Below are 114,031 nucleotides of genomic sequence, written 5' to 3'. Positions count from 1 at the left end.
GCAGCGGGCCGAAGTCGAGCGGGATCTTCGCCAGCTCGACCCGCGCGGACATCCGCTTGTCCGAGAGGACCGCCCGCACCTCCTGGTATCCGGTGACGAGCCAGCCCTGCGTGCCGTCCGGATACGTCATCGGCTCGACCGGGGCTTGCGTGCGCTGGGCCGGCACCGGATCGAACGGACACGCGCCCCTTTCGAGCGGGAGTCCTGCCTGACGGGTCATCGTCGCTCCTTCCCCTCTGAATAGTTCAGAAGGTACACATCTTTCACAAAGTTGTGAAGAGAATGTCGAAGCTGAACGGAGAGCGGGTGGGGATTCACTGGCTCGGCCTAGTTCTAGCGTTGCTAGACAAGCGAGCGCCAGCAGTGCTAGCGTCGAATCAATACCTAGCAACGCTAGATCGAAGCGACCCAACAAGGAGAGATCCCGCAATGGCCAAGCTGCAGAGCCTCGACCCCCGCACGCCGATGTTCGCTCAGTTCAAGGAAAAGACCGGGCCGATCGTCCTCGCCAACACGTTCGTCGTCCCGGAGGGCAAGACCGACGAGTTCCTGGCTCTCTTCCGGAAGCAGGCCGAGTACATGAAGGCTCAGCCCGGATTCGTCTCGCTGCGGATGCACCGGGGAACGGCGGGCAGCCGGTTGCTGATGAACGTCGCGGTCTGGGAGTCGACCGAGGCGCTCGCCGCCGCGTTTGCCAGCCCGGAATTCCAGCGGCTGGCGGCCGAATCCTCCGACGACATCGAGTCGTATCCGCACATCTTCGAGCAGATCGACGTCTGAGTCCTCAGGCCTCCGCGGCGTCGAGGGCGGGAACGAGCGGTTCGAGCGTCCGCCGCAGCAGATCCGGGAGCGAGCCGGACACCACGACCAGGCCGTGGCCCGCCGGTCGCGTCCACTGCTCCAGCGCGACCCGGACCGCCGCCGCGACCGAGGCGGCCAGCACGCGCGCGGTTTGCGCATCGCCGACCCGGGTCGCGATCACTTCCTGAAGCGGGTCTTCGAGTGCGGCCGGGGCGTCGAGAAATGCGCTGCGCAGACCGGGATTCGTGGTGATCAGCAGCAGTGCGTCGCGGCTCTGCTCGCCCGGATCGGTGTACTGCTCGGCGACCGCGTCGATGATCGCCTCGGCCAGCCGGGTGTCCGGCGAGCGTTCGGCGACCGCGGCCGCGATCCGGTTCTCGCGGTCCGCGGTGACCGCCGCGACGATCGCCTCTTCGCGGCTGGAGAAGTAGTTGTTGTAGGTCCGCGGGGAAACGCCGGCGGCCTCGGCGATGTCGTCGACGCGCACGTTCGCCGGCCCGTGTTCGATCGCCAGCCGCAGGGCTGCTTCGCGCAGCGCGACGCGGGTGGCCTGCTTCTTCCGTTCGCGCAATCCGGTCACGTGCTCAGTCTCGCAGCCTGACTGCGTCTACGCAAACTTGCGTGCACGCAAGTTTCATGCGTAAGGTGGGCGGCGTCCCCGAACGAGAGGAAAACCGCCATGCGCGGCAAGGGAATGACGTACGAGACCGGGTTCGTCCGCAATGGACGGTCGTCGCGGGAGAACTTCGACCCGGAGGTGGTGAAGCGCGAGCTGGCGATCATCCGCGACGATCTGCACTGCACCGCGGTGCACGTCGTCGGCGGCGATCCGGACCGGTTGGAGCAGGCCTCGCGGTGGGCGGCCGACCTGGGGCTGGAGGTCTGGTTCTCGCCGTATCCGCTGGAGCAGACCGCCGATGAGATGCTGGCCCTCTTCGCCGACTGCGCGACCCGCGCGGAGCGGCTGCGCGCGTCCGGGGCGAACGTCGTGTTCGTGACCGGCGTCGAGCTGAGCGTGATGAACGAAGGCTTCCTGCCCGGCAAGGACACCGCCGAACGAGTCAGCCTGCTGCTCGCCGAACCCGAGGGCCGGGCCGAGCGGCTGGCCGAGGTGGGCAAGAAACTCGACCCGTTCCTCGACGCCGCGGTCAAGACCGTGCGGGAGCGGTTCCACGGCCCGGTCACCTACGCGTGCATCCAGTTCGAGCAGGTGGACTGGAGCCGGTTCGACTTCGTCACGGTCGAGCTGATCCGCTCCGCCGAGGTCGCCGACATCTTCCGCGCGGGGGTGCGAAGCCTGGTGGCGCAAGGGAAACCGGTCGCGATCACCGGGTTCGGCACGGCGACCTGGCACGGGTCCGGCGACGTCGCGCCGCGGAGCATGGAGATCGTCGAGTACGACGACGAAACCGGCGACCCGCTCCGCATCGACGGCGAGTACGAGCGCGACGAAGCGGGCCAGGCGCAGTACCTGCGCGAACTCCTGGAAATCTTCGACGAGGAGGGAGTGGACAGCGCGTTCGTGTTCCTGTTCGCGCTCTACAACTACCCGCACCGGCCCGGCCGCGACGATCTCGACCTCGCCAGCTTCGGCCTGGTGAAGGTCCTCGAAGACCGCTCCGGCACGGCGTACCCGGGGCTGAACTGGGAACCGAAGGAGGCGTTCGCGGCGGTCGCCGAGCATTACGCGAAACCTTGACGCGGCGGGGTCCGGGCAGGTGAGATCCGGACATGTCGACGAAGACGCGCCCGCTGGGCAACCGGGTCATGGCCAAGGCGGCGGTGCGGATCATGCCGCTGCTGATGCTGCTGTACTTCGTCAACTACCTGGACCGGGTCAACATCGGGTTCGCCGGTCCGAACGGGATGAACAAGGAACTCGGCCTCACCGCGACGGCCTTCGGGCTCGCGTCCGGGATCTTCTTCATCGGCTACCTGATCCTCGAGGTGCCGAGCAATCTCGCGCTGCACCGGTTCGGCGCGCGCCGCTGGATCGCGCGGATCATGATCACCTGGGGCGCGGTGGCCGTCGCGATGGCGTTCGTGCCCAACACCACGACGCTGGTGGTGCTGCGGTTCGTGCTCGGCGTCGCGGAGGCGGGGTTCTTCCCGGGCATCATTCTGTATCTGACGTACTGGTTCCCGGCGGCGCAGCGGGCGAAGGCGGTCGCGCTGTTCATGTGCGCGGTGCCGGTGTCGAGCGCGATCGGCTCGACCGTCTCCAGCCTGCTGATCAGCGGCGGGCACGGCGTGTTCGGCCTGTCCGGCTGGCGGTTCATGTTCCTGGTGGAAGGCATCCCGGCGATCCTGCTGGCGGTCGTCACGTGGTTCTGCCTGAGCGACCGGCCGGAAACCGCGATGTGGCTGTCGGCCGAGGAGCGCGACTGGCTCACCAGCGAACTCGACGCCGAACGCCGCGCCACCGAAGCCGAACACCACTGGCCGCTGCGGAAAGCGCTCACGCACCCGCGGATCCTCGGGCTGGCGTTCGTGTACTTCGCGGTCGTCTACGGCCTGTACGCGCTGGGCTTCTTCCTGCCGACCATCATCGCCGGGTTCGGCGAGGAGTTCGGCACCAAGCTGACGGTGCTGCAGGCAGGTTTGGTGAACGCGATCCCGTACGTCGCGGGTGCTCTGGTGATGGTCCCGTGGGCGCGCCACGGCGACCGGACCGGGGAACGGACGTGGCACGTCGCGCTGCCGATGCTCGTCGGCGGCGCGGCGATCCCGGTCGCGCTGTACCTCGGAAACCCTTACGCCACCATGACCGCGGTGACGATCTGCGCGATGGGCGTGTGCGCGGCGCTGCCGACGTTCTGGGCGCTGCCGTCGAACTTCCTGTCCGGCGCGGCGGCCGCCGGCGGGATCGCGCTGATCAACGCGCTGGGCAACCTGAGCGGGTTCGTCGCGCCGTACGTGACAGGCTGGCTGCGCGACCTGACCGGTACGCAACGGACCGGGTTGTGGGTGGTCGGCGCGTGCATGGTCGCCGGGGCCGTGCTGGCGGTGGCGTTGGGGGCGAAGCCGCGCGCGTCTCGCCGGTGATCAGGTGGCGCGGTCCGTCAGGACCTGTACTTCGTTCTCGAACAACGCGTCGGTGTCGAGCCCCATCGCGGTGAACCCGCCGCCGATTTCGAGGCTGACAAAGCCATGCAGCCGCGACCACAGCGCGACCGCCAGCTGGTGGTTCTCCGTGTTCGCGCGCCGGGCGACGAGCACTTCCTCGTTCTGGTACGGCTTTCCCGTGGTGTCGTGCAACACCCCGAGCACCACGCCCATCAGCGCCCGGGCCGCTTCGGCGAGCGGCTTGGCGTGCGCGTCGTAACCGGGAAACGGTGCCTTGAACAGCAATTCGTACCGATGCGGTTCGGCCCGCGCCCACGCCCGGTACGCGGCGGCCAGCAGCCGGATCCGCGCTTCCGCGTCGGGCGCTTCGGTGTCGAGAGCTTTCGCCATGGCGTCGCGAAGGTCGCGGTACGCGTCGATGACCAGGACGTTCAGCAGCTCGTCGCGGCTGGAGAAGTAGCGGTACAGCGCCGGTCCGGACACGCCGAGTTCCTTGGCGATGGCGTTGATGGAGATCGCCTGCGCGCCCCCGGCGGCGAGCTGAGCGAGTGCGGCGGCTTTGACCTCTTCGCGCACCTGCTCGCGAAACCGTTCGCGCATCGGTTTGCGGGTGCCTGCTGCGGGCATCCCCACCTCCTTGACGACGCCAGACGGTAACACGGCTGATTGTTCGGAAGACCTTCTAACCGTTCAGCCGGTCTTCGAACGAGGGATTCTTCGGTGGCCCGGAAAGCCGGTTGACCCGGCTGGCAAGGTGGAATCACGTGAGTGATGACGCGAACAATCTCCTCCGCGCCGCCAGCCTGGCGACCCCCATGGCATTGCGAGTCGCGGTAACGCTGGGTTTGCCCGACCGGTTGCGCACCCCCGGCACTGTCGACGACATCGCCGCCGAGCTGGACCTCTCCCCGATCGCGCTCGACGTCCTGCTCGGTCACCTGGTCACGCTCGGCGTGGTCTCGCGCACCGACGAGGGGTACCGGACCACCGCGTACGGGGAGAATCTCTGCCAGGACAACGAAAACGGCGTAGCGAACCTCCTGCACCTGGACCGCGCCGCCGGTCGGGCCGAACTCGCTTTTGTTGAACTTGCGCACAGTATTCGAACGGGCGAGGCGGCTTACTCCCGTCGCTACGGCAAGGATTTCTGGACCGACCTCTCCGAACAGCCGCACCTGCGGAAATCCTTCGACCAGCAGATGGCCACTCGATTCCGCACCGAGATCCCGCAGGTGGTCGCCGGAATCGATTGGGCTTCTTTTCAAACGGCAGTAGACGTCGGCGGTGGCCGAGGCGATTTGCTCGCCGCAATCCTCGAAGCCAATCCAAAACTGCGCGCCCACTTGATCGACCTCGAGCCCACCGCAAGCGAAGCCCGCGCCGCCTTCGCCGCCCGTGGTCTCGCCGACCGAGTCGAAGTACGCGGCGGCAGCTTCTTCGACCCTCTTCCAGCGCAGGCGGATGCCTATGTCCTGGTGGACATCCTGCACAACTGGGACGACGAGAACGCCCGCCGCATCCTGAAACGGTGCGCGGAAGCGGCAGGCCGAGCCGGACGGATTCTCGCCATCGAAGCAGTCAGCGGAATTCACGCGCGTACCGAAATGGACCTGGTCATGCTGGTCCATTTCGGCGGTCGCGAACGGCGCGTGGAAGAATTCCGCGCCCTGGCCGAGTCCGCGGGCTTAGTCCTGGAATCGGCGACCCCGCTGACCGACCAGCGGGGCCTGCTGGAATTCCGCGTTGCTTAACTCGGTGCCCGTCCGAGCAACGCCACCAGCCGATCCAACGGAGGAGCGTCGGCGGCAACGGACACCGGCGGTGCGAACGGCCTCCGGTCCGCCGGAAGATCCGCGAGTTTCGCCGCACTGAACGCGATTTCCCGCTCTATCAAGGCGTCGTCGAACTTCGCCTCCTGACCGGTGGCGCGCGCGAGGTCCCAGCCGTGCACCAGTTCCTCGACGATCCGCAGGTGCACCGCGGCGATCCCTGGCACCGTCCCGGCGGGGACCTCGACCACCTGCTCCAGCACCCCCGGCTGCCGGAACGCCGCGAGCAGACCGGCAACCGCCTCCCGATACGCCGCGACCGGGTCGTCGCCGAGTGCGTCGGAAGAACGCGGGTTCAGCGAGCCGCCCTCCTCGCCGCGCAGCACGGCGGTGAACAGGCGGTGTCCGAGGACCAGATGGTTCACCAGGTCGCGGACGGTCCACTCCGGGCACGGCGTCGGCGCGTCCCAGCGAGACACGCCCGCGACCAGCGCACTGGTGGAATCGAGGGCAGCGGCCAGATCGTCGACAGGGTTCATCGGTTCGCCTTTCTCCGAGGTCACCGGTACAGACACCGCCCGCCCCGGAAACGGAACGGTGGCAGGATGCGAAGGATGGGCCAGGACATCCTCGATCGCGCACGCGCCGGAGACGCGCACGCCTTCCGCGAGCTGGTCGAGCCCTATCGCCACGAGCTGCAGGTGCACTGTTACCGCCTCCTCGGCTCCCTCGCCGACGCCGAAGACCTCCTGCAAGAGACGCTCCTTGCCGCCTGGCGCGGGCTGGACGGTTACGCCGGTCGCGCCTCGGTGCGCTCCTGGCTGTACCGCATCGCCACCAACCGCTGTCTCAACGCCCTCCGCGACGCCGGCCGTCGCGTCCCGGCCGAACCGTCGCCGCCGTTCACGCCGACCGAGCCCACGCGCCGCACCGAGGTGACCTGGCTGCAGCCCGCGCCCGACGACCCCGCCGCGCATTACGGCGCGAAGGAAACCTTCGAGCTGGCGTTCGTCGCGGCCCTGCAGAAACTCCCGCCGCGCCAGGCCGCCGTCCTCGTGCTCCGGGACGTGCTCGACTACTCGACCGCCGAGGTCGCGGACCTGCTGGACACCAGCTCCACCGCGGTCAAAGGCGCGTTGCAACGCGCACGCGCCCAGCTGCGGCAGACCGTCGAGCCCGCGCCACCGGCACCGCGCGAACGGGAGATCGCACAACGATTCGCGGACGCGTTCAGCCAGGGAGACGTCGAAGGCGTAGTCGCGCTCCTGACCGACGACGGCTGGCTCGCCATGCCGCCCGCACCGCACGAGTACGTCGGCCGCGAAGCCGTCACCGAGTTCCTCACCAGGTTCGGACAGTGGCGCGGCTCCCGGCGGTTCCGCCTCCTCCCGACCCGCGCCAACACCCATCCGGCCTTCGCCTGCTATCTCACGGAACCCGGCGGAACAGTGGGCTGTCCCGCGGGAATCCTCGTCCTCGCGCCTTGGGGCGACCGAATCCGCACCGCCACCTGGTTCCTCGAGCCCGAGCTGTTCCCGCGCTTCGGCCTGCCCGCGGAGGCGTCGCCGTGCTGACCACCCTGGCGATCCAGAACTACCGCTCGCTGCGTGATCTCGTGCTGCCGCTGTCGCAGCTCACCGTGATCGTCGGCGCGAACGGCACCGGGAAGTCCAGCCTGTACCGCGCCCTACGGCTACTCGCCGACGCCGGACGCAACGGCGCGGTCGCCGCCCTCGCCGCGGAAGGCGGTCTGCCATCGACGTTGTGGGCCGGTCCGGAGAACATCGGCCGCGCCGTCCGCGAGGGCCGGTCGCCGGTGCAACCGGTGCAGCGAACCAAATCGGTCGGCCTGCGACTCGGCTACTCCGGCGACGAATTCGGCTACGCCCTGGACTTCGGCCTCCCGATCCCCGCCGAGACCGCCTTCAACCTGGACCCGGAATACAAACGCGAATGCGTCTGGCACGGCCCGGTACTCCGGCCGTCCGCTTTGCTGGCCGACCGCTCCGGCACGAGAGTCCGCATCCGCGACGAGTCCGGCTCCTGGGTCGAAAGCGGCCATTCGATCGCCCTGACCGACAGCATGCTCAGCGAATTCGCGGACCCGCGCCGGTGCCCGGAACTCCTGATCGTCCGCGATCGAGTCCGCGCGTGGCGCTTCTACGACCATTTCCGCACCGACGCCGCCGCCGCGGGAAGGCAAAGCCGCATCGGCACCCGCACCTGGGCCTTGGACCACGACGGTGGCGACCTGGCCGCGGCCCTGCGCACCATCCAGGAATCCGCCGACGCCGACGCCCTGGCCACCGCGATCGACGACGCCTTCCCCGGCTCGTCCGTAGAAATCGCCGCCACCGACGGCCGCTTCGACCTCCGCTTCCGCCAACCCGGCCTGCTCCGCCCCCTCAGCGCGGCCGAACTCTCCGACGGAACCCTGCGCTACCTGCTGTGGGCCGCGGCGTTGCTCAGCCCGCGCCCGCCGGAGCTGCTCGTGCTGAACGAACCGGAAACCAGCCTGCACCCGGACCTGCTGCCCGCGTTGGCCGCGTTGATCACTGCCGCGGCGAAGAAGCCGCAGCTGCTGGTGGTGTCGCATTCCCAGCTGCTGGTGCGCTTTCTCGAGGACGCCTCGGTGCTGGAACTGGAAAAGGACTTCGGCGCGACGGTGGTCGCGGGCCAGGGGCGGCTGGACCAACCGGCTTGGCATTGGCCGAAACGGTGAAACGGGACCACTGTCTTCAGGTCCGTGAGGGGAACCCTGAGGGACTCTGATTCCGTCAGGGTTCCCCTCACGGACCGCAAACCCGATCAGCGAGGCCGCACCGGCCGTCGTGCGCGGGTCGTCTTCCCCGGCGTCCGGACCGGCCGATACGGCTCCGGCACCGGCAGCCGCAGTATCCGGCCGATCTTCCCCGGCCCCAGGTGATTCAGGTCCGCCACCGCCGCGGGCTCGTGCCGGGCGCAGCTGGCGAGGACGCCGAACAGGAACATCGTCACGATCAGCGACGTCCCGCCGTACGACACCAGCGGCAGCGTCACCCCGGTGACCGGCAGCGCGTTCACCACGTACCCGATGTTGACCGCCGCCTGCGCCACCAGCAGCACGGTGATCGTCGCCGCGACGATGCGGATCCACGGGTCGAGGTTGCGCGTCGCGATCCGCAGGCCGACCAGCGCGAGCCCGCCGAACAGCAGCAGCACCACCGCGCAGCCGAGGAAGCCGAGTTCCTCGCCGATCAACGCGAAAATGAAGTCGTTCTGCACGTTCGGCAGGTACTTCCACTTCGACGCGCCCTGTCCGAGCCCGACCCCGAACAGCCCGCCCTCGGCGAGCGCGTACTGCGCCTGCACCGCCTGGTACCCGGCGCCGGAGGTGTCCGCGTCGGGGGAGAGGAACGACAGCACGCGCGCGAGCCGGTAGTCCGCGACCAGCGCGAGCACCACGAATCCGGCCATGCCGCCGGCCAGCAGCGCGCCGAACAGCCGCCCCGGCGCGCCGGAGAACCACAGCAGCGACAGCAGCACGATGCCGAGCGAGATCGTGCCGCTGAGGTTCGGCTGCGCCATCACCAGGGCGAACATCAGCAGCGCGACCGGCACCAGCGGGACCAGCAGGTGCCGCCAATGGTGCAGGAGCCGGGCTTTCACCACGAGAATGTGCGCGCCCCACAACGTCAACGCGACCTTCGCGACCTCGACCGGTTGCAGCGTCAGCGGTCCGAGCGTGAACCACCGCTGCGCCCCGTTCACCTTCGCGCCGAGCGGGGTGAGCACCAGCGCGAGCATCGCCAGCGTCACGAGCATCAGCATCGGCGAGAGGGATCTGATCCGCCGCAACGGAACCCGCAGCCCGGCCCACAGCGCGACCAGCCCGATGAGCACGAAGATGATGTGCTTCTGGAACGTGCTGTACACGCCGCCGGGCTGTGCCGAAGACGCCGACAGCACCATGATGACGCCGAGCAGCGTGAGCAGACCGCACAGCGCGAGCACGAGGTGGAACGACGCGAGCGGCCGGGACAGCCAGCCGACGATCGCGACCGGGCCCCGGCTTCGCCTGTTCCGTGTCGTAGCCAACTCGCGCACCGCCGTCCGCCGATTTTCCGGCGCGGGGAGTGAACGCGCCGGGCCGATTATGGCCTAACCGTCCGGAAAGGACTGTGCGGCGCGCGGGGCGGCTTCCCTGAAGTTATTTCACACAAGGGATTCCGCCTCCGCTCAACACCGGCGGGGGAGCGGGAACGCCGCTGCTGTGCGTCATCGGCGTCACATACGCGGCCGGGGTCGGCACCGGGGTTCCGCTGAGCAGTTGTGCGACCAGCGCCTGGATTTGCGGCGTATTGACGAAGTTGACGTCCTCGCCGGACGGGCTCTTGCCGAAATGGTCGACCGGAAGGGTTACGAAGCTGACGTTCCCGCCAGTCAGGCTGGACGCTTGTTTCGCGAGCGCGAGCAGGTCGAGCGAACTGTCGACCGCGGTGTTCTGCTTCGCGACGTCCATGATTCCTTGGAGTTTCGCCGGATTCGTGAAGGTCCCGCCCTGTTTGAGCTGATAGGCGAGCGAAGCGATGAAGGCCTGCTGCCTGCGTTCGCGGTCGAGGTCGGTGAAGTTGAGCGCGGGATGCACGTTGTCGCGGCGCTGCCGGACGAATTCGACGGCCTGCTCGGCGCTGATCTCCTGCTGGCCGGCATGGAAATTCGCGCCCGAGTAGCTGTCCTGGGTGTCCTCGTTGAGACACACCGTGATCGGCTGCACGACCTGGGCGATCTCGAAGAACGCCACGAGGGTGACCTCGACGAAATGGTCGATCGGGACGTCGCCGAGGAATCTCCGCACCGTGTCGATTTCCGCCCGCCGGCCGGCGTCGCGGGCCTGCTGCTCGCGCTGGGATTTGTCGGTGACATTCTGCGAGATGAGCTGTTTGGCCTTTTCGTCGAACGCCAGCCCGTAGGCCTGTTTGATCTTGCCCTTGCAGACGTTGTCCGGACAGCCCGCCAGCGGAACGTAGTCGTCGCGCGGAATCGAGATCGACGTCGCCTTGCCGCCGTCGCCGGGGACGTGCAGCAGCATCAGCACATTGGCGTTGTAGCCGCCGTCCTGCTGATCCCCGGCGTGCAGCGAGTTGTAGATGTCCTTCGGGAGCGGGTTGCCGTTCTCGTCGAGCCGCGAATCGAGGCCCATGATGAGGATGTTGGTGTCGCCGCCGCCGGACGTCGACTGCCCGTCGAGCACGTCGGACACCTGCAGCCCGGACACGATGCCGTGGTAGGCCGCCCAGCCGTATCCGGTGAGCGAGAGCGTCAACGCGGCCGCGAGGGCCAGTGCGACCCGGCCGGCGATCCGCCGTCGCCGAGCCGCGGCGCGCGCGGCGACGCCACGTGCCGCCGCGGCCCGGGACGCGGCGACACGTCTGTCGTGAGGATCGGTCATCGGACCTTCCGGTGCCGGGGCGTCATGGTTGCCTACTGTTCTGCACACTCGCTGTGTACACGCTGAGAAGGAATCTCACGCAGAGTTAACCCAACGCCAGTTGGACGAGCTTTACGACGACGAGTGCCATCGCCAAGAGCAGATAGGTGCGCAGCGCGGTCAGCCCGATCTTCCGTCCGATCGACAGCTCCGGCGGCGGCAAGTACTGCAGTGGCGGCATCCGCCACTCCGCGCGTCCAGTGCGATCGATCGGCGCGGCACTGCGGCGGCGGACCAGCGCGTACCCAGCGGTCAGCACGCCGATTCCGCCGCTGACCGCCATGATCAGGAAGATCTGGCCCGCGCTGAGGTCCGGGAACAGCACGGAGGCGGTCAGGATCACCGACAGCACCACCAGCACTCCGACGACCACGGAAGTGAACAGGTTGGTGAGCCGTCCGTTGACCCACGGCCCGAGCACCGCCTTGTCGTTGCACAGCAGCAACAGGAAGACCGTCGCGGACGGCAGCAGCACGCCGGCGAGCGTCTGCACTCCGGTGGTGAGCAGGCCGAGCGGCGAGCCCGGAATGAGCACGATGGTGGCGGACAGCGCGACGAGACCGGCGTACACCGCGTAGAAGCCCTTCGCGTGCCGCGCTCCGCGATGCAGTGAGTGCTTCATCCCGAAGACATCACCGATCGCGTACGCGCTCGAGAGCGACACTGCGAACGCCCCAACAATCGACGCGTCCAGCAGCGCGACCGCGAACAGCGCGCCCGCCGTACGTCCTGCGTAAGCCTCGATGCCGTTCGTAACGCCAGCTGTGTCGGAGAAGGCCGTGCCGGTGCCCGCGAAGGCCGCCGCCGCGATGCCCATGATCGCGGCCGCGCCGATCATCACCACGACGAGACCGATCCACAGATCCGCCTTCTCGTAGCGCATGAATCGCGGCGTGATGCGCTTGTCGATCACGTACGACTGCTGGAAGAACAGCTGCCACGGCGCGACCGTGGTGCCGACGATCGCGATGATCAGCAGCATCAGCTCAGCCATTCCACCCGGTCCGGCTGGCCTCGACGGCACCAGTCCGCCGAGCATTTCCGCTGGTGCCGGGTGTGCGAAAACGTACACCGGGATCAGCGTCAGCGAGCCGAGACAGAAGAAGATCGCGATCCGCTCGAACCGCCGGAAGCTGCCGGTGAAGGCGGCTCCGATGATGACGGCCGCGGCCAGCACGACGGACGGAACCGTCGGCAGCCCGAGGTAGCGCGTGGCCATCGTGATGCCGATGAACTCGGTGACCAGCGTCAACGCGTTGAGCAGGAAGAGGTCGAGCACCGAGAACGCGCCCCAGAACTTGCCGAAGCGTTCGAGGATCAGCCGCGCGTGCCCGACGCCGGTGACCGCGCCGAGGCGCAGCACCATTTCCTGGTTCACGTACAGCACCGGGACGAGCAGCAGCAGGGTCCACAGCAGTTTCGGCCCGTAGTTCTGCCCGGCCTGGCCGTAGGTCGCGAACGCGCCGGCGTCGTTGTCGCCGACCAGCACGATCAGCCCCGGCCCGACGATCGCGAGCAGGGTCTTGAGCTTGGCGCTGAGGCCGTTCCGCGGGGCGGAGTCGCCCGCTTTGATGGTGCCGAGCGCGCCGCGGATGTCGCCGACGTGCTGGTCGTCGAGGACCGCGGTGGTGCGCCGGTCGATGCGGACAGTGGTGTCAGTGGTCATGACGAGCACTCCCTTCGGCCTTGCTCAGGCCGATCAGGGCACCCGGTTGCCGCGCGTTTCGAGAACCCGTCCGGGGCGGGCCGGACGGGGCGGCTGGATCAACCGGGGTTGCCGGAAGGTGGGGGGACTGGGCGCGTACTTCGCCCCGGACTTGTGTCGCTCATCGCCCTCACCTCCCCGCTTCTCCGGCTCCCGGAGTACTCAACGCCATCCGCCGGATAACTGTCAAGCACTTGTACAAGTGTTGTAGTTATCTGTGTGACTCAGGCCACTGCCTGAGTAATGTCGAGAACGCCGTCCCGGCTCCGTCCCCGCGGCACCTGGCCGACAGCGAGGCCGCAGACCGAGAAGGAGACCGTCATGGAACCGCAGGAAGTCGCCGAGGTCCTGAACCGCCCGTACAGCCGCGAGCTGCTCGCCCGGGACATCGCCCGGCTGGCCTACGTCGCGAAGGACGGCACGCCGCGCAGCGTCCCGATCGCGTTCAGCTGGAACGGCGCCGAGATCGTCCTGTGCACCACCAAGAACGCTCCGAAACTGCCTGCGCTGCGGGCGAACCCGAGGGTCGCGCTGACCATCGACACCGAATCGCACCCGCCGAAGATCCTGCTCGTCCGCGGCCGCGTCGAACTGGACTACGTCGACGGAATCCCGGAGGAGTACCTCGAAATCAACGGCTCCTACGAGATGACCGCCGAACAGCGCGTCGAATGGGAGGCCGAAATCCGCTCGCTGTACGTCGACGGCATGGTCCGCATCGTCGTCACGCCGACCTGGGCGAAGCTGATCGACTTCGAAACCACGCTGCCGTCGGCGGTCGCGGAACTGGCGCAGCGCCGGGCGGAGGCGGAATCCGTCCCGTCGAACGGCCGCTGATCCACTAGACTGCCCCGTCTTACACGCGAAGGTGGGGCGCATGATCCTGGTGACAGGTGCGAGCGGCAACGTGGGTTCGGCTCTGGCCAAGCAATTGCGCGCGGCCGAGGTGCCGTTCCGGGCCGCTTACCATTCCCCGGAGAAGGCAAGGAAAGCCGCCGCGGACGGAATCGACGCGGTCACCGTGGAAATGTCCGATCCGGCCACCGTGCAACCCGCGCTGGCCGGAGTGTCGAAGGTGTTCCTGCTGGGCGCGATGAGCCCCGGACAGACCGGCAACGAGTCCAATGTGGTCGAAGCCGCCGTGTCCGCCGGGGTCTCGCACGTGGTGAAACAGTCGCTGTGGCGGGCGGACGAGGAACTCACGCCGATCGCCCGGCTGCACCGTCCGGTCGAGCGGATGTTGGAAACCTCACCGCTGTCATGGACATTTCTCCGGGCGAACTTCTATCTCCAAGCCTTCTCGGGAAACTGGGCCGGAACCATCCGGTCCGGAAACTTCTTCGCCAGCCCGCTGATCCGCGGTCCGATCGCTTTCGTGGATGCCGAAGACGTTGCCCGCGTGGCGTTTCGAGCATTGACCGAGGACGGCCACGGAGGCAAGGCGTACGCGCTCACCGGCCCCGAGGCATTGACGTACGACGAGGCCGCGGCAGTGCTGTCCGAGGTGCTCGGCCGTCCGATCACCTACCGCGGAATGTCGAACGAGCAGGCACTTTCCGCGCTGGCCGAAGCTGGAATGTCCTCGTTCCATGCCAAAGCGCTGGTGGAGGTATGCAATACGTACCTGGACGGCGGCGCGGAAACCGTGACGTCCACGGTCGAAGACGTCACCGGCCAGCGGCCGCGGAGCTTCCGCGAGTTCGCGACCGCGCACCGGCACTGTTTCGAGTGAGCACGCTGAGCACAGCGGCGACGAGACTGAGCCCGGCGGTGACCAGGAAGACGTCGCCGAGATCCGCGGTGCTCGCGTAAACCAGCCCGAGCACGGCGACGCCGAGGGTCTGCCCGAGCTGCCGGAACGTGGCCATCGCGCCGGATGCCATCCCCGCGCGGTCCCGGGGAACCGCGCTGAGGATCGCGGTACTGCCTGCGGGCCCGGCAATTCCCATCCCGGCACCGGTCACGATCAGTCCGGGCAGCAGGCTGAGCCACGTCGAGTCGAGCATCGCCCATTCCAGCGCACAGCCCGCGGCCGCCAACAGCGCCCCGAGCCCGAGGATGATCCCCGGCGAAACGGCGGGCAACCGCTTGCCAATCACCAGCGAGGTGACAAACGACGTTGCCGCCAACGGAATCAGCGCAAGCCCCGCAGCGGCCGGGCTGAGGCGTTGTACTGATTGCAGCCAGATCGACGCGTAAATCAAGCAGGCGAAGACGGACGAACTCGCGACGACCACGATCAGCACGGTCACGAAGGACGCCCGGCGGAACAGCGCGAGGTCGAGCATCGGGTGCCGCACCCGTCGTTCGACCATCACGAAGACAACCAGCGCCGCCGTGGCGAGGATGAACATCGGCAGTCTGTCGTCGGCTTCAATCAACCCATAGACCAACGCGCCGGAACTGGCCCCGAATGCCACCATTCCACCCAAGTCGATCCGGGTCCCGGACGGCCTTTTCGGCGCTTCGACCAGGTACTTGCTGGTGAGCAACAAGGTCGCCGCGCTCAACGGCAGGTTGAGGAAGAAGATCGCCTGCCAGCCCGCCCATTGCGTCAAAACACCGCCGAGAAACGGCCCGGTCGCACCCGCGCCACCGAGCACCGCCGTCCAAATCCCCAACGCGCTGCCACGGTCTTTGCCCTCGTAATGGGCTCCCAGCAACGACATCGCGGCTACCATCATCGCCGCACCGCCGACCCCTTGCACCGCCCGCGCGCCAATCAGCACGCCGGCATTCGGCGCGAGCGCACACCCCAGCGACGCCACCGCGAACACCGTCACCGAGCCGACGAACACCCTGCGCTGCCCGGCAAGGTCGCCGATCGCGCCCGCGCTCAACGCGAGAACGGCGAGCACCAAGGTGTAACTGTTGACCACCCATTGCAGGCTGGCCAACGATGCTCCCAGTCCGCGAGCCATTTCCGGCAACGCCACTGTCACCACGGTGGTGTCGAGGATCAACATGAACGACCCGAGGCAGATCGCCGCCAACGGCCCCCATTTGCGCACCACAGTCCCCTTTCTCTGTCCGCTGAAGAGTGATCTCGTCCGCGCAGGCACCTCAAGTCAGCTGACCCTTTTTGACGGATCCCGTCACCAGCTACCGTGATGTGATGAAACCCGTCACGCTGGACCCGGTGGACCACCAGCTGATCCACGCGCTGGACCTCGACGGACGCGCCCCCTTCGCGCGAATCGCCGACGTGCTGGGCGTTTCGGAGAACACCATCGGCCGCCGCTACCGGCGACTGCGCCAGGCCGGGGTGCTCCGGGTAGTCGGCGCGGTCGCGAGCGCGAGACTGGGCTACGCGCTCTGGCTGGTCCGGTTCGCCTGCGCCCCCGCATCTGGCATCCCCATCGCCGCCGCGCTGGCGAAACGCCCGGACACGTTCTGGGTCCACTTGCTGTCCGGCGGCACGGAAATCACCTGCACGACGCAATCGTCCATGGTGGAAGAACCAGACGTACTTCTGCTGGACAAACTCCCGCGGAGCAACCGGATCACCTCCGTGTCCGCACATCAGATGCTGCATGGATTCACGCGCCTAGGCACTTGGTCGGCCCTGTCCGACGACCAGATCGCCGCCCTGCAGGTCCCAGTCGATCCAACCGAAGAGATAACCTTCGACGAGGCCGACCGGCACTTAATGCAAGTCCTGGCAGACGACGGACGCGCCAGCTACGGTGAACTAGCCGCCGCGTCCGGCCTTTCCGAATCGACTGTGAAGCGCCGAATCGAAACCCTTCGCCAAGCCGGGATCCTGTCGTACCAGTTAGACATTTCCCTACGCTCCTTGGGTTTTTATTCCGAAGCGCGACTGTGGATGACCGTGCGCCCGTCAGCCGTCACGTCGGTCGCAAAGTCCCTGGCAGAACACGAAGAAGTGCAATTCGCCGCGGTCACCACCGGCCCGACGAACCTGGTCGCCGCGATCGCCTGCCGCAACGCGACGCACCTGTACGAATACCTCACCGACCGCATCGGCGCACTCGACGGAATCCAGCAAATGGAAACCGCCCCCGTCGTGCGCACCGTGAAACGCAGCGGATCGCTGCTCCCGCTCTAAGCGGCAGGCTTGTACGCGGTAAGGACTTCCTTCAGCGACCCGTGCTGCCGAACCTGCCCGTCGTCCATCCACAACGCGGTATCGCAAAACTCCCCGAGCAATTCGTCGGAGTGATTGGCGAACACCAGAATCCCGGACCGTCGCACCAGATCCTTGAGCCGCTCGCGCGCCTTGGCGAGGAAGGCCGCGTCGACCGCGCCGAGGCCCTCGTCGAGCAGCAGAATCTCGGGATCGATCGTGGTCACCACCCCGAGCGCGAGCCGCACCCGCATCCCCGCCGAGTACGTGCGCAACGGCAGTTCCAGGTAGTCGCCAAGCTCGGTGAACTCGGCGATGTCCTCGACCCGCTTCGCCATCTGCCGGCGGCTCATGCCGAGAAACAGCCCCTGGACCAGGATGTTCTCGCGCCCGGACACCTCCGGATCCAGCCCGACCCCGAGATCGAACACCGGCGCGACCCGCCCCGCGACCCTCCGGACTCCCCGGGTCGGCTCGTAAATCCCGGAAAGCAACCGCAGCAACGTCGACTTCCCGGCCCCGTTATGTCCCACCAGCCCGACCCGAGCCCCCTCCTCGAGCCGGAACGACACGTCCCGCAGCGCCTCGATCACCGGCACCCTCGCGCCGTCGGCGATCCGCCCGCCGACCTTCCCGAGCACGCGCTTCTTCAGCGACCGGGTCTTGGCGTCGAAGATCGGAAAGTCGACGCAGGCGTTGCGCACCTCGATGCTGACCATCGGTTCCCCCTCGCTGGATGCGAACCGAAATTATCATTCGCATCTGGCTTGGGCCAGGTAAGGTCCTTCGGGTGAGTCAGCCGAGCGAGGGCTTCCGCCCGCCGCAACAAGCGCGCAGCCGGGCCGCGCTGCGAAAACTCCTGACTGCCGCCGAACAAGTCCTGGCCGAGCAGGGCCTGGAGTCCTTCACCGTCGCCGCGGTGGCCGCGCAGGCGGGGATGTCAGTCGGCACGATCTACCGCCGCTTCGACGGCAAGGAACAGCTGCTGCACGCCGTCAAGGACCGGCTGCTGACCCAGTTGGAGGGAAACGTCCTCGCCGCCCTCCGCGCCGCATCGCCAGATCTCCGCTCGACCTTCACCGCCTTCGTGGCAGCCCTGGCGCGCACCTTCGAGGAACACGACCGGATCTTCCCGGAGCTTCTGGACGCCCAACGCTCCGACGCCCGAGACCGCGGCCTGGCCGCGCTGTCCGCGATCCAAGACGCGCTGCTGGAAGCCCTGCCGCTGAGCCCGGCCGAGGCCGAAAGCGTGAAAATGGCCGCGCGAACGATCATCGGCGCCTGCGTCCACCGCGCCGCGACCAGCAGATTCTGGCCAGACGACCGCCCGTGGGAGACGTGGGCGGAGGAGGCAGCGGAGATGGCACTGGCGTACCTGACTTCCGTCCCCACGGCCCCCGCTAGGATGTAGCCTGCAGCACGCGAATGCCCTCGTAGCTCAGGGGATAGAGCACGGCTCTCCTAAAGCCGGTGTCGCAGGTTCGAATCCTGCCGGGGGCACAAAACTTGCCTGTACGGGCCCTTTGAGGTTCGCCGACCTGTACCGTAAGGTTGTATGCGGCCGGGCTGGGCACCGGCCAAGCCGTCGTAAGAACCTGACCGAACGCCGCGCCTGAGCGCAGGAGTCGAGGCAGCGCGTTTACGTAGAGTCACTGCGGTGGTTCTTCTGATGCTCCAAGGGTTCACTTCTGGTGGAAGATACCGCATTAACCGCCTCAGCAAGCCCATTCGTCAAGGCGGTGCCCGCGTCGGTCCGGTCTTTTCGGACTTAAGCATGATTTCGGTTCGGCGTCCATGTCGGCCGTTGCGATATTAATGCCTGGCGGCGATCGACGCGAGGCAATCTCTTTGTGACGGCATCCTCCGCCGCGATGTGCATCATCGATGGGGTCACGAGGCAGCGGCCAGGCTTTCCGTCCTGCACGGAAGGATTCAACCGCTCTTAGCGCCCAGGGCCTCGGCAAAATTGCGGCTGACGGCTTGACCCCAAGAGACGCGACGGCAGCACAGCTCCCGTGATGATCAATAGTTGCTATACGACCTTGATCCGCACGGAGAACCGTGCATGCCGCGACGCCGTAGCCCATGAACCCTGTCGAGCTCGCCCAGAGGCGCTTATGCCGTCACCAACTGCATGAGTTCAGCGTAATCCTTAACTGTGTGATATTCGACGTTGTCGTCGGTCCTGTTGAGTCTTTCGAAGAACTTGCGGGCGCACTCGATCTTGGCTTCTTCAACGCCTCGTAGTTGGAGCGTTGACATGGACCCCTTGGTTTCGGCGACGAAGTAGACGTGTTTGACACTGCCTTCGGTGAAGGCGATGGCCCAGTCGGGGTTGTAATTTCCCACTGGGGTCGGGATGAAGAAGCCTCGCGGCAGCTTCGCGTAGACCGCGACTTCCTTGCTCGTGTCGAGTTCGGCAACAAACGAACGCTCGACTTTAGAGTCGGTGACGACGTAGTCGTAGATGTGCTTGTTGAGCTTGTCGGCGTTCGTGAGGTCCTGCTTGGTCTGGTTCTCCGTGAAGATAGACGTGTCGAAACGGTCGTCGACCGTGTCGTACGCCAGGTGCTCGACGATAACCGTCGCCTTCTGCTCGTTGATGATCCGTGCGGACTCGGTGATGAAGTGCTCCGGGTTCAGCCGGAACTTGGCGAACGTTACCGGAGTGACCTTACTCAGAATCGCTGCAACTGTTCGTCTCGTGAGCTGAGTCTTCTCCGTGATTTCACCAAGCAAGTCGTATCTAACTTGTGAACCGGCCGAGACTGTCTCGATGTGTGTGGTGCTGCTTGCTATGCTGAACCCGCTGCCGCTGGCTAGGTCGTCAGCATCCAGTGAGTCGCGTTGTTCTCCTGTGTGGATGACGTACTGCATCGCGGCCACGTTGAGTTGCTTGTCGAGCGCGAGGACGCATTTGCTGATCAGCTCCGCGGAGTCGAACTTGACCTGGTAGACCGCTTTGTGGTTGATCCGCCGCCAGAGCTCTTGGAACTCGTTCTTGGAGAAGTTCGCTTCGTTCAGAGGGATCTTCTTCGGCTTGCGATCGTCGCCCAGTGGCGGCATCTCGATGTAGAGCGCATCGACCAGCGGCCAGCAGACGTCAATCACCGGTTTCAGGATCTCCGACGTTGGTTCCACGAGAGTGCCGGCTTCCCTAGCCGCCTTGTATACGTCGGAGACCGTGTCGTCCTCGTTGAGGTAGTCGTTCTTGATCAGGTACCGGTAAAGGGCCTGCGCGACGGTCTCCTCCAGTCTGCGTTCACCGGACTCGGTATGGATGGTCTTGCCGGTGAAGTACTTGACGCTGGCCTTGCGCGGGCGCGCCGCCAGCGACTCGAGGATCTCCTTCTGCAACCCCGCGACAAAGTCGGTATACGCTTCGTCAGTGACAACGGTGAGCTGGTTAATGTCGTGCACCGTCGTTGAGTCGTCCATCCGCTCACCATGCTGGTTGACAGCGAGACGCAGCCCGCGGCCGATCTCCTGGCGGCGGGAGATAGTGTTGTCGCTCTTTTTGAGCATCCCCATGACGAACACATTCGGGTTGTCCCATCCCTCCCGCAAGGCGGAATGGGAAAAGATAAACCGCACGGGCTCGGCAAGCGACAGGAGGCGTTCCTTGTCCTTCAGGATCAGGTCGTATGCTTCGACGTCCTTCGACTGGCCCTTTTCGTCACCTGTCCGGTGTACCGGGCCGTCGATCTCCTGCTTGGACTTCTTGTCGATCGAGAAATAGCCTTGATGGACACTGCAGATCTTGTCGCGTCGCAAGTAATCCTGATACGCAGTCGTTGCCGGGTCGAGCGCCAGTTCACCAAGCACGTTCTCGACGGCCGCGGAGTATTCTTCTTCAAAGATACGCGCGTAATCCCCTAGGGTGTCGGCGCGGCTGTAGTCGCGGTACTTCGCGACCTCGTCGATGAAGAACAGCGACAGCACCTTGATGCCCTTGCTGAAGAGTTCCCGCTCCTTGTCGATGTGCGCGTCGATCACGCCACGGATCTGGATCCGACGCTTGGTCTCCTGGGTGACGTCACGATCGGCAAGCTGCCCAGTAAAAACGACATCGCCGTTGCTCAGCTCAACCACGTCGCGGGTCGCGTCGATGTCCGTGATGAACAGGTTCCTGTATGCCTCAAGCCCTCCCGACTCGATGTGCAGGTTCGCACCTTTTTCGAGGAGCTTCAGCTGTCGCTTGATCAGGCCGCCCTTGGTCTGAACTTCGATCTCCATCCGTGCCCGCGGCAGCGCTCCCTTGGCGATTTCGATCCGGTCCAGATACAGGTATGCGGTGGACCCGGCGAGGCCCTTTACGGTAATGCCGCGCACCGAGATCTTCTTGACTAGCTTCTGGTTGTAGGCGTCCAGGGCGTCGAGCCGATGTACCTTCGTGTGCTCGACTCGGTGCGTCGCGGAGTACCGCAACACCATCAATGCGTCAAACCGCGACAGTGCCTCAAGCGATTTTGCCGCACCGATCTTCTGCGGCTCGTCGATGATCACGATCGGCCGGTTCGCCCTGATGACGTCTATGGGGCGCCGCGACTGGAAGTCGTCCAGCACGTCGTAAATCCGGCGGTTGTCCTTGCTGGTCGAGTTGAACGCCTGAATATTGATGATCATCACTTGCACGCCAGCGTTCGCGCTGAAAGCTTCGATCTCATGCAGCCGGGACGAGTTGTATATAAATGAACGCGGGGCGGTGCCGTACGTTTGATGGAAGTGCTCGGCCGTGATTTCGAACGACTTCTTCACACCCTCGCGGATCGCCACCGACGGCACGACGATGATGAACTTGCTCCAACCGTACCGCTTATTCAACTCCATGATCGTCTTTATATAGACGTAGGTCTTTCCTGTACCCGTCTCCATCTCGACGTCTAGGTTCGGCGCACCCGGAGCGGCCTTGCTGTCCTTCAACTCTGTTGAGAGGTCAAGGTTCCGCAAACCTTGAACGGTGTGGACGTTGTCCAGCAATTGGTTCGGACTCAACTCGATCTCGGCGTTGCGCAGGCCCGAGTCGGATGTCGGCTCCGGCTCCCACAGCGTCGGGCCATCAGCCGGCTTCCGCTTGCCCGGGTCGATGCGGTACGAGACGCCGTCGTGCTTCGGTTGGCCGGCGAACACGTCGACGACGGCGTCAACCGCTTCGGTCTGGTGCTGCTGAACCTTGAATTGCAGCTTCATCGGTCGTCAGATCGCCTTCACATCGGTTGATGGCGAGATCTCACGGAAGATCTGCTCAGCGTTGATCCGGGCATCGTCGGACAGGAACGCGGAGTCGCGGAACACGGCGCGCAGGGGCTCTCGTTTCGCGATGCCCCGAACGAGTTCGGGGCTCACATCGTCGTTGAAGCAGGCAATAAGTGCATCGTTCTCGACGGCAAACACCTCGCGTCCTTCGATCTTCTCGACGCTGATCGGCATAGTCAGTTCCAGTCCCCAGTCCAGCAATACCTGGAACAGCAGATCCTCGCCGGTCCGTCCAGGCTTCACACTGGCTTCCAATCCAGCGAGAGCTTGCTGATCTGTTTCATCTGGCGTACGTAGCACATCCGCCATATTAGTAGTGTCGACCTTCAAGGTTCGGAACCCGACATCGATTTTGCCAGATTCTTCGAGCAACTTCCGTCCGGCGCGACGAATCCGTTCGCGGGAAAGTTGTGAAATATTTGAAAACTCGGACAGCTGACTACCGTCGCTAATCTTTCGGCCTTCGGGTACTTGGACTTGAATGTAGCTTAGATTGGTCCCATTCTCTGCGTTAGACTTGAGGGTAGCGTGGGCGAACGTTGAGGATCCTGCGAAGAAGTCCATGACTATGCCGTCACGCCCGCCGAAGGCCTCAATTATGCGAGACATTAGACGTACTGGCTTTGGTGTATCGAAGGGAGATGCCCCACCAAAGAGTTCCTTCATTTCAAGGGTTGCTTCTTTGTTGTGGCCAGCGAATTCGTATTCCCACCATGTATGAGGTGTTGTGGTCGCATCCTTCTCGTTGAGGAATGACTTCAGCATGGGTCTAGCTGTGCCATCAACTCCCCACCAGATGCGCCCATCGGCGTCCCATTCGAGGAATTGAGCCTCATTGCAGCGCCAGTACCTGTTTGGTGGAGGATTGAATGACCGACCGTTCTTTGTAATTGTAAACAAGCCGGCTTGGTAAGGTTTGCTCGCAGATAAATCCTGCGCTCGCCAAGGGCCTCGTGTGTCACTGTCGGGATTTCGGTAGGCAGACAGCTGGTCGTCGGATAACGCCCACTTCTGGACGCTGGCTTGCAATGCGTCGCGCGCGTAAACGTGGACGAAGTCATGCATATCGGAGATGTATTTCGCTGTAACATTCGCTACGTAGCGCTTTTGCCACACGATAGTAGCAATGAAGTTTTTTCTTCCAAATACTTCATCTAGAATCGCCTTCAGCGGTGCGGCTTCACCGTCATCGATGGAGATGCAGATGAATCCGTTCTGCGACAATAGATTTCGCGCCAGTTTTAATCGCGGGTACATCATGCTGAGCCAGTCGGAGTGAAAACGACCGTTTGTGTCGGTGTTGGCTATGAGTCGTGTGCCGTTTTCGTCTGACTGGCCTGACTTTTCGAGGTACTCCGCGGTCTTCTGCGCAAAATCGTCATTGTAGATGAAGTCGTTGCCGGTGTTATAGGGTGGGTCGATATAGATCAGGTTGACTTTGCCAAGATAAGACTCTTGGAGTAGTTTCAGTGCATCGAGGTTGTCACCTTCGATGAAAAGGTTCTTGGTGGTATCGAAGTCGACCGACTCCTCGCGGACTGGGCGGAGCGTTTTCGCGATCGGCGCGTTGGCGGCGAAGGCCGCCGCACGCTTGCCGGGCCAGTTCAGATGGTAGCGCTCCTGCGGCCCATCGACGACGTGGTCGGACAGCTCCTGACGCAACAGGTCGAAGTCGATCGCCCTCGCGGGATTGCCGTCCGCGTCGAGGGTCTCCGTGACGACGTTGGGGAACAGCTCGGCGAGCTTGTCGATGTTGGCAGCCGTGAGGTCGGGGGACGTCATACGCAGTTTCTCCACCGTGGTGCTCAGTCCTTCGTGCCCTGTGCTGGGCTGGCGGTCGGGCTCGTGAGGTCCACGAGCGTGGCTTGCTTCTTCTTCAGTTCGCGACGCAACTCGACTTTGCGGTTGAACTGCGGCTCTGTGCGGAGCTTCCGATCCAGGGTGGCGACCTCTCTCTGGAGAGAGCGCACTGTCCCTGCTCTCGCGATGAGGCTAGAGATCGTTTCACCTGGCCGTTCCACTACCGACGTCAGGGGTTGCAACAGTGCCGTGTAGAGGCCGGCGAGGTCGATCGCAGTCGGTATAGGCATCCGCTCGGCGTCGGCCGGATGCCAATCAGTGCTGTAGTACGGACCGAGTTTGGGAGTCTTGCCGAGTTGCTTGTATGCGGCGACCATCCTGATGCTGCGCTCGTTGCTCTCGTCGCGATTGATCTCGAAGACGATGGGCGTGCGCACGGCGGTGTCGACTGCGGCGAGTACAGCATCACTGACGTCGTCGATCTTCGCATCGATCCGGAACACCTGGATCTCCGGCACCGCAGCCGTGCCAGGCAAGTTGATGCGATCCTCCGCAAGCTTGTACGCCCATACGACGCGCTCCACCTCGGCGACCAGTTGCTCCCGCAGTGCGGTCCTAAACTTGCCGTGCTCGTAGAGCTTCGTCTTCGGCACCACTTTTCCGTATCTGGTGGCTGGCGGCCATTGGTACAACCCGGCGGTCATGCGTTCGCCTGCGATGGGTCGATCACCGCGAGGAAGGCAATCAGCTCGAAGTCGTCGAGGCCGGCGATCGCTTGAGTGAGGGCGGTCGTCGAGCCTTCGGTGAACAGGCTGTCGATGTCGCGTTCGTCGGTGACATCGATCATCGAGCGGATGGCGGAGGTGAGCAGTCCGGAATACTTGCTCATGTTGGCACCCTCGCGGGTTGCGGAGTTAAAGATGCGAGTGACCTCGACGACTGGGTCGTCGTGGGGGCGGCAGCCGGTTCGAACGAGGTCGAGTAGATGCTTGACCTCGGTATGGTCGGCGATGATATCGCCGTTGTCGTCGAGGTAGACGAGGTAGTAAGGGTGGAGCCTGTTTCCGCGATTGATGCTCTCATCGGCGTTGATGTTGCGCAGCGCGAAAATCACGCCAGGGCGAAGGCCCTTGGCAGCGTCGGCGGGCACAACCGCATGGAGGCCCTTGGGTGCAGTGGCCAGATCGCCGTACTCGTTGAGGTAGCCAAGTAGGTCCATGCGGAAATCGTTGAGACCTAGGTCGGTGATGGAGACGCCAGCGCGAACGTCTTCGAGTTCGATCACTTCATCTTGAAGCTTGCGCAGCTGTTCCTTGCGGTAGGCAGCGTCGGCGCTGGCCGGGTCGAGAATGTTGTCGTCGCCAACCCCAGCAAGATCTGCGATTACCATGCGGTTCTCGACGCGCTCCTTGAGGTTGATGTACTCGTCCAGCGAGATGTCCGGCCAGAAGTTCACCAACTGGATCTTCACGTTGGCCGATCCGATGCGGTCGACCCGTCCGAACCGCTGCACTATTCGGACCGGGTTCCAATGAATGTCGTAGTTGACCAGGAAGTCGCAGTCTTGCAGGTTCTGGCCTTCGCTGATCACGTCAGTGCCGATTAGCACGTCCAGTTCATCGGTCGCGCTAGGCATCGTCAGATGTCGCTGCTTCGACCGTGGTGAAAACAACGTCAGAATCTGCTGAAAGTCGTAGCCGGTGCCGAGGGTGGTCTTCGCCGCATGGTCGCCACCTTTGATCATCGCGGTTTCCAAGCCATTGAATGCGAAGACCGGGGCGAGTTCCCGGTAGAGGTACTCGGCTGTGTCGGCGAAGGCAGAAAAGACCAGAGCCTTCCGGTTGCCGTCGTTGATCGGGTTCGCCACCTTCTCCTCGACGATGCGTTTCAACGTCTGCAGCTTCACATCCCGTGCCGGCGTGATCTTGTGCATCTCGTCGAGCAACTCACGCAGCGTTTCGCGGTCGTTCCACAGGTCACGCTGCCACGACTCGATGTCCAGGTCTTCGAGATCGATCCTGATCTTCTCCCCGTACGACAGAACTTCGACGTCAGCGGAGTCGTCGTCGACATCGACCTCATCGAAGTCGATACCCAGGTCGGACAGCGTGCCGGCATGGGATGATAGGCGGCCGAGGGTGCTGTCGACCGCACCCTCAATCTTGGTGAGCGTGCGCCGGAACGCTTCGACGGAGCTTTCCAGACGCTTGAGCAGGTTGACCGTCATGAGCTTCTTGAGCCCATGTTCACGGCCCCGCTGGCCCAGGTTGGACCGGGCTGTCCCGCTCGTCACGTTGTAGAGATCTTCGTACTTGCCGATCCGGCTCGGAAACACATAGGCCAAGGGCGTGTAAACCGCCAGCGTCAGCACCTGCAGTTGCTCGAAGATCTCGTTGAACGTTGGCACATCGGCCAGGTCAGACAGCGGTTCGCGGACCGAAACCGGTGGCAGTCGCTTCGGGAAGGCTCCGACCTCGGAGGTGTCGTAGAACGCCTGAATGTGTTTGCGGGAACGGGCGATCGTGACTGAGTCGAGCAACTCGAAGAAGTCGAAGTCGAGCATCTTGAGGATCTGGTCCGTGGTCCTGTCGTCCGGTGCGAGCTTGGACCACTCGTTGAAAACCCGCTGGGCATCGCTGAACACCTTCTCGACCGTCGTAGAGATATTCAGGTGTTGGGCAAGGTTCTCCGACTCGCCCTCGTAGGCGAGCTGCAGTTGGTTCTTGAGGTCATTGAACCGGTTGTTCACCGGAGTCGCAGACAGCATCAGGAGTTTCGTCTTTACCCCATCGCGGATTACCTGCCGCATCAACCGCTGGTAACGTGACTCTTTCTCTTCCGCATAGTCGGCATTGCGGAAGTTGTGCGACTCGTCGATCACGACTAAGTCATAATTTCCCCAGTTCACCCGGTCGAGCCGCAGTCCCATCGACTCACCTCGCGTTCGCGACAAGTCGGTGTGTGCCAGAACGTCGTAGTTGAATCGGTCACGCGCGAAAATGTTGGTGGTGAGATTTGCATTGTAGTTGGTCCAGTTCTCGGCCAGCTTCTTGGGTGCGAGCACCAGCACTGACTTGTTGCGAAGCTCGTAGTATTTGATCACCGCTAGAGCGGTGAAGGTCTTACCGAGGCCGACACTGTCCGCGAGAATGCAACCGTTGTAGGTCTCCAGCTTGTTGATGATCCCGGTAGCGGCGTCGCGCTGGAAGTTATAAAGGCTCTGCCAGATCTGCGTGCGCTGGTAGCCGGTGCGGTCGTTTGGTAGCACGTCCTCGCTGATATCTTCGAGGAACTCGTTGAAGATGTTGTAGAGGATCAGGAAGTAGATTCGGGCCGGGGAATTCTCGGCATACACACTCGCGATGTGGTCATATACCGCCTCCGTGACGTCGTCGAGCTGCTCTGGGTTGTTCCATATCTGATCGAAGAGCTGGACGTACTGCGTCGCCATCGGGGTGTCGTCGATACGATGTACCATGTTGGACACCGCGTTGCCGCGTTCGTAACCCAGATCCGCGGTCGTGAACCCTTGCAGCGGCATGTATGCCGCCCTGTCGTCGACTACCGCGAACTGCTGCATCGGGTTGCCTGTGGAGTTCGATCGGAACGTGACCTTGCGCCGGACCCACTCCGCGCACTCCTTGGCGATCGCCCGTTGCGTGAGCCTGTTGCGCAGACGAACCTCGAACTCGGAGCCGTGCAAGCTGGACTCAGCCCGAGCCGCCGGCGGGATGAAGAACTGCCGGCGCTCCTTGCGAAGCTTGTCAGTGGCTTTGGCTGTCACGAACGATGGCGAGGTGAAGATGAACTCCAGCTCGCTGATCTTCTTCAGCTCCTTGCGGAGAGCTTCGAACGCGAAGATCGAGAACGTCGAGGCCGCGATGCGCACCTTGGAGCTCGGCGTGATCTCAATCTTGAGATCGTCGCCGAGCTTATCGTTGACGTTGTCGATGATCTTCATTGGCAGCCCTTGTGATCACCTGGTCAGGCGACGCTAGTCAAACTGGTCAGGCGACTCTAGTCAAATGAGAACCGATCTCACCGACCGTAGGCGGCGACCTCGGGGCCGGTCAGTACGTGTCGCCCGACCCGCTGAGCGGTATCTAGCTGACCGGACGCCGGCTTAGCTAGGCCGGTTGCTGGGCGAGACGTGCACGCTGACGCTACGCTCGGTGAGACTCCCGCGTGACGGATCGGCATGACCTGGGTGAACATCAACAGGGCGGGCCTGCTGCATCATGGTTGTGTGACACCTGAGTTGGCTTGCCGACCTGGTGGTCTGGAAGAATATCGTTGTGCTCGAGCCGGATACTCGTGAATTTCGTGATGTTGCGGTGCGGATTGCACGTGTGTGCGGTCTGGCGTGACGTTGGCTCCGGTGGCTACGGATTTCGGGATGCATGAGGTGGCGTGGTAGAAGTGGTTGCGTGCAGAACCCGCGTCATCACGACCCAGCGCAGGTGACCATCGCCACTCCTCGAGCTGCGACTTCAGGGTGGGATCCACGCGCTACATGCGCCCGGCCCACTCGTCCTCAAGGGAGCCACTCGAGGTTGCCCAGTGTCCCGACAACTGGCGGGTAGCTAGCCCGGCAGGACCTGGATGTTGCTTTCGCCGCAGATCGCGAACCAAGTTTGCAGTGGTCTAGCTCTCGGTGTCGGTGATACGAAGCCTGAGTCTGCAGCTAGGTGGGCGGAGGAGCTTTGCGATGGAACCCCCACGGTCCCGACAAGACCTTGTGTTCGCGACAAGTGGACCGCCGATGGCCCACTTGCCTTGACGAGCTACACGACGCGAGGGTCATCGACTAGACCCGCTTCGCTCGCGCGGAACCCTGGCGTGAGGAGTCTTCAGGGCGGCAGGCAGGTCGCTGACCAGTAAGTTTATGTTCCTGTACCGGTTTGGCTGGGTGTACAAGTCCTGCTTGATATGCACCGTAGACTGAGGAAGAATTCCGACTCGGAAGTAAATGGGGCGAGTCAGTGCCGGAGCCTTACGCAGAGTCACTGCCTTGCTTCCTATGATCATGGTCTTCGACCTTGGTACGGAAGTTATCGTCGTCGAGCAGTTCAGTGAACCAAAGGTGCTAGGACAGCGACAGCGAGCCGATCCTGTCACGACCACGGGCCTTCGCCCAAGACATGTCGGCAGGCCCTCTCTTCAATCCGCTGCTTCGCGGTGCTCACTCAGTGGCGGCTTAAGGCCAGCTTCACTGGAATGGTTTCCTAGCGGTCCGATCGCTGGGACTTACCGGCGATCGTGCCGACCTGAATGCCCGCAGGGCGGCGGCCTGCCAAGATGGGGCGGATGGATCTCCGTGTCGCCGTGCTCCGACTTACCCAAGCTGTGCGTTCACTGCTCGGCGAGTCCTTGCGTGTGGTCGATCAGCCGGTCTTCGCATGCCCGGAGCCCTCATCCAAAGACTGGCAGCTCAGGCGTCGCTACCTCGTGGTCTTCGTCGATCGTGTGGCGATGGCATGCAGGATCAGCTCGTCGATTTGGGCATTGTGATCGCCGGTCGGAGAGCGACCTCGTATGAGCGTCGTGTCGAGGTCGAGGACTTCTCAGCGCTGCCGATCCAAGCTCCTCTTGACGGCATCGAGAGCCGCTTCAAGAACGATGCCGGTGCTGTGCGTGCACACGGTCCGCTTGCACTCGCCCGGGGCCGTCGCTTCATCGACGCTCTCGTGCGGGAATTCCTCGCCCTCGCGCCGCGGTTGATGGAGCTCCAGGCCAGAGTGGCAGTACCTGTACCGGCGGGTGATGCAGTCGGGAGCTTCCCAGGGCAGCGGGACGCGAGCAACGTTCTGCTGACCGCTTTCGGGATGGACCGCGCACCCATCAGGGACTGGCCCACCTCCACGTCGTCGCATGGCTTTTACCACGAAATCCCAGGTGATGCGGTGCCCACGAGGACGACCTAATCTGGAATGACTTCATGCATCTGCCCGGCTGGCCAGAAGGGCAGGCGATCGACTGGACCGCGAGACGGCACAGTCGAGGGGGTCGTGAACTGCGCATATACTACGGAACGGCCGAACGCTCGAACGGCAAAGACCTTCGCAAGCGAGCTGGCCCGCATGCGCGAGATTCACAAAGCGTGCTCCATCAAGAACCGGCCTGCGGACATCCAGCTCATACAATCAGCGAACTTCTCCAAATTCTGCGACCCCGTTCCCTTCGAGCCGGAGACAAAAGACCTTGTGTCCGGCATGTACCTCTCCCGGGGCCATGTCGAGACCTTGCTCGCTGACTGCCAGAATCTCAAAGCCGGAGGTGGAGAATTGAATACGGGACAACGTCGCGGTGCCTGAACAACACCTTGTTCGCTGGTCTGCTCGGTGACGGCTGGATCGGCACGCGCTGTGCCGCAACAGAAACGGTCGCACGTCAAATCGGGATCAGTCTCGAACTGGAGCGAGCGGTTGTCTCTGGCGTCAGTCTGAACCAGCAGCTCGGTAATTCCCATCGACAAGACATCAACCGATAGGCCGGCGTGGCCGTTGACGGGCGTGCGCTTCTGCAAGCAGGCGCGGGGCTGCAGTTCAAGCTCCTAATCCAAACTATTCTCCGTTGCAGGACATTCGTTTGTCGGCAGTCATCGATGCGGGGCAGATTTCGCATGGAATAGCAATCCTCTAGTTGGACTACTGTCTCAGGATGCTGGGTTGTTGTGTAGACCTGTTCGCGGCGCGTTGCGGTACCCAGGGTTTGTTTTGCGCCGAGGCGAGTTAGCGTCCGAGATGACCTGGCGAACGTGGACCTATCCCTCGCACTTCAGGTCGCTACCCATCGCGGCGGGTTCCAGGAGGTCGTCATCAGCGCTGGCCGTGAGCGCTTCAGCAAGACCCTCCATTCCTGGCTCGACGATGGCGACATCGAGCGGTTCGCCGCCGAGGTTCACCGCATGTGGCAGAACCTGGCCGGTATCGCCGAACTCGATGATGAACACGACGTCGACTTTTCGGTCAGGCTTGCGATGAGCGGCGGTGGACATGTCGACATCGACATCAAGCTCAACCAACCGTGGGCAACGCGGTCGCGGGCGAGGCCGGGGTCGACCCCGGGATGGTGTTCTACTTTTTCGGCAGCAAGCAGGGCCTTTTCGCCGCGGCGATCGACATGTCCGCCCAGGTTCCGCCCGCTCTCGAGGAAGTCTTCGCCGGCGGGTTCGACGGTCTCGGCGAGCGCATCGTCCGGACGCTCGTGGAGAACCTGGACGCCTCGGGCCGAACCCCGCTCGCGATGCTCAGCCGCGCCGACGACCAAGCCGACGCCCTGCTCCGCGAATACCTCGACCGGGAAATCACCGGGCGGCTGGCGAAGCTGCTCGACGCCCCGGACGCCGAGTTTCGGGCGGGCATGGTCAACGTCCAGCTCTTGGGCCTCGCCGTCGCGAGGTACGTCGTGCGGATCGAACCGCTCGCGTCAGCGTCGGTCGCCGAACTGGTCAGCCGGTTCGGTCCGCTCGTTCAGCATTGCTTGACCGACGCGGGCTAAGCGAAAAGCCGATCCAAGTACTGATCGATCGCCGCAAGCGCAGCACGGGACTCGATCACGTCCAGCTCAAGCAGCGGCGTTAATCCAGTCAGCGCAAGGACAAGATTCGTCTCGACGGCCGGGTCCCGATCCGCGTCGATGTGCCCGTCGGCGATGGCTTGCCGGATCAGGCGTTCCACTAGTGCTCGCTTCTCGCGCAGGTCGTCGCGCAGCTTCGCGTGCAGTTCGGGGTCGTGCAGTGCTTCGAGGACGTACGCGGCGCTCATCCGGCTGGTGGCGCGGGCGTCCGGGTGCAGCGGCAACATCTCGGTGAGCGTCACCCGCAACACTTCGCGCGGGTGCGTGACGTCGGCGAGGCCCTCGGCGACCCGGTGCGACGTTTGCTCCGCGGCGAACTCCATCGCGAACGTGAGCATCGCGGTCCGGGTCGAGAAATAGTGCTGCACCTGGCCGAGGGACGCGTCGGCCTCGCGGGCGACCTCGCGCATGGTCGCCCGGTTCCAGCCCTGCTGCGCCACCACGCGCCACAACGCGCGCGCGATCGCTTCCCGTCGCTCGCGGTGGTCGACCTTCTTCGGCACGCTAGCCCCCGTTCCAATACAACTGACATAATACACTTGACTTGAAACCTGAGGGGGTCTTGGATGGACAACAGGACGCAGCCGGCGGTCCGGACGGTCGAGGGGGCCGTGGCGGGCCGCTGGCGAGCTGGGATGGCGGAGTTTCGCGGAATCCCGTACGCCCAGCCACCGGTGGGCGATCTCCGCTTCGCCGCGCCCGTCCCGGTTCCGCCCTGGGGCGGCACGCGACAGGCGACCGAATTTGGCCCGCTGCCACCGCAATCCGGACCAGTCCAGATGGAGTCGGCACACGAAACGGACTGGCTGACCCTCAACGTCGCGACGCCTGACCCCGGCGCTGTTGGCCTGCCGGTGCTGGTCTGGCTGCCAGGCGGCGGATACGTCATCTCGGTGAGCAGCGACCCGACCTACGATCCGACCCTGCTGTGCGCGGCCGGGCTGGTCGTGGTGAGCGTCAACTACCGGGTCGGCGTCGAAGGCTTCGCACTTATCGACGGTGCTCCGGCCAACCGCGGGTTCCTCGACCAGATCGCCGCACTGGAATGGGTGCAGCGCAATATCTCCCGCTTCGGCGGCGATCCCACGCGAGTGTGCGTCGCCGGTCAATCAGCCGGAGCGGGATCGGTCGCGTCTTTGCTCGTGACGACGCAAGGCTTGTTCCAACGCGCCATCGCCCATTCCGTACCCGGCGCCTTCGCCCGTCCTTCGCTCGCGAAGCAGGTCACCGCGGCGCTCGCGAACGGGGAAGACCTCCGGAACGTCGACCCGTGGCAGTTGGCCGACAAACTCACCGCCTTCAACGCCAGCCTGGCCGGCCAACGCGACCGCTGGGGTCCGATGGCCCAAGTCGGCACCGGAGTATGCCCGGTTCTGGACGAGGATTCCCTTCCACAGACGCCCTGGACGGCGCTCGCGGACGGCGTCGACCTTCTCGTCGGCCACACCCGCGACGAGTTCCGGTTGTTCTCCGTCATGGCTGGGCGAGTCGGCACATTCACTGCCGACGACGCGCAACGGGCGCTCGCTCTCTACGCCCCATCGCCGGACAGCTACCGGGCCGGCTACCCGGAAGCCGGCCCGGAGGAGCTGATGGAGATCGTCTACTCGGACGCGCTTTTCCGAATGCCGAGCCAGCAGTTGGCCGAAGCGAACGCCTTGGCTGGCGGTCGGTCGTATCTCTTCGAACTGTGCCTGCCCGCGCCCGGCCTGGGCGCGTGTCACAGCCTCGACGTGTCTCTCGCCTTCGGCACTTTGGACAGCCCGGTCGGCCGTCAGGTGTTCGGCGAGACGCCTGACGCCGCAACGCTTCGGGTGTCCGAGGAGCTTCGACAGGCCTGGGTCAACTTCGCAGCCACCGGCGATCCGGGGTGGGCCGCCTATTCTCCCGAGCAGCGGCTGACCCGCGTGCTGGACGTCGAGTCGATGACCGTTCCCTACCCGGAGGAGGTTTCGCGGAGGATCTGGGAGCACCACACCCCAGTCCCGTTTAGCTTTCCCGCATAGGGCGAAGTCCGGGAACTCGTCCTCGGATCCGGGCAGATGTTCACGGCACTGCGCGACGACGTCGTGATGCACTGAGCAGCAGGACGAACGCGGCGGCTGCGGTACAGATCGCGAGCGCGGTGCCGGGTGCCGTGGTTTCCGTAGTCGCGCCCATCAGGCCCGAGCCGGCGGCGGCACCGAGGTTGACGGCGGTGTTGATCCAACTGCTCGCTTCGGTCCGCACGCGAGGATCAGTGCGAGCGTCAGCCGCGAGATACCCGACGATGAGCAGCGGTGCGATGAAACCACCTGCCAGTCCGATACCGACGACAAGCACTGGTGTCGACCCGATGAGTCCAGCGGCCGCGCTGATCCCGATCAGCGTTGCGCCCAGAACGAGCAGTTGTCGTTCGACCGATGTGCGCAGATTCAAGCGGCCGTACAGCAAACCGCCGAGCGCGCTGGCTCCTGCGAACAAGGCCAAGACGACGCCCGGGAGAACTGCGGAACCCTCGGCCGCCCCAATGGCTGGTGCCACGATCTCGACCGCGCCGAGGATGATTCCCGGTGCCATGATGGCGACCACCACGGGCAGAAATCCGGGCGACCGCAAGGGTTTCGGCGCTTCTGTGGTCGTCTTCGCGCGGTGTCCTCGCTGTTGCCGGGACAGCGGGCTGAGGACGAAAAGGCCACTGCCCGCGGCGACGAAACCGGCCGAGACGTAGAGCGCGAGCGTCGGATCCGCGAGCGCGGTGAGGATCGCGGAAGTCAACGGCCCCACCGCGAAAATCACCTCCTCGGCAACCGCGTCCAGGCTCAATCCGCGAGTGCGCAGCGGTCCGCTGGCGAGCGCCGCCGACCACACGACGCGCATCGTGGATCCGAACGGCGGGAGCGACAACCCCGCGACGGCGCCGAGGCACAGCAAGAAAGGCAGCGGCGCACTCGGATTCGCGGCGAACCCGAGGAGGGCGATCGGGTGGACCGCGCCCAGCGCCGACAGGACGGCTGTCTGGCCGAACCGGTCGACGGCTCGCGCTCGCCAGGGGGTCGCGACGACATTGGCGATCCCCAGTACTGCCGTGACGGCGCCGGCCGCGGCGAACGATCCGCGGCCGGATTCGAGGAGGAACACGAGCGCGAGCCCGGACATCGCCAGCGACGACCGGCCGAGGATGCTCGGCAGGAAAGAGCGCACCACGCCGGGTTTGCGCAGCACAGCCCAGTAGGAAAGGTGTTCAGTTGACACGTCGTTCTCCAGTGCACAGCGCGGTCGAGGCGCGCGGCTGACGGGTTCCCGCGCCGAAAAACGGCGCGCTCAGACCCGCCCGGGCCGGTGCTGGATCTGCGAGGGGCGGGTCGCAGGACCGTCAGCTGAAGAGGACGATGAACTGGAACATCGCCGCGACCGTATCAGGGGCGAGGGGCATCCGCGGCCGGTTTTCCAGGGGACGGCCGGGTCGCTGGCTCCGGCGACGCCAGACGGTTCGCTCGGCGCAAGCGAGGGGCCGCGGATCATCCGCTGAGCCGTTTCGGGACCGGACCGCCCGACCCCCGAGATGTGCGGCCGATGAACATCCGCTCGTTCTGGATCGGTTACGCAACTCGGCGGCGCCCACCTGAAGAAGTCACTCAAGTGGGTGACCAGCAACCGGGTCTGCTGGGGTTCTCCGCCGCTCCGGTGGACCAGCCGCGTCACCTGGTCGTGTCTGGTTTCGAAACCGTGAACAACAGTAGGTAATCTTCCGTAACGGGTGCGGGGAGCCGCCTCCAACCCACGGTCTGCCGGAGGGCTTCGTTGATCAAGCTCATGTTCGCCGACGACGAGGAACTAGTTCGGTCGGGGCTGCGCGCCATGATGTCCGGGGCGTCGGACATCGAGATCGTGGGCGAGGCGAGCGACGGCAGATCGGCGGTCGAGGTCGCCCGTCGCTATCACCCCGACGTCGCGCTGCTCGACATCAAGATGCGCGCCCCTGACGACGGCATTCGCGCGCTTCGGGCCATTCTCGCGCTTCCCGACCCGCCCACCGTCGCCATGCTCACCACCTTCGACATCGACGAGTACGTCAGCCTCGCGCTGCGGCTCGGCGCCAACGGATTCCTGCTGAAGGACATCGACCCGGCGGCGCTGCTGCGGGCGGTGCGCGACCTGGCCAAGGGCGGTGCCGTCCTCGACCCGGGCGTGGCGGTGCGCATGGTGCAGAGCCATCGCGACGAGCAGCGGGCCGCGCAGCCGGCGCGCAAGCTTCTGGCCTCGCTGTCCGAACGCGAACGCGAGGTCGTCGCGCTGATCGGGCAAGGCCTGTCGAACGCCGAGATCGGCGGGCGGCTGCACCTGTCCGAGGCGACCGTCAAGGGATACGTCTCCGCGGTGCTGTCGAAGATCGGCGCGGCCAACCGGGTGCAGGCCGCGCTCTTGGCCTACCGCGGCGGGCTTCTCGACCAGTAGAACCAGCACATGCTGCTGACCGCGCTCGAATTCCTCGGGCTGGTGGCGTTCGCGGCGTCCGGGGCGCTGGCCGCGGTCCGGGCGCGGCTGGACGTGTTCGGAGTCGTCGTGGTCGGCCTGACCACGGCGCTCGGCGGCGGCATCATCCGCGACGTGCTCCTCGGCATCCATCCGCCGACGTCCCTGCGCAACTGGCCGTACCTGGCCGTTTGCGCGGCGACCGCGCTGATCGTGTTCGCCTTCCATCCGCAGGTCGCCCGGCTGCGGCACGCCGTGCTGCTCGCGGACGCGGTCGGGCTCGGCGTGTTCGCGACGGCCGGGACGACGCTGGCACTCAACGCGGGCGCGACCGGATACGCCGCCTGCCTGATCGGCATGACCAGCGGCATCGGCGGCGGCGCGCTCCGCGACCTGCTGCTGCGCGAGATCCCGCTCGTGCTCCGCAAGGAGATCTACGCGATGGCCGCGCTGACCGGCGCGGTCTGCGTCTGGGCGGGGCACGCGCTGAACCTCCCGGCCGGCGCGGTCACGACCGTCTCCGCGGTCGTCGTGGTCGCGATCCGCGTGCTCGCGCTCTGGCGGCACTGGAACGCTCCGGTCGCGCGGCCGCCGGAGGAACGCTCGTTGTGACGTGAGCTGGACGCGCGTCGCTGCTCATCCCGATGACGCCGAGTACGCGGATTCCGGCTGCCCGAGCCGTTTCCGCTGAGCCGCGGCCGCCCCGCCACCTGCTACGCGTCGCACTCCGGGGAGAGTCTCTTTGTGTGTTCTGTGTGTGTTCTTAGGCGGGTCTCAGCACTCTGCGTAAGACTGGCGGCATGCGCATCCTCGTAGTGGACGACGACCGTGCCGTCCGTGAATCGCTCAGGCGGTCTTTGGAGTTCAACGGCTACACCGTGGAGCTCGCGAGCGATGGTGCGCAGGCATTGGAGACGATCCTCGCCAACCGTCCGGACGCGATGGTTCTCGACGTGATGATGCCGCGCCTCGACGGGCTCGAAGTGGCCCGCCGGCTCCGCAGCACCGGCGACGACCTGCCGATTCTCGTGCTGACCGCCCGCGACACCGTCTCCGACCGGGTCTCCGGCCTCGACGCCGGCGCCGACGACTATCTGCCCAAGCCGTTCGCCCTGGAGGAGCTGCTCGCCCGGTTGCGCGCCCTGCTGCGCCGCGCCGCGCCGGACGCTCAGCAGGGCGAGACGTCCGAGGTGCTGTCGTTCGCCGACCTCACACTTGACCCGGGCACTCGCGAAGTCCGCCGCGGCGGCCGCGAGATCAGTCTCACCCGCACCGAGTTCGCGCTGCTCGAGCTGTTCCTCTCGTACCCCAAGCACGTGCTGACCCGCGGAAGGATCCTGGAGGAAGTATGGGGTTACGACTTCCCGACGTCGGGCAACGCGCTGGAGGTCTACGTCGGCTATTTGCGCCGCAAGACGGAGGCGGAGGGCGAACCGAGGCTGATCCACACGGTGCGGGGAGTGGGGTACGTCCTGCGCGAGACCCCGCCGTGACCGACCACCCGGCGGGCGCGCACGCCGCGCCGGAGGGGGAGGTCCCCGATCCGCGGGGCACCCGGTGGAGCACTCGTCGCTTCTCACTGCGCGGCCGGGTCACGCTGCTGGCCGCCGCCTGCGTGGCGGGGGCGGTGGCGCTCGTGTCCCTGTGCGCGTACCTGGTCGTGCGCAACAACCTCCTCACCCAGCTCGACGACAACCTGCTCGCCCGTGCGCAAGCCGCGGCGAATGCGCCGCCGGTGTCCTCGTCTCAGCTGCGCGACGTGCCAGGCGCGTTCCTGGCCAGTGCCGATGTGCAGATCGGCCAGCTCAGTGGCATCACGGGCAGCATGTTGTCCCCGAAGCCGGGGACTCCGCCGCCTGCGGGGCCAGCCGAGATGAGCGTCGCGACCGGTGCGCGAGATCAGTCCATTCGCACCGACCCGGCCACGAACATGCGAGTCGTCGCGGTGCCCCTCGGGCAGGACCAGGCGATGGTGCTGGCGCAGTCGATGGCTCCGACGATGCGGGCGCTGAACCAGTTGTCCGTGGTGCTGTTCCTGGTCGGCGGTGCCGGGATCGTGGTGGCCGCGGGCGCGGGCACGGCGGTCGCGCGCGCCGGGTTGCGGCCGGTCGACCGGCTGACGTCGGCTGCCGAGCGGGTGGCGGCGACGGGCGACCTGCGTCCGATCCCGGTGAGCGGCGACGACGAACTCGCCCGGCTCACGCACAGCTTCAACATCATGCTCGGCACGGTCGCGGACTCGCAGGAACGGCAGCGGCAGCTCGTCGCCGACGCCGGGCACGAGCTGCGCACCCCGCTGACTTCCATGCGCACCAACCTCGAACTGCTGCTGTCGGCCAGCCGCCCCGGCGCGCCGTCGCTGCCGGACGAGGACCGCGCCGACATCGAGGCCGACATCCGCGGCCAGCTCGACGAGCTCACCCAGCTCATCGGCGACCTGGTGGAGCTGGCGCGGCAGGACGAACCGCGCGAGCAGGCGGAGCGCGTCGACCTGATGGACGTCGTCGAGCGCGCGCTCGACCGGGCGCGCCGCCGGGCGGGCGAGATCGAGTTCGAGGTCGCGCTGCAGCCGTGGGTGCTCACCGGCGACAACAGCTCGCTCGAACGGGCGGTGCTGAACCTGCTCGACAACGCGGTGAAGTTCTCGCCGCAGGGCTCGCGGGTGCGGGTCACGCTGCGTCCGCTCGGCGACGGCACCGCGGTGGTCGAGGTCGCGGACTCCGGACCGGGCATCGCCGAGGAAGACCTGCCCAAGGTGTTCGACCGTTTCTACCGTTCGTCGGAGGCGCGCACGCTGCCCGGATCCGGCCTCGGGCTGGCGATCGTGAAGCACGCCGCGGAACGGCACGGCGGCACGGTTTACGCCAACCGGGCTCCGGAAGGCGGGGCTCTGCTCACCATCCGGCTACCGGGGGCGCCCGTCGCCTGAACTGCCCGCCACGCTTGGCTGTCGCCCGGCAGGGGGACGCTGGATCTGCACGTCGCGCACGCCTGATGTTGAATCGTGTAGGATTTTGTGCAGTTGATGGGTGTGCTTGGGGAGTGGCGGTGCTCGCGCGGCAGCGACAGGCGGTGATCCTCGAGGAAGCACGCCGGACCGGTGCGGTCCGGGTCAGTGACCTCGTCGCGAGGCTCGGCGTCTCCGACATGACGGTCCGCCGCGACCTCGACGTGCTCGCGGGCCGCGGCTTGGTCGAGAAGGTCTACGGCGGCGCGACGTCGCTGGTCGGCAAGAGCACCGACGAGCCCGGCTTCGAGGCGAAATCGGTGCGCCAGCGCGCGCAGAAGGAAGCCATCGCCGAACTCGCGGCCACCCTCGTCAAACCGGGCACCGCGATTGGCCTGTCCGCGGGCACTACCACCTGGACGCTCGCGCACGCGCTCGACGGCATCGAGGGCCTCACCATCGTCACCAACTCGATCCAGGTCGCCGACGTGCTGCGCAACGCCGGTCAGCCGGACCGCACGGTGGTCCTCACCGGCGGGGTGCGCACCCCGTCGGACGCGCTGGTCGGCCCGGTCGCCGTGCAGAGCCTGCGGACGCTGCACCTCGACCTCGTGTTCCTCGGCGTGCACGGAATGGCGGTGGGGCCCGGGTTCACCACCCCGAACCTCACCGAAAGCGAGACCGACCGCGCGCTGGTGGAGGCCGGGCGGCGGCTGGTGGTGCTCGCCGACCACACGAAGTGGGGCACCGTCGGCATTTCCACGATCGCGGACCTGGAAGAAGCCCAGGTCGTGGTGACCGACGACGGACTGGACGACCGCGCGCGGGAGGCCCTCTCGGAGCGGGTCGGAGAACTCATGATCGCCGAAACGGCGGAGAACATCGAGGCAGAAGAAGCGTGAAACGCACTGTGCGGCACCTGGCCGACGGCCGGGAAATCATCTATTTCGACCACACCGACGCCGCCGAACGGCTCGCGGCCGACACCCGGGACCTGCCGGCGGTCGCGGCCGCCTCGGAGATCCGCCGCGACCCGCTGACCGGCGAGTGGGTCGCGATGGCGGCGCACCGCCAGACGCGCACGTACAAGCCGCCCGCGGACCTCTGCCCGCTCTGCCCGACCCGTCCGGGCAAGCCGAGCGAAATCCCCGAAGCCGACTACGACGTGGTCGTGTTCGAGAACCGCTTCCCGTCGTTCTCGCAGCAGGCGACCGGCGAACCGTCCACTGTGGACGGGTTCGGTCTGGTGCCGACCGCGCCGGGCCTCGGCCGCTGCGAGGTCGTGTGCTTCACCAGCGACCACGACGGCGCGTTCTCCCGGCTGACTCCGGAACAGGTGCGGCTCGTGGTGGACGCCTGGGCCGACCGCACCGCCGCACTCGCGCAGACGCCCGGCGTGGAGCAGGTCTTCCCGTTCGAGAACCGCGGCGAGGAAATCGGCGTCACGCTCTCGCATCCGCACGGCCAGATCTACGGCTATCCGTTCGTCACGCCGAAGACCGAGCGGATGCTCGCGGTCGCGCGCGAGCACGGCGGATCGGTGCTCGGCGACGTGCTGGCCGCGGAACAGAAATCGGGCGAGCGGGTGATCGCGACCGGCGAGCACTGGACCGCGTTCGTGCCGCCTGCCGCGCGCTGGCCGGTGCACATCCAGATCGTGCCGCACCGGCAGATGCCGGATCTCCCGTCGCTCGCCGACGCCGAGCGCGACGACTTTTCCCGCGTGTACCTCGACGTGCTGCGCCGATGCGACGCGTTGTACGACCGGCCGCTGCCCTACATCGCGGGCTGGCACCAGGCGCCGGTGCACCGCGACCGGGAGCTGTCGTGGCTGCATCTCGAGCTGTTCTCCGTGCTGCGGGCCAAGGACAAGCTGAAGTACCTGGCCGGATCCGAGTCGGGCATGGCGGTATGGATCAACGACGCCACCCCGGAACAGATCGCGGAGCGGCTTCGCTCGGCGGGCTGACCGGAACTCGCGGCATACTCATCTACGAAACACAGGTTCGACTCAGGAACCTCTCAGGCCCAGCCGCTTAGGTGAGGACATGACCGAGAACGACCCCCACGTGCCCGACTCCGCGGCGGGTCGCCAGGACCCGGGCGCCCAGCCGGGCGCCGAAGGCCAGGCGGCCTGGCAGCAGACCCCGGCTCAGCCGGACCAACCCTCTTCCGCCGGCTCGACCGGCGGCGACGCGGGACAGCCGGCTCCCAGCGCGACTGGTCCGACCGCCGCGTACGGTTCGGCCGCTGAGGGCTCGGCAGGGACGTCCGGCTCCGGCACGGCGAGCGGCGACGCTTCCGGCGCGTACGGAGCGCCTGCGGGGCAGTACGGCGCCGCCCCGGCCTACGGGACTGCTCCGGCTGGAGGCACGCCGAATCCGTGGTCGGCTCAAGGCGCGACCGCGCCCCAGACCGGCGGGATCCCCGGTGCTCAGCAGCAGCACGCGGCGGGTCAGCCGTACGGCAGCCAGTACCCCGGCGGGCCGCACACTCCGCCCGCCGGTGCCCCGGCCAACCCTTACGGCGCACCGGGAACCTCGGTGTACGGCGTTCCCGCGCAGCGCGAGAAGAAGGGTTCGGCGGGCAAGCTCCTCGCGAGCGTCGCCGCCATCTCGCTCGTGATCGGCGGCGTGGCCGGCGGGACCGTCGGGTACCTCACCGGCGGATCCGGTTCGTCGGTGAGCGCGCTCGACGCGCCGAAACCCGCGCAGCAGACCGGCAACGTGCCGGCCGGCTCGGTCGAATCGGTGGCGCAGAAGCTGTCGCCGAGCGTCGTCGAGCTGCAGGTGTCCGGCCGGACCGCGGCGGGCGAGGGCTCCGGTTTCGTGCTCAGCAGCGACGGCTACATCCTCACCAACAACCACGTCGTCCAGGTCGCCGCGAACGGCGGCCAGATCCAAGCCGTGTTCCAGGACGGCAAGAAGGCCGCGGCGAAGGTCGTCGGCCGGGACCCGACCACGGACATCGCCGTGGTGAAGGTGTCCGGCGTCAGCAACCTCACGCCCGTCGAGCTGGGCCGGTCCGACGACCTGCGGGTCGGGCAGCAAGTGGTGGCCATCGGCTCGCCGTACGAGCTGACCGGCACCGTCACCTCGGGCATCGTCAGCTCGCTGCACCGTCCGGTGCAGGCAGGGGGCGACGAGACCGACCAGACCACGGTGATGGACGCGATCCAGACCGACGCCGCGATCAACCCGGGCAACTCGGGCGGTCCGCTGGCGAACATGAGCGGCCAGGTCATCGGGATCAACTCGGCCATCTACAGCCCGAATTCGGGCCGCGGCCAGGGCAGCGGCGGCGAGGGCGGCAACGTCGGCATCGGCTTCGCCATCCCGATCGACCAGGCGCGCCGCACCGCGCAGGACATCATCAAGACCGGCCACGCGACCCAGACGTTCATCGGCGCGAAGGTCACCGACGCGCCCCAGGGCGGCGCCCAGCTCGGCGACATCACGCCGGGCAGCCCGGCGGAGAAGGCGGGCCTGAAGCCCGGCGACGTGGTGACCAAGATCGACAACCGCGTCATCGACAGCGCCAACACGCTCGTCGCCGCGATCCGCACGCGCGCCCCGAACGACCAGGTGACTTTCACTCTCGCCGACGGACGCACGGTGCAGGTCACCTTGGGCGGGCAGGCGGTCCCGGCCAACTAGTTCGCTCGGCCGCCGAGGCGCGGCCGAGACCAGCCACGGCTCGACCCCCCTATCCGCGCTGGGGCCGAACCTTTGCAGGCCGCGCGCGACCGGAGCGCAAGAGCCGGTCGCGCGTGGCCGTTTTTACGGACAGCGCCCGGAAACCGGTGCCCGCACGAAAACACGAAGAGGCTCTCCGTGCCGCCTCCGACTCGGCACGGAGAGCCTCTCCGCGTGCGGTGAGGTGCCCACGCGCACGCTGTCCCAAACGCCGAATCCGCGGGAAAATTCCGGTACCGGAAGAAAACCCAGGTCAACTCCGTGCGCGCGACCGGATTTTCCGCGCCGCCCGATGCCGGACCCGGACAATCCGGACGACCGAAGCGACGAGGACGGCACTCCACACCGCCGCGAGCGTCACCAGCAGTCCCAGCCAGGTGTTCCCGTCGTGCAGTCCCGGCTTCGGAGGTACGCCATAAGCCCGCCACAGCAGCGGGAACGCCAGGAAACCCAGCACCGCGGTCAGCACCGCACCGATCTGCACCGGCGCCCGCCACGGCCGCGGCAGGACCCGGGTGAGCAGCAGGCCGACCACTCCCGCGAGCGGAGCGAACACCGCGTCGTTGACGATCGGACCGCCGCCGATCCACACCAACGTCGTGACGCTGTCCGGCCACGCCGGTGCCGCGTAGTCGAGGAACAGCACGATCCCGTACGCCAACGCCGCTAATCCGGGCAGTGCCAGCAGAATCCGCGCGGTCTTCACAGCGCCTCCAACCTGGCGACCCACTTCGTCTGCAGCACTCCCGGACGGCTCGGCGCGATCACGCGACACGGATAGCCGTGGTCGAGGTTCAGGACCTCGCCGTTCAGTTCCAGTGCCAGCAGCGTGAGCGGGTCGGCGGTGTGCTCGCCGGGCAGCACGCTGACGCCGTACAGACCGGTCTTCTCCAACGACGACACGCGCACGTCGACTCCGGGTGAACTGCCGCTCGCGCGCAGCAGGTCCGGGAACGAGATGCCGCGCCAGGTAGCCATCTGGCTCCATCCTTCGACGCACGCGATCGGCAAGTCCACAGTGGTCTGCGGCAGCGCCCGCAGTTCGGCCAGCGTGAACTGCCGGGTCCCCGCCGGAGTCACCACGGACAGCCGCCATCCGGGATCCTGCGCGACCCTGGTCACCTGCGCCGCGACGGCCGTGCGGTTGACCGGCAACTTCTGCGTGCCCTTGTCCGACCGCCACGACAGCCCGGAGACGTTCCGCAGCGCAGGAACGGTCGCTCCCGCCGTCGCCAGCACGGCGACCCCAGCCGCGAGTCCCGTGGTGGCCAGGAATCCTCGACGCGACAACCCGGGGCCGGGCTGCTGGACAGGCGCGCGTTCCCGCGTCAGCGCCCGCCGGAGCACCGGGAGCTTCACCGCGACGTGCACGAGGATCGACCCGATCGCTGCCCAAGCCACCGCGTAGTGCACCTGCGGGAAGTAGAAGTTCCACGGGTAGTTCTGCGCGACGTTCAGCAATCCCAAGCTCAGTTCGAAAAACGCCGCTCCGGAGAGGACGAGGATCGACAACCTCTCCACCGCGTGCGGCACCGAACGCACCAGCGGCCGCTCGAACAGCTTCGGGTAGACGCTCCACAGTTTGGCCAGCAGCAACGGAATCGCCGCGATTCCGGACAGCACGTGCGCGCCCTGCGTCACCCGGTACAGCCAAACCGGCCGGCTGGGCCAGAAGAACCACTCCGGCGGATGCTGGATCAAGTGGCTCAGCAGCCCGGTGACGAAGCAGATCAGGAACGCGATCCCGAGCAAGCTGCCGACCCGGGCCGTGACGCGCTCGCCGTGCGCGCCGCCCTTGAATTGCTCCGACTTCGGGACCCGCTTCTCGACGGCACGGGCCTGATCGGCCACCTTGGCGTGCGCTGCGGTGACCCGCGCGTCGAGCCTGCGCCACGCGGCTGCCAGCCGTTTCACGCGCGTGCCAGCTTCGCGAACCAGCGGTGCCCGCGGCTGGTCGTCCACACCACTCGAAAACCAGTCCGCGCCGCGATTTCCGCGATGGCATCCACTCCGACCCATGCCCAGGTGAACCACCGTCCGCCAGCGGGATCCGGCCGCAGCCGGACGTGGTCGCGGCGCATGCCGTGGCCGGGTTCTTCCAGCTCCACGAGCACGTCACCGTCCGGCGTGAGCAGTTCGCGCACTCGCCGCAGCAGCGCATCGGGATCGCCGCCGATCCCGATGTTGCCGTCAGCCAGCAACACGTGGTTCCACCGTCCTTCTCCGGGCAATCGACCGAAAACGTTGCGCTGCAACGCACTCGCCCCGCGCCGCCGCGTCAGCCGCACCGCGACCGGCGAACTGTCCACGCCGAGGGTCACCACACCTCGGCGCGTCAACGCGGCCGTCAGCCGACCTGGACCGCAGCCGACGTCGAGGGTCGGACCCGCGCACGCGTCCAACAGCACGGCGTCGCCCGCGCCGCAACCTTCTGCCCAACGACCGACCGGAAGCTCGATCCGGTCTCCGTTCGCGAGTTCCAGCCAGCACTGATGGCCCAGCAGCCCGCGGTCGAATTCCCTGCCGGTCGCGAGTTTCATGCCACCACTCCCACCGCATCGACCGCGGCCGCGAACCTGCTGTCCGGCCGGATGGCGGCCACCCGCAGCGCGTCGTCCATGGTGTCCACATCGGACAGACCCGGTAGCTCGCCGACTCGAAGGCCTGCTCCTTTCAGGGCCGCACGGGTGCCGAATCCGGTGTCCGGACGCGACATCGGAACTCCGGCGAGCACTTGTGCCTGCCGCGGATCAGCCAGCCCAAGCCCCCACCAGCCACCGTCCTCCGCGCTGCCCAGCAAGGCGCGGCTGGCTCCGAGGACGACCGGGTTGATCGCCGAAGCCAGCAATTCGGGGGAGACCTGCGGCGTGTCCATGCCGATCTGCAGCACCGGCAACCCGGCATGCACCGCAGCCGTATCGCAATGCGCATTAGCCAGCCGGGTACCGAAATCCCAACCGCGCTGCGCGATCACGGTCGCTTTCCGCAACGCTCGGCCGATTTCGGCACCCCGGGCTGCCTCCGCGAGGTCGCCCGTCATCGCCACCACCGTGATCGCGCCGTCGGTGGCGAACGCAGCGTCCAGCGTGTCCAGCAGCGCGGAAGCGGCGATCTCCGCAGCTTGCGCGGGTGTCGCGGGCGGACACAACCGAGTTTTCGCGAAGCCCGGCACCGGCGCTTTCGCGACCACAAGCAGGCAGAACGTCATCGGGCCAGCACCCGCCCGAAGTCCCGCACCGCTCGCAACGTGCCGCGCACCGAGCCGGACACCTTCGACTTCGTGCCCCGCGCCCGTTCCCGGTAAGCGACGTCGAACTCCTGGACCGCCCAGCCCGCGCGCTGAGCCTTCACCAGCAGTTCAAGCGGATAGCCGAACGCCCGGTCCGCAACACCGAGAGCCAGCAACTCCCGGCGACGCACCGCCCGCAGCGGCGCGATGTCCTGTACTGGCAGGCCACGGGACCGCAAGAGCAGCGAGAGGACGGCATTGCCTGCTCTCGCGTGCCACGGCCAAGCCGCCCGCGACACCGGTACTCGCCGCCCGACCGCGAGGTCAGCACCATCCATCACCGCGGCGACCAGGCGCGGCAATTCGGCCAGATCGAGCGACCCGTCGGCATCCGCGAAACAGACGATGTCGGCGGTCGCGTTCTCCAACCCGGTGTGGACGGCGGCACCGTAACCGCGTCGCGGCTCGTCGACGACCTTCGCGCCGTGCCCAGCCGCGACGCCGGGGGAACCGTCGCGCGACCCGTTGTCCACGACGATCGCGCGATACCCCGGCGGCAGGCTGGCGAGCACGCCCGGCAGCGCGGCCGCCTCGTCGAGGCAGGGGAGGACGACGTCCACTCCGAATTCGTTCACGAGGCGTACGGTAAGTCTGGAAAGGACAGTGCAGAACCCTTGCTGTGCTTACCAAATCCTGACGTTGGTCAAGACCTTACCGACTTCTCACGGATCCGCCGGAAACCCGCCGGACGGCCGCCGACGGGGTTATCGTGACCGGCGATGAGCGAGTCGACGAAGGCTGCCCGGCTCGCCGAGCCGCCGCCCCCGGTTCCCGTCCGTGCCCGGTTCCGCGCTGACCTCGTGACAGTCGGCGTCACCCTTGTGGTGATCGCCGCCGCGACTGCCGTCGGCGTGTATTACAACCGGCCAGGCTCGGGCGTGGTGATCTACGCGTTCGCGCCGCCGCTGTTCGCGCATTGGCTGCCGCACGTCGGCCCCGGCTCGGTGTTCGCCGTTCTGCTGGCCGCCGGTGTCGTCCTGTATGGCCCGGCTCTGGCCGCCCGGCTGCGCTGGCGGCGCGCGCTGGCCGCGGGTTACCTGGCCTCCCTCGCCTGGATCTTCTCGCTCGCCATGGTGGACGGCTGGACGCGCGGCTTCGCCGGCCGGCTCACTACGCCGCAGGAGTACCTGCACGAAGTCCCCGGCATCACGGACATCCCGCGGTTCCTCCGCGAATTCTCCTCGCGCATCCTCGATTTCCAGCCGAACTCGTGGACCACTCACGTGTCCGGCCACCCGCCCGGCGCGACCCTCGTGTTCGTCTGGCTCGACCGGCTCGGCCTCCGGGGCGGTGCGTGGGCGTCGACCGCCGTGGTGCTGGTGGCCGCGCTGGTCGCGGTCGCGGTCCCCGCGACGATCGCCCTGCTCGGCCGTCCCGGCGCCGCCCGCGCGACACTGCCGTTCGCCGTGCTCAGCCCCGGTGCGGTGTGGCTGGGCGTGTCGGCGGACGGCCTCTTCGCTGGGGTAACCGCCACCGGCATCGCATTGCTCGCCCTCGCGTCGGTGGGCTTCCGAGCACGCGGTGGTTACGCCTGGCCCACGGCGTTGGCAGCCGGGGTTCTCGTCGGATTCGGCATCTTCCTCTCCTACGGCCTCGTCCTGCTCGGCTTGGTCGCGCTGGCGGTCGCGTTGCTCGGCAGGCAATGGCGTGCGGCGGCAGTGGCTGTCCTCGGCGCATTGGCAGTGGTCGCCGTGTTCGCGCTAGCCGGTTTCTGGTGGTTCGATGGCTACCACCTCGTGGTCGAGCGCTACTACCAGGGCGTGGCGCTGGTGCGGCCGTATTCGTACTGGGTGTGGGCCGACCTGGCTGCGGTAGCGGTCGCGTGTGGGCCGGCGGTGGTCGCGGCCGCCCGCCGCGGGGTGGCGACGGCGGTCTTTCTGCCTTCCCGCCGGACGATCCTGCGCGATCCGGTCCTGCTGATCGTGCTGGCCGCCTTGCTCACGATCGTGTTCGCTGATTCGTCCGGCCTGTCGAAGGCTGAGGTAGAACGGATCTGGCTACCGTTCGGCGCGTGGCTGCTCCCGGCCACGGCGCTGCTCCCGGCGGGCCACCGCCGCTGGTGGCTGGCCGGACAGGCGGTGGTCGCGCTCGCGGTCAACCACCTGCTGCTGACGAACTGGTGAGGTGAGGCATGGAGGACCAAGCGGGTCGCGTGCTCGTGGTGGACGACGACGAGACCGTGCGCGACGTCGTCCGTCGCTACCTCGAAACCGCCGGTTTCACCGTCGACCTGGCCGGCGACGGCACGGCGGCGCTCGCCCAGTTCGCCGAGCGCGTGCCGGATCTGGTGGTGCTCGACGTCATGATGCCCGGCCTCAACGGCCTGGAGGTATGCCGCCGGCTGCGGCAGACGAGCCAGGTGCCGATCGTCATGCTCACCGCGCTCGGCGAGGAGGAAAACCGCATCGCCGGACTGCAGCTGGGGGCTGACGACTACGTCACCAAACCGTTCAGTCCCAAGGAACTCACGCTGCGCGTGGCATCCGTGCTGCGGCGGGCTCGGATGCCCCGGCCCGAACCGCCCACGGCCGAGCTGGTGGACGGCAATCTTCGGCTCCAGATGACTGCCCGCCAGGCGACGCTCGACGGTGCGGCGCTGCCGTTGACCACCCGGGAGTTCGATCTCCTCGCGTTCTTCCTCTCCCATCCCGGCGTCGCGTTCAGCCGGGCGGACCTGCTGGAGAAGGTGTGGGGCTGGGACTTCGGCGACCAGTCCACGGTGACCGTCCACGTGCGACGGCTCCGCGAGAAAATCGAACGTGACCCGGCCAAACCCGTCCGCGTCGCGACAGTGTGGGGCGTCGGCTACCGCTACGACCGGACACAGCCATGATCGGCTCGGGCGAGTCCGCGTGGGACATGTTCGTCCACGTCCTGCACATCCTGCCGCTCGCCTTGCTGTTCGCCTTGCCGGTGGCAGCGCTGGGCGGACTCGCGCTTTACCTGCTGCGGCACCGGTCGCTGGCCACCACGATGACCACGCTCGTGCTGACCCCGGTCGCCGCGATGCTGGTCGGGATCCTCGGCGTGAGCGGCTTCATGTTCACCGAGGCCCTGACCACCGAACTGCTCGTGTGCCTGCTCGTGGCACTTGTGGCGGTGCCCGCGGCGATGGTGCTGGGCCGGGTCATCGCGCGGCGCAGTGTGTGGGAACGCGAGGCGCGGGAACGCGAACGCGCGGCGGAGGCTTCGCGGCGCGAACTGGTCGCGTGGATCAGCCACGACCTTCGCAGCCCGCTCGCCGGGATCCAGGCGATGGCGGAAGCACTGGCGGACGGCGTGGTTTCGGAGCGTGCTGAAGTGGCCGACTACGCCCAGCGGATCAGCGGCGAGACGACCCGGCTGTCCGGCATGGTGGGCGACCTGTTCGAACTGTCCCGGATCACCGCGGGAGCGCTCGAACTGAGCATGTCGGCGGTGCCGCTGCGCGACGTGGTGAGCGACGCGGTCGCCGCGCAGGCGCCGGTGGCGGACCGCAAACGCGTGCGGGTGCTGGAAAACGCGTCGGCGTGGCCGGTGGTGTCCGGCAGCGATCCGGAGCTGGCGCGGATCGTGCGGAACCTCGTCTCCAACGCCATCCGGCACACTCCGCCGGACGGCACGGTCGCCGTGCAGATCGGCATCGACGGCGACCAGGCGCTGCTCGCCGTGGACGACGGCTGCGGCGGGATTCCGGACGACGAGATCGGCCGGGTCTTCGACGTAGCCTTCCGCGGCACGCAAGCCCGCACTCCCGATCGCAGCGGCACGACCAGCGGCGGCGGACTGGGCCTGGCGATCGCGAAAGGCCTGGTGGAGGCACACCGAGGACGGATCGGCGTGCAGAACCACGGACCGGGTTGCCGCTTCGAAGTGCGGTTGCCGCTGGCCGCGTCCTGAGTTGTCCGTTGTGGACAGTCAGGACGCGGCGACCGCCGAGACCGGCTCCACGGTGCGGTCGGCCGCGATCCGGAAGAACGGCTCGTCCGGGAAATGTGCCGCCGCGACGATCGTGCCGGTGCCGACCACCTCGCCGAGCCAGCGGCGGCGGGTCTGCTCCGCCTGCCCGGAATCGACGTCGGACGCCGCGCCGATCGTCGGGTCCGCCATCTGCTCCGGAATCTGGAAGACGTCGCCGACCAGGACGGCGCGGCGGTCCTGATCCACGATTTCCAGCACGTAATGCCCTGGCGTGTGCCCGGGCGCATGTCGGACGGTGACGCCGGGCGCGACCAGTTCGCCGTCGAGCAGCGGACGCAGTTTGCCCTGGGTGCGAAGGGCTTCCAGCGCGACGCGGCCGCGATCGTGCCGTCCCGCCGGTTCGACGAACGCCTCCCAGTCGGGTGCGCCGTACCGCACTTCGGCGTTCGGGAAGTACGGCTCGCCGTTCGGCGCGACCCAGCCGATGTGGTCGGCGTGCAGATGAGTCAGCACCACGGTGTCGATGTCTTCGCGAGCGGCCCCGGCTTCGGCGAGCGCTGCGGGCAAGCCTCCGGTGTGCTCCGCTTCGACGGCGCTGACCACCGGGTGCAGCTGCTCTTTCGAGTGCTGCGGCAGATGCGGCTCACCCGACGGACGCGGGCCGAACCCAGCGTCGACCAGCACCGTGCGGCCACCCGTTCGGAGCAGAAATGCGCCGATGGCCACGGGCACCGTGCTCGGTGCCGAGCGCTTGCCCTGGAGTCCCGGAAAGAACGACGACGGCAGCTGCAGCCGTCCGTCGGTCAATGCGTGGATTTCGATGTCCCCCACCACGATGGAACGCATGCCCAGCATCAAGATCCGGTACGGCCGATTCATTCCGGAACGTGATCTTCACCTCATCGAGTGACAGGGGCGCGCAGTTCCGCGGTGGCGAACGCGGCGATGCCTTCCGCGAAGGACGTTTCCGCCTGGAACCCGAGCAACTCCCGCGCTCGGGCCGGGTCGGCGACTACGTGCCGGACGTCCGCGGGCCGTGCACCGCCGACGATCCGCGGCTCCGGCCCTCCGCAGGCGCGGGCCAGTTCCCGGGCCAGGTCGCCGACGCTGTGCGGCTGTCCGGAGCAGATGTTCAGCGGCGTGAGATCTGCCTCCGGACCGTCGTTCCGGAGTGCGAGGACGTTCGCTCGGGCCACGTCGTCCACGTGCACGAAGTCCCGCTGCTGCCGCCCGTCTTCCAGCACCGTCGGCGCTTCGCCCCGCTCCAGCGCCGAACGGAACAGCGACGCCACACCCGCGTATGGCGTGTTCTGCGGCATCCGCGGGCCGTAGACGTTGTGGTAGCGCAACGCCCAGACCGTGCCGCCGGTCTGCCTTGCCCACGCACCCGCGAGATGTTCTTGCGCCAGTTTTGTTGCCGCGTAGGTGCTTCGAGGCAACAGCGGCGCGTTTTCGGGCACGAGTTGCCAGCCCAACTCGGCACCGCAGTGCGGGCAAGCGGGTTCGAAACGTCCGGCGTCCACATCGGACTGCCGACGGGGTGACGGCGGAACGACACCATGTTCCGCACACGCGTAACGCCCCTCGCCGTAAACCACCATCGACGAGGCGAGCACAAGCTTGCGCACCTTCGCCGCGTGCATCGCGGCCAGCAGCACGGCGGTGCCGTAGTCGTTGTTCAGCGCATACGAGGGCGCGTCCGACGGATCCACGCCATGGCCGACCACCGCGGCTTGGTGGCAGACCGCATCGACGCCGTCGAGCAGCGCGGCGACGATCTCGGTGTCGGTGACGTCACCGCGCAGGAAGCGGTGCCGCCGGGTGTATTCGGGTGGCGTGGTGGAGCCGTGCGCGGTGGACAGCAGGTTGTCCAGCACGACGACCTCGTCGCCGTCGTCGGCCAGCTGATCGGCGATCCGGGACCCGATGAACCCGGCGCCGCCGGTGAGGAGCACTCGCACCTCGCCGACGTCAGGCCGCCTGCCTCGGGGTGCGCGCGGCCTGCGCGGACCACGTCACCGAATCGTCAGAAATCACCGGGCCCGTGGCGGCGAAGCGGGCCGGGAACCGGATACGGTGTCGGCATGGAACGGAGCGCACAGCGGCTGGGCCGGGCACTCGTGGTGATTGTGGACGACCGGGTCGCGCACGGGGAGCACGAGGACACCTCCGGGCCGCTCGTCACCGAGCTGCTCGAGGAGGCCGGGTTCATCGTCGACGGCGTCGTGGTGGTCGAGGCCGAGACCGCGGGCATCCGCAACGCGCTCAACACGGCGGTGATCGGCGGGGCGGACCTGGTGATCACGGTCGGCGGCACCGGAGTGTCGCCGCGCGACCGCACGCCGGACGCGACCGCCGGGGTGCTCGACCGCCCGATCCCGGGCATCGGCGAGGCCCTGCGCGCCTCGGGGCTGGCCGCGGGCGCGGTCGACGCCGGGATCTCCCGCGGCCTGGCCGGCGTTTCGGGCAGCACGCTGGTGGTCAACCTGGCCGGTTCGCGCGCGGCGGTGCGCGACGGCATGGCGACCCTTTCGTCGCTGGTCCCGCACGTGATCGACGAGCTTTCCGGCCTCGAAGAGGTCTGAGCCCGGCCGCCTGCGGCGGATGTCTCTCTGCACTTGTCAAACAACAGGTGGGACGATGGACCCATGCCGCACGAGGAACGACGCCCCCGCGCAGACGAGGCCCAGCGCCGCCGCCGGGTCGACGAGATCTTCGGCGACGTCCTGCCGGAGACCACGTCCGATGAGCGGGGCCGGGGCCCGGAGACCACTCCGGATTCCTGGTATCTCGAGAACCGGCCCCCGCATCACGATCGGTGACCCCTCAGTTGCCGCGGCTGGAGGGGCCGTTGCCCTGCTGCGCGCGCAGCAGGTCGCGGATTTCGGTGAGCAGCTCGACGTCCGTGGGCTCGGCCGGACCGGGCTCCTCGCCGCGCTTGCGGCGCTCCTGGATGTGCTTCATCGGCAGGACGATCAGGAAGTAGACGATCGCGGCGACGATCACGAAGTTGATCGCCGCGTTGATCACGCCGCCGAAGTCCATGAACGTCGAGTCGTTGCCGTTCCGGACGTTGAAGCCGAGGCCCTTCGCCGCGTTCGAGCCGCCCAGCGCGTTGATCAGCGGCTTGATCAGGCCGTTGGTGAACGCGGTGACGATCGCGGTGAACGCGGCGCCGATCACGACGGCGACCGCGAGGTCGACGACGTTGCCGCGCATCAGAAAGTCCTTGAAACCTTTCAGCACTGCTGCTCCCAGGGGATTCGGGACGGGCGTCTGACCGTCGTCGGACAGTCGTCGCCCGTCGGAACAGGGTCGGGTTAGCGGAGAGTAACCGTTACCGGTCGTTCGAGCGAGGAAGCAGCGACCTGCGTGGCAACCTCCCTCGGCAGCGCGAGCAGCACGAGTGGGCCCTTCTGCGGCGGGCCCAAAGTGCGGTTCCCGGCGTCGTCAGAACGCCGGACGGTGACCACCGAAGCCCCTCTGGCCAGCACAGACGCGGAATTTGTGGTATCCGCGCCCGCGACGACGTCGACGCGCTGGCCCGGCTGAAGCAACTCGGCGACCGCCGCGTCCGCGAGCCGGACGGCGACGGTGACCGCATCGGGTTCACCCGTTACGGGGAGGTTGTTGCCCAGGAGCCGGACGTCGGTGATGGGCTCGCCGGCCCGAGCCGCGCCGGACAGAAGACGGCCTACCGCCGCGTCAATTGCCGAGAGCGCGCCGGACGGGCGGAGGCTGTCGGGCAGCGCGACGGTCCGCACGTCAGCAGCGCGCAGGACAGAACCCGCGGGAAGGTCGCGTGCGGAGACCACCGTCGAGGTGGCGGGAGCGCCCCGTGCGGAGGGCGGGAGAAACAGGACGAGCAGGCCGGCCAAGAGCAAGGCCGCCGCGAGACACCGGCGGAGCATCCGGGCTCGCCGCCCGCGCGGCAGACGGACGTCAGGCAGCGCGGGAAGGCGGCTGAGCAAGGTGTTCACGGTTGTCCCCTCGTCGGTTCCGGCACGGCGGGATGCCGCGCGAATCCGACGTTAAGGACGTCGCGAACCGGCCGGAAGAGCCGATTCGCGAACCTGTGGACAACTGGCCCCTTGTGGATAACTCGGGGGTCAGGAGGACGCGGAAGCCGTTTTTGTCGTGCTCGTCGTGGAGGATGTGTTCGAGGACGAAGAAGACGTCGACGAAGAGGAGGTGGTGGACGACGAGTCGGACTTGGCGCTCTCGGTCTTGGCCGGGGCCGCGGAGGTGCTCGACTTGCTCGAATCACGCGAATCCGTGCGGTAGAACCCGCTGCCCTTGAAGACCACGCCGACCGAGCTGAAGACCTTGCGCAGTGGACCGGAGCACTGCGGGCAGACGGTCAGACTGGGGTCGGAGAAGGACTGCACCGCCTCGAAGCGGTGGTCACATTCCTTGCAGGCGTACTGGTACGTGGGCACTGAAGCTCCTTCATGCACTGGCACTCGACCTACAAGAGTGCTAACCCAATTGTGCTGGACAGCATTCCCTCAGCGCAATTACCCCTTGCTCACAGTGCTGCGGCGGCACTGGCGGCGGCGGGTTTGCGCTGGTCAGGGTGTCCTGGGCGTTGGTGGCTGGGGTGGCTGGGCCGCGGCTGGTCCGGTCGGATGGGGCTTCGTCGGGCAGGTTGGCGGGGCCTGGCGGGGCCGTGGAGGGCTCGTCTGTGCCGGTATGGCGGATACCGGTGCTGGCGTGGCTTGCGTGTGGATGCGTGGTTTGGGCGGTTCGTGACTGGGTGCTGGGCAAGCTGGGTGGAGCTGGCGACGTGTCTGGCGGTCGGTGTGCAGACGGCCCCGAGCGGCCTGGCGGAGCTGGCGGCTGGGCTGTTGGGCGGCTGTGGACGTCGGGCCTTGGCTAAAGCTGGCGGCGTGACCGTTGCGGCGGCCTGCGGGCTTCTGTTCGGTCGCTGGTCGGGCAACCTGGGCCTGCGGTTCGGGTGGCTGTGACCGGCTGAAGCCTTCGGTCGGACGGTGCTGCTCGGCTTCGGATCTGGCCGGACAGCGGTCGTTGGCTTGGCATCCAGCCGGGCGACGGTCGTGGGCTGGGGCTTCCAGCCGGACGGCAGTCGTGGGCTTTGGCTGTCCGTCGGGCGGCAGTCAACGGCTTAGCTGTCGTCCGGCACTCGATGGCTTTGGCTGGTGGCGGGACGGCGGTCGTCGGGCGTGGGCTTTCGGCGGGACGGCCATTCACCGAGCTTGGGCTGTCGGCGGGCCGGCCGCTCACCGGGCTTGGGCTGTCGGCTGAGCGGCGGTGGTTGGGTCCGGTCGGCGGAACCGAGCGCGGCGCGCCGATCGAGTGGTCTTGACCACTTCCTCAGCGAGCCCTCAGCGAGCCGCGGCGGCGGTCGGCAGCTGGATGAGGCCGGAGGGCGTCAGAACGGCGGTCATGGGCACGTCGTGGGGTTCGGCCGGGAGACGGTCCACGACCTCCTCTGCGCGCACCACAGCCACGCGGGCGGTGTCCGGCGCTGCGGCCAGCGTGCGGTCGTAGTAGCCAGCTCCGCGGCCGAGGCGGGTGCCGTGGCGGTCGACGGCCAGGGCTGGGATCAGCAGCACCTGCGCCGATGCCACCGCGGCGGTGCCCAGGCGCGGGCCGGACGGTTCCAGGACGCCGCGGAGGCGTCCGGGGAGCAGGGCGCCCGGGCCGGTGTACTCGGACCAGTCGAGCGGGCCGGGAGTGTCCGGGATGACGGGCAGGAGGACGCGAGCACCCGTCGCGGCCAGGGCGTTCACCAGGGAGATTTGGCCGGGCTCGGTGCCGAAAGGGAGGTACGCGCAGACCGTTTCCGCGTGGATTGACGACGCTGCCGTCGCCAGGGCGGCTGCCTCGCGAGCGTGGGCTTCGGGAGGCAGTTCGGCGCGGGCGCGAAGGATTCGGGTCCGCCACTCCGCCTTGCTCGGGGTCTCATTGCCCGGCTCGTGCATGAGACCAGGTTAGGCTTTGCGCCCATGACGGGCGCCTCAACCACCCAGACCTTCAGAACCGCCATCGTGCCTGCCGCAGGCCTCGGCACGCGATTCCTGCCGACGACGAAAGCGGTGCCCAAAGAGCTGCTGCCAGTGGTCGACACGCCGGGGATCGAGATCGTCGCGGCCGAGGCGGCGAGTGCGGGCGCGAAGCGGCTGGTGATCGTCACCTCGCCGGACAAGGAAGCCGTCGTCCGGTACTTCGAGGCGAAGCCGGAACTGGAGAAGACGCTCGAGGAGAAGGGCAAGACCGACCTGCTGGCGAAGGTCCGCCGCGGGCCGGAGCTGCTGGACGTCGAGGTCGCGATCCAGGAACAGGCCCTCGGGCTCGGGCACGCCGTCGCGCAGGCCGAGCCGAACCTCACCGACGAGGACACCGCGGTCGCGGTTCTCCTGCCCGACGACCTCGTGTTGCCCGCCGGGGTCCTCGACCGCATGTCGGCCGTCCGCGCCCAGTACGGCGGCAGCGTGCTTTGCGCGTTCGACATCCCGAAGGAGCAGATCTCCCCGTACGGCGTCTTCGACGTCACCGAGACCGACGACCCGGACGTCAAGCAGGTCCACGGCATGGTCGAGAAGCCCAAGCCGGAGGACGCGCCGTCGACCTACGCCGCGGCCGGGCGGTACCTGCTCGACCGGGCGATTTTCGACGCGCTGCGCCGGATCGAGCCCGGCGCGGGCGGGGAGCTGCAGCTCACCGACGCCGTCGCGCTGCTGATCCAGGAGGGGCACCCGGTGCACATCGTCGTCCACCGCGGCGGGCGGCACGACCTGGGCAACCCGGGCGGATTCCTGCGCGCCGCCGTCGATTTCGCGCTCGAGGACCCGGATTACGGGCCTTCGCTGCGCACCTGGCTGACCGAACGGATCGGAAACGATCGCCCATGACGGACTCCCTCGACACCACCCCGACCGAAGACGCCACGGTGACTGAACCCGCGGTTCAGGCCGTCGCGGCGGCGGAATCGGCAGAAATCGCTGTCGCGGCAGACGAAACCGCCGAGTCCGGCGATTTCCGTTCGGTCGACGAGCAGATCGCGCTGACCCTCGACGCCGCCGTGCGCCCGCGGCCGGTCCGGGTCGCGATCTCCGAAGCGCAGGGCCTGCTCTGCGCGGAAGAAGTGGTCGCCGAACACGCGCTGCCCGGCTTCGACCAGGCGGCGGTGGACGGTTACGCGGTCCGGAGCGTCGACGTGCAGACCGCCGGACAGGAACCGGTCCAGCTGCCGGTCGTCGGCGAAATCCCGGCTGGCTCGCGTCAGCCGCGACGGTTGCAGCCGGGGCAGGCTGTGCGCGTCGACACCGGCGCGCCGCTGCCCACGCTCGCGGACGCCGTCGTCCCGACCGCTTACACCGACGGCCACCAGGCCAAGGTCACCATCAACCGGTCCGTGCCGTCGGCCGGCTACGTCCGCCGGGCCGGCGAGGACGTGCAGATCGGCGACGTCGCGGTGCGCAAGGGCGACACCATCGGCTCCGCGCAGGTCGGGCTGCTGGCCGCGGTCGGCCGTGCGAAGGTGCTGGTCTACCCGCGGCCGCGGGTGTCGATCGTGTCGGTCGGCGACGAGCTGGTGGACATCGACCGCACGCCGTCGGTCGGCCAGGTCTACGACGTCAACTCGTACGCGCTGGCCGCGGCCGCACGCGACGCCGGTGCCGAGGTCAGCCGGGTCGGCATCGTGCCGGGCGACCCGAAGCGGCTGCGTGAGGTCGTCGAAGGACGGCTGCTGATGTCCGAGATCGTGGTCGTCGCGGGCGGGGCGGGCGGGTCTTCCGGCGACGAGGTGCACGCCGCGCTGTCCGACCTCGGGCACATCGACCTGACCCGGGTCGCCATGCACCCCGGTTCGGTGCAGGGCTTCGGCAGGCTCGGTCCGGACTCGGTGCCGACGTTCCTCATCCCGGGCAACCCGATGAGCGCGCTCGTGGTGTTCGAGGTGCTGGTGCGGCCGCTGATCCGCACCGCGCGCGGCACCCGCAACCCGCACCGCCGGGTGGTCGGGGCACGGCTGCTGTCGTCGATCACCTCGACGAAGGGCCGCCGCGGCTACCTGCGCGGTCAGCTGCTGCGCGACGAGGCGAACGGCGAGTACCTGGTGCAGCCGCTCGGCACGTCGGGCGCGCACCTGCTCGCGTCGCTGGCCGAGGCGAACTGCCTCATCACCGTCGAGGAGGATCTCACCGAGGTGGCCGCGGGCGACCAGGTCAAGGTCACTTTCCTCGCCCAGCGCGCCTGATCCGTGGCCGCACTCGCCGACTCGGTCGAAAACCGGCATCCCGGCTGGCCCGCCACGCTCGGCCCCTTGCGGATCCCGGCGGGCGTGCTGGCCGTGCGCCCGGTGCGGCTGCGCGACGCCGGCGAGTGGAGCCGCGTCCGGCTGCGCGACCGCGAGCACCTCGAGGAGTGGGAGCCGACCGGGATCGGGCCGTGGGCGGACCGCAACGCGTTCTGGTCGTGGCCGTCCCAGTGGGCGGCGCTGCGCGGGCTGGCGCGGCGGGGCCAGTGCCTGCCGTTCACGATCACGGTGGACGGAAAGTTCGCGGGGCAGATCACTGTCGGTAATGTGATCCGCGCCGCACTCCGGTCGGCCTGGATCGGGTACTGGGTGTCGTCGGAGATCGTCCGGGGAGGCGTGGCCACCGCGGCCGTCGCGCTCGTGACAGATCACGCTTTCGATGCCGCCGGGCTGCACCGGCTGGAAGCGACCGTGCGGCCGGAGAACAACGCCAGCATCCGCGTGCTCACCAAGGCCGGATACCGGCAGGAAGGCCTGTTCGAGCGGTATCTCGACGTCGCCGGAGCCTGGCGAGACCACCTCTGCTTCGCCGTGACGAAAGAGGAGACCGGCGACGGCCTCGTGTCCCGCTTGGTGGCGGCCGGACGCGCCGAGCTGGCCTGACCGTGACTACGCGTCCCTCGCCGGTCACGCGTTACCACATCCTGTGAGATTCACCTAATGCGGTGATGCATTTTCGTGATCGAACCCGGCGAGTCTGCGCCTCCTGTGTGACTGTTGTGGCTAGCGTGACTACAGCAGAGGATCGGGGGAGGTGACGGGAGATGCCCAGTTCGGTGATCATCGTCGCGCTCGCCGCGGCATGGCTCGTCGTTCTCGTGCCCATGGTGGCTCGCAAACGCCAGCAAGTCGCGCGGACGCCAACCTCCGCGCTGGCCGCCCGGGTAGTGCGAAGGGGCAGTGCTCGCAACGAGGGACAGGAGGACGACGCCGTGTCCGACAATGCGAATCCTTCGGTAGAGGATGATCTCGCCGAACTCGAGGCGGAACTCGACGCAGACCTGGACGCCGAGCCCGAGCCCGAACCGGAGCCGCTCCCGCAGCCTGCGCGCGCGGAACGCGCCGCCGAACCGCGCCGCGAACGCCGCAGCTACCGGCCCGGTCGTGGCGGCTTCGACCCGGAGGCGGCGGAGATCGCGGCCAAGGCCAAGTACGCGTTCCGTCAGCGAGTAGTCGTGATCCTGCTGATCGCTGCCGTCGTCACGGCCGCGATCGCCGGATTCGTGTTGTCTCTCGCGTGGTGGGTGCACGCCGCGGTGGACGTCGCGCTCGTCGGCTACCTCGTGTACCTGCGCCGCCAGGTCCGCATCGAGGAAGAGATCCGGCAGCGCCGGATGGCCCGCTACGCGACGACGGCTCCCGCTCCTCCCCGCGAGGCGTACGACTCGTTCGCGGAGGAAGAGGAAGACGTCGAGGTCGTCGCGCCTGAGGTGCCGCGCGACATCGTGGAGCGCAAACCGTCCCCGATGTCCCGCATCCGCCGGCAGGCGGTCGTGGTCGATCTGGACGATGAGGACCCCGCTTTCGAGGAACTCGCGGAGCCCAGCGCGGGTCCTTACCGCCGGGCCGTCGGAGAGTGACCCCCCGCTGTTGGGTGCCTGGAGGGCGCTGCTAAGCTTTCCAAGCACTGAACGACAGGGGCTCACGCTCCTAGGGGCTGTAGCGCAGTTGGTAGCGCGTCTCGTTCGCATCGAGAAGGTCAGGGGTTCGATTCCCCTCAGCTCCACAGCAGGTGAGAGGCCCTTTCCGGGGAACCGGGGAGGGCCTTTTTCGTGTCCGTACCGAAGCAGCCCACCGATGACTGTCTCCCAGTTTCTTGAGTGCTGCCCCGTTTGCTCGGACGAGGCCCCCGTGTAAATCTCCATCGTCATGGGGAACTGGGCGTGCCGAAGGATCCGCGCGGGCAGCCCAAGGGCGAAGGAAGCTACGCGGCTCGGCAGGTGGGTCGAGCTGGGTGGTGAACAGTAGGCTGAGGGCTGGCCGGACGTCGGCCCTTGTCGCGGTCCCGGGTCCTGCGCTCGATGCATAGCTTCAGCACCGCGGTGCCGGCGTCGATCATGGGCATGGTGTCCGTCTGAGGCCGGAGTCCTGGTCTGGCGGTGCAGTAGCTTTCTTCTGACACGCTGGCGCGGTCAGGATATGTTCAGCTTGAACGTTCGAAGTTGCCGACTTCTGCGGGGCAGGCAGCGTCACCCGGCCGACGACGTTTCGGGCGAGTAACTCTTCGCGGATGGCATTGCGCTGCACAGACAGTCCCGGACCAGTCCCGGATCTCCTCGATAATCCATCGCCGATGGCACCTGTCCTGTCCGCGCGCTAGTAGCTGGGTGTTGGCGGGATGTGTCCGAGTTTCTTGGTTTCGGCGGTGAGATGGCAGCCGATGGAGATGCTGAACACGGTGTTGACGTGGCTGCCGAATTGAAGAGAGCTGCCGTCTTTGTAGTTGTGGAAGACGGCGTCGTGTGAGCCCGGGGTGTCGTGCAATCGCTGCGGGCTTGCGGTGAATCCGTGTTTGGTGACGACTGGTCCGATAGCAGCCAGTGCTTTTTCGTAGTCCGCGTCCGAAAGCGTTCCGGGTGCGACGTGGTTTTCCAGTCGCAGTGTTTCCGCGGCGGAGTCGAGGTTCGGGTGGTCGGCACCGCAGGCGGCGCGGATGGGTTGGTCGGCGACGTTCCATTGTTTGAGCGCCGGAACTTGGCTGCCGAGGGCAGTCTGGAGCTCGGTCGCCATCTGCTGGTATCGCTGTGCGGCTTGGTCGATGTCGGGCAGCTTCATCAGTTCGGTGAAGGAGGTGTTTGCGTCCACGCTTGTTCCCGGGTCAAGAGGATCGTTGGAGGTTCCGCAGCTGCTGAGCAGCAGGACGGCGGCTGCGGTGAGGAGCGCGCGCTGGGGCCGGCGCGTCTGGGTCGGTCCGTTCGGCACATGGTTCGGCCGGCACGTCTGAGTTTCTGGCTGCTGAATGTGGTTAGTGGTCACGAGCTGTCCTACCGCGGGGGTGGTGTAGGCGTGGCACCCGGCGGTGACGCGACGGGCGGAGGTGGCGTTGTCTCTGGCGGGGAGGCGGGAACGCCGGGTGGGATGGGGCGCACGTCCGGCGGAGGGGGCGGGGGTTGGTAGGTGACAGCCAGGTCGTTGTGGCCCGTGGTGATCGCGGCCATGTTGTACAGGCTCGTGGACTGGTTGTCGAGGTAGCCGCTGTGGTCGTAGCTGGCGTTGAAAGGGCCGACACTGGTCATGCTGGCGTCGGTAGATAGCTGGTGGTAGTTCGGCACAGCGCTGGGACTGTAGTAGGGGCTGGGGCCGAGCGTGCCGTGGACGGTCGGCACGAGGTTGTCGCCGGTGTTGTGTTCGGAGTAGAGGTGCCCCGCAGGCACGTTCAGGTGGTCCGCACCCTGACCCGGCGAGCCGAACAGAACGGCGTCGTTGACCGGGGTGTCGTGGCTCAGTGCAAAGCCGGTAGTGACGGAACCGTAGGAGTGTCCGAGGGCAGTGAGGTGCAGCGGCGTGTTCGTCGCGCCATGCGCTGCGCCGATGCCGTTGTAGAAGCGGGCGAGGTTGTCGCCCCCGGCCTGGGCGGCAAGCGGACTGGCGACCGATTGCGTCGGGTCGACCAAGCCGCCGTCCGCCTGCGGTGCCTGGTAGCCGATCCACGTGACTGCGGCGGTGGGCCCACCGCCATACGCCGCTCGATGGTGTTGCCTGTAGCGACCAGGTCCGCCATGTTGTTGTCGTATCGGCCGAGGCTGCCGTCGACGGTGGTGGTGAAGCCGGGCGTGAAGACCGCGACGTTGGTCGCGGTGTCGACGTTGCCAACGGCGACGGCTGCTTCGACCCGCGGGTGGGTGGCATCGAGGAACAGCAGCTGTCGTCCGCCTTTCGCCATGGTCGTCTGCACCGCGTCGAGTGAGTGCAGTTTGGCTTCGACTGCGGCGATTTCGTCGGCGCGGATCTGCATGTCGTACTCGCCGAGAACGGGGCCGTCCATAGGTTTGCGGAGTTCGGCGAGTTGGCGTTCCAGGTCGGCGCGGATCACTGGGAGACGAGCCAGGTTGGCTTGCGACCGGACGCCGCCGGGCAGTCCGTCGAGGTTGCCGAGCCAGTCCGGGTGGTCGCGCAGGAGGATGGCCTGTCCAGCGGGCGAGAGAGAGTTCCACCAGCCGGCGTTCTGGGTCGGACTGCCGTCCTTGGGCGGTTCCAGCAGGGTGAGGCCGGGGTCGAGCGAGCCGTCGGCGGCCGCAGCGGTCACGGTGCCTTCGTCGCCGGTGCCGAAGCCGCCCTGTTGCGCGCGCTGCAGGACGGAGGCGAGGTCGCGGTCGATGTCGTCGGCGGTGCGCAGTGCTTGGGCGATGGCGTCGCTTGCTTCGGCCTTGGCGCGGGCACGGTCCTCCGGGTGCAGCTCCGGTGGCGCTTTCCCCTCGGGATAGAGGTCGGTGACTATGCCATTGTCAGCGATTTGGTAGCCGTACTTGCGGGCGAGTTCTTCGGCTCCGGCGATGGCGTGCTGGATGCCGGTGATCGCATCGGAGGCCTGCCCTATGGCCTTGCCGACGATGCTGGCTCCGGCGGCCATTTTGTCGATGCGGAACATGAGGCTGCGGTGGGCGGAGCGGGCGTTGTCCGCGGCGGGGCCGGACCAGCCCGCGACCGGAATGACTTTGCCGAAATCATCCCCGGAATGGGTGAGTACTTGCAGTCGTTGCTGGACGTTTTTGAAGATCTCGTCGAGCTGGCCGGTGTTCCAGCGTTTGACGTCGAAAAGGCCGACCATTACTGCGGTCCCCGCATGGTTCCGGCGCGGTTGATGCCACTATGTGCGGCCTGGTCGCTGGCCTGGTAGTCGCGGGCGGCAGTTGCGAGGTCGGTGCCGAAGCGTTCGGCGTCGGTGCAGCAGGTGGTGAAGTCCGACTCCCAAGACTGACTGAAGGACGTGGCTGCTCCGCCTGCTGCGCCACCGGGCAGCGCGCTGCGGAGCTGCCCGGTGGCTCGGCGCAGTGTGCGCTGCGCAGTACCCCCGCCGCGTCGGTCGCGGCTTTGCCTGCGGCCCTCAGTTCGTCCGGAACCGTACGGAACCCCATCTGCGTACCCTCCCGTAGTCGCTCCATCACGGTACGGGACAAGATGGTTCGTCTCAACGATCGCGGGCGTGGTCGAGAGGTCCTGCTCGACCACCGTGAGTAGAACTACCCGGCTGTTTCCTGGGAGGAGTGCTTTTCCGTGGGTTCGACCTGCGAGAAGGCTTGGCAACTAACTTGTCGAGGCGTCTAGCCAACTCGGCAGGTGCTTTCGGCGGAACTGTAAGACGAATCCGATTAGCGCGTGCGCGGAAGTCTGCCGGGCGAACGCAACGGTTTCGACGCCGCTCGCGAGTTTGTTCGGCAGGCTTCTGGCCCAGGTGGCCGGAGAAACGCTGATCGGGAGAGGTTTCCTCCTTGGCCTCGCCTGCCTCACACCGCATGATTCGAACACGCAACGCATGCATGACGCGGTGCGTGAGCTTGCCGAGCGAGAGGCCTTCGGCGGCAAGTTTCCCGATGGCCTGTGTGGTAGTCGGCGAAGAGAACCGCGGTTAGCCGAGGCCGTCCAGGAACGGGCGGTGTGCGTTCTGGAAAGCCCAGCCGTAATACCGATCCCAGTTCACCGACCACGTCATCAACCCGCGCAGTGCGGGCGACGCGCCGCCGCGCAAGGTGTAGGAGCCGCAACCCGTTCCGTGGGCTAGGCAGGTTACTGCGGTTTGGACTTCAGACGGAGAGACGTAGCCGTTTCCTGCGCTGACGGCGGCGGGCAGGCCGACGGCGATTTGGTCTTCTCGTAGGCCGGGGAAGGTTTGGCCGGTGTTCGCGACTTTGAAGCCGGACTTCAGCATGTCGGTCATGGCGATCAGGAAGTCCGCGCCGCCCATCGTGTGGTACTGGTTGTCCAATCCCATGACTGGGCCCGAGTTGTAGTCCTGTACGTGCAGCACCGTGAGCGAGTCGCGCAAAGCGTAGATGACCGGCAGGTAGGCGCCGGTTCGGCTGTCGCCGCCGCCGGAGCCGCCGTAGAACTGGTAGCCCACCTGGACGAAGAAGGTTTCGGGGGCCATCGTCAGGACAAACTTGGCTCCGTAGCGGGCTTTCAGGGTTTTCAAAGCCGAGATCAGGTTGACGATCACCGGCGTGGTCGGGTTGTGGAAGTCGGTGTCGCCCGAGTTCAGGGACAGGGACTGGCTTTCGAAGTCTACGTCCAGGCCATCCAAGCCGTATTTGTCGATGATCGACGCGACGGAGTTGACGAAGTTGTCGCGGGCGGCGGTGGTCGTGAGTTGGACTTCGCCGTTTTGGCCGCCGATCGAGATCAGGACCTTTTTGCCTTGCGCCTGCTTCGCGCGAATGGCGGCGATGAAGTCGGCATCGCTTTCCACGCCGGGGCATTCGGCGGTCGAGCAGCGGTTGAAGCGGATGTCGCCGGAGGTCACGGAGGTGGGTTCGGCGAAGGCCAGGTCGATGATGTCCCACGCGGCCGGGACGTCGGCGAGCTTCAAGTATCCCGAGCCGTTCGCGAAGCTTGCGTGGACGTAGCCGATCAAGGAGTGTTTCGGCAGGCCGGTGCTGGTGCAGCCGGTGGTGGTCGCGGAAACCGCTGCGGTGTGGGCGGATTCGGCTTTGTCGTTGTAGGCGGTGACCGAGTAGCTGTGCGAGGTGCAGGCGGTCAGGCCGGAGAGCGTCGTGGAAGTGCCGGGCACGGTGGCGCGCAGGGTGTTGTCTTCGTAGACGCGGTAGCCGGTGACGGTTCCCGCGGCGGCACCCCAGGTCAGGGCGATCGAGGTGTCGGTGACGGTGCCGACTGTCGGGGTTCCGGGGACGCCAGGGGAACCGGGGGTGTCGCCGCCGGGTCCGTCGAGGACTACGTCGTCTGCGTAGTACGTGCCGGCGCCGTACCAGCCGTGCAGGTACAGCTCGGCGGACGTTTGGTTCGCCGTGGTGGTGAAGGACAGCGAGAGTTGGCTGTATGCGGAGGCGTTGGTCCAAGTGGAGGAGCCGCCGGTGACGCCCAGGTACACCGGGGCACCTTGGACCCAGGCGGAGACCGAGTAGGTCGTGTTGGGGCGCACGGATACTGTTTGGGTGCATTGGCCCTGGTCGGAAGCGCCAGGAGTGACGGCTAGGGCGTAGGTTCCCGAATGCACCGGCGTCTTCACGGCCGCGCCTGCCGGGCACATCCAGCCGGAGGTGGAACCGGTCTCGAAACCGGGGTTGGCGAGCAGGTTCGCGGCTTGTGCTGGTCCGCCGACGACCAAGCCGGCTGCGGCTAGCAGGAGCACGACGAGGAAACGAGCACGCTTCATTGCGGTTCCTCCGGTCCGATCCGACCCCCGTGGTCGATATTGTCTAGACCATTCACTGAGTTGTCCAGACCTATCTGACCGACGAAAGTCGGCTTCCCGGCGGCTCAGGCGGGAGGTGGAAGCCCCGGGCGGAGGTGCTGTCGGCGACCGGAGGGCTCCGGACAAAGTGACTATCCGGTGGCGAATGCGGCGAAATGGCTTCGGCTATTCGAGTTAATCAGGCTGATCCGCCCGTCCTCGCCGGAATCCCGATGGTTTCCTCGGGGTCTCGAAACCGTAGATCGGGGGGCTGGGGGATGAGCGATCCGCTGTCCGGCGGGGCGGGCGACGCGGCGGCTCGGGTGGACCAGATGGTGGCGCAGGCGAAGCAGAAAGCCCAGCGGTACCAAGCGATGCAGGCGGCGGTCGGGCAGGTCTCGGTGACCGAAACCGGCAAGGACGGGCTGGTCACGGTCACCGTCGACTCGGCGGGGAACGTGACCGATCTGCGGATCACCGACCAGGTCCGGGAGCTCTCCGGGGCGCAGGTGGCCGCCGCGGTACTGACGACCTTGCGGCGGGCGCAGGCGCGGCTGCCGGACCGGCTCGGCGAGGTCATGGCCGAGACGATCGGCGACGACCGGCAGACGGTGGACACGATCGTCGGCAACTACCGGGCCAAGTTTCCGGAGCCGGAACCGGAAGAACCAGACCCCGGCGAGGACCGGAACGTCCGGAATCTCGGTGCCCTCGAAGAAGAATCCGCCCCGAAGCCGCCTCCGGTGCGCAGGCCGCCGGGCGACTCCGACGAAGGCGACGACGGCTTCGGCCAATCGTTCATGACACGGGGATGAGTCCGATGACAGGTTCCAGCGGTTACGAGGTCCACCCGGACGAACTGGCCAAGCACGCGAAAGCCGTGGAACAGGTCGGCAAAACGCTGGGGCAGGCGTTGTCCGCGGCGGAGCAGGTGACGATGGGCGTGCAGGCGTACGGCATGATCACCGGCCCGCTGTTCGTGCCGATCGTGCTCGCGGTGAGCGCGCCTGGGCTGGCGACGCTGGCGTTGGCGCAGCAGGCGATGGGCCAGGTGGCGCAAACGGTGAACCAGGCCGTGACGACCTATCAGAACGCCGAGCACAACCACGCGCAAACCATCGCCGGTCTCGGGAAGAAGCTCTCGTGAGCAACCCGTTGGTGGCACAGCGGCAGGATTCGACCACCTGGCACAGCGGGATCAACATCCTCGACGACGCCGCGGGCGTGTACGACGGGGTGCAGTCCGGTTCGTGGGTCGACGCGGGGATCTCCGCGCTCGGGGCCGGGCTGGACATGCTGACCGTCGTGATGAATCCGGTCGGCACGCTGATCTCCTACGGGCTGAACTGGCTGATCGAGCACGTGAAGCCGTTGCAGGACGCGCTCAACCAGCTGGCCGGGGACGGCGACCAGATCTCGGCGTATTCGGAGACCTGGAAGAACATCGGGAAAGCCACGCAGCAGGCGGCGAAGGATCTGGCCGCGACGGTCCAGCAGGACACCGCGAACTGGAAGGGCGCGGCGGCCGACGCGTACCGGGCGAATATCGGGAAGAAGATCGACCACATCAACGCCGCCGCGACGTGCGCGAACACGATCAGCACGGTGGTCGAGGTCGTCGGCGTGATCACCGCCGCGGTGCGCTGCCTGGTCCGCGACATGATCACCCAGGCGGTCGGCGACTTCATCCAGGACGCGCTGGAGGAGGTGTGCTCGCTCGGGCTCGGCACGCCGGTCGTGGTCGCGCAGGTCGTCGAGCAGGTGTCGGCTTGGCTGGAGAAGATCGGCGCGCTGATCAAGAAGCTGATCAATTCGGTCGAGAAGCTGCGGCCGCTGATGTCGAAGCTCGAGGAGATCTTCGCGTCGATCAAGAAGGTTCTCGCCGAATTGCACGGCAGGCCGGGTGAAGGCGATGCGACCCACGTGTCCTCGGCCGACGAACCGCATTCCGGCAAGCCCGGCGAGCACAGTCCCGGCGACCACGAACCGCCCGGCGGAAAGGACGGCACCGACCCGGCGAGCGCGAACGCTCCGGGCGACGACGGCGCGAATCCGGGCAAGCCCAAGGGAAACGACTCCGATCCGCTCAGCCAGGACGGCAAGAAACCCGGAGCCGAACAAGAGGCCAACGGACGCTGCGGCGGCCGGGAACCGATCGACCTCGCCACCGGCGACATGTTCCTGGTGCAGTTCGACGTCACGCTCGACGGCGTGCTGCCGCTCGTGCTGGAGCGCACGCACATCTCGGCTTACCGGTCCGGCCGGATGTTCGGCCCGTCCTGGGCTTCGACTCTCGACCAGCGAGTGGTCACCGACGGCGAGGCCGTCTACTACGCGGCACCGGACGGTGCCATCGTGACCTTCCCCGCGCCACCGGCGGACGGGCGGCCGGTCAGCCCGCTGTTCGGACCCCGCTGGTTGCTCACCCGGCGGCCCGACGGCTTCTCCCTCGACCGCACGGCTGACGGAACCACTCTGTATTTCCCCGCCGGCAACGGAAACACCGCGCATCTCGCCCGGATCGCGGACCGCAACGGCAACGAGATCGTGTTCGTGCGCGACGACACCGGGGTCGTGACCAACGTCCGGCATTCGGGCGGGTACGAGGTGCTGGTCGAAAGCTCGGCGGGGCTGGTGCGTTCGCTGCGGCTGGGCGGGACCGCGGCGGACCCGATTCCGTTGGTGAGCTTCGATTACGATGAAGCTGGCAGGCTGCGGGAGGTCGTCAACTCGTCGCGCAAGCCTTATGCCTTCGCATACGATCACGCCGGCCGGGTAACGAAATGGGTGGACCGGAACGGGGAATGGTATTCCTACGAATACGACCACCGCGGCCGGTGCGTCGCCACCGACGGATCCGGCGGCGCGGTGTCCGGCACGCTCGAGTACGACGACGAAAACCGGCTGACCGTCGAGACCGATTCGCAGGGCCGGGTCACGCGGCACTGCTTCAACGAGCGGCGGCAGCTGATCCGCCAGGTCGATCCGCTCGGCAACGAGACCCGCCAGGTCTGGGACGGCTACGACCGGCTGGCCGCGACGGTCGACCCGCTGGGCCGGACCACCGCCTACGGCTACGACGACCGCGGCAACCTGGTGACGGCGACACGCCCGGACGGCAGCCAGACCCTGGTCACCTACGGCGAGTTCGACCTTCCAGTGGTGCGGATCGATCCGGACGGCGGCGTCTGGCGCTACGCCTACGACGAGCGCGGCAATCCGGTCGCGCTGACCGATCCCGCCGGCGCGGTCGTCAGCTACGGCCGGAACGAACGCGGGCACCTGACGTCGGTCACCGACGCGCTGGGGAACGTCCGGCGGATCCGGGCCGACGCGGCCGGGCTGCCGGTCGAGATCACCGATCCGCTCGGCGGCGTGACCCGCTGCGTGCGCGATCCGTTCGGCAGGCCGAGCGAGATCAGTGATCCGCTCGGCCAGGTGCGGCGGTTCCGGTGGACGGTGGAGGGCAGGCTCAGTTCCCGGACGATGCCCGACGGCAGCGTCGAGCGGTGGATCCGCGACGCGGAGGGCAACGAGGTCGCCTACGTCGACGCGCTGGGGCAGACGACCAAGACGTGGCTGACCCATTTCGACCTGCCCGCCGCGCAGCTCGAACCGGACGGCGGGAGGTACGAATTCCGCTACGACACGGAAATGCGCCTGCTGTCCACGACCAATCCGCAGGGCCTCGTCTGGTCTTACGAGTACAACGAGGCCGGGAAGCTGATCCGGGAGATCGACTACAACGGCCGGGAAGTGCGGTACGCCTACGATGCCGCGGGGCAGCTGACCAGCCAGACGAACGGGGCCGGCGAGACCGTCGAATTCCGTTACGACCTGCTGGGCAACGTCGTCGAACGGCGGCACGCGGGCGGGGTGTCGAGGTTCGAGTACAACGCGGCCCGGCAGGTCGTGCGCGCGGCCAACGAAGCGTCGGAAGTGGTTCTGCAGCGCGATCCGCTCGGCCGGGTGCTCGCGGAAACCGGCAACGGGCGGACCGTCTCTTCCCGCTACGACGCGGCGGGCAGGCGGATCGCGCGCCGGACCCACGCCGGTGCGGAAAGCTGGTGGGGTTACGACGCGGCGGGCAGGCCGACCTCGTTGCGCACCGCGGCGCGCACGATGTCGTTCAGCTACGACCCGGCCGGGCATCTCGTGGAATGGCTCCTCGACAGCGGGGCGATGCTGGCCCAGTCCTGGGACAGCAACGACCGGCTGGTCGCGCAGACCGTGAGCACCGTCGCCGGGCGGGCGGGAGCCGCCGGATCGGCGCGGCGTACCCAGCACCGCGCGTTCCAGTTCCGGGCGGACGGGGTGGTCTCGGCGATCGAGGACCAGCTCACCGGGGCGCGCCGGTTCGACCTCGACCCGCTGGGGCGGGCGACCCGGGTGACGGGTGCTGGCTGGCACGAGTCGTACCAGTACGACGCGAGCGGGAACGTGCGGCACGCCGAGCACGGGCATCCGCACGCGGCGAGCGCGTTGTCCGGCCCGCGCGGCTACGCCGGCACCTTGCTGCGCGAGGCGGGACCGGTCAGCTACCAGTACGACGCACAGGGCCGGGTCGTGCTGGCGCACAAGAAGCGGTTGTCCCGGCCGCCCGCGGTCTGGCGCTACTCCTGGGATCCCGACGATCAGCTGGTCGAATTGGCGACTCCGGACGGCGTGCGCTGGCGGTACCTGTACGACCCGTTCGGCCGCCGGATCGCGAAACTCCGGCTCGCCGCCGACGGTTCGGTCGCCGGCCGGGTGGATTTCCTGTGGGACGGCCACGTGCTGGCCGAACAGGTCGCCGCGGGCCGGGTGACGACGTGGGACTGGGATTCCGCCGAGTTCCGTCCGCTCGCCCAGCGCGAACGGACGATCGCCGCGGACCGCCCGCAAGACCGGGTCGACGAGGAGTTCTACGCGATCGTCACCGACTTCGCCGGTGCCGCGACCGAGCTGATCGACCCGGGCGGAAACGTCGCCTGGCACGCCGACCGGACCCTCTGGGGATACCGCGCCGGGGCAAGCCAGGGTGGCGTTTCCGTGCCGATGCGGTTCCCCGGCCAGTACCACGATGAGGAAAGCGGCCTGTACTACAACTACTTCCGCTATTACGACCCGGAGACCGGCCGGTATGCCTCGCCCGACCCGCTCGGCCTGCACGGCGGCGACAACCCGCACGCGTACGTGGCGAACCCGACCAGCTGGCTCGACCCGTTCGGGCTGTCGGCCAACCAGCGGCGCTGGATCGACCACAGCGACGGCTGGCGGCTCGGCATCGACCGGTTCCCGATCGGCGGCGGTTCGGACTTCGAGATCCACGTGTACCGCAACGGCGAGGAGAAGGGGCTGTGGGGCAGCGAGGGCTGGTTCAACAAGCACGGCAAGCCCGCGTCCGCGCCGGACGATATTCCGCCGCATCTGGAAGGTAGACTGCGCAACCTCTCCATCGAGGAGATGCGCCGGGACGGGCGTCTTCCGGAGAAAGGCCGCGCCGATCTGTCCGGCGACAAGTGGAAGCGGCCCAGGATCACCGGCAAGTGCAAGGAATGAACATGAAGTATGTGGCGCTGCCCTTCGACGCGACCCAGTACCTGGCGAAACTGCCGGAGCTGGCGGACGAGCTTCCGCCGGGGGCGCGGGAGTTCGCGACGGACCCGCACCACTACGACTTCAGTTCCGCGTACTCGGTGAAGGACCTGAAGCTGGCCGGAATCGACTACGCGGACCAGGGTGAGACGGTCGACGTCGTACTGCGGTTCGCGCACAGTCCGTTTTCGCACGCCGCGCCGCTCGAGATCCGGTACCAGGACGTGCTGACGTTCTCGGTGGAGGTCGGCGAGAAGCAGCCGGAGATCGTCCGGCTGGGCACCCTCGCGCTGGACGAGATCCTGCCGCACGAGCACGGCTGCAGCCACGAGATCGGGTTCCACGCCGGGTCGGTTTTCGTGGTGTGCCGCGACTTGACCGCCGCCTGGCAGCCTTCGGAGTGAGTTTCCGGCCGAGTACCGACTCGCGTCGGTAATTCCTCCCGATCTTCGGCGTTACAGTGACCGGGCGAGGGGTCGCGGCCGGAGGAGTCATGGAGCTGGAACTGCGCCACCTGCGCGCGCTCGTGGCCATCGCCGACACGCACAGTCTCATTCGCGCGGCCAAAGCGTTGCACGTGTCTCAACCTGCGTTGTCCGGGTTGCTGCGGCGCGTCGAACGGTCGGTCGGCGGGAGTCTGTTCGCGCGATCGCCGACCGGCTGTGTGCCGACGGCGCTCGGGGAGGACGTCGTCGCGGACGCACGCGCGGTGCTGGCCGGGATGTCGGCGCTGACCGAGCGGGCGGGCGCGCGGCGGGAGTCGGCGGGGGCGGTTCGTCTCGGCGGGTACAGCGGGTTTCTGCATCTCGCGTTGGCAAGGTGGTTGCGGGATCAGCCGTGGTGTCCGTCGGTCCGGGTGCACGAGGAACAGGACGAGGCCCGGACGTTGGCGGCGCTCGCGGACGGGGACCTCGACCTCGCGCTGATTTACCTCGCGCCGCTTCCGGATCGGCTCGTTCCGGACGGCGTCGAGAGTCTCGTGGTACAAGCGCGGGAGCCGGTTTTCGTGATTCTGGCCGAAGAGCATCCGCTGGCCGCGAGCGGCGAGATACCGCTGGCGGAACTTGCCGCGTATCCCTGGGCGGACGATCCGCCGTGGACGACCCGATGGTCGGTGTACCTGCAGGAAGTCTGCCGACAGCACGGCGTGGTGCTGGATCAGCCGCACCGGCCGCAATGTCTGGCTACTTTGCTGGATCTGGTGCGCGAGGGCATGGCGGTCGCGCCGGCGTTGGCGACGCGGGAGGACCGGCAGGACGGGATCGTGGTGCGGGCGATCGAGGACGCGCCGCTGTGGCAGGAGCTGCGGTTGTGCTACCGGCCGGGCACGATGGTCGCGGACCGGGTCGGCGAGATATCTCAGCAGGTGGCTCGTGATTACGCCAACCGGCAGGGGTGCAGTGCCGCGTTCGACCGCTGGTGGCACCGCACTCCTGCCGGGGCGGGGGCTAGACGGTGACGCGCCAGTTGCTGTTCGGCGTCGGCACCTCGAACTGCAGCGACGAGCAGCTGTAGTCGCTGGGGTTCGGGTTGGCGGTCGGCTGCAACGGCGAGTTCGACTCCGTCGCGGGCGTCCACTGGCCGCCGATGCGCAGTTGCAGCTGGCTGGATTCGAACACCTTGCCCTTGGCGTCCGAGCAGTAGTAGGCCTGGCCGGTCGACGGGTCGACGGTCGAGTACAGCTCGAAGATGTCCCAGCCCTCGTTGAGGGTGCTCTGGTCGCTCCCGCTTTGCGAGAACAGGTCGTCCCACTTGCCGGTCTTCACGTTGTAGAGCGAGGCGGTCCAGCTGTTGGCGCCCGCGTCGGTCTGGACTTCCTGGACGGTGAACGCCGGGTGTCCGTCCACTGTGGACGTGTAGGTGGACAGGAACGAGTCGTCCAGCGGGACGACCTTCGCGGGTCCGACTGTCCCGCACCAGTCCCAGGCCCAGACCTGACCGCCCTGGTCGAGCCCGTACGCGGTGACGACCTCGATGCAGGAATGCCCGGTGGGCTTGACCGTCGGGGCGTAGACGACGTCCGCGCTGTTCGAGAGGCGGAGATCGGGAACGACACTGTGCGTGACGAGAATTCCGTCCGCGCCGCTGGAAAGTTGTGGTTCGGGGCCCCAGAAAGTGTGCTGCTGCGCGTCGAGCCGCGGTTTGACCGAGCGGCCGGCCTTTTCGTGGCGTAACCGGAGGAACTTGTCCGCCGCGGTCCCGGCGGCGGCCTTCGCGGCGGCGCCGGTCAGCCCGGGCACCACCCCGCTGTCCGGAGCCGCGGAAACCGGCGGGCTGCCGGCGACGACGGCCGCGGCCGCCAGGGCGGAAGTGAGCAGGGCGAAGAGTTTCCGCATCGGTGCATCTCCTCGTCGTAGGCGAAGGAAACGCGCGGAGGGAAAAGGGGGTCCGTCCGCGGGACACGGATGTTAGGTCGGGATTTTCGGTGCCAGGCACCGACTTTCGACGGGGTGTTCGGGTCGGCGCAGGTCAGCGCGGGCATAAGTTTTCGCGCGCGCCCGAGGTTATGCCGCCGAACGGAGCAATCAGCGCGTCCTGGCCCGGACGCGGATGCGCTCGCCCTGTTTGCCGAACATGCTGAGGATTTCGACCGGCCCCTCGCCGGTGCTGCCGAACCAATGCGGAATCCGGGTGTCGAATTCGGCGACCTCGCCCGCCTTGAGGACGACGTCGTGGTCGCCGAGCACGAGCCTGCCCTTGCCGCTGAGCACGCAGAACCACTCGTGCCCGGGATGAGTGCGCGGGTCGGGCTCGCATCGGGCGGCGTCGAAGATCATCTTCGCCGACTGGAACTGGCCGGGCCGCTGAGTGAGCGGCACGACGATCCGATCGCTGCGCGTGACCGGCTGCAGCGGCGAGGTGCCGACCAGTTCGTCCAGCGGGACCCGGTGCGCGCGGGAGATCGGGAGCAGCAGTTCGAGGGTGGCCTTGCGCTGGCCGGATTCCAGACGGGAGAGCGTGCTGATCGAGATGCCGGTCGCGGTGGACAGCTCGTCCAGGGTGCAGTTACGTTGCCGCCGGAAGTGCCGGAGCCGGGGGCCGACCGCGGCGATGATGTCCTCCACGCAGGCCAGCATGACACTCCGCGCCGCCGGGCGGCACGGAATTACCGCGCTTCACCGAACCGAATCCAGTGCCGCGCGGACGAACGAAGCCACCTGGGGCCGCCGGTCCTGTTCGTTCCACGCGAGTACCAGCTGGCTGGGCGGGGCGTCCCCGATCGGCACGCAGACCACCCCCGGCGGAACCTGGTCGACCAGCGAGCGCGGCAGCACCCCGACCATCCGCTCCAGCGAGACGAGGTGCAGCAGCTGAACCACGTCGGCCACCTGGGGGCCGGTTCCTTCGACGCCGGGCACGCCCTTCCACGACGGCAGCGTTTCACCGTCCAAATCGGACAGCCGGACGGACGAGCGTTGCGCCAGCCGGTGCGTGCTGGGGAGGATGGCGACGCGGTCCTCGGCGTGCAGGGGTTCGGAGGCGAGCCCGGTCAGGTCGTCGAACGGGACGAACAGGAGGCCGACGTCCGCGCGGCCGCTGAGGAGGAAGTCGGTGCGGTCGGCGGGGCCGCTGAAGAGGATGTCGACCTGGTGGGCGTCGGGATGGCGGGAGTATTCGGCGAGGATTCCGGACAGCAGTCCGGCGTCGCCGCCCGGTTTGAGCACCAGGCGCAGGTGGCTCTCCCCGGCGCGGCGGGCGTTGCGGGCGGCGGCGCTGACCGCGTTCAGTGCGTGTCGTCCGTGTTCCTGCAGCGCCTCGCCGGCCGCGGTCAGTTCGACATGGCGGCTGGAGCGCGTGAACAACTGCACGCCGAGCCGGTTTTCGATGCGCTGGATCGCCTTCGACAGCGCGGGCTGAGCGATCGACAACCGCACGGCGGCGCGGCCGAAGTGCAGTTCGCCGGCGACTGCCAGGAAGTACTCGAGTTCGCGCGTCTCCAGTTCAGCCATGCCTCCAGGTTATCGCCGAATAGCGAATCGGTCTTGGACGTCCAGCCGATCCGAGGGCAAAACTTGAAGCATGATCACGCACACGATGATTGTTTCGTTCGACCAGCCGCTCCCCGATGGCGAGCTGGATCAGTACCTCAGCGATATCAAACAGGCGATGCTGGCGACCGGGTTCGCGGAGTCGGTCGAAACCCGGCGGCACCTGCCGATCCCGGGCGAGGACGCTATTCCGGCGCTGATCGCGACCGCGATCATCCAGGTCACCGTCGCCGACCTCGACACGTTGGCCAAGAGCTTCGCCGCGCCCGAACTGCACGAGCTGATCGACCGGTGGCAGGCGCGGCATTCGTACCGGGTGGCCTGGGCGAACCACGAGTCGCTGTCGTGAACCAGCGACGCGGGCTCGTCACCGGGGCGGGCAGCGGGATCGGCCGGGCGGCGGCGATCGAGTTCGCGCGCACCGGAGCGGCGGTGGGCGTGCTGGACATCGACGAGGCCGCCGCGGTGGAGACGGTCGAGCTGATCAAGAAGGACGGCGGGGAGGCGCTGGCCGTCCAGGTCGACATCGGCGACGAGTCTTCGGTACAGGCCGCGATCAAGCAGACGGTCGAGGCGTACGGCGGACTCGACTTCGCGGTCAACAACGCCGGGGTGTCGTCCCGCCAACGCGTCGACCAGCTGACCCTCGCCGAGTTCGAACGCGTCGTGCAGGTGAATCTGTCCGGGACTTTCCTGTGCCTGAAGTACGAACTGCCGCACCTCCACGGTGGCGCGATCGTGAACGTCGCGTCCAACGGCGGGTTGTACGCGATCCCGAACGCGCCGGCGTACGTCGCGACGAAGCACGGGATTGTCGGCCTGACCAAGGTCGCGGCGGTGGACTACGCGGCGGACGGCATCCGCGTCAACGCGGTGTGCCCGGGGCCGACGCGGACGCCGGGGTTCGACCAGTGGGCCGGTGACCCCGGCATGATCGCCCGGCAGGAGGCGATCACTCCGCTCGGCAGGCTGGCGACGCCGGAAGAAGCCGCCGCGGCCATGGTCTGGCTTTGCTCGGACGCCGCGTCGTACGTCACCGGGACGACGCTGTCGGTCGATGGCGGACGGCGGGCCTAAAGCTCGCTGGCCAGGAGTTTCGCAGTCTCCGCAGGGGATTCGACGGGGAAGTGGTGGCTGCCGAGGTCGACCAGTTCGATCCGGATCCGGTCGCCGTAGCGGTCTATCGCCTCCTGGGCGATGATCGAGCGCACGGCGTACAACACGACCGGCTGGGCGACTTCGCGCAGCGCCGCGTCGAGGTCCCAGCGCGCCAGACCTTCGAGCGAGTGCAGACCCGCTGGCTGACGTACCGAGGCCATCTTCTCGGTATATCTGTCCACCAAGGACGGATCGGTGCCTTCCGGCGAGCCGCCCTCGACCATGCCGCGCATCGCGCCGGCGAAGTCTTCCCGGAACGGCCGCAGCAACGCTTGGACGTCCTCCTCGCTCTGCGCGGGGAACAAGTTCAGGTAGTGCAACGCGTCGAGCGCGATCACCTGGGTGACCGTGTCCGGGAGCAGCCGGGCGGTCTCGACCGCGACCGCTCCGCCGAGCGAATGCCCGGCCACGACAGTGGATTCGACCGCTTCGGCGGCCAGCACGGCGGCCACGTCGCGGGCGAATTCCTCGATGGTCCACGTGTCGCGGTCCGACCGGGAGTCGCCGTGCTCGGCGAGGTCGACGGCCAGCACACGGACGTCGGGCGGAAGGTGTTCGACGATCGGGTCGAAGTCGCCGCGGTCACAGCCCCAGCCGTGGATGAGCGTCAAGGCGGTCCCGTCGGCGGGACCGGTTGCGGTGTAATGGATTTGCGTGCCGTCCGGGCGGCGGGTTTCGCGGTTCACGCGACTGCTCCTCAGAAAGCGCGGTGGTAGCGGACGGGCCAGGCCTCTTGGGGCTGGTTTCGCAGGGCGAGGTACGGGTCGCGCAGCAGCGAGCGGCCCATCAGGACGGCGTCGGCCTTGCCCCAGCGGATGATCTGGCCCGCCGCCGCCAGATCGGTGATCTGGCCGACCGGCGCGACGGCCAGCCCGGACGATTCCTTGAGCGCGGCGGCGAATTCGACGTTCACGCCTTCCTGGTTCGGCGGCCGCGCTCCGCGATCGCGCACGAGCACGCCGGAGGTGACGTCGAGAAGGTCGATCCCGACGGCCGCCAGTTCCTTGGCGAACTCCGCGGCGTCGTCGAGCGCGATGCTGCCCTCGACCCAGTCGGTGGCGGTGATGCGGACGAACACCGGCTTGTCCTCGGGGAACGCCTCCCGCACGGCGCGGGCGACGCGCAGCGGGAAGCGCATCCGGTTCTGCGCGCTTCCGCCGTACTGGTCGGTGCGGCGATTGGACAGCGGGGACAGGAACTGGTGCAGCAGATAGCCGTGCGAGGCATGGATTTCGACGGCTTGGTAACCGGCCAGCTCGGCCATCCGGGTCGCGTGCGCGAAGTCCTCGACGACCTGGTCCAGGTCGGCCGCGGTGGCCGGGCGGGGCATCGCCAGGTCCCCGAACGGGATCGCCGACGGCGCGATCAGCTCCCAGCCGCCGGCGGAGACCGGCACCGGGCCGTTCTGTCCGGCGCCGACCCACGGGACCTGGTGCGATCCCTTGCGGCCGACGGCGTTCAGTTGCACCGCGGGCACCGCGCCGTGGCCGGATACGAACGAGGTCAGCTTCCGGTGCGCGAGCGCCTGTTCCTCGTTCCAGAGCCCGAGATCGGCGGCGGTGCACCGGTTGTCCGGGCTGATCGCGGTGGCCTCGACCATGACCAGTCCGACGCCGCCGATCGCGCGGGGGCCGTAGTGCGCCAGGTGCCATTCGGTCGGCAGCCCGTCCGGACCGGCCGCGTACTGCGCCATCGGGGACATCCAGACGCGATTGCGGAAGGTGACGTCGCGCAAGCGCAACGGGGTGGTTTCGGGGAACTCCGCGCGGGAGGCGCTGAACTCGCTCATGCCACAGTACGGTACGCCTCATTCCGCACTGCGGCACACTCCGTCTCAGTCTTCGGCGAGCAAGCGGCTGACCTCGGCCGCCGCGGCCACGACCAGCGGCGCGAAGGTCTTCTCTTGCGAGCGGGTGTAGCGCGTGTCGGGAATGGCGAGGGTGATCGTCGCCACCGGGCGTCCAGCCTGGTCGGTGATGGCCGCCCCGATCGACGACACTTGCGGGCGGAACCACGATGAGGATCCGTTGAGCGCGTAACCCCGCTTCGCGGTCAGCGCGATGTCGCGGCGGAGCGCGACGAAATCCGGCTGCTGCGCGAACTCCGGAAGTTCGTGGGTGAACAACTCTTCGATCTCGGCTTCGTCGAGCAGCGCCATGATCGCCGTACCGCCGGACGTAGCCAGCAGCGGAACCCGCGTGCCCACGTCGAGCACGACTCGCACGATCTGGTCGGTGTGCTGGCTGGCGACGACGACGAGGCTGTCGCCGTCGCGTTCGGCCAGCATGACGGTCTCGTTCGTCTCGGCGGCGAGCCGCTTGATAACCGGCTCGGCGACCTCCTTGAGGTCCGGCTTTCCGCAGTCGCGCAACCCGAGCGCCAGCACCCTCGGCGCGACCCCCCAGCGTGCGCGTTCCTCGTCCACGACCTTCAGCCATCCGGCCTGCTGAAGCGTGATCAGGCCGCGCTGCACGGTGCTCTTCGGGATTTCCGTGCATCGCGCCAGCTCCGAGACGCCGATCGGCTGTCGCTGGGCGACTTCCTCGAACACTCGCAGCGTGCTGAGGACACTGTTCATCGTCCGGACCCCGCTGGACCGCTTGTCGGCCTCTTCGTCGTGCATGTGCCTCATCGTGGCACAGCGATACGATGAAGCCTCGCGTCGCAGGGGGAGGAATCATGACCGAACCGTGGCAGTGGAGCGAGCAGACCTGGCGCGGCCATGTCGATCGCGTACGCGCCGGGCGGCCGTTGCGGCCGGAGTCCTGGCCGGGCGGGGCGCGGGTGGCCGTGGCGTTGTCGTTCGATTCCGACCACGAGACGATCTCGCTGCGCGACGGCCACGTGTTGCCGGGCAAGCTCTCGCAAGGCGAGTACGGCGCACGGGTCGGCGTGCCGCGAGTGTTGAAGCTGCTTGAGCGGTTCGGGGCGCCGTCGACGTTCTTCATGCCCGCGGTGTCGGCGTTGCTGCACGACGGCGAGGCACAGTCCTATGTGGACGCTGGGCACGAGGTCGCGCTGCACGGCTGGATCCACGAGAGCAACGCGCAACTGCCTCCCTCGGCGGAACGCGACCTCGCCTTCCGGGCGGCGGACACGCTGGAACGGCTCACCGGCACGCGTCCGGTCGGCATCCGCACCCCGTCGTGGGACTTCTCCGAAAGCTCGCTGGCGATCATCCGAGAACTCGGCTTGGCCTACGACTCCTCGTTGATGGCGGACAACGACTGCTACGAAATCCTCGCCGACGGCGAACCGACCGGCATGGTCGAGCTTCCGGTGGAATGGATCCGCGACGACGCGCCGTATTTCACGATGAACCGCCACGGCTCGCAGCGCCCGTACACCCCGCCGCGGGAAGTGCTGCCGATCTGGCGCGACGAGTTCGACCTCGCCCTGGCCGAGGGCGGCCTCTTCCAGCTCACCATGCATCCGCACCTCATCGGACATCGTTCTCGTATCACGATTCTCGCCGAGTTGCTGGAGCACATCGCCTCGCACGACGGGGTTTGGTTCGCTACGCACGCGCAGGTCGTCGATTATGTGTCATCGCCGATGGACGACAGCCACGCCGATGCCGACGACCGCGGCCAAAGCTCCAGCTAGAACGAACGTCGTCCCCATTCCGACGGCGTCGATCACCGGCTGCGCGATCAGCGGCGACGAGAACTGTCCGAGGAACAACGCGGACGTCAGCAGCCCCAGCGACCGGGTTCGGGCGCCTGGCGACGCGGTCGAAACCAGCCAGCCGTTGAGGGTCGGGTTCTGCAGCCCGATGCCCAGTCCGACCACGACCATGCCCACTGCGGCGGTCCACAGCGCACCGGCGGTGCCGAGCACGATCAGTCCCACGGTGAACGCGGCGAACATCGCGATGGCCAGCGCCGGGAAGGACCAGCGGGCGCGCAGCCGGCGGAAGTTCAGTCCCACCAGGGTCATCACCAGGTTGACCGCCGCGATCAAGGCTCCCGCGACGGCCGGTCCCGCGCCGCCGACCTCGGCCAGCCAGAACGGGGCCTGCGTCGGAACGGTGTAGAAGACGACGACACCGATGAAGACCAGCGCGTACAGCCCGAGCAGCCGCGGTTGCCACGGCGACGCGGCGGTGGTGTCCGTCGGGTCGGCCGGCTGGACGGGTGCGTCCGGCACGAAGCGCAGGACGAGCGCCAGCATCGGAATCGCCAGCAGGTAGATCGCGAACGGTCCCCGCCAGTCCACCGCCGCCAGCACCCCGCCGAGCAGCAGCGCGACGACGCCGCCGAAACCCATTGCCGCGCCTTGCAAACCGAGCACTCGGCCGTGTTCCTCGGGGGCGTGGTGGTCGGCGATCAACGCGGTCGACGTGGTCATGATCCCGGCGATGCCGATCCCGAGCACGGCCCGTCCGACGAGCAGCGCGGGGAGTGAATCCAGCAGCAGGCCGGATCCGCCGCCGACGGTGTAGAGGGCGAGGCAGGCGAGCAGCACCGGCACGCGTCCGGTCCGTCCGCTCAGTTTGGCGAGCAACGGCGCGGACACCATGATCGCCAGCCCGGGCAGGGTGAGCACCAGCCGGACGAGAAGCTCCGCGTGCGGTTCGGCGGCGAAATGCCGTTCCATGCCCGGCAAGGCGGGCGTGATCGTGGCGCTGGCCATGATGGTCATGGTGCTGACGCCGAGCAGCGTCGCCAGCAGGGATCGCGGTGGGCGCCGTACTGCGGCGTCAGTCGTTTCGGTCACGACGCCGAAAGTAAGACCTCAAGTTAACTCGAAGTCAAGGCCGAGACGGCGTGCTGGAACTGATCGGCGGTGGGCGCGGAATCCGGTGCGGCGAGCCAGATCAGGGACGCGCCGTTGAGCACCGCGTGGTACAGCTGTGCCAGACCGTCCACTTCGGACGGCGAGAGCTGCGGGTGAACGGCGCCGAGGATCTTGGCGAGGGCATCGGTGCTTTGCCGCATCGCCGGGGCCATCGTCGTTTGCGGATCGCCGGTGCGGACAAGGCGCGTGAGGTGTTCCAGCGACGTCAGCAGGTGGGGCTGCACTGAGGCGAACGCCTCGGGCAGTCGTCCGCAGAACTCGGCGAAGGTCCGGCCCGGGTCGGCTCCGGCCGGGGTCTCGCGGAGGGTGTTCTCGATCCAGGCGCCCAGTGCGTCGCCGATGGCTTCGGTGGCGGCTTGCGCGAGCAGCGCGTCTTTCGTCCCGAAGTGGTAGCCGATCGCGGCCAGGCTGACGCCGGCTTCGGACGCGATGTCGCGCGCGGTTGTGCTCAGGCCTCGTTCGCGCAAGCAGACGCGAGCGGCTTCCAGAAGATCCTCACGGTTACCCACGGCAGCCACCTTACCCCGGTGTCTCAGACGAGGTCTTGCACAGCGTATCGCACAACGTCTTGCACAATGTACTAATCCGGCGCTACCGTCGGACCAGTGAAAACACCAAGGATCGTGATCAGCGGAGGCGGGATCGCTGGCAACGCACTCGGGGTCGCGCTGGGCCGTCGGGGGATCAGCGCCACCGTGCTCGAACGCGCGGACGGGCCGCGGATCGGCGGCCACACGGTGGACCTGCGCGGGCACAGCCAGGAGGTGCTTCGCGAATGGGGGTTGCTCGACGACGTGCTCGCGGTGCGGGTGGCAGAGGAGCGGATGGTCGCGGTCGGCCGGGACGGACGCGAGCTGTGGCGGATGCCCGCGCAGGTCGGCGGGATCGTTGCCGACGTCGAGATCGGTCGCGAGGATTTGAACGCGGTACTGGAGAAGGCGTCCGCGGCGGACGTCCACTATGGAGAACACCTGGTGCACGCCGAGGTCGGCGCCGCTGGTGTGCGGGTCGAGACCAACTGCGGCGGACGGATCGACGCGGATCTCTTGGTGATCGCCGAGGGCACCCGGTCGTCCACTAGGGCGCGGTTGTTTCCCGCGGCCGAGGCGCAGTACCTGGGCGGCTATCTTGCCTTCGTCGCGGTGCCGTACCCGCGCGAATTCGGCTCGGACATGCGGATGTTCGCCGTCGGCGGCGGGGTGATGGTGGCCATCCGGCCAGGCCGCGTCGGTGGCCAAGCGTTGCTCGCGGTACGAACACCGCGTCGCGAAGACCTTGTCCGAGACGGTGCGGCGCAGCGGAAGTTCCTCGCGGACAGCATCGAACAGGCCGGGATCGCGGACGATTGGCACCTGCCGTCCGTGCTCGACGCGATCGCGCACGACCCCGGTTTTTACTGCGACGAGCTGGTGAAGGTCACCGCTCCGGCGTGGTCCGCTGGGAGAGCCGTGCTGCTCGGCGATACGGCGTGGGCAGGCTCGCCGATGACCGGGCTCGGCACCGCGATGGCGATCATGGGCGCAGAGGCGTTGGCGGAGGCGATCGAGGCAGGCGACCTCGGCGGTTACGAAACCCGGATGCGCCGGTTCGTCCGCTGGGGACAGCGCGACGCGAGCCAGGCGACGCTCAAGCAGTGGGCTCCGAGCACGGCGAGACAGGCGCGGCGGAACGCGATGGTGATGGGGATGTTCACGCGTACGCCGTTGCGCCGCTTGCTCACTCGGGCGGGCAACCTGCCGCCGTGGTATGCCTAGCCCCACCTCGGAGACTACGGGCAAGCTGATCGAAACCGGACAACCCGCTGGCTAATCTGGATCACGTGGCTACCGTCTCTGCGACCGCGAAACCGCGCACAATGCTGGATGCCTTGGCGCATCGGACATTCCTGATTTCCTCCTGGCCGTGGCGAGCGCTGCTCTACGGCCTCAGCACCGGCCCGATGACGCTGCTGTTCGGTCTGCCGTTCGGGTTCTGCCTGTTGCCGCTCGCGGTGCTGGTCAGCCGAGTCGTGCACGGGCAGACTTCGGAACTGGGGCTGGTCGCGGTGTTCTCGGTGTTCGGGATGCTGGTGTTCCTGAGCGCGGGTCCGGCGTGGGCGGCGGTGGTGGCCGGGGTCGAACGGCAGCGGTTGCGCATGGTCGACCTCAACCCGGTGACTGTCCCCTTTGGACCAATCCGTGAGGTGGGCTGGTGGCCCCGGATGCGGGCGCGGTACACGGAACCGGCGTCGTGGCGCGAACTCGGATACGCGGTTCTGCTGTGCACTGCGATTCCGGCGCTGTACTCGGTGGCTGGCATGGTCGCGTTCTTCGCCGTGATTCTGGTGGCAAGTCCGCTGCTCGTCGGTCCGAATGAGACGATTTCCGTTGGCTTCACTGAGGTTTCCACTCCCGGAGGGGCGGTGCCGTACGCGCTGGCCGGGGTGGTGCTGCTCGTTGTTTCGGGCTACCTGTTGTCCGGATTCGCTGGCCTGCATGCGATGCTGGCCCGTGCGCTGCTCACCGACGGAGCCGCCGAGAAGCTTCGCGGCGAGCTCACCGAGGTGTCGCAATCTCGCACCCGGCTGCTGTCGGCGTTCGACGCGGAACGCAAGCGCATCGAACGCGATCTGCACGACGGTGCGCAGCAGCGGCTGGTCGGGCTGAGCCTGCAGTTGGGGCTCGCGAAGGTGGATCTGCCGCCGGATTCGGAGGCGGCGAGAGCGGTGTCGGACGCGCATGATCAGGCCAAGAAGCTGATGATCGAGCTGCGTGAGCTGATCAACGGAATCCATCCGCGGGCGCTGGCCGAACTCGGTTTGCCCGCCGCGCTGGAGGAACTCGCCGATGCTTGCGCGGTGCCGGTCACGGTGGACGTGGCGGTGCCGGAGCGGTTGCCGGAGTCCGTGGAATCCACTGCCTACTTCGTGGTCGCCGAGTCGCTGACGAACGTCGCGAAGCATTCCGCGGCCAGCTGTGCCTCGGTGACCGCCGGAATTGTCGGTCGGATGCTTACCCTTGAGGTGTGGGATAACGGAGCCGGCGGTGCTGATCCTTCGCGCGGCACGGGGATCACCGGGTTGAGCGACCGGGTTGCCGTGCTGGGCGGGCGGATGTGGGTGCGCAGTCCGGTCGGCGGGCCGACGGTCGTGCGAGTGGAGCTGCCGTGCTGAGGGGAGAGCCGATGCGAGTCGTCCTCGCCGAAGACGAGGTGCTGCTGCGCGAGGGATTGTGCGGGTTGCTGGAACGGTTCGGCTTCGAGGTTGTCGCCGCGGTCGGTGATGCCGAGGGTCTGCACGCGGCCGTGCGCGAGCACGATCCAGACCTGGTGCTCACCGACATCCGGATGCCGCCCGGCCATTCGGACGAGGGCCTGCGCGCCGCGGTCGAACTGCGGCGCACGCGGCCGGAGCTGGCGGTGGTGGTGTTGAGTCAATACGTCGAACACCACCACGCGGCCGACCTGCTCGACTCCGCCGAGGGCCGCGGGGTCGGTTACCTGCTCAAGGACCGGGTAGTCGACGTCGAGGACTTCATCGGGACGCTGCGCCAGGTCGTCGACGGCGGCACAGCGGTGGATCCGCAGGTGGTGCGCCAACTGCTGCGCCGCCGGGCCGACCCGCTCGCCCGCTTGTCGGCGCGGGAACGGGAAGTGTTGTCGCTGATCGCCGAGGGGCACTCCAACGCGTCGATTGCCCGGCGCTTGGTGGTGTCGGACGCCGCGGTGGGCAAACACGTCGGCAGCATCCTCTCGAAACTCGACTTGCCGCCGACGGACGACGCGAACCGCCGGGTGTTGGCGGTGCTGGCGTTTCTTCGGGGTAGCGGCTGAGGCGGTGCGAGCGCAGGGCACGCTCGCACCGCCGTGGCTCAGGCCGCGTTCACCACCGCGGTCAGGCTGGCCGCGAGTACCGAACGATCGCGTCCAGCTGTCCACTGTGTACCGCCGTCGGTCCGGTATTCCAGCAGCGTCAACGCTTCGCTGTCATTCCCGGACCCGATGCTCGTCTGGTGCAGGGCCACGATGTCCACCTTCCGCCCGTGTTCGCTGAGCGCCGCGGTGAGGGCTTCGACCGGTCCGGTTCCGGTGTGGGTGCTCGGATGCTCGATTCCGTCGACGCACAGCGTGATGCTGGTGTGCTCGTCGGCCGAATTTTCGAAGCGGGACAACGTGATTGCCGGATTCGGCTGGAGGTAGGCGGCCTCGAAGAGCTGCCACAGTTCGGTCGCGGTCACCTCGTGGCCCGAACCGTCAGTGTGCTCTTGGACGCGGCGCGCGAAATCGATCTGCAGTCGGCGCGGCAGCGTGATGCCGTACTCGCTTTCCAGCAGATACGCGATTCCGCCCTTGCCGGACTGCGAGTTGACCCGGATGACGGCGGCGTAGTCGCGGCCGAGGTCGGCGGGGTCGATCGGCAGGTACGGGACGCGCCAGTCCAGGTCGCGGGCTGGCACGCCGGTTTCCGCGGCGCGGGCGTGGTGTTCGGCGAAGCCCTTCTTGATCGCGTCCTGGTGGGTGCCGCTGAACGCGGTGTGCACGAGGTCGCCGACGTACGGATGCCGGGCGTGGACCTCGATCCGGTTGCAGTACTCGACGGTGCGGCGGATCTCGTCGATGTCCGAGAAGTCGATCATCGGGTCGACGCCCTGTGCGTGCAGATTCAGCGCGAGCGTCGCCAGGTCGACGTTCCCGGTGCGTTCGCCGTTGCCGAAAATGCAGCCCTCGACGCGTTCGGCCCCGGCCAGCACGGCGAGTTCGGCGCAGGCGACACCGGTGCCGCGGTCGTTGTGCGGGTGCACGGACAGGATCACCGAATCGCGGCGCGCGACGTTGCGGTGCATGTACTCGATCTGGTCGGCGTACACATTGGGCGTCGCGATCTCGACCGTCGCGGGCAGGTTCAGGATCACCGGACGGTCCGGGCTCGCCTGCCACGTCTCGGTGACCGCGTCGCAGATCTCCAGCACGTAGTCGGGTTCGGTGAGGTTGAAGACCTCGGGCGAGAACTCGAAGCGGACGTTCGGCAGGTCGCCGGTCGCGCGCAGAACGTCGCGGGCGCCAGTGAGGATCAGTTCTTTCAGTGACGCCCGATCGTGGCCGAGAACCACCGTGCGCCAGGTCGGCGCGGTGGCGGTGTACAGGTGGATCACGACGTCGTTGCGGATGCCGCGAACGGACTCCACGGTGCGCTCGATCAGGTCCCGCCGCGCCGGTGTGAACACGACGATGGTGACGTCTTCCGGGGCCAGGTCGGTTTCCGCGAGCAGCCGGACGAAGTCGTAGTCGGTCTGCGACGCCGACGGGTAGCCGACCTCGATTTCCTTGTACCCCATGCCGATCAGCAGCTCGAAGAACCGGCGTTTGCGCGCCGGGTCCATCGGTTCGGCCAGCGCCTGGTTGCCGTCGCGCAGGTCGACCGGCACCCAGAGCGGGGCCTGGGTGATCCGGTTGCCGGGCCAGGCCCGGTCGGTGTTGGGGACGTCGACGCGCTGGTAGACGTCGCGGTAGCGGTGCGACGGCATGCGGGAGGCTCGCTGCCGGTTCCAAACGGTGTTCATGTGCGGTCCTTCAGGTGGTCGGAATCGACCGGCGCGCGTGCTCGCCCCACGGCGGGGGGCCGGTCCGGTCAGGCCCCGCCGTGGCGGCGAAGGAGAAGGAAGCGCGTGAACATCGAGAGGGAGCGTAGCACAACTCCTCAGACAAGTAGCGGGGTTAGCGCAAGGGTCCGCGCCCGGCGGCGCGAGCGCTTAGGATTGGCCCGTGGAGCTGGAATTCGTGCGGACCTTCGTCGCGGTCGTGGACGGAGGGCAGTTCCAGGAAGCGGCCGCGGAGCTGGGGATCACGCAGCAGGCTGTGTCCAAACGCGTCGGTGCGCTGGAACGCGAGCTAGGCGTGCAGTTGTTCACCCGAACCGCGCGCGGGGCTCGGTTGAGCAGCGACGGCGAGGCGTTTCTGCCGCACGCGCGGGTGCTCCTCGACGCGGAGAAACGCGCGCTCGCCGCGGTGCGTCCGGAGAAGCGCCCGCTGCGGGTGGACGTGCTGAACCGGCGGACCAGGTCGGCGCAGCTGGCGCTGAGCTTCCACCGGGCGTTCCCCGAGGTGGAGCTGGAGGTCGTGACCACCGGCGCGGAGCTGAGTTTCGACGCCGCCGTCGCCGCGGTCGCGTCCGGTTCGGTCGACGCGGCGTTCCGCGGAGTGCGGAAACGCGACCTGCCCGGCGGCGTGACCAGCGGAGTGGTGGACTACGACGCGCACGAGCTGCTGGTCGGCCCGCGGCATCCGTTCGCGGACCTGCCGTCGGTGCCGATCGCGAAACTGGCCGGCCACCGGATCTGGATGCCGGGGCTGTCGGCGAACATGGAATGGGGCGCGTACTACGCGGAGCTGGCCGAGGCGTTCGACCTGGACATCGACGTGTCCGGCCCGGTCTTCGGCAACGAGACGATGCTCGACGAACTGGCGACCTCGCCGGACCTGTCGACCTTCGTCGGCGCCGGCTCGCGGTACTTCTGGCCGGACGAGTACGACCTCCGCCGGGTGCTGGTGGTCGACCCGACGCCGGTGTACCCGATGTCGCTGCTGTGGCGACGCGAACCCGCGCATCCGGACGTGCGGAAACTGCGCGATTACCTGGTGACCGGGCTGGAGCCGGGCGACGGGGTCTGGCTGCCCAGCTGGGAGCAGGCCTAGTCAGAGCGGGTGTTCGTACCAGACGTTCGGCTCGACGTAGACGCCCAGATCCTGTTCCGTCGACGCCAGCACTGGCGCGATTCCGCCGGGCACGACGGTGTGGCCGTCGTTGAGCCGGACACCGGTCCACTGCTGCCATTGCGCGAGCGTGCCGGTGACGGTCATCGCGAACGGCGCGACCTTCCGGAACTCCGCGCCCAGCCGCTCGTGACTGCGCAGCCACGGATCGGTGCCCCGGGCCAGGTAGTCCACAATGGACTCCAGGGGTGGCTTGCCGGTCGGCCGCACCGGCACGACCAGCCGGTTGAGCCCAGCCCGGCGTGCCCGGTTCTTCAGCTCCGCCAGCGCTTGCGCGGCAACACCTTGTCCGCGCGCGGATTCCGTGACGTACACCTCCAGCGCGACAAGCGTGGTGGGTTCCCGTCCGTCGAGATGGTCTTCGGCCGCCCAGACGAGAGCGCCGTCCCAGCCGTGGTCAGGCAGTTCGGGCCGTTCCGGGGCCGGGAAGGCGACCGGAATCGCCGCCGCCCGCGCTACCGGAACGCCGTCGTCGAGCAGGACCACGAAGAACTCGGGCCAGTGCGCGGCGATCCGCTGCGAGCTGGCCAGCCCGGCAGTGAGCCCTCGGCCGAGGAACTCCCCGCCGACGAATCCCAGCTGGAGCGCGGGAACTCGCAGCTCCGGCCGGGTGACCAGGTCTTCGATGCGCAGCACGGACGTTCACCGCACCGGAAGCGCGGACCTCCGGCGGCCGAGCGCCGCGGGGTCGAGATTCGCCCGCGTCCCGGCCCGGTGCCCCTCCCGGTACCCCGAGCCGGACAACCGGCGCGGCGCCGCCGAGCGCAGGTCGCCGTACTCGCGGTCGAAAGCCTGCTGCACCAACGCGGTCCGGTCCCGCACCACCAGCTCCGCCGACTTCCCGCCGGCGACATCGGAATACGTCCGCGCGGCGTTCTCCTCGGCCGCGCTCAATCGTTCGTGCACCGCGCGCGCGAACCCGTGCAGCCACGTCCGCCGGTACGCGGCGAGCGATTCGCGGAAGACCCGTTCCTCCGGCCGCACCCGCGTGAGCTGCGTGCTCGCCTGCAGCAGCAGACTGGTGAACAGCAGCTCGACCCGCGCGAGGTCGGTGCGGAAACCGAACACGGTGACCTCTTCGACCCCTTGGCCGACTCGGTGCAGCAAGGTCCGGCAGCGCAACGGGTACGCGATGCTGGTGAGCAGGCTGGCTTTGTCGCGGCTGTACGGATTGAAGATCGGCAGCTTCAGCACGGTGATGTCGTCGCCGCTTTGCCCGGACGCGGCCAGCATCGCGTTGTCGATCCCGTGCCGCGCGATCAGTTGCGCCGCTTTGGTGTTGTACAGCTCGGCTTCGGCGGGCGTGACGGCCGGGTCCTCGGCCTTGGCCAGCAGCTTCCGCACGCGCTCCAGCAACGTGTCGTGGTCGGGCATGACCCCCCTCTCCAGCAGGCGCGGCCCGTGCGGACCGGCATGGGGTGCACGGTAGGCGTGGGGTACGACAATATTCGATCAGATGTTCGGGAGTGACACTGGGCGCCCGGTTCGTCGCAGCCGCCGGAGCGGGGACGGCTGCGGGGCTGGTCGTGGCCGGGAACACGTGGTGCGCAACGAATTCGGTTATCGCCCGCGCCGGACCGGGCAGGCGCACCCCGGTCGCCGAGGGTGCCGTGGTGGAGCGCTGCTCCGGGAAACGGAATAGTCCGGCTGCGACCGCCAGCAGAGCCGCGGCACGCACCGAAACTACCGCGCTGACCAGCGGTTCCCCCTTCCGTGCCGCGACCTCGGCAGGCCGGGTGCCGCCAGCGTTTGCCCGCCGCTGCGGCGAAAGGAGGATTCCGCGGAGGGGAGCGAGCGGTTACCTTCGGTTTCGAATGGTCATCCATTCCCGATGTTCGGCGGAGAGCCAGGGGTGGGGAGGATTCCGGGCTCTCCGCTGAGCTTCACCCCAGATACGCGTCGAGCGTCACCGCCAGCGCCGATTCCGGCGAAGGCGCGAAGCTGGCTCCGGCGAGGCCACCCCACAGCCACAGCTGCGCGAGACCGTGCAACGCGGCCCACAGTGACGCTGCGACCAGCCGAGGGTCCGTACCCGGACGCAGTCGGTCGTCGTCCGCTTCGGCGCGGTCGAGACGCACTAGCTCGGCGAAGGTGTCGAAGACGGCACTGCTGGCTGCGACCAACCCTGGTTCCTCCGGGTCGATGAGATCGCGACGGAACATCAGCTCGAACATGGCGGGGTTCGCCACCGCGAAGTCGACGTACGCGTGACAGGCGGCCGTGACGCGCTCGCGCGGGGTGCCGTCGGGCAACTGTGCGCCGCGATGGAGCAGCTGTGTGAAGCCAAGCGTCGCTACGGCCGACAGCAGCTCCGCGCGTCCCGAGAAGTGGCGAAGCGGCGCACCGTGCGATACGCCTGCTGCCTTCGCGATCCCGCGCAGCGTCACGGCCTCGACGCCGGAGCCGACAAGCAGATCCGCCGCGGTGCGGATCAACCGCTGTCGCGCGCTCATACCTGAGCTTCGGAGAAGGCCACCGGCAGCAGCTCCGGACGCTTCGGCAGGAAGCCGTCGCCCGGGGACCGGCCGGTGAGGCGGTTGCGCAGCCGCGTGATGCCCACCGGCAGCACTTCCTGCCACAGCCAGCGCAGGTCAGCGAGCGCGCTGCCAGGGGCCGGAGCGCCGGGAAGCGGCTGCAGCCAGCTGCCGTCGTGCGCGACGCCGAGCCGGTCGAGCACGTGGCCGGCGACGCGCAGGTGCCCGGCCTGCGACAGGTGCAGCCGGTCGGGCCCGAAGTAACGCGAGTCGTGGGCGGCCTGGTCCGGCCAGAGGTCGACGAGCTTCGCGCCGTAACTGACCGAAGCCTCGCGGATAGCGTCGTTGAGCGCGGTGACCCGCGGCCGCATCCGCCCGCCCATCGGCATGCGATGCGCGATGTCGCTCAAGGTGAACGTGACGACAGTCGGGGCGATCTGGGTGCACTGCCGGATCGCGGTGTCCACGCGACGCGCGACCGTGCGAGCGTCCCAGCCGCGGCTCATCACGTCGTTGCCGCCGCCGAACAACGCGATCAAGTCCGGCTCGTGCCGTTCGGCGGCGGGCAACTGCTCCGCGGCGATCTGGTCGAGCCGCCGCCCGCGAACGGCCAGATTGGCGTACCGGAAAGAGGTTTCGTCGCGCGCGAGCCGCCCGGCGACGTAGTCCGCCCAGCCGCGGTACCGGCTGTGATCCGGGTAGGGATCGTCCAGCCCTTCAGCGCAGCTGTCGCCGACGGCGACGAACGTGTGGAAACCCATTCCGCTCTCCGTAACCCCTGGTTCATCTTGTAGACACTGTCTATCAAAGTATGTAGACGGTGTCTACCCGAGGGGTCGCGGGTGCTCTTGCCGACCGCTCACGTCCGGCTGTTCTGCTTGGCGGGCAAGGTGTTCCGGGTGCGGGTGACGAAACCCACGGCCCGGCCGACGGTATTGCGCAGCGCCAGCCCGTGCGGAGTTCGCGGCACGAGCAGCCTGCCGACGAGGTTGACCCGTCGATGCCTCGGGTCCACCTGCCGCCGGTGTTTCGCCTCGTAGGCCTGGAAGGCTCGCGCATGGTCACCGGGATGCTCGGCGAGCGCTTCGGCCAGGGTGTGGGCGCCGGTCATCGCCATGCTTGACCCGTCGCCGAGCAGGGCTACCGCGGAGGCTGCGTCGCCGAGCAAGGCCACGCGGCCGTGCGACCACTTGTCCATCCGCACGTTGGCGAGCGGATCGAAGAAGGGGGCGGGGTGGTTCTGGTACGCCTCGACCAGTTCCGGGCCTCGCCAGCCGATTCCCGCGTACGCCTCGGTCACCATTCGCTTGTGGAGCGCGGTGTCGTGACGGTCGTAGCCGGGCACTGGCCCGCCGCGGAAGGTGAACATCGCGAGTGGCTTTCCCCGGGACGGATGGAGGGCGAGCATTCGGCCGGGCGCGGTCAGCATCACCGCCACCGAGGGGTCGTCGAGTGCGCCGGGCGCTATTGGCACCGTCGCGCTGTACATGCCCATGCCGGTCGTGAACTGCTCCGCCGGTCCGAAAACCAGGCGGCGCACTGGGGAATGGATGCCGTCCGTGCCGATGAGCAGGTCGAAGCGGCGCGGCGGGGACCGGCGGAAAGTGACGTCCACCCCGGATCGGTCCTGCTGGAGGTCGGTGATCGTGTCGTCGAAGAGGAACTCCGCGTCGTCGCGCGCTGCCCGGTGGAGCACCGCGGACAGGTCGGAGCGGGTTACCTCGACCGCCTGCGGGGAAGCCGTGGGGACCCGGAGAAGCTGCCGCCCGTCCGGATCGAGGAGCGAGAGGGCGCTCGAGCTGGTGGCGACTTCGCGCAACTGCGTGAGGACGCCCATGCTCCTGGCGACCGTCAGCGCCGGTTCCTTGACGACGACGGCGCTGCCGCCGGACCTCAGCTCTTTGGCCTGCTCGACGACCGTCGGCCGATAGCCGTGCCGGGCCAGCCAGTAGGCGAGAGCGGGGCCGGCGATGCCGGCACCGTGGATCAGGACGCGCGAAAGCGCCATGGCTGCCACCTTTCGAAGAGGGAAGCGACGAGCACCGCAAGCGGGCGTCGAGCCCGGCTGCACCCTCAGGTACGTATCTCGTCGTACCTGCAGTGAAGCATGGCCGTGAGGTACGATGCAAGACGTACTTGAAAGAGGTGAGGCGATGACCGAGTCCGGTCCGGCCGAGGACGACGCCGGGTGCGCCGATCTGGGCACGGTGTTCCGCGCGCTCGCCGACGAGCACCGCCGCACCGTGATCGCGGAGCTGGCGGCGGACGGCAGCGACCGCGAGCGCACCTGCAACTCGTTCGATCTCCCGGTGTCCAAGCAGACGCAGACGCACCACTTCCGGGTTTTGCGCGAGGCGGGGCTGATCCACGAGATCAATTACGGCAACCGGAAGGGAATCCGGTTGCGCCGGGCGGAAATCAACCGCCGGCTCCCCGGCCTGCTCGACCTGCTGACCGCGGAGCGCCGCGCCTGAGCGAGCCTGGTGAGGGGCGGTCGGTTTCGGCTGGAAAGGACTGCGGGACTCGGTGCGCGGCAGGGCTCGCCGCATGATCGGCGAGGTCGTGAAAGAGCAGTCGCGCAGCGATCTGCGAGGTGCTGCTCTGGAAGCTCGAAGGGGCGAGTACGAAATCCGCCGCACTCTGACCCGGACCGGAACCAGCCTTCTCGGGATGGTCAAGCACCTGTCGCTCTGGGAATCCCGGTGCCTCGGCGAGGTTTCCGACCGCGGCACGGCCGGTGGGCCACCGAGCGCGCGGCCGCCGCCAAGCCGGATCCCGACCTCCAGCCATAGCGGTGATCAAGTTTTGTCGGTGCCTTGCGCCACTATGGCGGAGTGACGGCATGGAGAGATCGACTCAGCACACTCGCTCAAGACCGGCTTCCCGCTGAGGCGGCGGCGAAATGGATCGAGCTGTTCCAACCCGGGATCCGGCTCGCCGCCAAGGGCACCGGGCCGCGCGTGGGGCAGCTCGGCGGAAACCCGGCGCTGCCGGACGCGGCGGAATGGCCGGTCTGGGAGGACCGAGGGCCGCTTGCCTTCGTCGCGGCGGTGGATTGCGCGTCGCTGCCGCGCGAGTTCGTGACCATCCCGCTGCCGGACGCGGGCACGCTGTTGTTCTTCTGCTTCGACGAACGCTGCGCGCCCGAGGACTACGAACACCACCTGCCCGACGATGCCGACGGCTACCGAGTGCTCTTCGTGCCCGCGGGCGCCCCGGTCGCCGAACGAACGCCTCCGTCCGGCCTCGACCCATATCCGCGCCGGGACGTTTTCGCGGAGATCGTGGCCACCGCTCCGGAGCGAGAGCACCTCCTGCTGGACCGCACCGCGGTCGCGAGCGGAATGTCCCTGGCCGAAGCGGTCAAGGACGTCCTCGGTCCTTGGCGGGCCGGCACCGATGTGTTCGGCGAGATGACTTGGGAAGTCAGCCAGGGCACGCCACGCCATCAGGTCGGCGGCCTCGCCGCGCCAGTCCAGGGCGCGGTGGAGAAGCAGATCGCGGCGGCGGTGCTGGAGGGTGGATGGGACGATCCGCGGCTCAAGGAGGAAGCGGCCCGCTGGGTGCTGCTCGCCCAGTTCGACAGCGACGAGGAAACCGACCTGATGTGGGGCGACGTCGGGATGCTGTACTGGCTCATCCGGCTCGACGATCTGCAAGCGGGCCGGTTCGACGCGGCCCGCTGCCTGATGCAGTGCGGCTGACGACAAGCCCGAAATGGATGCAACCATGAAGATCTTGGTGGTCGGCGGCAGCGGCCTGCTCGGCCAGCACGTGCTCGACGAGCTGCGGAAACGCGGTCACGAGACCACGGCGGTCGCGCGTACCGCACGTGTGGGAGTCGACCGGACGCTCGACGTCTCGAGTGCTTCGCACGCCGAGCTGCGCGAAGCACTCGACGGACACGACGGTGTCGTCTTCGCGGGCGGCATGGACGACCGTGCGGTCGGGCGGGGGCCGGTGGAGCCTCGGTTGCGCGCGGGCAACGTCGCGCCTGTCGCCGCGCTGTTGCGCGCGGCGCGCGAAGCCGGTTGTACGCGCGCGGCGGTGCTCGGGTCGTACTACACGTACTTCGACCGCGTACGACCTGAATGGGGGTTGGCCGCGAAGCATCCGTACGTGCGGAGTCGGCTGGAGCAGGCCCGCGTCGCGCGTGAGACGGCGGGGTCGGGGTTGCCGGTGGCGGTGATCGAGGTGCCGTTTGTCTTTGGTGTCGCAGAGGATCGGGTGCCGCAGTGGTCGGTGCCGATCGTGAAGTGGGTCCGTTCGAACTCGCCGCTCTTCGCGCCTCAGGGCGGGACTGCGGCGACGAGTGCGCGCGGGGTTGGTGTCGCGACGGTGGATGCGCTGGAGCAAGCATCGGGCGCTGATATTCCGGTGGCGGAGGAAAATCTGCAGTGGACGGACATGTTCGCTCGGCTGGCCACTGCAGCGGGACATCCGCGCCGGGTGCGGGCGATGCCGTCCTGGCCGGTGCGCGGGGCGTTCAAGCTCGGCGGGTTCCTCAACGGCCTGAGCGGCAAGCAGCCGGGGCTGACGGTGCAGCACATGGACGGACTGCTGTTGCGGGAGTTGTATCTGGAGCTGAATTATCCCGCTCCGGTCGATGCCGCGCTCCTGGAGACGGCCCGCGCTTAACCCAGCCGGGCGCGGTGAGTCCGCACCGCTGCCAGCCGTGGATCCGACGGTGACAGCACCGCGGACAGCGCGTCCAGAATCGCCAGATCGTCCGCGCCGCAGGAGGTTTCCCAGAACGCCCACAACGTATCCGCGTCCCGGCTGTTCAACGCCAGCTGCCGGACCTGCGCGCTGATCGACTCGCGTTCCTCCAGGATCGCGGGCGATTCCGACTCCGCGAGCAGCGGACCCTGGAACGACCGGACCGCCGCCGCGGCGTCTCCGGCGCGCAGGGCGGCTTTGGTGCGCAGGAAATCCGCGTCCACGGTGGCCGCGAGGCGGTACGGGCGCGTCTGCAACACCCCGGTGCCGAGCTGGGTGCGCAACCGGTGGATTTCGGCGCGCACGGTCACCGGGTTGCCCGCCTCGCCGTACAGTTGCAAGGCCAGCTTCTCCGCCGACAAACCGCGCGGATGCAGGGCGAGCAGGGTCAGCAATTCGGCGTGCCGCAAGGTAAAGGGAATGTCTCGACCGTCCACAGTGGTCGATCCGGGGCCATCGGTGAGGTATTCGAGCGTCAATCGGCGGCGGGGCGCGGAACCGGACGTGGCGATCCGCAGCAGGTAGCCCTCGTCGAGCGGGTCGACGGTGGCGACCCGGCCGTCCGGCAGCGTCACGGTGCCGCCGCCTTTCCGTACCTCCACAGTGGACGGAAGGGTGCACGCTTCGGCGGCCAGCACCCGTCCGCCCGCCGAGAGGAGCGCGCCGGGACGGCCGCGCAACGACGCCAGGTGCGGCATGTTCGCCCGCCGCACCTTCTCGTCGCGGACCGCCAGCTGAGCCCGCAGCCGTCCCTCGGCGAGCTGTGCCGTCGCGGTGACCAGCGACAACATCGCCGGATGCACTGTCCGCAGCGGACCGCTGACGTCGATCGAGCCGAGCAGCGCGCCGGTGTCCGGATCGCGTACGGGAGCCGCCGCGCAGGTCCACGTGTGATAGCGGCGGACGAGGTGTTCGGCGGAGTAGATCTGCACCGGCTTCCCCGTGGCGAGCGTGGTGCCCATCGCGTTCGTGCCGATCGCCTCTTCGCTCCACCGGGTGCCCTCGGTGAGCGCGACCTGGTCCGCGCGCAGCAGCACGCCGGTCGCGCCTTCGCGCCAGAGGATGAGCCCGTTCGCGTCGGTCACGATCATCATGTGCTCGGCGTCGTCGGCGATGCTCACCAGCATCTCGCGCAACAGCGGAAGCACCGGGGCCAGCGGATGCTCCGCGCGCAGGTCGGTGAGCTCGTCCGCCTCGCAGATCAGCGGGGCCTCGCCGGCGTCCGGGTCGACGTGCGCGGCCAGCGAGCGCTCCCACGACGCCGACACCACCGAGCGCGGCGAACGCGGCGCGGTGGCCCCGGACAGCACCGCCTCGCGGACGTGCCGGAGCAGCTGCGCGTACGACTCCGGGTCGCGCAGCAGGTCGGGTTCGGGCGGCTCTGCCACGTGGACGAGAGTAGAGACCCTGGTCACAAGGCTGCAACGTCGGCGCAACGTTGCCCGGCCTACGGTCGCCGCCGACCGTCACCGACCAGCAACGAGGCAGGGCAAGATGGCCGTATACGCCGCACCGAACACCGACGGCTCCGTCGTCGACTACGAGACCCGCTACGACCACTACATCGGCGGCGAATACGTCGCGCCGGCCGGCGGGCAGTACTTCGAGAACCCGACGCCGGTGACCGGGAAGACCTTCACCGAGATCGCCCGCGGGACGGCGGCCGACATCGACCGGGCGCTCGACGCGGCCGAGGGCGCCGCGCCCGCGTGGGGCCGCACCTCGCCCGAGGAGCGCGCGAACATCCTGCTCAAGATCGCCGACCGGATGGAGCAGAACCTCGAGAAGATCGCGGTCGCCGAGTCCTGGGAGAACGGCAAGCCGGTCCGCGAGACCCTCGCCGCGGACATCCCGCTCGCGATCGACCACTTCCGCTACTTCGCCGGTGCCCTGCGCGCCCAGGAGGGCGGCATCTCGCAGATCGACGACAACACGGTCGCCTACCACTTCCACGAGCCGCTCGGCGTCGTCGGCCAGATCATCCCGTGGAACTTTCCGCTGCTGATGGCGGTCTGGAAGCTCGCCCCGGCGCTGGCCGCGGGCAACGCGATCGTGCTCAAGCCCGCCGAACAGACCCCGGCGTCGATCCACCTGCTGCTGTCGATCATCGGCGACCTGATCCCGCCGGGCGTGCTCAACATCGTCAACGGCTTCGGCGTCGAAGCGGGCAAACCGCTCGCGTCGAGCAACCGCGTGCGCAAGGTCGCGTTCACCGGCGAGACCACGACCGGGCGGCTGATCCTGCAGTACGCCAGCGAAAACATCATCCCGGTGACCGTCGAGCTGGGCGGCAAGAGCCCGAACATCTTCTTCGACGACGTCGCCGCGGCCAACGACGCGTTCTACGACAAGGCGCAGGAGGGCTTCGCGCTCTTCGCGCTGAACCAGGGCGAAGTCTGCACCTGCCCGTCGCGCGCGCTGATCCAGTCCGGCATCTACGACCGGTTCCTCGGCGACGCGGTCGAGCGCGTCAAGAAGATCAAGCAGGGCAACCCGCTCGACACCGAGACGATGATCGGCGCGCAGGCCTCGAACGACCAGCTCGAGAAAATCCTGTCCTACATCGACATCGGCAAGCAGGAGGGCGCGAAGGTCCTCACCGGCGGCGAGCAGTCCGACCTCGGCGGCGACCTCTCCGGCGGCTACTACGTGCAGCCGACCGTCTTCGAGGGCGACAACAAGATGCGCATCTTCCAGGAGGAGATCTTCGGCCCGGTGGTGTCGGTGGCGAAGTTCGACGACTACGACGACGCGCTGAAGATCGCCAACGACACCCTGTACGGCCTCGGCGCCGGCGTCTGGTCTCGCGACGGCAACACCGCCTACCGCGCGGGCCGCGACATCCAGGCCGGTCGCGTGTGGGTGAACAACTACCACGCCTACCCGGCGCACGCGGCTTTCGGCGGCTACAAGGCGTCCGGCATCGGCCGCGAGAACCACAAGATGATGCTGGACCACTACCAGCAGACGAAGAACATGCTGGTCTCCTACTCCGACCAGGCGCTGGGCTTCTTCTGATGGGCGAACGGGTCGCCCTGACGCCGGCCGCCGCGGACCTCCTGCGGCGGCTGGTGCCAGTCCACGGACCGGTGATGTTCCACCAGTCCGGCGGATGCTGCGACGGCAGCGCTCCGATGTGCTACCCGGTCGGCGAGTTCCGGGTCGGGTCCCGCGACGTGCATCTGGGCGACCTGACGGTAGACGGCATCGACGCGGTGCCGGTGTGGATGTCCGGGCCGCAGTTCGAGTACTGGAAGCACACTCATCTGACTATTGATGTGGTGCCGGGGCGGGGGAGTGGGTTCTCGCTGGAGGCGCCGGAAGGGGTGCGGTTCCTGATCCGGTCCCGGTTGTTCAGCGACGAGGAATCGGCCGAGCTGAACGGCTGATCGCGGTGCCCGGTGCGCGTGTCCCGCGCACCGGGCGCCTGCTCTCCGGCTTCCCGGACCCGGCCAAATTGTCAGGGTCGCTTGCTAGGTTCATCCCATGCTGTCGCTGAAAGACGTCTACGTGGGCGAACCGGCCGTGCTCGGCCACCAGCGGGACCAGCCGGTCCTGAGCGCCATCCGGAAGACCCGCGTCGACACTCCGGAACTGGCGCTGTCCGACCTCAACCTGGCCGGTGACCGCCAAGCCGACCTTTCGGTGCACGGCGGTCCCGACAAAGCCGTTTACGTCTACCCGGTCGAGCACTATCTGACGTGGACCGCGGAGGGCTACTCCGTGGCGCACGGCGACTTCGGCGAGAACCTCTCCGTACAAGGCGCGCTCGAGACCGACGCGCGGATCGGCGACGTCTGGGCCTGGGGCGACGCGCTCGTGCAGATCGCCCAGCCGCGCCATCCGTGCTTCAAGCTCGCCATGCGGACCGGCCGCAAGGACGTCGTTCCCGCGATGATCAGCACCCAGCGGTGCGGCTGGTATCTGCGCGTGCTGCGCCCCAGCACGGTCCCGACGGCCGGGCCGCTCGACCTCGTGGATCGGGCCGAGGGGCCGACCGTCGCGGAGACCTTCCTCGTCGCCTCGGCGAATTACGCGCAGCTGCCCGAACCGGGGCCGGTGCTGGAACTGGCCGAGCGGGTGCTGTCGACGGAAACGTTGCCGGAGGGCTACCGCACGGGCATCCAGTCCAAAGTGGAGCGAGCTAAGGCGTCACTTCCAGTCGACCTGCGGTGAGCGGTAGAAGCCGATTCCCTGCGCTTCCCAGCGAGGCGCCTGCTTGGCGATCCGGTCCCGGTAACCATGCCAGGTCCGGGCCGTCTGCGGCGACCAGCCGATTTCCGCGACGCCGGGCAGGCGCGGGAAGGCCATGTACTCGATGTCCTCGCTGGTCCGGATGGTTTCCGTCCACAGTGGAGCCTCGACCCCGGCCACGGACTTCTCCCCGACGCCGGGCACGAGCGTCGCCGGGTCCCATTCGTAAGCGTCGCGGACCTCGACCAGGCCGGCCCAGTCCTGGCCGAGTTTCGTCGCTTCCGTGTACTTCATGTCGAGATACGCGTGGTTGGCGGGCGACATGACGAACTTGTTCCCGCGCGCCGCCGCGGCGGCCACGTCCTTGTTCGGGCCGCCCTGGTCCCAGTACTGCGGCACGGCCGACGTCGGCAGCGGCGTCTTCGCGATTTCGTGCCAACCGGTGATCAGCTTGCCGTACTTGGCGACCATCGGACTCACCTTCTCGTAGAAGGCCCGGTAGTCCTCGGCGGACGTCGAATGGGCTTCGTCGCCGCCGATGGCGAGGTACTTGCCGGGCGTGATCGCGGCGAGTTCGCGGATCACGTCTTCCACGAATCGGTACGTCGTCGGCGACTTGATGCACAACGAGCTGTAGCCGACCTCGATGTCGGTGCGCGGCGGGACTGCCTTGCCGTCGCAGTTGAGTTCCGCGTACACCGACTGTGCCGCGTTCGTGTGTCCGGGCATGTCGATCTCCGGCACAACCGTGATGTGGCGGCTCGCGGCGTACGCGACGATGTCGCGGTACTGCTCCTGCGTGTAGTAACCGCCCGGGTCGCCGTACGCGGCGGTCTTGCCGCCCTCGGTCGCCAGCCGCGGCCAGCTCTTGATTTCGATGCGCCAGCCCTGGTCGTCGCTCAGGTGCAGGTGCAGCGTGTTGATCTTGTACTGGACGATCTGGTCGATGTACTTCTTCACCTGCGCGGGCGTGAAGAAATGCCGCGCGACGTCGAGCATCGCGCCGCGGTGGGCGAAGCGCGGGTAGTCGAGGACGCTGCCGCCCGCGATCGTCCACGTGCGGTGCTGCACGCTCTTCGCCTCGATCGCCGACGGCAGCAGTTGCCGCAGCGACTGGACGCCGGTGAACAGCCCGGCGGAGGTGTTGGCGCGCAGCTGGACGCCGTTCTTGGTGACGTCGAGCTGGTATCCCTCGTCGCCGACGCGCGGGTCGGCGTGGCCGAGGTCGAGCGAGATCGCGGACAGTCCCGGGCTCGCCGGGACGACCGGCAGCGGGAATCCGGTCGCGGGGCGCAGCAGGCCGCGCAGATACGAGGCGACGTCGCCGGTGCCGTGCCCGGCCCGGATGACCGTCAGCGGCGTGAGCCGGAAGGTGGCGTCCGCCTTCGCCACGGCGTGCACCGGCGCCGGTACGAGGTCGGTGACCTGCCGTTCACTGGGCGCGGGACTCGCCGCGGCCGGCCCGGGCACTCCCACCGCGGCGAGCCCGAGCACGGTCACCCCAAGCACGGCCCTGGACAGGGACTTCCTCACGGCATACCTCCGGTCGCGTCGCGGAGAAGGCGGACTCCAAGAGGTATAGACCACTCCGCGGGGCGCTGACAACGCCCGAAAGGGTCGGCTGACGCTTGATGTCCCGTTCGCCGGGATGCCCGCGGCGCCCCAATGCCACATTGGTTGCGTCCCACGCACCGAACGCCACTTTGGGTGCGCTGGACGCACCGAACGCCACATTGGGTGCGCTGCACGCACCGAACGCCACATTGGGTGCGCTGCACGCACCGAACGCCACTTTGGGTGCGTCGCATGCACCCAATGCCACATTGGAGCGACGCTCAGGGCCGCAAGATCGCCCGCAACGCGTCGAGCACCGACGGGTCCTCGATCGTCGACGGGACCGCCTCGTCGCGGCCGTCCGCGATCCCGCGCATCGTCTTGCGCAGGATCTTCCCCGAGCGCGTCTTCGGCAGCGCGCTGACCACGGAGACGTCCCGGAACGCCGCCACCGGCCCGATGTCCCGGCGAACCAGCGCAACCAACTCGTCCCGCAGCTGGTCCTCCGGCAGGTCCACCCCGGACTTCAGCACCACGAAACCGCGCGGCACCTGTCCCTTCAGCTGGTCCGCCACCCCGATGACCGCGCACTCCGCGACCGCTGGATGCGACGCCAGCACCGCCTCCATCGAACCGGTCGACAGCCGGTGCCCGGCCACGTTGATCACGTCGTCGGTGCGGCCCATGACGAAGAGGTAGCCGTCCTCGTCGAGGTAGCCCGAATCGCCGGTCAGGTAGTAGCCGGGGTAGCGCGACAGGTACGCCTCGCGGTAGCGCTCGTCGTCGCCCCACAGCGTCGGCAGCGAACCCGGCGGCAGCGGGAGTTTCAGCGTGATCGCGCCCTCTCGGCCCGCTGGCAGTTCCTCGCCCGCCTGGTCGAGGATGCGGACGTCCCAGCCGGGCACCGGTTTCGTCGCCGACCCGGGTTTGACCGGCATCGGCTCGAGCCCGCGCGGGTTGGCCGCGATCGGCCAGCCGGTTTCGGTCTGCCACCAGTGGTCGACGACCGGCGTGCCGAGGATGTCGTGCGCCCAGTGGTAGGTCTCCGGGTCGAGCCGTTCGCCCGCCATGAACAGGGTGCGGAACTGGGACAGGTCGTACTTCTTGAGTTCGTCCGCGTCCGGGTCCACCTTCTTCACCGCGCGCAACGCTGTCGGCGCGGTGAACAGCGCCTGCACGCCGTGCTCGGAGATGACCCGCCAGAACGCGCCGGCGTCCGGCGTTCCGACGGGTTTCCCTTCGTACAGCACGGTTGTCGCCCCGACCAGCAGCGGCGCGTAGACGATGTACGAATGCCCGACGACCCAGCCGACGTCGGAAGCCGTCCACCAGACGTCCCCGGCGTGGATGTCGTACAGCGCGCCCATCGACCACGCCAGCGCGACCGCGTGCCCGCCCGCGTCGCGGACCACGCCCTTCGGCCGCCCGGTGGTGCCGGACGTGTAGAGGATGTAGAGCGGGTCGGTCGCCTTGACCGGGACCGGATCGACTGGGTCGGCGTCGGCGACGAGTTCGGTCCAGTCGAGGTCGGAGCCGGACAGCTCCGCGCGCGCCTGCTCGCGCTGGAACACCACGACGTGCTCCGGCTGGTGCTCGGTGGTCTCGAGAGCGGCGTCGATGATCGGCTTGTACTCGACGACCCGCGTCGGCTCGATCCCGCACGACGCGGCGAGGATCAGCTTCGGCTTGGCGTCCTCGATCCGCGCGGCCAGTTCCTTGGGCGCGAACCCGCCGAACACCACGGAGTGCACCGCGCCGATCCGCGCGCAGGCGAGCATCGCGATGACGGCCTGCGGGATCATCGGCAGGTAGAGGATCACGCGATCACCGCGGGTGACCCCGAGCGACGCGAGCGCGCCGGCGAAGGTCGCGACCTCGTCCCGCAGCTCGGCGTAGGTGTAGCGGCGCTTGCGGCCGGTGACCGGCGAATCCCAGATCAGCGCGTCCTGCCCGCCGCGGCCGCCGTCGGCGTGCCGGTCGAGCGCGTTGTAGGACGTGTTCAGCTCGCCGTCGGGATACCAGCGGTAGAACGGCGCGGCGGACGAGTCGAGCGCGCGGGTGGGCCGCTTCGTCCAGTCGATCGCCCGGGCCGCTTCGAGCCAGAAGTGCTCCGGGTCGTCCAGACTGCGCCGATACGTCTCGGTGTACGCGCCCACGAGGTCTCCTTTGACGACAGACGGCCGAATCTGCCCTCATGATGGCCTTTCGCGCGGCGGAACGCAGGTCAGCGAAGTCGGGCAAGATCCATGCAGTGGATCACGTTCCCGCCGTGACCCGGCAACCCCGCGGAGGCCGTGTGCGTCCTAAGCTGGACCGTGGGGATCGGCCGCGCAGCGGCACGTGGACAACACTGACAGTGAGGGGAACCAGCCGGTGAGCGGAATCGCGAGCGCGCTGCTCTCGTTCGCGCACACCTTGTTCGGCCCGGGCTTCTGCCCCGGCGACTGGGTGTGGGCGACGACCACAGCGGGTGCGCTCGTCGCGCTCTTCCCGGCGGCGGGGGCGCTGATCGTGGCGATCGTGCGCAAGGGGACCGGCAACCGGTACGACGCGACGACGCTCACCGTGTTCGGGCTCATCGGCGTGGTCAGCGTGCTGGTGCTGCCGTGGCTGATGGCCTCGGGCATCTCGGAGACCTTCCGCGCGGCCAACGCGGGCGGCGCGAGCGGGCTGTCCGCCTCCGAGGCGTCCACGCTGAGCACGAACTACTGCTCGTTCGTCGGCGTGCAGAAGACCTACCTCGGCGGCGGGTCGAACGTCTTCGAGACGCTCTTCTACCCGCGCGGCCTCAAGCTGTCGTACGCGCTGTACCTGCTGGCCTTCACCGTGCTGCCGGTCGGCTCGCTGCTGTTCGTGATGCTGCAGGCGCGCACCGCTTTCCGGCGCGGGCCGAAGTGGCCGTCGCGGTTCTTCTGGATCCCCTTCGTGGTCATGGCGGTCGCGACCGCGGGCATGTCGGCCAACACCGCCGTGCACTTCTGGCTCGGGTTCCTGCCGTTCAGCGTTCTGGGACTGATCCCGGTCGCGCTGGTCGGCCCGCCGCCGTGGTCGGTGATCAACCGGCCGGAGCCGCGCCGCGACGAACCGCCCGCCGCGCCCCCGCCGTCCCGCCGGGAGCAGCTGCCGCCGCCTCCGCCGCCGCAGAACAAGCCGTACCCGGCCACCGCGCTGGCGTCCGCTCCGGAGCCGCCGCCCGTCGGGATGCTGGCCGCCGCGCCCGGCGCGATCCCGCCGCCGCCCGGTTCGCGCAACGCCGGCGGCAGCCGGTACCGCCGTGTCCGCCAGCTCGGGCACGGCGGGTTCGGCACCGTCTGGGAAGCCGTCGACACGCAGCTCAACCGCACTGTCGCGCTCAAGATCGCGCACGCGCCCGACCGCGACACCGAGGAGCGCATGCAGCGCGAGGCGCGGGCGCTGGCCGTGGTGAACCACCCCAACTGCGTCCGCGTGTACGACCTGGTCGAGGAGCCGGACGGGCTCGCGCTCGTCATGGAGTACCTGCAGGGCCGCCCGCTCGCCGAGGTGGTCGACGCGCAGGGCCCGATCGACGACGTCGCCGCCGGACGGCTGTGGTCGACGATGGCGGGCGCGCTGGTCGCCGCGCACGAGCGGGGCGTGCTGCACCGCGACGTGAAGCCGTCCAACGTCATCCTCGACCCGGCGGGCATCGCGCACCTCATCGACTTCGGCATCGCCCGCAGCCAGGGCGATTCCAAGATGACCGCCACCGGGATGATGATCGGCACGCCCGATTTCGTCGCGCCGGAACAGGCGATGGGCTCCCCGGCGAGCCCGGCGTCGGACGCGTGGCAGCTCGCCGCGACGGTCAGCTACGCGCTGTCCGGCCAGCCGCCGCGCGGCACCCGCGAGACGCCGATGGCCGCGCTGATGGCCGCGGCGCGCGCCGATCCGGTCACGCACCTGCCGCAGCGTTCGGTGCACGCGCGGATCCTGGCGGCCTCGCTGGACCCGGAGCCGCGCCGCCGCCCGACGCTGAACTCGGTGCGCCGCGAGGTCGACGGCTGGCTGAGCCGGCAGGGCAAGGCGCTGGACGGACCGGTCACGCAGATCGTGCCGCGCCGCTCGCCTCGCTGAGTCTCGTGAGTGGCTGAGCCGGTTCTAACCGGCGTAGCCACTCACGACGGCTTCACCGCGGAAAACTCCAGCCGTCGCTTCGGCTCGCACTCCACACGCACCTGCTCGAACCCGGCCGCCCTCAGCCTGCTGGGCAGGGTGTCCGCGTCGAGGACGTTCATCGTGTCCCCGAGGTGCAGCAGCCGGAATCCGAAGCTGAGCTGGCTGTCCACGCCGCGGTAGCTGCCGCCGGGCCGCAGCACCCGGAACGCCTCGGCGAAGATCCGGTCCTGCAGTTCGTCGGTCGGCACGTGGTGCAGCATCGAGAAGCACACGACCCCGGAGAACCGGCCGTCCTCGAAGGGCATTTCCGCGCCGCTGCCCTCGACGATGTCCGCCCGGTCCCCGTATTTCTCCCGCAACAGCCGGGTCGACGCCGGATCGATCTCCAACGCGGTCAGCCGCGGCAGCGCGTCGACCAGCACCCGCGTGGTGGCCCCGAAACCCGGCCCGATTTCCAGCACGTCGTCGCCGAGTTCGAAACGGGCGAGCCAGTCCGGCAGCACTCCGGCCACCGCGGCGGCCCACTTTTCCGAGCTGCAGAGCTTGCGGTGCATCAGGTTCATCGGCATGGCCCCGACGCTAGGGACGAGCCGCGCTGACCGGAAGACGATAGGCTGTCACCTCATGTCGCAGTACGGTCAAACCGGCGCGATGCTGCTTGGCGACCTCCCGATCGCGGCCGGAGCCTGGTTCCCCTGGCACGAGCACCCGGCGCACCAGCTGGTCTGGGCGGCGCGCGGGGTCGCCGCGGTGATGGTCGGGACGCGCAATGGGTGCTGCCGTCCACGCGCGCGCTCTGGATCCCGGTCGGAGCGCGGCATCGCACCGGCGCGGCGGGGAACGTCGAACTGCGCGGCATCTACGCCGATCCCGAACAGTGCCCGGTCGACTGGCCGTCCCCGCGCATCGTCATCGTCCGGCCGCTGCTGCGGGAACTGCTGGAGCACCTGTCCGCGGATGGCATCAGCGACGACGCCCGGCGCCGCGCCGAAGCGGTCGCGTTCGACTTGCTGGAGCCCATGGACGTCGCGCCGATCGTCGTGCCAGCCCCCATCGATCCGCGGGCGAAGGACGTCGCCGACGCGGTGCTCGCCGACCCCGCCGACTCGCGCAGCCTGGCCGAACTGGGCCGGGAAGTCGGCGCGAGCGAGCGAACGCTGGCCCGCGCGTTCGTCCGCGACTGCCGCATGACGTTCGGCACCTGGCGCACGCAAGCCCGGCTGCGCGCGGCATTGCCTTTGCTGGCACAGGGAACGCCGATGACGACCGTCGCGCACCGGGTCGGCTACGCGACGGCGAGCGCGTTCGTCGCCGCCTTCCGCCGAGCGGTCGGGGTGCCGCCGGGGGCTTATTTCAGCGCCACGAAGGCAGCCACATTTCCGCCTGCCAATGGGCGTTCGTGATCGGGATTCCGTTCAGGATCGGCCACAGCCAGGCGAAGTTCGCGACCACCAGCCCGACGTAGAGCGAGACGACCAGCAGGCCGGTGCCCCGGCGTTCGAAGCCGCGCTGGGCGCGGCCCAGGATCTGGCCGAGCGCGAGCACCAGGCCGAGCACCAGGAACGGGGCCATCGGGGTGGCGTAGAAGAAGTACATCTGCCGGTCGATGTTGGTGAACCAGGGCAGGTAGCCGGCGAAGTAGCCGGTCAGCACGGCGGCATAGCGCCAGTCCGCGCGGAAGAACCAGCGCCACAGGCCCCAGCCGAGCATCGGGACGGCCAGCCACCACATCGCGGGCGTGCCGATCAGCATCGTCGCGCCGAGGCAGCGCGATTCGCCGCAGCCGGTGACGGCCCCGTCGTAGTAGTAGAGCATCGGCCGCAGGCCCATCGGCCACGTCCACGGCTTCGACTCCCACGGATGCGGATTGTCCTTGGGCGTCACCAGGGTTTCGTGGAAATGCAGCACGTTGGCGGTGTAGCTGCCGAGCGAGCGCAGCGCGGGCGGGATCCAGCCGAACATGCCCGGGTCGAGGTTCTTGATCTCGGTGTAGTGCCGGTCGGTCGCGGTCTCGCTGGCGAACCACGCCCAGTACGCCGCCAGGTACATCAACACCGGCACGACGAGGATCGCCCACAGCGCGGGCGCGACGTCGCGGCGGATCGTCCCGACCCACGGCCGCTGCACGCCCGCCGCGCGCCGGGCCGCCACGTCGAAGAACACGGTCAGCAGGCCGAACGCCGCGATGTAGTACAGCGCCGACCATTTGACCCCGAAGGTCAGCCCGATCATCAGCCCGGCCGCGAACCGCCACCAGCGGAAGCCGAGTTTCGGCCCCCACGGCGATTCGTTGACCCACCCCTCGCGCACCGCGACGGCCAGCCGCTGCCGCACCTGGTCGCGGTCGCAGAGCACGCAGGCGAACGCGGCGAGCACGAAGAACGCGATGAAGATGTCGAGCATCCCCATCCGCGACTGCAGGTGCAGCACGCCGTCGCAGATCACCAGCACGCCCGCGATGCCGCCGAGCAGCGTCGAGCGGGTCAGCCGGCGCGCGACGCGCACGGTGAGCAGCACGATCAGCGTGCCGGCCACCGCCGACAGGAACCGCCAGCCCCAGCCGTTGTAGCCGAAGAGCCACTCGCCGAGCGCGATGAAGTCCTTGGCCAGCGGCGGGTGCACGATCAGCTCGTACCCGGCGTTGTCCTCGTACCCGCCGTTGCGCAGCATCTGCGCGGCCTGGGGCACGTAGTGCTTCTCGTCGAAGACGGGACTGCCGTGGTCAGTGGGAAAGCCCAGATTCTGCAGCCGGACGACGCCGCCGATCACGGTCAGCACGATCGTGACGATCCAGCCGCGCAGCCGGTCGGCGGGCATGGCCCGGCCGAGCAGGGTGGCTTCGCGGTCGGTCGGGGGACGGCGCGCGTCGACCGGGTCCGGCCGCACGCTCTCGTCGTCGGCACGGGTCAGCAGCGCGGTCACGGGGCCCGATAGTACGGCCTGATCCACCGGTGGCGTCTGGTTAGGCTGACTGCCATGACTTCTGCGTCCGGACGGCTCGTCCTCGCCGCCACCCCGCTGGGCGATCCCGGCGACGCGTCCGCCCGGCTGATCGAGGCGCTGGGCTCGGCGGACGTGATCGCGGCGGAGGACACCCGGCGGCTGCGCGGGCTCGCTTCCGCGCTCGGCGTGTCGCCCGCCGGGCGGGTGGTCAGCTTCTACGAGGACGTCGAGACCGCCCGGCTGCCGAAGCTGCTGGAGGCACTGCACGGCGGCGAGACGGTGCTGGTCGTGACCGATGCCGGGATGCCGAGCGTGTCCGATCCGGGCTTCCGGCTCGTGGCCGCCTGCGTCGAGGAGGACCTGCCGATCACCTGTCTCCCCGGCCCCTCGGCGGTGACGACGGCGCTCGCGTTGTCCGGTTTGCCGTGCGACCGGTTCTGCTTCGAGGGCTTCGCGCCGCGCAAGCCCGGCGAGCGGACGAAGTGGTTCGCGGAGCTGGCGAGCGAGCGCCGGACTGTCGTGTTCTTCGAATCGCCGCACCGGATCGCCTCCCTGCTGTCCGACGCCGCCGCCGCACTGGGCGGCTCCCGGCGGGCCGCGGTGTGCCGGGAACTGACGAAGACGTACGAAGAGGTCAAACGCGGCACCCTCGCGGAACTTGCCGAGTGGGCAGCGGACGGGGTGCGCGGAGAGATCTCGGTGGTGCTGGAGGGCGCGACGCCTCGGCAGGCGTCGGTGGCGGAGCTGGTGCCGGAGGTGGCGGAACGGGTCGCTTCGGGGGAGCGGCTGAAGACCGTCGCGGCCGAGGTCGCCGGTGCGGCCGGGGTGTCTACAAAGGAGCTTTACGCGGCGGTGCTCGCGGCTCGGAAGTGAGTCAGTATCGGCGGGCGTTGTCTTCGGCTAGGAACTGCAGCCATTTCGGGTCGCTACGTGCGGTTTTAGTGATCGTGGCCAGGTCCTCCGGCCGCCAAGTGCCGATACCGTCGGTGTGCACGACGTGGTCTTCCGTCAGGCCCTCGTCGGGAATCTCCTTGGTGCGGGCAAGAAACTCGGCGACGGTGACCGGATCCGCGACGGTGTGCGAAGCGGTGACGGGGACCAGCGCGAGTTCGGCGTCTCCGGCGACCACGAGGTCACCGCTCGACGTCGCGGCCAGCGAGGTCACTGCCGAGCGGAGCAGTTTGTGCTTCGTAGTTCGTTCTCGCTCGACGTCGAACTCCAGCAAGGTGCCGGACGGCGTCCCGATCCACAGTGCGCCGGGCCGCGCGCCGAAGGCGACGTTGTCCCAGGACCAGGAGGCATTGCGCTTGAGCCGTTTCGGGCTGTCGAGCGAGATCTTCCTGACCCGGCGCAGCGAAGGGAACTCGAACACCAGGACCTGGTGTTCGTAGGTGTTGCCGCGAATCGCCAGGTACCGCCCGTCGGAGCTGAAGACCGGAAGCCCCCAGCAGTTGGACTCCAGAATCAGGGCCAGGTCAAGGAATCGCAGCCGGTCGCCGGGGCGGGAGAAGAGCACGAAGCTCGCGCCCTGGTCGCTTTGCAGCGTGGCGATCAGCCCGCCGGCCGGATGCGCGGCGATGCCGCCGTCCCACACCGGGGCAGGCGTGACGGCCCCGGTGTCGAGGTCGATCACATCCGAACGGTCGTAGAGTTCGGGTGGGGTGGGCGACGTCCACAGTGACCGGCCGTCCGGGCTGAAGGCCACGTCGAAGGAGACGGCGACGTCCAGCGCCGAGGTGCCGTTCCGGGTCCAGCGCACCGTTTCCCCGCCGACGGACACGACCAGTTCCGGCCGCTCGGGGTGCCAGGCGATGACGGGCCAGCGGTCGAACTTCCCGTACTCCGGGGAATCCGCGCCCACCGCGCCGATTTCGCGAAGCACCCGCTCGGCGTAGTAGAGGTGCACCGCGGGCCGGTCCCGGTCGATCCCGGCGACGAGCGGCAGTTTCGGATGGCACACCAGCTTGCCGATCGAAGCGGTGGGGATCCGGGCAATGGCCTGGACAGCAGTCACCGGAAGACTTTACCGACCGCGCAACAGCATTTTCGCTGCTACCAAGGCCTTCTCCGCATCCGGCTCTTCCCCGGTGATCGCGTCGGTATAGATAAACGACTCGCCGACCCGCACCAGCAGATACGCCAGATCCGCCACCGGCAACGGTGACTCGAGTCGTCCGGCCGTGACCTCGTCGGTCAGCAATGCCTGCAGCTTCTCGATAGTCCGCGACTGCACCAGACTCGCCTTGGTCGTCAGCAATCTCAGCGCACGCTCCGGCTCCCGGCGCAAAAACGCGCGAAACGGCGGGGAAGCATTGACCGTCCGTACGAACGCCCCGATCGCCTCCGCGATGCCGTCGCCACCGCGGCCTGCATAACTGACGTTATCCAGCACCGAAGCAGTCTCCGCCCACAGGATTTCGCTCAGCAGGTGGTCGCGGCTGCCGACCCAGCGGTGCAGAGTCGCGCGGCTTACTCCGAGGTCCGCGGCCAGGTCGCGCATGTCGACGCGGTCTCCGGCGAGGAACCGGGCGCGGGCGAGGCGGAAGGCCGCGACGGCGTCGGGTCGCGAGGTGCGGGTGGAGAGTGGCGTGTCGATGGGTGAGACGTTAGCAGAGAGTGTCCCGAGGATGAGACATATGGCAGAATGTCTCACCAGAGTGAGAGGAGCCGCGAAGATGCGTGCTGTGCAGGTGACCGAGTTCGGCGGTCCCGAGGTGCTGAAGCCGGTCGAGCTGCCGGATCCGGTGGCCGGACCGGGGCAGGTGCTGATCGAGGTCGACCGCGTCGGGTTGAACTACGCGGACACGCACCAGGCGGAGAACTCGTATCTCGCCCCGAGCAAGCTGCCGCTTGTGCCGGGCGGCGAGGTAGTCGGGCGCACGGCGGACGACAAGCGCGTGGTCGCGCTCCTCAACGACGGCGGCGGGTACGCCGAACGCGTCGTGGCCGACGAGGCGATGACGTTCCCGGTCCCGGACGGCGTCGACGACCTGAACGCGCTGTCGATGCTGGTCCAGGGTGCGACCGCGTGGATCATGCTGCGCAAGAACGCCCACCTCGAGCCCGGCGAGTCCGTGGTGGTGCACGCCGCGGCGGGCGGGGTCGGGTCGATCGCGGTGCAGCTGGCCAACGCGTGGGGCGCGGGCCGCGTCATCGCGACCGCGAGCAGCGAGGAAAAGCGCGCGCTGGCAATCGAACTCGGCGCGGACGTCGCGGTCGATTCCCGCGCGGAGAACATGACCGAAGTCCTGCGGGAAGCCAACGGCGGCAAGCGCGTCGACATCGTTCTCGACATGGTCGGCGGCCCGACGACCGACCAGAGCATCGTCGCGCTGGCCCCGTTCGGCCGGCTGGTGTTCTACGGGATGGCTGGCCGTCGTTCGCCGAAGCCGATCGAATTGCGAAACCTGCTCGGCCACAGCACGACCGTCGCCGGGATGTGGCTGCCGCACGTGTTCCGCTTGCCGGGCAACGTGTTCGGCACCGCGCTCAGCGAGCTGTTCTCGATGGTACAGGACGGGAAACTCCGCGCGATCGCGGGCGGCGAGTACGCGCTGGAAGACGCGCGGAAAGCGCACGAGGCGCTGCGTTCCCGTGGCACCACTGGGAAACTCCTGCTCAACCCGCGCAAGTAGGTCTCGTGAGTGCTAAAGCCGGTTAGAACCGGCTTTAGCACTCACGAGGGCTGGCCAGCAGATCCTCCAGCGGCGCGGCTTTGTGCAGGCATTCCTGCCATTCCGCGGCGCTGTCGGAGTCCGCGGTGATCCCGCCGCCGACCCCGAGCGCGATCCGGTCCCCGGCGATCTCGAACGTCCGGATCGCCACGTTCAGTTCCAGCCCGGCCAGCGGCGACACCATCCCGACCGCGCCCGTGTAGACCCCGCGCGCGGCCGGTTCCAGCTCGGCGATCAGGTCCAGCGCCCGGATCTTCGGCGCGCCGGTGACCGAACCCGGCGGGAACGTCGCGGCCAGCAACCCGGCATCGGGCACGCCGTCCGCCAGTCGACCCTCCACAGTGGACGCCAGATGCCACACCCCCGGAGCCGGATGCACCGCGAGCAGTTCCGGCACCACGACGCTGCCGACCTCGCACACCCGGCCGAGGTCGTTGCGCACCAGGTCGGTGATCATCACGTTCTCCGCGACGTCCTTCGCCGACTGCCGCAGCCGGAGCGCGTTGCCGTCGTCCGCCGGACCGCGGCGCGGCAGCGTGCCCTTGATCGGCGACGAGCGCACGCGTCGGCCGTGGCGCTCCAAGAACAGCTCCGGTGACAGCGAAACCACCGAACCCCAGTCACCGGTGACGTAAGCCGCCCGTTGCGGAGCCAGCCGCCGCACCCCTTCGGCGAACAACGCGGCGGGCGAGCCCTCGAACGACCCGGTGAACCGCGAGCAGATGTTCGCCTGGAACAGTTCGCCCGCTTCGATCTCGTGCACGCACGCCTTCACCGCCTGCTCGTGCCCGGACGGCCGGTCCAACTCGCTCGCGGACCACGACAACTCCGCGGATCCGGCCAACGCCCGCTCCACCACGGCAAGCTGCGCGTCAGCGTCCCCTTCGAGCGACTCGAACCAGCACTCTCCCGTCGAGTCCCAACGCAGCACGTGGTCCGCCCATCCCCAGGCCGACTCCGGAACCCCGGTGGAGCGACCGGACGGATCCGCCTGGTCGTAAGCCAGAAAGCCGAACCAGCCACCGCCGACCCGGCTGGACGGACCCGAAGCCGGCGGTACGGACGGGAACGGCCGCGGAGTGACCGCCACGAATGGCGCCACCACCGCCCGCGAGCCGAACCAGTTCCCGCAGACCGCGGCGGGTTCGGACAGGCCGTGCGCCCGGGCGTACGCGGACAGCAGAACGAGGACCCGCGAAGGGGTCAGGTCGGTCCGCAGCCGCTGGAAACGCATCGCGCCATTGTGCCGGAAACCGGCGATGACCAGCGGAAAAGGTGATCAGAGCAGCACATCGGACAACGCGAACGGATACACCACCGCGTCCTGCGCCACCGGCCCGTCCACTCCGGGCACGTTCGGCGCGAAGGCGTGCTGGTGCAGCCCGAGCCGCGAATGGAACCAGCCGGGCCGCCCGGGGATGCCGTTGTGCCGCACGAGCCACAGCACGACGTCGGAATCGGCCCAGCGGTCCGGGTGCAGCCGGTGCGCCCAGCAGTCGTGCCCGGCGTACACGAGCACCCGGCGGATCCTCGCGGCGTGCCGGACGTGCTTGATCCACGCCTTAACGAACCGGTCGTCGACGCTCTGCGCGTCCACCTCCAGCGCGGGGGCGAGCGATCCGGGCGCGAACGCGCCGAGCCTGCTCGCTGTCCGGACGAAATGGTCGGCCTGGTCGTGCACCGCACCGGGCCGCGCGTAGTGCCGGGCCCCGGTGTGGATGCCCGCGTGCTGGGCCGCGGCCAGCATCCGCTCGGCGCCCGGATCGCTCCAATTGACGTTTTCGCTGATCGTGACCGAGGCGAACCGCACGTCGGCGCCGCGCACCGCCGCCCAGTCGAGCACCTGCTCGCGATGAGTGAGCGTGAGTCCGCGCTCACTCTCCGGTTCCGCCACCTCGCACCCCTGACCAGCCCCACGACGGGTGAAAGGCCACCCTACGTCCGGATACCCGGAGCGGGGTGACCTTTCCCGGCGTGTCGATAGGCTTGATCAGGCGTTTTCCCGTTTGAAGGTGCGCGTTCCCCACCAGACCGCCAAAACGGCCATGACCAGCACGACGACGCTCCCGGTGAACAACGCGTCCATCGAGAAGTCGCCGCGGAAGCTGTTGCGCTCCACGTCGACCACGTGCCGGAACGGGTTGATCTGCGAGATCGTGTACAGCCACTTCGGAGCCAGCCCGGCCGTGATCGGGATGAGGATCCCGGACAGCAGCAGCAACGGCATGAGCACCGCGTTGAGCAGTGCCGGGAACGCCTCCTCGCTCTTGAGCGTGAGCGCCAGCGCGTAGGAGCACGACGCCAGCGTGAGCGCGAGCAGGAAGACGATCGCCAGGCTCAGCAGCACGCCGCCGAACGGCGCGTTGAGGTCGAACACCAGGTAGGCGAGCAGGATGATCAGCACCGCCTGCACGGCCGCCTGCAACGCGTTCGCCAGCACCTTCCCGAGCAGCAGCGCGGCCCGGTGCACCGGGGTGACGCGCAGCCGCTCGACCACGCCGGACCGGAATTCGGCCAGCAGCCCGAAGCCGACGAACGAACTGCCGAACAGCGCCAGCTGCGCGATCAGCGCGGGGGTCAGCACCATCCAGCCGTCGACCTCGGACATCCCCTGCGCG

General features: G+C 68.0%; 104 protein-coding genes, 2 tRNA genes and 1 pseudogene (2 of these 107 cut by a window edge). 53 read left to right on the top strand and 54 right to left on the bottom strand.

All coding sequences use genetic code 11. The features are described from left to right. On the bottom strand, window positions 1–220 hold the 5' end (the start) of the coding sequence (locus SSMG_RS33985) for a cytochrome P450 (RefSeq protein WP_009083657.1). Its footprint begins 968 nt before the window's first position; 220 of the gene's 1,188 nt are visible here — the first part of the coding sequence; it begins with the start codon at window positions 218–220; its stop codon lies beyond the left edge, outside the window. Window positions 221–429: 209 nt separating this feature from the next. Here SSMG_RS33985 and SSMG_RS33980 point away from each other — a divergent pair, with 209 nt between their 5' ends. Next, on the top strand, window positions 430–780 hold the full coding sequence (locus SSMG_RS33980) for an antibiotic biosynthesis monooxygenase (RefSeq protein ID WP_009083656.1): 351 nt from the start codon (window positions 430–432) through the stop codon (window positions 778–780). A gap of 4 nt (window positions 781–784) precedes the next feature. On the opposite strand, the gene SSMG_RS33975 is transcribed toward SSMG_RS33980, so the two are convergent. Beyond that, a complete protein-coding gene (locus SSMG_RS33975) occupies window positions 785–1,381 on the bottom strand; it encodes a TetR/AcrR family transcriptional regulator (RefSeq protein WP_009083655.1) in 597 nt (198 codons plus the stop codon). A gap of 99 nt (window positions 1,382–1,480) precedes the next feature. Between SSMG_RS33975 and SSMG_RS33970 the strand changes: the two genes are divergently transcribed. Further along, window positions 1,481–2,500 (top strand): hypothetical protein, encoded by a 1,020-nt coding sequence (locus SSMG_RS33970; protein ID WP_009083654.1) that lies wholly within the window; start codon window positions 1,481–1,483, stop codon window positions 2,498–2,500. A gap of 32 nt (window positions 2,501–2,532) precedes the next feature. Next, window positions 2,533–3,846, top strand: coding sequence for an MFS transporter (locus SSMG_RS33965; RefSeq protein ID WP_009083653.1), 1,314 nt, complete (start codon window positions 2,533–2,535; stop codon window positions 3,844–3,846). Here the strand turns inward: SSMG_RS33965 and SSMG_RS33960 are convergent, their stop codons facing one another. After that, complete coding sequence (locus SSMG_RS33960) at window positions 3,847–4,494, bottom strand: TetR/AcrR family transcriptional regulator (protein ID WP_037715745.1); 648 nt, start codon at window positions 4,492–4,494, stop codon at window positions 3,847–3,849. It abuts the gene before it with no gap. A gap of 110 nt (window positions 4,495–4,604) precedes the next feature. Between SSMG_RS33960 and SSMG_RS33955 the strand changes: the two genes are divergently transcribed. Further along, entirely contained in the window at window positions 4,605–5,618 is a 1,014-nt protein-coding gene (locus SSMG_RS33955) for a methyltransferase (RefSeq protein ID WP_199786061.1), read from the top strand. Here the strand turns inward: SSMG_RS33955 and SSMG_RS33950 are convergent. After that, a complete protein-coding gene (locus SSMG_RS33950; protein WP_037718454.1) occupies window positions 5,615–6,175 on the bottom strand; it encodes a TIGR03086 family metal-binding protein in 561 nt (186 codons plus the stop codon). The two genes, SSMG_RS33955 and SSMG_RS33950, sit on opposite strands and share 4 nt — an antisense overlap. Before the next feature lie 75 nt (window positions 6,176–6,250). On the opposite strand from SSMG_RS33950, the gene SSMG_RS33945 reads away from it, so the two are divergent. After that, complete coding sequence (locus tag SSMG_RS33945) at window positions 6,251–7,210, top strand: RNA polymerase subunit sigma-70 (RefSeq protein ID WP_009083648.1); 960 nt, start codon at window positions 6,251–6,253, stop codon at window positions 7,208–7,210. Beyond that, window positions 7,204–8,358, top strand: coding sequence for an AAA family ATPase (locus SSMG_RS33940; protein ID WP_009083645.1), 1,155 nt, complete (start codon window positions 7,204–7,206; stop codon window positions 8,356–8,358). Before SSMG_RS33945 ends, SSMG_RS33940 begins: the two co-directional genes overlap by 7 nt. A gap of 86 nt (window positions 8,359–8,444) precedes the next feature. On the opposite strand, the gene ftsW is transcribed toward SSMG_RS33940, so the two are convergent. From ftsW to SSMG_RS33925, 3 genes are all read right to left on the bottom strand, one after another. Next, window positions 8,445–9,713 carry a putative lipid II flippase FtsW gene (gene ftsW / locus SSMG_RS33935; RefSeq protein WP_100267166.1) on the bottom strand — a complete coding sequence of 423 codons (1,269 nt, stop codon included), beginning with the start codon at window positions 9,711–9,713 and terminating at the stop codon, window positions 8,445–8,447. Between the two features lie 112 nt (window positions 9,714–9,825). Then, window positions 9,826–11,067, bottom strand: coding sequence for an LCP family protein (locus tag SSMG_RS33930; RefSeq protein WP_050788344.1), 1,242 nt, complete (start codon window positions 11,065–11,067; stop codon window positions 9,826–9,828). An 85-nt stretch (window positions 11,068–11,152) separates the two neighbouring features. Further along, window positions 11,153–12,772 (bottom strand): NRAMP family divalent metal transporter, encoded by a 1,620-nt coding sequence (locus SSMG_RS33925; RefSeq protein ID WP_037715741.1) that lies wholly within the window; start codon window positions 12,770–12,772, stop codon window positions 11,153–11,155. A gap of 360 nt (window positions 12,773–13,132) precedes the next feature. Between SSMG_RS33925 and SSMG_RS33920 the strand changes: the two genes are divergently transcribed. Both SSMG_RS33920 and SSMG_RS33915 read left to right on the top strand, forming a co-directional pair. Then, complete coding sequence (locus SSMG_RS33920) at window positions 13,133–13,648, top strand: pyridoxamine 5'-phosphate oxidase family protein (protein WP_009083637.1); 516 nt, start codon at window positions 13,133–13,135, stop codon at window positions 13,646–13,648. A gap of 40 nt (window positions 13,649–13,688) precedes the next feature. Next, window positions 13,689–14,543: an SDR family oxidoreductase gene (locus SSMG_RS33915; RefSeq protein ID WP_037715740.1), complete on the top strand. Its 855-nt coding sequence runs from the start codon at window positions 13,689–13,691 to the stop codon at window positions 14,541–14,543. Here SSMG_RS33915 and SSMG_RS33910 read toward each other — a convergent pair. After that, window positions 14,479–15,822, bottom strand: a complete 1,344-nt coding sequence (locus SSMG_RS33910; RefSeq protein WP_037718451.1) for an MFS transporter — start codon at window positions 15,820–15,822, stop codon at window positions 14,479–14,481. The genes SSMG_RS33915 and SSMG_RS33910 overlap by 65 nt on opposite strands. 71 nt (window positions 15,823–15,893) lie before the next feature. On the opposite strand from SSMG_RS33910, the gene SSMG_RS33905 reads away from it, so the two are divergent. After that, window positions 15,894–16,880 (top strand): Lrp/AsnC family transcriptional regulator, encoded by a 987-nt coding sequence (locus SSMG_RS33905; RefSeq protein WP_009083632.1) that lies wholly within the window; start codon window positions 15,894–15,896, stop codon window positions 16,878–16,880. Here the strand turns inward: SSMG_RS33905 and SSMG_RS33900 are convergent. Beyond that, on the bottom strand, window positions 16,877–17,617 hold the full coding sequence (locus SSMG_RS33900; protein ID WP_009083631.1) for an ABC transporter ATP-binding protein: 741 nt from the start codon (window positions 17,615–17,617) through the stop codon (window positions 16,877–16,879). The two genes, SSMG_RS33905 and SSMG_RS33900, sit on opposite strands and share 4 nt — an antisense overlap. A 71-nt stretch (window positions 17,618–17,688) precedes the next feature. On the opposite strand from SSMG_RS33900, the gene SSMG_RS33895 reads away from it, so the two are divergent. Next, window positions 17,689–18,309 (top strand): TetR/AcrR family transcriptional regulator, encoded by a 621-nt coding sequence (locus tag SSMG_RS33895; RefSeq protein WP_037715735.1) that lies wholly within the window; start codon window positions 17,689–17,691, stop codon window positions 18,307–18,309. Between the two features lie 16 nt (window positions 18,310–18,325). Continuing rightward, a tRNA-Arg gene (locus tag SSMG_RS33890) sits at window positions 18,326–18,398 on the top strand. A gap of 615 nt (window positions 18,399–19,013) precedes the next feature. On the opposite strand, the gene SSMG_RS33885 is transcribed toward SSMG_RS33890, so the two are convergent. The 4 genes from SSMG_RS33885 to SSMG_RS33870 are packed head-to-tail and all read right to left on the bottom strand — an operon-like array spanning window position 19,014 to window position 27,915. After that, window positions 19,014–22,088 carry a type III restriction-modification system endonuclease gene (locus SSMG_RS33885; RefSeq protein WP_009083629.1) on the bottom strand — a complete coding sequence of 1,025 codons (3,075 nt, stop codon included), beginning with the start codon at window positions 22,086–22,088 and terminating at the stop codon, window positions 19,014–19,016. 6 nt (window positions 22,089–22,094) lie between these two features. Further along, entirely contained in the window at window positions 22,095–23,951 is a 1,857-nt protein-coding gene (locus SSMG_RS33880; RefSeq protein ID WP_037715733.1) for a site-specific DNA-methyltransferase, read from the bottom strand. An 8-nt stretch (window positions 23,952–23,959) separates the two neighbouring features. Then, entirely contained in the window at window positions 23,960–24,658 is a 699-nt protein-coding gene (locus SSMG_RS33875) for a DUF4391 domain-containing protein (protein ID WP_009083617.1), read from the bottom strand. Then, complete coding sequence (locus SSMG_RS33870) at window positions 24,655–27,915, bottom strand: helicase-related protein (RefSeq protein WP_009083615.1); 3,261 nt, start codon at window positions 27,913–27,915, stop codon at window positions 24,655–24,657. The genes SSMG_RS33875 and SSMG_RS33870 overlap by 4 nt, the downstream gene beginning before the upstream one ends. A gap of 1,516 nt (window positions 27,916–29,431) precedes the next feature. Between SSMG_RS33870 and SSMG_RS33865 the strand changes: the two genes are divergently transcribed. Beyond that, on the top strand, window positions 29,432–29,878 hold the full coding sequence (locus SSMG_RS33865) for a hypothetical protein (RefSeq protein ID WP_009083613.1): 447 nt from the start codon (window positions 29,432–29,434) through the stop codon (window positions 29,876–29,878). Between the two features lie 839 nt (window positions 29,879–30,717). Here the strand turns inward: SSMG_RS33865 and SSMG_RS33860 are convergent. Continuing rightward, window positions 30,718–30,951 (bottom strand): hypothetical protein, encoded by a 234-nt coding sequence (locus tag SSMG_RS33860; protein WP_037715731.1) that lies wholly within the window; start codon window positions 30,949–30,951, stop codon window positions 30,718–30,720. Window positions 30,952–30,980: 29 nt separating this feature from the next. Here SSMG_RS33860 and SSMG_RS33855 point away from each other — a divergent pair, with 29 nt between their 5' ends. After that, window positions 30,981–31,454, top strand: coding sequence for a TetR family transcriptional regulator (locus SSMG_RS33855; protein WP_009083602.1), 474 nt, complete (start codon window positions 30,981–30,983; stop codon window positions 31,452–31,454). On the opposite strand, the gene SSMG_RS33850 is transcribed toward SSMG_RS33855, so the two are convergent. Then, a complete protein-coding gene (locus SSMG_RS33850) occupies window positions 31,451–32,035 on the bottom strand; it encodes a TetR/AcrR family transcriptional regulator (protein WP_009083600.1) in 585 nt (194 codons plus the stop codon). The two genes, SSMG_RS33855 and SSMG_RS33850, sit on opposite strands and share 4 nt — an antisense overlap. 63 nt (window positions 32,036–32,098) lie before the next feature. On the opposite strand from SSMG_RS33850, the gene SSMG_RS33845 reads away from it, so the two are divergent. Continuing rightward, window positions 32,099–33,538, top strand: a complete 1,440-nt coding sequence (locus SSMG_RS33845; RefSeq protein WP_009083598.1) for a carboxylesterase/lipase family protein — start codon at window positions 32,099–32,101, stop codon at window positions 33,536–33,538. A 40-nt stretch (window positions 33,539–33,578) separates the two neighbouring features. On the opposite strand, the gene SSMG_RS33840 is transcribed toward SSMG_RS33845, so the two are convergent. Continuing rightward, entirely contained in the window at window positions 33,579–34,766 is a 1,188-nt protein-coding gene (locus tag SSMG_RS33840) for an MFS transporter (RefSeq protein WP_158688125.1), read from the bottom strand. A gap of 549 nt (window positions 34,767–35,315) precedes the next feature. On the opposite strand from SSMG_RS33840, the gene SSMG_RS33835 reads away from it, so the two are divergent. The 7 genes from SSMG_RS33835 (at window position 35,316) to SSMG_RS33805 (ending at window position 42,590) form a co-directional block, all read left to right on the top strand. Continuing rightward, window positions 35,316–35,969 carry a response regulator transcription factor gene (locus SSMG_RS33835; protein ID WP_009083595.1) on the top strand — a complete coding sequence of 218 codons (654 nt, stop codon included), beginning with the start codon at window positions 35,316–35,318 and terminating at the stop codon, window positions 35,967–35,969. Window positions 35,970–35,978: 9 nt separating this feature from the next. After that, window positions 35,979–36,599 (top strand): trimeric intracellular cation channel family protein, encoded by a 621-nt coding sequence (locus tag SSMG_RS33830; RefSeq protein WP_009083593.1) that lies wholly within the window; start codon window positions 35,979–35,981, stop codon window positions 36,597–36,599. A gap of 188 nt (window positions 36,600–36,787) precedes the next feature. Beyond that, window positions 36,788–37,480, top strand: coding sequence for a response regulator transcription factor (locus SSMG_RS33825; protein ID WP_009083592.1), 693 nt, complete (start codon window positions 36,788–36,790; stop codon window positions 37,478–37,480). Then, window positions 37,477–38,916: a cell wall metabolism sensor histidine kinase WalK gene (locus SSMG_RS33820; RefSeq protein WP_009083590.1), complete on the top strand. Its 1,440-nt coding sequence runs from the start codon at window positions 37,477–37,479 to the stop codon at window positions 38,914–38,916. Before SSMG_RS33825 ends, SSMG_RS33820 begins: the two co-directional genes overlap by 4 nt. Before the next feature lie 113 nt (window positions 38,917–39,029). After that, entirely contained in the window at window positions 39,030–39,836 is an 807-nt protein-coding gene (locus tag SSMG_RS33815; protein WP_009083588.1) for a DeoR/GlpR family DNA-binding transcription regulator, read from the top strand. Further along, on the top strand, window positions 39,833–40,903 hold the full coding sequence (galT, locus tag SSMG_RS33810; protein ID WP_009083586.1) for a galactose-1-phosphate uridylyltransferase: 1,071 nt from the start codon (window positions 39,833–39,835) through the stop codon (window positions 40,901–40,903). Before SSMG_RS33815 ends, galT begins: the two co-directional genes overlap by 4 nt. A 79-nt stretch (window positions 40,904–40,982) precedes the next feature. After that, window positions 40,983–42,590 carry a trypsin-like peptidase domain-containing protein gene (locus SSMG_RS33805; RefSeq protein ID WP_009083585.1) on the top strand — a complete coding sequence of 536 codons (1,608 nt, stop codon included), beginning with the start codon at window positions 40,983–40,985 and terminating at the stop codon, window positions 42,588–42,590. A 292-nt stretch (window positions 42,591–42,882) separates the two neighbouring features. On the opposite strand, the gene SSMG_RS33800 is transcribed toward SSMG_RS33805, so the two are convergent. The 5 genes from SSMG_RS33800 to SSMG_RS33780 are packed head-to-tail and all read right to left on the bottom strand — an operon-like array spanning window position 42,883 to window position 46,493. Next, window positions 42,883–43,335, bottom strand: a complete 453-nt coding sequence (locus SSMG_RS33800; RefSeq protein WP_037715728.1) for a hypothetical protein — start codon at window positions 43,333–43,335, stop codon at window positions 42,883–42,885. Continuing rightward, window positions 43,332–44,543, bottom strand: a complete 1,212-nt coding sequence (locus SSMG_RS33795) for a molybdopterin-dependent oxidoreductase (RefSeq protein WP_286156994.1) — start codon at window positions 44,541–44,543, stop codon at window positions 43,332–43,334. The genes SSMG_RS33800 and SSMG_RS33795 overlap by 4 nt, the downstream gene beginning before the upstream one ends. Continuing rightward, window positions 44,540–45,169: a methyltransferase domain-containing protein gene (locus SSMG_RS33790; protein ID WP_009083574.1), complete on the bottom strand. Its 630-nt coding sequence runs from the start codon at window positions 45,167–45,169 to the stop codon at window positions 44,540–44,542. Before SSMG_RS33790 ends, SSMG_RS33795 begins: the two co-directional genes overlap by 4 nt. Beyond that, window positions 45,166–45,837, bottom strand: a complete 672-nt coding sequence (locus tag SSMG_RS33785; protein WP_009083571.1) for a DUF2064 domain-containing protein — start codon at window positions 45,835–45,837, stop codon at window positions 45,166–45,168. Before SSMG_RS33785 ends, SSMG_RS33790 begins: the two co-directional genes overlap by 4 nt. Continuing rightward, window positions 45,834–46,493 (bottom strand): glycosyltransferase family 2 protein, encoded by a 660-nt coding sequence (locus tag SSMG_RS33780; RefSeq protein ID WP_009083570.1) that lies wholly within the window; start codon window positions 46,491–46,493, stop codon window positions 45,834–45,836. Before SSMG_RS33780 ends, SSMG_RS33785 begins: the two co-directional genes overlap by 4 nt. 144 nt (window positions 46,494–46,637) lie before the next feature. Between SSMG_RS33780 and SSMG_RS33775 the strand changes: the two genes are divergently transcribed. From SSMG_RS33775 to SSMG_RS33765, 3 genes are read left to right on the top strand one after another with little or no spacing between them, the layout of a single operon-like run. Beyond that, complete coding sequence (locus SSMG_RS33775) at window positions 46,638–48,041, top strand: hypothetical protein (protein WP_009083566.1); 1,404 nt, start codon at window positions 46,638–46,640, stop codon at window positions 48,039–48,041. 8 nt (window positions 48,042–48,049) lie between these two features. Beyond that, entirely contained in the window at window positions 48,050–48,751 is a 702-nt protein-coding gene (locus SSMG_RS33770) for a response regulator transcription factor (RefSeq protein ID WP_009083564.1), read from the top strand. Then, entirely contained in the window at window positions 48,748–49,797 is a 1,050-nt protein-coding gene (locus SSMG_RS33765; protein WP_009083563.1) for a sensor histidine kinase KdpD, read from the top strand. Before SSMG_RS33770 ends, SSMG_RS33765 begins: the two co-directional genes overlap by 4 nt. 18 nt (window positions 49,798–49,815) lie before the next feature. Here SSMG_RS33765 and SSMG_RS33760 read toward each other — a convergent pair whose 3' ends face one another. Both SSMG_RS33760 and SSMG_RS33755 read right to left on the bottom strand, forming a co-directional pair. Beyond that, window positions 49,816–50,664, bottom strand: a complete 849-nt coding sequence (locus tag SSMG_RS33760) for an MBL fold metallo-hydrolase (RefSeq protein WP_063632065.1) — start codon at window positions 50,662–50,664, stop codon at window positions 49,816–49,818. A 53-nt stretch (window positions 50,665–50,717) separates the two neighbouring features. Then, window positions 50,718–51,779, bottom strand: a complete 1,062-nt coding sequence (locus SSMG_RS33755) for an NAD-dependent epimerase/dehydratase family protein (RefSeq protein WP_009083560.1) — start codon at window positions 51,777–51,779, stop codon at window positions 50,718–50,720. Between the two features lie 123 nt (window positions 51,780–51,902). Here SSMG_RS33755 and SSMG_RS33750 point away from each other — a divergent pair, with 123 nt between their 5' ends. Together SSMG_RS33750 and SSMG_RS46465 are read left to right on the top strand one after the other, a co-directional pair. Further along, entirely contained in the window at window positions 51,903–52,403 is a 501-nt protein-coding gene (locus SSMG_RS33750) for a molybdenum cofactor biosynthesis protein B (RefSeq protein WP_009083558.1), read from the top strand. A 63-nt stretch (window positions 52,404–52,466) separates the two neighbouring features. Beyond that, entirely contained in the window at window positions 52,467–52,640 is a 174-nt protein-coding gene (locus SSMG_RS46465) for a hypothetical protein (protein ID WP_182889666.1), read from the top strand. A 4-nt stretch (window positions 52,641–52,644) separates the two neighbouring features. Here SSMG_RS46465 and mscL read toward each other — a convergent pair whose 3' ends face one another. The 4 genes from mscL to SSMG_RS33730 form a co-directional block, all read right to left on the bottom strand. Then, window positions 52,645–53,064 (bottom strand): large-conductance mechanosensitive channel protein MscL, encoded by a 420-nt coding sequence (gene mscL, locus SSMG_RS33745; RefSeq protein ID WP_037715725.1) that lies wholly within the window; start codon window positions 53,062–53,064, stop codon window positions 52,645–52,647. A gap of 74 nt (window positions 53,065–53,138) precedes the next feature. Next, a complete protein-coding gene (locus tag SSMG_RS33740) occupies window positions 53,139–53,798 on the bottom strand; it encodes an SAF domain-containing protein (RefSeq protein WP_100266964.1) in 660 nt (219 codons plus the stop codon). A gap of 129 nt (window positions 53,799–53,927) precedes the next feature. Continuing rightward, entirely contained in the window at window positions 53,928–54,257 is a 330-nt protein-coding gene (locus SSMG_RS44010; RefSeq protein ID WP_009083551.1) for an FmdB family zinc ribbon protein, read from the bottom strand. Window positions 54,258–55,163: 906 nt separating this feature from the next. After that, window positions 55,164–55,763: a 5-formyltetrahydrofolate cyclo-ligase gene (locus tag SSMG_RS33730; RefSeq protein WP_009083547.1), complete on the bottom strand. Its 600-nt coding sequence runs from the start codon at window positions 55,761–55,763 to the stop codon at window positions 55,164–55,166. Window positions 55,764–55,787: 24 nt separating this feature from the next. Between SSMG_RS33730 and SSMG_RS33725 the strand changes: the two genes are divergently transcribed. The 5 genes from SSMG_RS33725 (at window position 55,788) to SSMG_RS33705 (ending at window position 59,828) form a co-directional block, all read left to right on the top strand. Further along, on the top strand, window positions 55,788–56,693 hold the full coding sequence (locus SSMG_RS33725; protein WP_009083546.1) for a UTP--glucose-1-phosphate uridylyltransferase: 906 nt from the start codon (window positions 55,788–55,790) through the stop codon (window positions 56,691–56,693). Then, window positions 56,690–58,042 carry a gephyrin-like molybdotransferase Glp gene (gene glp, locus SSMG_RS33720; RefSeq protein WP_009083545.1) on the top strand — a complete coding sequence of 451 codons (1,353 nt, stop codon included), beginning with the start codon at window positions 56,690–56,692 and terminating at the stop codon, window positions 58,040–58,042. Before SSMG_RS33725 ends, glp begins: the two co-directional genes overlap by 4 nt. A gap of 3 nt (window positions 58,043–58,045) precedes the next feature. Next, a complete protein-coding gene (locus tag SSMG_RS33715; protein WP_009083544.1) occupies window positions 58,046–58,705 on the top strand; it encodes a GNAT family N-acetyltransferase in 660 nt (219 codons plus the stop codon). Between the two features lie 161 nt (window positions 58,706–58,866). Beyond that, window positions 58,867–59,682 carry a gephyrin-like molybdotransferase receptor GlpR gene (gene glpR, locus SSMG_RS33710; protein WP_009083541.1) on the top strand — a complete coding sequence of 272 codons (816 nt, stop codon included), beginning with the start codon at window positions 58,867–58,869 and terminating at the stop codon, window positions 59,680–59,682. A gap of 73 nt (window positions 59,683–59,755) precedes the next feature. Continuing rightward, a tRNA-Ala gene (locus SSMG_RS33705) sits at window positions 59,756–59,828 on the top strand. Window positions 59,829–60,418: 590 nt separating this feature from the next. On the opposite strand, the gene SSMG_RS33700 is transcribed toward SSMG_RS33705, so the two are convergent. The 3 genes and pseudogenes from SSMG_RS33700 to SSMG_RS33690 all read right to left on the bottom strand — a co-directional run bounded on the left by SSMG_RS33700 (window position 60,419) and on the right by SSMG_RS33690 (window position 65,429). Then, the gene (locus tag SSMG_RS33700) at window positions 60,419–61,078 is read right to left on the bottom strand and encodes an LppA family lipoprotein (RefSeq protein ID WP_009083539.1); all 660 of its coding nucleotides are present in this window, start codon (window positions 61,076–61,078) and stop codon (window positions 60,419–60,421) included. Window positions 61,079–61,086: 8 nt separating this feature from the next. Beyond that, window positions 61,087–61,985 (bottom strand): annotated as a pseudogene (locus tag SSMG_RS47830) (alpha/beta hydrolase). 1,683 nt (window positions 61,986–63,668) lie between these two features. After that, window positions 63,669–65,429 (bottom strand): chitinase, encoded by a 1,761-nt coding sequence (locus SSMG_RS33690; RefSeq protein WP_009083533.1) that lies wholly within the window; start codon window positions 65,427–65,429, stop codon window positions 63,669–63,671. A 296-nt stretch (window positions 65,430–65,725) separates the two neighbouring features. Between SSMG_RS33690 and SSMG_RS33685 the strand changes: the two genes are divergently transcribed. The 5 genes from SSMG_RS33685 to SSMG_RS33665 all read left to right on the top strand — a co-directional run bounded on the left by SSMG_RS33685 (window position 65,726) and on the right by SSMG_RS33665 (window position 72,483). Then, a complete protein-coding gene (locus tag SSMG_RS33685; protein ID WP_037715722.1) occupies window positions 65,726–66,262 on the top strand; it encodes a YbaB/EbfC family nucleoid-associated protein in 537 nt (178 codons plus the stop codon). Between the two features lie 5 nt (window positions 66,263–66,267). Then, window positions 66,268–66,594, top strand: coding sequence for a type VII secretion target (locus tag SSMG_RS33680; RefSeq protein ID WP_037715719.1), 327 nt, complete (start codon window positions 66,268–66,270; stop codon window positions 66,592–66,594). Next, window positions 66,591–70,988, top strand: a complete 4,398-nt coding sequence (locus tag SSMG_RS33675; RefSeq protein ID WP_100266962.1) for an RHS repeat-associated core domain-containing protein — start codon at window positions 66,591–66,593, stop codon at window positions 70,986–70,988. The genes SSMG_RS33680 and SSMG_RS33675 overlap by 4 nt, the downstream gene beginning before the upstream one ends. Window positions 70,989–70,990: 2 nt before the next feature. After that, the gene (locus tag SSMG_RS33670; protein WP_037715715.1) at window positions 70,991–71,428 is read left to right on the top strand and encodes a hypothetical protein; all 438 of its coding nucleotides are present in this window, start codon (window positions 70,991–70,993) and stop codon (window positions 71,426–71,428) included. An 89-nt stretch (window positions 71,429–71,517) separates the two neighbouring features. Beyond that, entirely contained in the window at window positions 71,518–72,483 is a 966-nt protein-coding gene (locus SSMG_RS33665) for a LysR family transcriptional regulator (protein ID WP_037715713.1), read from the top strand. On the opposite strand, the gene SSMG_RS33660 is transcribed toward SSMG_RS33665, so the two are convergent. The 3 genes from SSMG_RS33660 to SSMG_RS33650 form a co-directional block, all read right to left on the bottom strand. Then, window positions 72,473–73,360 (bottom strand): hypothetical protein, encoded by an 888-nt coding sequence (locus SSMG_RS33660; protein ID WP_009083523.1) that lies wholly within the window; start codon window positions 73,358–73,360, stop codon window positions 72,473–72,475. The two genes, SSMG_RS33665 and SSMG_RS33660, sit on opposite strands and share 11 nt — an antisense overlap. A 189-nt stretch (window positions 73,361–73,549) precedes the next feature. After that, the gene (locus SSMG_RS33655; protein WP_009083521.1) at window positions 73,550–74,101 is read right to left on the bottom strand and encodes a helix-turn-helix domain-containing protein; all 552 of its coding nucleotides are present in this window, start codon (window positions 74,099–74,101) and stop codon (window positions 73,550–73,552) included. Between the two features lie 39 nt (window positions 74,102–74,140). Next, window positions 74,141–74,974, bottom strand: coding sequence for a LysR family transcriptional regulator (locus SSMG_RS33650; RefSeq protein ID WP_009083519.1), 834 nt, complete (start codon window positions 74,972–74,974; stop codon window positions 74,141–74,143). Between the two features lie 70 nt (window positions 74,975–75,044). Here SSMG_RS33650 and SSMG_RS33645 point away from each other — a divergent pair, with 70 nt between their 5' ends. Both SSMG_RS33645 and SSMG_RS33640 read left to right on the top strand, forming a co-directional pair. Further along, window positions 75,045–75,362, top strand: a complete 318-nt coding sequence (locus SSMG_RS33645) for a hypothetical protein (protein ID WP_009083517.1) — start codon at window positions 75,045–75,047, stop codon at window positions 75,360–75,362. Beyond that, a complete protein-coding gene (locus tag SSMG_RS33640; protein ID WP_234392779.1) occupies window positions 75,359–76,090 on the top strand; it encodes an SDR family NAD(P)-dependent oxidoreductase in 732 nt (243 codons plus the stop codon). Before SSMG_RS33645 ends, SSMG_RS33640 begins: the two co-directional genes overlap by 4 nt. On the opposite strand, the gene SSMG_RS33635 is transcribed toward SSMG_RS33640, so the two are convergent. Genes SSMG_RS33635 through SSMG_RS33625 form a run of 3 tightly spaced genes read right to left on the bottom strand, consistent with a single transcriptional unit; the run spans window position 76,087 to window position 78,794 of the window. Beyond that, window positions 76,087–76,857, bottom strand: coding sequence for an alpha/beta fold hydrolase (locus tag SSMG_RS33635; RefSeq protein ID WP_009083513.1), 771 nt, complete (start codon window positions 76,855–76,857; stop codon window positions 76,087–76,089). The genes SSMG_RS33640 and SSMG_RS33635 overlap by 4 nt on opposite strands. 11 nt (window positions 76,858–76,868) lie before the next feature. Next, window positions 76,869–77,960 carry an NADH:flavin oxidoreductase/NADH oxidase gene (locus SSMG_RS33630; RefSeq protein ID WP_009083512.1) on the bottom strand — a complete coding sequence of 364 codons (1,092 nt, stop codon included), beginning with the start codon at window positions 77,958–77,960 and terminating at the stop codon, window positions 76,869–76,871. 45 nt (window positions 77,961–78,005) lie between these two features. After that, entirely contained in the window at window positions 78,006–78,794 is a 789-nt protein-coding gene (locus tag SSMG_RS33625; protein ID WP_037715708.1) for an IclR family transcriptional regulator, read from the bottom strand. Window positions 78,795–78,850: 56 nt separating this feature from the next. Here SSMG_RS33625 and SSMG_RS33620 point away from each other — a divergent pair, with 56 nt between their 5' ends. Next, complete coding sequence (locus SSMG_RS33620) at window positions 78,851–79,777, top strand: polysaccharide deacetylase (RefSeq protein ID WP_009083510.1); 927 nt, start codon at window positions 78,851–78,853, stop codon at window positions 79,775–79,777. Here the strand turns inward: SSMG_RS33620 and SSMG_RS33615 are convergent. Next, window positions 79,718–80,890 carry an MFS transporter gene (locus SSMG_RS33615; protein WP_009083509.1) on the bottom strand — a complete coding sequence of 391 codons (1,173 nt, stop codon included), beginning with the start codon at window positions 80,888–80,890 and terminating at the stop codon, window positions 79,718–79,720. The two genes, SSMG_RS33620 and SSMG_RS33615, sit on opposite strands and share 60 nt — an antisense overlap. A 23-nt stretch (window positions 80,891–80,913) precedes the next feature. Further along, window positions 80,914–81,480, bottom strand: coding sequence for a TetR/AcrR family transcriptional regulator (locus tag SSMG_RS33610; RefSeq protein WP_037715704.1), 567 nt, complete (start codon window positions 81,478–81,480; stop codon window positions 80,914–80,916). 96 nt (window positions 81,481–81,576) lie between these two features. Between SSMG_RS33610 and SSMG_RS33605 the strand changes: the two genes are divergently transcribed. From SSMG_RS33605 to SSMG_RS33595, 3 genes are all read left to right on the top strand, one after another. Next, window positions 81,577–82,725, top strand: a complete 1,149-nt coding sequence (locus SSMG_RS33605; protein WP_009083506.1) for an NAD(P)/FAD-dependent oxidoreductase — start codon at window positions 81,577–81,579, stop codon at window positions 82,723–82,725. Between the two features lie 65 nt (window positions 82,726–82,790). Continuing rightward, window positions 82,791–84,122: a sensor histidine kinase gene (locus SSMG_RS33600; protein WP_199841107.1), complete on the top strand. Its 1,332-nt coding sequence runs from the start codon at window positions 82,791–82,793 to the stop codon at window positions 84,120–84,122. Window positions 84,123–84,133: 11 nt separating this feature from the next. Further along, a complete protein-coding gene (locus SSMG_RS33595; protein WP_009083503.1) occupies window positions 84,134–84,781 on the top strand; it encodes a response regulator transcription factor in 648 nt (215 codons plus the stop codon). A 38-nt stretch (window positions 84,782–84,819) separates the two neighbouring features. Here SSMG_RS33595 and SSMG_RS33590 read toward each other — a convergent pair whose 3' ends face one another. Then, the gene (locus tag SSMG_RS33590) at window positions 84,820–86,508 is read right to left on the bottom strand and encodes a 2-isopropylmalate synthase (RefSeq protein WP_009083502.1); all 1,689 of its coding nucleotides are present in this window, start codon (window positions 86,506–86,508) and stop codon (window positions 84,820–84,822) included. Between the two features lie 202 nt (window positions 86,509–86,710). On the opposite strand from SSMG_RS33590, the gene SSMG_RS33585 reads away from it, so the two are divergent. After that, entirely contained in the window at window positions 86,711–87,640 is a 930-nt protein-coding gene (locus tag SSMG_RS33585) for a LysR family transcriptional regulator (protein ID WP_009083500.1), read from the top strand. Here SSMG_RS33585 and SSMG_RS33580 read toward each other — a convergent pair whose 3' ends face one another. The 5 genes from SSMG_RS33580 to SSMG_RS33560 form a co-directional block, all read right to left on the bottom strand. Continuing rightward, window positions 87,641–88,354, bottom strand: a complete 714-nt coding sequence (locus tag SSMG_RS33580; RefSeq protein ID WP_009083498.1) for a GNAT family N-acetyltransferase — start codon at window positions 88,352–88,354, stop codon at window positions 87,641–87,643. A gap of 6 nt (window positions 88,355–88,360) precedes the next feature. Further along, the gene (locus SSMG_RS33575) at window positions 88,361–89,092 is read right to left on the bottom strand and encodes a DUF2786 domain-containing protein (protein ID WP_009083497.1); all 732 of its coding nucleotides are present in this window, start codon (window positions 89,090–89,092) and stop codon (window positions 88,361–88,363) included. Between the two features lie 509 nt (window positions 89,093–89,601). After that, complete coding sequence (locus SSMG_RS33570) at window positions 89,602–90,153, bottom strand: TetR/AcrR family transcriptional regulator (protein WP_286156993.1); 552 nt, start codon at window positions 90,151–90,153, stop codon at window positions 89,602–89,604. Between the two features lie 14 nt (window positions 90,154–90,167). Next, complete coding sequence (locus SSMG_RS33565) at window positions 90,168–90,953, bottom strand: SGNH/GDSL hydrolase family protein (protein WP_009083494.1); 786 nt, start codon at window positions 90,951–90,953, stop codon at window positions 90,168–90,170. Window positions 90,954–91,051: 98 nt separating this feature from the next. Further along, window positions 91,052–92,200 (bottom strand): FAD-dependent monooxygenase, encoded by a 1,149-nt coding sequence (locus SSMG_RS33560; protein WP_009083486.1) that lies wholly within the window; start codon window positions 92,198–92,200, stop codon window positions 91,052–91,054. A 145-nt stretch (window positions 92,201–92,345) separates the two neighbouring features. Between SSMG_RS33560 and SSMG_RS33555 the strand changes: the two genes are divergently transcribed. The 3 genes from SSMG_RS33555 (at window position 92,346) to SSMG_RS33545 (ending at window position 94,830) form a co-directional block, all read left to right on the top strand. Then, on the top strand, window positions 92,346–92,666 hold the full coding sequence (locus SSMG_RS33555; RefSeq protein ID WP_037715700.1) for a helix-turn-helix transcriptional regulator: 321 nt from the start codon (window positions 92,346–92,348) through the stop codon (window positions 92,664–92,666). Between the two features lie 360 nt (window positions 92,667–93,026). After that, window positions 93,027–93,896 carry a YwqG family protein gene (locus tag SSMG_RS33550; protein WP_037715696.1) on the top strand — a complete coding sequence of 290 codons (870 nt, stop codon included), beginning with the start codon at window positions 93,027–93,029 and terminating at the stop codon, window positions 93,894–93,896. Window positions 93,897–93,921: 25 nt separating this feature from the next. Next, window positions 93,922–94,830: an NAD(P)-dependent oxidoreductase gene (locus SSMG_RS33545; RefSeq protein ID WP_037715694.1), complete on the top strand. Its 909-nt coding sequence runs from the start codon at window positions 93,922–93,924 to the stop codon at window positions 94,828–94,830. Here SSMG_RS33545 and SSMG_RS33540 read toward each other — a convergent pair. Further along, window positions 94,827–96,299 carry a helix-turn-helix domain-containing protein gene (locus SSMG_RS33540; RefSeq protein WP_037715692.1) on the bottom strand — a complete coding sequence of 491 codons (1,473 nt, stop codon included), beginning with the start codon at window positions 96,297–96,299 and terminating at the stop codon, window positions 94,827–94,829. The two genes, SSMG_RS33545 and SSMG_RS33540, sit on opposite strands and share 4 nt — an antisense overlap. A 106-nt stretch (window positions 96,300–96,405) precedes the next feature. Between SSMG_RS33540 and adh the strand changes: the two genes are divergently transcribed. The 3 genes from adh (at window position 96,406) to SSMG_RS33525 (ending at window position 99,087) form a co-directional block, all read left to right on the top strand. Further along, the gene (adh, locus tag SSMG_RS33535; RefSeq protein ID WP_009083477.1) at window positions 96,406–97,929 is read left to right on the top strand and encodes an aldehyde dehydrogenase; all 1,524 of its coding nucleotides are present in this window, start codon (window positions 96,406–96,408) and stop codon (window positions 97,927–97,929) included. Continuing rightward, the gene (locus tag SSMG_RS33530; protein ID WP_009083475.1) at window positions 97,929–98,300 is read left to right on the top strand and encodes a DUF779 domain-containing protein; all 372 of its coding nucleotides are present in this window, start codon (window positions 97,929–97,931) and stop codon (window positions 98,298–98,300) included. Before adh ends, SSMG_RS33530 begins: the two co-directional genes overlap by 1 nt. Window positions 98,301–98,397: 97 nt before the next feature. Then, the gene (locus tag SSMG_RS33525) at window positions 98,398–99,087 is read left to right on the top strand and encodes an MOSC domain-containing protein (RefSeq protein ID WP_199786058.1); all 690 of its coding nucleotides are present in this window, start codon (window positions 98,398–98,400) and stop codon (window positions 99,085–99,087) included. On the opposite strand, the gene SSMG_RS33520 is transcribed toward SSMG_RS33525, so the two are convergent. Both SSMG_RS33520 and SSMG_RS33515 read right to left on the bottom strand, forming a co-directional pair. Then, a complete protein-coding gene (locus SSMG_RS33520) occupies window positions 99,064–100,638 on the bottom strand; it encodes a beta-N-acetylhexosaminidase (protein WP_037715689.1) in 1,575 nt (524 codons plus the stop codon). The two genes, SSMG_RS33525 and SSMG_RS33520, sit on opposite strands and share 24 nt — an antisense overlap. A gap of 302 nt (window positions 100,639–100,940) precedes the next feature. Beyond that, the gene (locus tag SSMG_RS33515) at window positions 100,941–102,815 is read right to left on the bottom strand and encodes a propionyl-CoA synthetase (protein WP_009083471.1); all 1,875 of its coding nucleotides are present in this window, start codon (window positions 102,813–102,815) and stop codon (window positions 100,941–100,943) included. Between the two features lie 217 nt (window positions 102,816–103,032). Here SSMG_RS33515 and SSMG_RS33510 point away from each other — a divergent pair, with 217 nt between their 5' ends. After that, entirely contained in the window at window positions 103,033–104,754 is a 1,722-nt protein-coding gene (locus tag SSMG_RS33510; RefSeq protein ID WP_009083469.1) for a serine/threonine-protein kinase, read from the top strand. Between the two features lie 41 nt (window positions 104,755–104,795). On the opposite strand, the gene SSMG_RS33505 is transcribed toward SSMG_RS33510, so the two are convergent. Beyond that, the gene (locus SSMG_RS33505; protein ID WP_009083466.1) at window positions 104,796–105,365 is read right to left on the bottom strand and encodes a class I SAM-dependent methyltransferase; all 570 of its coding nucleotides are present in this window, start codon (window positions 105,363–105,365) and stop codon (window positions 104,796–104,798) included. A gap of 204 nt (window positions 105,366–105,569) precedes the next feature. Here SSMG_RS33505 and SSMG_RS33500 point away from each other — a divergent pair, with 204 nt between their 5' ends. Continuing rightward, window positions 105,570–106,199, top strand: coding sequence for an AraC family transcriptional regulator (locus tag SSMG_RS33500; RefSeq protein ID WP_353611782.1), 630 nt, complete (start codon window positions 105,570–105,572; stop codon window positions 106,197–106,199). Here the strand turns inward: SSMG_RS33500 and SSMG_RS33495 are convergent. Continuing rightward, on the bottom strand, window positions 106,150–107,718 hold the full coding sequence (locus SSMG_RS33495) for a dolichyl-phosphate-mannose--protein mannosyltransferase (RefSeq protein WP_037715687.1): 1,569 nt from the start codon (window positions 107,716–107,718) through the stop codon (window positions 106,150–106,152). The genes SSMG_RS33500 and SSMG_RS33495 overlap by 50 nt on opposite strands. 54 nt (window positions 107,719–107,772) lie before the next feature. Here SSMG_RS33495 and rsmI point away from each other — a divergent pair, with 54 nt between their 5' ends. Further along, window positions 107,773–108,612: a 16S rRNA (cytidine(1402)-2'-O)-methyltransferase gene (rsmI, locus tag SSMG_RS33490; protein ID WP_009083463.1), complete on the top strand. Its 840-nt coding sequence runs from the start codon at window positions 107,773–107,775 to the stop codon at window positions 108,610–108,612. 1 nt (window position 108,613) lies between these two features. Here the strand turns inward: rsmI and SSMG_RS33485 are convergent, their stop codons facing one another. Together SSMG_RS33485 and SSMG_RS33480 are read right to left on the bottom strand one after the other, a co-directional pair. Then, on the bottom strand, window positions 108,614–109,753 hold the full coding sequence (locus SSMG_RS33485) for a WD40 repeat domain-containing protein (protein WP_009083462.1): 1,140 nt from the start codon (window positions 109,751–109,753) through the stop codon (window positions 108,614–108,616). A gap of 9 nt (window positions 109,754–109,762) precedes the next feature. Then, a complete protein-coding gene (locus SSMG_RS33480) occupies window positions 109,763–110,239 on the bottom strand; it encodes a QsdR family transcriptional regulator (RefSeq protein WP_100266960.1) in 477 nt (158 codons plus the stop codon). A 175-nt stretch (window positions 110,240–110,414) separates the two neighbouring features. Between SSMG_RS33480 and SSMG_RS33475 the strand changes: the two genes are divergently transcribed. Further along, entirely contained in the window at window positions 110,415–111,374 is a 960-nt protein-coding gene (locus SSMG_RS33475; protein ID WP_009083458.1) for an NADPH:quinone oxidoreductase family protein, read from the top strand. A 34-nt stretch (window positions 111,375–111,408) separates the two neighbouring features. On the opposite strand, the gene SSMG_RS33470 is transcribed toward SSMG_RS33475, so the two are convergent. The 3 genes from SSMG_RS33470 to SSMG_RS33460 all read right to left on the bottom strand — a co-directional run. Next, window positions 111,409–112,647, bottom strand: coding sequence for an aminodeoxychorismate synthase component I (locus SSMG_RS33470; RefSeq protein WP_009083456.1), 1,239 nt, complete (start codon window positions 112,645–112,647; stop codon window positions 111,409–111,411). A 45-nt stretch (window positions 112,648–112,692) separates the two neighbouring features. Continuing rightward, window positions 112,693–113,307, bottom strand: a complete 615-nt coding sequence (locus SSMG_RS33465; RefSeq protein ID WP_009083454.1) for a glycoside hydrolase family 25 protein — start codon at window positions 113,305–113,307, stop codon at window positions 112,693–112,695. A 96-nt stretch (window positions 113,308–113,403) separates the two neighbouring features. After that, on the bottom strand, window positions 113,404–114,031 hold the 3' portion of the coding sequence (locus SSMG_RS33460; protein ID WP_009083452.1) for an ABC transporter permease. It continues 137 nt past the right edge of the window; the window shows 628 of its 765 coding nt (coding positions 138–765); the start codon falls outside the window, past its right edge — the gene reads right to left on this strand; it ends in the stop codon at window positions 113,404–113,406.

The organism is Streptomyces sp. AA4 (assembly GCF_000158875.1).
Lineage (GTDB): Bacteria > Actinomycetota > Actinomycetes > Mycobacteriales > Pseudonocardiaceae > Amycolatopsis.
This window is presented reverse-complemented; position numbering and strand designations above follow the sequence as displayed.

What these genes read in the sequence shown, in the direction of transcription:
- SSMG_RS33765 (WP_009083563.1), top strand. Translation starts at nt 48,748, where the DNA reads ATGATCGGCTCGGGCGAGTCCGCGTGGGACATGTTCGTCCACGTCCTG.
- SSMG_RS33960 (WP_037715745.1), bottom strand. Translation starts at nt 4,494, where the DNA reads ATGCCCGCAGCAGGCACCCGCAAACCGATGCGCGAACGGTTTCGCGAG.
- SSMG_RS33760 (WP_063632065.1), bottom strand. Translation starts at nt 50,664, where the DNA reads ATGCGTTCCATCGTGGTGGGGGACATCGAAATCCACGCATTGACCGAC.
- SSMG_RS33870 (WP_009083615.1), bottom strand. Translation starts at nt 27,915, where the DNA reads ATGAAGATCATCGACAACGTCAACGATAAGCTCGGCGACGATCTCAAG.
- SSMG_RS33925 (WP_037715741.1), bottom strand. Translation starts at nt 12,772, where the DNA reads ATGACCACTGACACCACTGTCCGCATCGACCGGCGCACCACCGCGGTC.
- SSMG_RS33860 (WP_037715731.1), bottom strand. Translation starts at nt 30,951, where the DNA reads ATGTCCACCGCCGCTCATCGCAAGCCTGACCGAAAAGTCGACGTCGTG.
- SSMG_RS33505 (WP_009083466.1), bottom strand. Translation starts at nt 105,365, where the DNA reads ATGCCGATGAACCTGATGCACCGCAAGCTCTGCAGCTCGGAAAAGTGG.
- SSMG_RS46465 (WP_182889666.1), top strand. Translation starts at nt 52,467, where the DNA reads ATGCCGCACGAGGAACGACGCCCCCGCGCAGACGAGGCCCAGCGCCGC.
- SSMG_RS33785 (WP_009083571.1), bottom strand. Translation starts at nt 45,837, where the DNA reads ATGACGTTCTGCCTGCTTGTGGTCGCGAAAGCGCCGGTGCCGGGCTTC.
- SSMG_RS33660 (WP_009083523.1), bottom strand. Translation starts at nt 73,360, where the DNA reads ATGCGGAAACTCTTCGCCCTGCTCACTTCCGCCCTGGCGGCCGCGGCC.
- SSMG_RS33945 (WP_009083648.1), top strand. Translation starts at nt 6,251, where the DNA reads ATGGGCCAGGACATCCTCGATCGCGCACGCGCCGGAGACGCGCACGCC.
- SSMG_RS33575 (WP_009083497.1), bottom strand. Translation starts at nt 89,092, where the DNA reads ATGCCCGACCACGACACGTTGCTGGAGCGCGTGCGGAAGCTGCTGGCC.
- SSMG_RS33595 (WP_009083503.1), top strand. Translation starts at nt 84,134, where the DNA reads ATGCGAGTCGTCCTCGCCGAAGACGAGGTGCTGCTGCGCGAGGGATTG.
- SSMG_RS33825 (WP_009083592.1), top strand. Translation starts at nt 36,788, where the DNA reads ATGCGCATCCTCGTAGTGGACGACGACCGTGCCGTCCGTGAATCGCTC.
- SSMG_RS33690 (WP_009083533.1), bottom strand. Translation starts at nt 65,429, where the DNA reads ATGAAGCGTGCTCGTTTCCTCGTCGTGCTCCTGCTAGCCGCAGCCGGC.
- SSMG_RS33750 (WP_009083558.1), top strand. Translation starts at nt 51,903, where the DNA reads ATGGAACGGAGCGCACAGCGGCTGGGCCGGGCACTCGTGGTGATTGTG.
- SSMG_RS33685 (WP_037715722.1), top strand. Translation starts at nt 65,726, where the DNA reads ATGAGCGATCCGCTGTCCGGCGGGGCGGGCGACGCGGCGGCTCGGGTG.
- SSMG_RS33670 (WP_037715715.1), top strand. Translation starts at nt 70,991, where the DNA reads ATGAAGTATGTGGCGCTGCCCTTCGACGCGACCCAGTACCTGGCGAAA.
- SSMG_RS33625 (WP_037715708.1), bottom strand. Translation starts at nt 78,794, where the DNA reads ATGCACGACGAAGAGGCCGACAAGCGGTCCAGCGGGGTCCGGACGATG.
- SSMG_RS33725 (WP_009083546.1), top strand. Translation starts at nt 55,788, where the DNA reads ATGACGGGCGCCTCAACCACCCAGACCTTCAGAACCGCCATCGTGCCT.
- SSMG_RS33630 (WP_009083512.1), bottom strand. Translation starts at nt 77,960, where the DNA reads ATGAGCGAGTTCAGCGCCTCCCGCGCGGAGTTCCCCGAAACCACCCCG.
- SSMG_RS33970 (WP_009083654.1), top strand. Translation starts at nt 1,481, where the DNA reads ATGCGCGGCAAGGGAATGACGTACGAGACCGGGTTCGTCCGCAATGGA.
- SSMG_RS33980 (WP_009083656.1), top strand. Translation starts at nt 430, where the DNA reads ATGGCCAAGCTGCAGAGCCTCGACCCCCGCACGCCGATGTTCGCTCAG.
- SSMG_RS33770 (WP_009083564.1), top strand. Translation starts at nt 48,050, where the DNA reads ATGGAGGACCAAGCGGGTCGCGTGCTCGTGGTGGACGACGACGAGACC.
- SSMG_RS33885 (WP_009083629.1), bottom strand. Translation starts at nt 22,088, where the DNA reads ATGAAGCTGCAATTCAAGGTTCAGCAGCACCAGACCGAAGCGGTTGAC.
- SSMG_RS33645 (WP_009083517.1), top strand. Translation starts at nt 75,045, where the DNA reads ATGATCACGCACACGATGATTGTTTCGTTCGACCAGCCGCTCCCCGAT.
- SSMG_RS33965 (WP_009083653.1), top strand. Translation starts at nt 2,533, where the DNA reads ATGTCGACGAAGACGCGCCCGCTGGGCAACCGGGTCATGGCCAAGGCG.
- glpR (WP_009083541.1), top strand. Translation starts at nt 58,867, where the DNA reads ATGCCCAGTTCGGTGATCATCGTCGCGCTCGCCGCGGCATGGCTCGTC.
- SSMG_RS33920 (WP_009083637.1), top strand. Translation starts at nt 13,133, where the DNA reads ATGGAACCGCAGGAAGTCGCCGAGGTCCTGAACCGCCCGTACAGCCGC.
- SSMG_RS33730 (WP_009083547.1), bottom strand. Translation starts at nt 55,763, where the DNA reads ATGCACGAGCCGGGCAATGAGACCCCGAGCAAGGCGGAGTGGCGGACC.
- SSMG_RS33900 (WP_009083631.1), bottom strand. Translation starts at nt 17,617, where the DNA reads ATGGTCAGCATCGAGGTGCGCAACGCCTGCGTCGACTTTCCGATCTTC.
- SSMG_RS33930 (WP_050788344.1), bottom strand. Translation starts at nt 11,067, where the DNA reads ATGACCGATCCTCACGACAGACGTGTCGCCGCGTCCCGGGCCGCGGCG.
- SSMG_RS33875 (WP_009083617.1), bottom strand. Translation starts at nt 24,658, where the DNA reads ATGACCGCCGGGTTGTACCAATGGCCGCCAGCCACCAGATACGGAAAA.
- SSMG_RS33560 (WP_009083486.1), bottom strand. Translation starts at nt 92,200, where the DNA reads ATGGCGCTTTCGCGCGTCCTGATCCACGGTGCCGGCATCGCCGGCCCC.
- SSMG_RS33845 (WP_009083598.1), top strand. Translation starts at nt 32,099, where the DNA reads ATGGACAACAGGACGCAGCCGGCGGTCCGGACGGTCGAGGGGGCCGTG.
- SSMG_RS33525 (WP_199786058.1), top strand. Translation starts at nt 98,398, where the DNA reads ATGCTGTCGCTGAAAGACGTCTACGTGGGCGAACCGGCCGTGCTCGGC.
- glp (WP_009083545.1), top strand. Translation starts at nt 56,690, where the DNA reads ATGACGGACTCCCTCGACACCACCCCGACCGAAGACGCCACGGTGACT.
- SSMG_RS33530 (WP_009083475.1), top strand. Translation starts at nt 97,929, where the DNA reads ATGGGCGAACGGGTCGCCCTGACGCCGGCCGCCGCGGACCTCCTGCGG.
- SSMG_RS33470 (WP_009083456.1), bottom strand. Translation starts at nt 112,647, where the DNA reads ATGCGTTTCCAGCGGCTGCGGACCGACCTGACCCCTTCGCGGGTCCTC.
- SSMG_RS33775 (WP_009083566.1), top strand. Translation starts at nt 46,638, where the DNA reads ATGAGCGAGTCGACGAAGGCTGCCCGGCTCGCCGAGCCGCCGCCCCCG.
- rsmI (WP_009083463.1), top strand. Translation starts at nt 107,773, where the DNA reads ATGACTTCTGCGTCCGGACGGCTCGTCCTCGCCGCCACCCCGCTGGGC.
- SSMG_RS33665 (WP_037715713.1), top strand. Translation starts at nt 71,518, where the DNA reads ATGGAGCTGGAACTGCGCCACCTGCGCGCGCTCGTGGCCATCGCCGAC.
- SSMG_RS33620 (WP_009083510.1), top strand. Translation starts at nt 78,851, where the DNA reads ATGACCGAACCGTGGCAGTGGAGCGAGCAGACCTGGCGCGGCCATGTC.
- SSMG_RS33680 (WP_037715719.1), top strand. Translation starts at nt 66,268, where the DNA reads ATGACAGGTTCCAGCGGTTACGAGGTCCACCCGGACGAACTGGCCAAG.
- SSMG_RS33590 (WP_009083502.1), bottom strand. Translation starts at nt 86,508, where the DNA reads ATGAACACCGTTTGGAACCGGCAGCGAGCCTCCCGCATGCCGTCGCAC.
- SSMG_RS33865 (WP_009083613.1), top strand. Translation starts at nt 29,432, where the DNA reads ATGCAGGATCAGCTCGTCGATTTGGGCATTGTGATCGCCGGTCGGAGA.
- SSMG_RS33950 (WP_037718454.1), bottom strand. Translation starts at nt 6,175, where the DNA reads ATGAACCCTGTCGACGATCTGGCCGCTGCCCTCGATTCCACCAGTGCG.
- SSMG_RS33915 (WP_037715740.1), top strand. Translation starts at nt 13,689, where the DNA reads ATGATCCTGGTGACAGGTGCGAGCGGCAACGTGGGTTCGGCTCTGGCC.
- SSMG_RS33805 (WP_009083585.1), top strand. Translation starts at nt 40,983, where the DNA reads ATGACCGAGAACGACCCCCACGTGCCCGACTCCGCGGCGGGTCGCCAG.
- adh (WP_009083477.1), top strand. Translation starts at nt 96,406, where the DNA reads ATGGCCGTATACGCCGCACCGAACACCGACGGCTCCGTCGTCGACTAC.
- SSMG_RS33555 (WP_037715700.1), top strand. Translation starts at nt 92,346, where the DNA reads ATGACCGAGTCCGGTCCGGCCGAGGACGACGCCGGGTGCGCCGATCTG.
- SSMG_RS33565 (WP_009083494.1), bottom strand. Translation starts at nt 90,953, where the DNA reads ATGGGTTTCCACACGTTCGTCGCCGTCGGCGACAGCTGCGCTGAAGGG.
- SSMG_RS33830 (WP_009083593.1), top strand. Translation starts at nt 35,979, where the DNA reads ATGCTGCTGACCGCGCTCGAATTCCTCGGGCTGGTGGCGTTCGCGGCG.
- SSMG_RS33790 (WP_009083574.1), bottom strand. Translation starts at nt 45,169, where the DNA reads ATGAAACTCGCGACCGGCAGGGAATTCGACCGCGGGCTGCTGGGCCAT.
- SSMG_RS33480 (WP_100266960.1), bottom strand. Translation starts at nt 110,239, where the DNA reads ATGCGCGACCTGGCCGCGGACCTCGGAGTAAGCCGCGCGACTCTGCAC.
- SSMG_RS33650 (WP_009083519.1), bottom strand. Translation starts at nt 74,974, where the DNA reads ATGGCTGAACTGGAGACGCGCGAACTCGAGTACTTCCTGGCAGTCGCC.
- SSMG_RS33655 (WP_009083521.1), bottom strand. Translation starts at nt 74,101, where the DNA reads ATGCTGGCCTGCGTGGAGGACATCATCGCCGCGGTCGGCCCCCGGCTC.
- SSMG_RS33475 (WP_009083458.1), top strand. Translation starts at nt 110,415, where the DNA reads ATGCGTGCTGTGCAGGTGACCGAGTTCGGCGGTCCCGAGGTGCTGAAG.
- SSMG_RS33545 (WP_037715694.1), top strand. Translation starts at nt 93,922, where the DNA reads ATGAAGATCTTGGTGGTCGGCGGCAGCGGCCTGCTCGGCCAGCACGTG.